This is a genomic window from Bacillus sp. 1A, assembly GCF_052682215.1.
Genome location: NZ_JBQYLZ010000001.1, coordinates 1,851,312 through 1,966,654, shown reverse-complemented (window position 1 = coordinate 1,966,654; position 115,343 = coordinate 1,851,312). Strand labels below are relative to the sequence as shown.

128 protein-coding genes, 1 pseudogene and 2 other annotated features (2 of these 131 cut by a window edge) are annotated in these 115,343 nt (G+C 37.5%); of the genes and pseudogenes, 43 read left to right on the top strand and 86 right to left on the bottom strand.

Going from position 1 to position 115,343, the window contains the following annotated elements; translation table 11 throughout:
• From ACUN0F_RS09915 to ACUN0F_RS09890, 6 genes are all read right to left on the bottom strand, one after another.
• Positions 1–161 carry the start of a DUF6176 family protein gene (locus ACUN0F_RS09915; protein WP_264462114.1) on the bottom strand. It extends 184 nt beyond the left edge of the window, so 161 of the gene's 345 nt are visible here — the first part of the coding sequence; its start codon is at positions 159–161; its stop codon lies beyond the left edge, outside the window.
• 2 nt (positions 162–163) lie between these two features.
• Positions 164–952, bottom strand: a complete 789-nt coding sequence (locus tag ACUN0F_RS09910) for a GNAT family N-acetyltransferase (RefSeq protein ID WP_445539442.1) — start codon at positions 950–952, stop codon at positions 164–166.
• Positions 949–1,281: a cupin domain-containing protein gene (locus tag ACUN0F_RS09905; protein WP_445539441.1), complete on the bottom strand. Its 333-nt coding sequence runs from the start codon at positions 1,279–1,281 to the stop codon at positions 949–951. Before ACUN0F_RS09905 ends, ACUN0F_RS09910 begins: the two co-directional genes overlap by 4 nt.
• A gap of 141 nt (positions 1,282–1,422) precedes the next feature.
• Positions 1,423–1,632: a hypothetical protein gene (locus tag ACUN0F_RS09900; protein WP_445539440.1), complete on the bottom strand. Its 210-nt coding sequence runs from the start codon at positions 1,630–1,632 to the stop codon at positions 1,423–1,425.
• Positions 1,633–1,739: 107 nt separating this feature from the next.
• A complete protein-coding gene (gene ald / locus ACUN0F_RS09895) occupies positions 1,740–2,873 on the bottom strand; it encodes an alanine dehydrogenase (RefSeq protein WP_046956217.1) in 1,134 nt (377 codons plus the stop codon).
• Positions 2,874–3,086: 213 nt separating this feature from the next.
• Complete coding sequence (locus tag ACUN0F_RS09890) at positions 3,087–3,878, bottom strand: SDR family oxidoreductase (protein WP_264462147.1); 792 nt, start codon at positions 3,876–3,878, stop codon at positions 3,087–3,089.
• Positions 3,879–4,025: 147 nt separating this feature from the next.
• On the opposite strand from ACUN0F_RS09890, the gene ACUN0F_RS09885 reads away from it, so the two are divergent.
• Entirely contained in the window at positions 4,026–4,484 is a 459-nt protein-coding gene (locus tag ACUN0F_RS09885; RefSeq protein WP_001066680.1) for a universal stress protein, read from the top strand.
• Positions 4,485–4,526: 42 nt separating this feature from the next.
• Here the strand turns inward: ACUN0F_RS09885 and ACUN0F_RS09880 are convergent, their stop codons facing one another.
• Entirely contained in the window at positions 4,527–5,222 is a 696-nt protein-coding gene (locus ACUN0F_RS09880) for a hypothetical protein (protein ID WP_445539439.1), read from the bottom strand.
• A gap of 94 nt (positions 5,223–5,316) precedes the next feature.
• Here ACUN0F_RS09880 and ACUN0F_RS09875 point away from each other — a divergent pair, with 94 nt between their 5' ends.
• On the top strand, positions 5,317–5,496 hold the full coding sequence (locus ACUN0F_RS09875) for a hypothetical protein (RefSeq protein ID WP_046956214.1): 180 nt from the start codon (positions 5,317–5,319) through the stop codon (positions 5,494–5,496).
• A gap of 72 nt (positions 5,497–5,568) precedes the next feature.
• Here the strand turns inward: ACUN0F_RS09875 and argH are convergent, their stop codons facing one another.
• Both argH and ACUN0F_RS09865 read right to left on the bottom strand, forming a co-directional pair.
• A complete protein-coding gene (gene argH, locus ACUN0F_RS09870; RefSeq protein ID WP_445539438.1) occupies positions 5,569–6,957 on the bottom strand; it encodes an argininosuccinate lyase in 1,389 nt (462 codons plus the stop codon).
• Positions 6,954–8,159, bottom strand: a complete 1,206-nt coding sequence (locus tag ACUN0F_RS09865; RefSeq protein ID WP_445539437.1) for an argininosuccinate synthase — start codon at positions 8,157–8,159, stop codon at positions 6,954–6,956. Before ACUN0F_RS09865 ends, argH begins: the two co-directional genes overlap by 4 nt.
• Positions 8,160–8,325: 166 nt before the next feature.
• Between ACUN0F_RS09865 and ACUN0F_RS09860 the strand changes: the two genes are divergently transcribed.
• Positions 8,326–8,643 carry a hypothetical protein gene (locus tag ACUN0F_RS09860; RefSeq protein ID WP_000417209.1) on the top strand — a complete coding sequence of 106 codons (318 nt, stop codon included), beginning with the start codon at positions 8,326–8,328 and terminating at the stop codon, positions 8,641–8,643.
• Positions 8,644–8,671: 28 nt separating this feature from the next.
• Here ACUN0F_RS09860 and ACUN0F_RS09855 read toward each other — a convergent pair whose 3' ends face one another.
• A complete protein-coding gene (locus ACUN0F_RS09855) occupies positions 8,672–8,866 on the bottom strand; it encodes a hypothetical protein (RefSeq protein ID WP_000910278.1) in 195 nt (64 codons plus the stop codon).
• 855 nt (positions 8,867–9,721) lie between these two features.
• Here ACUN0F_RS09855 and ACUN0F_RS09850 point away from each other — a divergent pair.
• Positions 9,722–10,384 (top strand): YitT family protein, encoded by a 663-nt coding sequence (locus ACUN0F_RS09850; RefSeq protein ID WP_001244523.1) that lies wholly within the window; start codon positions 9,722–9,724, stop codon positions 10,382–10,384.
• Between the two features lie 31 nt (positions 10,385–10,415).
• Here ACUN0F_RS09850 and ACUN0F_RS09845 read toward each other — a convergent pair whose 3' ends face one another.
• Positions 10,416–11,249, bottom strand: coding sequence for an EcsC family protein (locus tag ACUN0F_RS09845; protein WP_001256865.1), 834 nt, complete (start codon positions 11,247–11,249; stop codon positions 10,416–10,418).
• 137 nt (positions 11,250–11,386) lie between these two features.
• Between ACUN0F_RS09845 and ACUN0F_RS09840 the strand changes: the two genes are divergently transcribed.
• Together ACUN0F_RS09840 and ACUN0F_RS09835 are read left to right on the top strand one after the other, a co-directional pair.
• Positions 11,387–12,022 carry a papain-like cysteine peptidase gene (locus ACUN0F_RS09840; RefSeq protein WP_264462121.1) on the top strand — a complete coding sequence of 212 codons (636 nt, stop codon included), beginning with the start codon at positions 11,387–11,389 and terminating at the stop codon, positions 12,020–12,022.
• Between the two features lie 71 nt (positions 12,023–12,093).
• Positions 12,094–12,528 (top strand): NUDIX hydrolase, encoded by a 435-nt coding sequence (locus tag ACUN0F_RS09835; protein ID WP_000283494.1) that lies wholly within the window; start codon positions 12,094–12,096, stop codon positions 12,526–12,528.
• A gap of 28 nt (positions 12,529–12,556) precedes the next feature.
• Here ACUN0F_RS09835 and ackA read toward each other — a convergent pair whose 3' ends face one another.
• From ackA to ACUN0F_RS09810, 5 genes are all read right to left on the bottom strand, one after another.
• Positions 12,557–13,750 carry an acetate kinase gene (gene ackA / locus ACUN0F_RS09830; RefSeq protein WP_000034572.1) on the bottom strand — a complete coding sequence of 398 codons (1,194 nt, stop codon included), beginning with the start codon at positions 13,748–13,750 and terminating at the stop codon, positions 12,557–12,559.
• 299 nt (positions 13,751–14,049) lie between these two features.
• Positions 14,050–15,036 carry a class I SAM-dependent methyltransferase gene (locus tag ACUN0F_RS09825; RefSeq protein ID WP_445539436.1) on the bottom strand — a complete coding sequence of 329 codons (987 nt, stop codon included), beginning with the start codon at positions 15,034–15,036 and terminating at the stop codon, positions 14,050–14,052.
• 199 nt (positions 15,037–15,235) lie between these two features.
• Positions 15,236–15,736, bottom strand: a complete 501-nt coding sequence (tpx, locus tag ACUN0F_RS09820; RefSeq protein ID WP_000024522.1) for a thiol peroxidase — start codon at positions 15,734–15,736, stop codon at positions 15,236–15,238.
• Positions 15,737–15,870: 134 nt separating this feature from the next.
• Complete coding sequence (ytfJ, locus tag ACUN0F_RS09815) at positions 15,871–16,266, bottom strand: GerW family sporulation protein (protein ID WP_000350005.1); 396 nt, start codon at positions 16,264–16,266, stop codon at positions 15,871–15,873.
• A 12-nt stretch (positions 16,267–16,278) separates the two neighbouring features.
• Positions 16,279–16,917 carry a DUF2953 domain-containing protein gene (locus ACUN0F_RS09810; RefSeq protein WP_060486562.1) on the bottom strand — a complete coding sequence of 213 codons (639 nt, stop codon included), beginning with the start codon at positions 16,915–16,917 and terminating at the stop codon, positions 16,279–16,281.
• 204 nt (positions 16,918–17,121) lie between these two features.
• On the opposite strand from ACUN0F_RS09810, the gene ACUN0F_RS09805 reads away from it, so the two are divergent.
• Positions 17,122–17,925 (top strand): NAD kinase, encoded by an 804-nt coding sequence (locus tag ACUN0F_RS09805; RefSeq protein ID WP_000785181.1) that lies wholly within the window; start codon positions 17,122–17,124, stop codon positions 17,923–17,925.
• Positions 17,926–18,198: 273 nt separating this feature from the next.
• Here ACUN0F_RS09805 and ACUN0F_RS09800 read toward each other — a convergent pair whose 3' ends face one another.
• The 8 genes from ACUN0F_RS09800 to ACUN0F_RS09765 form a co-directional block, all read right to left on the bottom strand.
• Positions 18,199–19,767, bottom strand: a complete 1,569-nt coding sequence (locus tag ACUN0F_RS09800; RefSeq protein ID WP_264462123.1) for an amidohydrolase — start codon at positions 19,765–19,767, stop codon at positions 18,199–18,201.
• Between the two features lie 88 nt (positions 19,768–19,855).
• Positions 19,856–20,287 (bottom strand): VOC family protein, encoded by a 432-nt coding sequence (locus tag ACUN0F_RS09795; protein ID WP_046956207.1) that lies wholly within the window; start codon positions 20,285–20,287, stop codon positions 19,856–19,858.
• Positions 20,288–20,389: 102 nt separating this feature from the next.
• Entirely contained in the window at positions 20,390–21,976 is a 1,587-nt protein-coding gene (gene mbcS, locus ACUN0F_RS09790; protein ID WP_137051920.1) for an acyl-CoA synthetase MbcS, read from the bottom strand.
• Positions 21,977–22,152: 176 nt separating this feature from the next.
• The gene (locus ACUN0F_RS09785) at positions 22,153–22,350 is read right to left on the bottom strand and encodes an alpha/beta-type small acid-soluble spore protein (RefSeq protein ID WP_000124489.1); all 198 of its coding nucleotides are present in this window, start codon (positions 22,348–22,350) and stop codon (positions 22,153–22,155) included.
• An 80-nt stretch (positions 22,351–22,430) separates the two neighbouring features.
• A complete protein-coding gene (gene thiI / locus ACUN0F_RS09780; protein ID WP_264462125.1) occupies positions 22,431–23,645 on the bottom strand; it encodes a tRNA uracil 4-sulfurtransferase ThiI in 1,215 nt (404 codons plus the stop codon).
• 6 nt (positions 23,646–23,651) lie between these two features.
• The gene (locus tag ACUN0F_RS09775) at positions 23,652–24,794 is read right to left on the bottom strand and encodes a cysteine desulfurase family protein (RefSeq protein ID WP_000638957.1); all 1,143 of its coding nucleotides are present in this window, start codon (positions 24,792–24,794) and stop codon (positions 23,652–23,654) included.
• Between the two features lie 380 nt (positions 24,795–25,174).
• Complete coding sequence (ezrA, locus tag ACUN0F_RS09770) at positions 25,175–26,887, bottom strand: septation ring formation regulator EzrA (RefSeq protein ID WP_075313138.1); 1,713 nt, start codon at positions 26,885–26,887, stop codon at positions 25,175–25,177.
• 207 nt (positions 26,888–27,094) lie between these two features.
• Positions 27,095–27,937, bottom strand: coding sequence for a LysR family transcriptional regulator (locus ACUN0F_RS09765; RefSeq protein WP_046956203.1), 843 nt, complete (start codon positions 27,935–27,937; stop codon positions 27,095–27,097).
• A gap of 124 nt (positions 27,938–28,061) precedes the next feature.
• Here ACUN0F_RS09765 and ACUN0F_RS09760 point away from each other — a divergent pair, with 124 nt between their 5' ends.
• Entirely contained in the window at positions 28,062–29,006 is a 945-nt protein-coding gene (locus tag ACUN0F_RS09760) for a DMT family transporter (protein ID WP_264462126.1), read from the top strand.
• 11 nt (positions 29,007–29,017) lie between these two features.
• On the opposite strand, the gene refZ is transcribed toward ACUN0F_RS09760, so the two are convergent.
• A complete protein-coding gene (refZ, locus tag ACUN0F_RS09755) occupies positions 29,018–29,656 on the bottom strand; it encodes a forespore capture DNA-binding protein RefZ (RefSeq protein WP_264462127.1) in 639 nt (212 codons plus the stop codon).
• A gap of 147 nt (positions 29,657–29,803) precedes the next feature.
• On the opposite strand from refZ, the gene ACUN0F_RS09750 reads away from it, so the two are divergent.
• A complete protein-coding gene (locus ACUN0F_RS09750) occupies positions 29,804–30,283 on the top strand; it encodes a GAF domain-containing protein (protein WP_000494321.1) in 480 nt (159 codons plus the stop codon).
• 63 nt (positions 30,284–30,346) lie between these two features.
• Here ACUN0F_RS09750 and megL read toward each other — a convergent pair whose 3' ends face one another.
• Positions 30,347–31,522, bottom strand: coding sequence for a methionine gamma-lyase (gene megL, locus ACUN0F_RS09745; protein ID WP_264462128.1), 1,176 nt, complete (start codon positions 31,520–31,522; stop codon positions 30,347–30,349).
• 400 nt (positions 31,523–31,922) lie between these two features.
• On the opposite strand from megL, the gene rpsD reads away from it, so the two are divergent.
• From rpsD to ACUN0F_RS09715, 6 genes are all read left to right on the top strand, one after another.
• Positions 31,923–32,525 carry a 30S ribosomal protein S4 gene (gene rpsD / locus ACUN0F_RS09740; RefSeq protein WP_000135322.1) on the top strand — a complete coding sequence of 201 codons (603 nt, stop codon included), beginning with the start codon at positions 31,923–31,925 and terminating at the stop codon, positions 32,523–32,525.
• Between the two features lie 499 nt (positions 32,526–33,024).
• Complete coding sequence (locus tag ACUN0F_RS09735) at positions 33,025–34,641, top strand: T7SS effector LXG polymorphic toxin (protein ID WP_445539435.1); 1,617 nt, start codon at positions 33,025–33,027, stop codon at positions 34,639–34,641.
• A 3-nt stretch (positions 34,642–34,644) separates the two neighbouring features.
• Complete coding sequence (locus ACUN0F_RS09730; RefSeq protein WP_000312819.1) at positions 34,645–35,109, top strand: hypothetical protein; 465 nt, start codon at positions 34,645–34,647, stop codon at positions 35,107–35,109.
• Between the two features lie 71 nt (positions 35,110–35,180).
• Entirely contained in the window at positions 35,181–35,654 is a 474-nt protein-coding gene (locus ACUN0F_RS09725) for a hypothetical protein (RefSeq protein ID WP_264462130.1), read from the top strand.
• Positions 35,655–35,791: 137 nt separating this feature from the next.
• On the top strand, positions 35,792–36,256 hold the full coding sequence (locus tag ACUN0F_RS09720) for a hypothetical protein (RefSeq protein WP_445539434.1): 465 nt from the start codon (positions 35,792–35,794) through the stop codon (positions 36,254–36,256).
• Positions 36,257–36,328: 72 nt separating this feature from the next.
• On the top strand, positions 36,329–36,793 hold the full coding sequence (locus ACUN0F_RS09715) for a hypothetical protein (protein WP_445539433.1): 465 nt from the start codon (positions 36,329–36,331) through the stop codon (positions 36,791–36,793).
• Between the two features lie 65 nt (positions 36,794–36,858).
• Here the strand turns inward: ACUN0F_RS09715 and ACUN0F_RS09710 are convergent, their stop codons facing one another.
• Positions 36,859–36,987 (bottom strand): hypothetical protein, encoded by a 129-nt coding sequence (locus ACUN0F_RS09710; protein ID WP_000050944.1) that lies wholly within the window; start codon positions 36,985–36,987, stop codon positions 36,859–36,861.
• A gap of 150 nt (positions 36,988–37,137) precedes the next feature.
• On the opposite strand from ACUN0F_RS09710, the gene ACUN0F_RS09705 reads away from it, so the two are divergent.
• A complete protein-coding gene (locus tag ACUN0F_RS09705) occupies positions 37,138–37,440 on the top strand; it encodes a YjdJ family protein (protein ID WP_445539432.1) in 303 nt (100 codons plus the stop codon).
• A gap of 77 nt (positions 37,441–37,517) precedes the next feature.
• Here ACUN0F_RS09705 and tyrS read toward each other — a convergent pair whose 3' ends face one another.
• The 6 genes from tyrS to acsA all read right to left on the bottom strand — a co-directional run bounded on the left by tyrS (position 37,518) and on the right by acsA (position 42,779).
• Positions 37,518–38,774, bottom strand: a complete 1,257-nt coding sequence (tyrS, locus tag ACUN0F_RS09700) for a tyrosine--tRNA ligase (RefSeq protein WP_445539431.1) — start codon at positions 38,772–38,774, stop codon at positions 37,518–37,520.
• A gap of 70 nt (positions 38,775–38,844) precedes the next feature.
• Positions 38,845–39,075: a binding site (T-box leader), on the bottom strand.
• A gap of 67 nt (positions 39,076–39,142) precedes the next feature.
• Positions 39,143–39,388, bottom strand: coding sequence for a hypothetical protein (locus tag ACUN0F_RS09695; RefSeq protein ID WP_001293784.1), 246 nt, complete (start codon positions 39,386–39,388; stop codon positions 39,143–39,145).
• Positions 39,369–39,914 carry an RNA polymerase sigma factor gene (locus ACUN0F_RS09690; RefSeq protein ID WP_098101986.1) on the bottom strand — a complete coding sequence of 182 codons (546 nt, stop codon included), beginning with the start codon at positions 39,912–39,914 and terminating at the stop codon, positions 39,369–39,371. Before ACUN0F_RS09690 ends, ACUN0F_RS09695 begins: the two co-directional genes overlap by 20 nt.
• A complete protein-coding gene (locus ACUN0F_RS09685; protein ID WP_264462134.1) occupies positions 39,895–40,350 on the bottom strand; it encodes a hypothetical protein in 456 nt (151 codons plus the stop codon). The genes ACUN0F_RS09690 and ACUN0F_RS09685 overlap by 20 nt, the downstream gene beginning before the upstream one ends.
• A 66-nt stretch (positions 40,351–40,416) precedes the next feature.
• Entirely contained in the window at positions 40,417–40,974 is a 558-nt protein-coding gene (locus ACUN0F_RS09680) for a maltose acetyltransferase domain-containing protein (protein WP_445539430.1), read from the bottom strand.
• A gap of 86 nt (positions 40,975–41,060) precedes the next feature.
• Positions 41,061–42,779 carry an acetate--CoA ligase gene (gene acsA / locus ACUN0F_RS09675; RefSeq protein WP_046956190.1) on the bottom strand — a complete coding sequence of 573 codons (1,719 nt, stop codon included), beginning with the start codon at positions 42,777–42,779 and terminating at the stop codon, positions 41,061–41,063.
• A gap of 176 nt (positions 42,780–42,955) precedes the next feature.
• On the opposite strand from acsA, the gene acuA reads away from it, so the two are divergent.
• The 4 genes from acuA (at position 42,956) to ACUN0F_RS09655 (ending at position 46,488) form a co-directional block, all read left to right on the top strand.
• Entirely contained in the window at positions 42,956–43,588 is a 633-nt protein-coding gene (acuA, locus tag ACUN0F_RS09670) for an acetoin utilization protein acetyltransferase AcuA (protein WP_445539429.1), read from the top strand.
• A gap of 17 nt (positions 43,589–43,605) precedes the next feature.
• Entirely contained in the window at positions 43,606–44,250 is a 645-nt protein-coding gene (locus tag ACUN0F_RS09665) for an acetoin utilization AcuB family protein (protein ID WP_000634566.1), read from the top strand.
• Positions 44,247–45,413 (top strand): acetoin utilization protein AcuC, encoded by a 1,167-nt coding sequence (gene acuC, locus ACUN0F_RS09660; RefSeq protein ID WP_445539428.1) that lies wholly within the window; start codon positions 44,247–44,249, stop codon positions 45,411–45,413. Before ACUN0F_RS09665 ends, acuC begins: the two co-directional genes overlap by 4 nt.
• Before the next feature lie 214 nt (positions 45,414–45,627).
• Positions 45,628–46,488: an alpha/beta fold hydrolase gene (locus ACUN0F_RS09655; protein ID WP_445539427.1), complete on the top strand. Its 861-nt coding sequence runs from the start codon at positions 45,628–45,630 to the stop codon at positions 46,486–46,488.
• A 217-nt stretch (positions 46,489–46,705) separates the two neighbouring features.
• Here ACUN0F_RS09655 and ACUN0F_RS09650 read toward each other — a convergent pair whose 3' ends face one another.
• Positions 46,706–46,975, bottom strand: coding sequence for a hypothetical protein (locus ACUN0F_RS09650; protein ID WP_264462136.1), 270 nt, complete (start codon positions 46,973–46,975; stop codon positions 46,706–46,708).
• A 280-nt stretch (positions 46,976–47,255) separates the two neighbouring features.
• On the opposite strand from ACUN0F_RS09650, the gene ACUN0F_RS09645 reads away from it, so the two are divergent.
• Positions 47,256–48,182: a Gfo/Idh/MocA family protein gene (locus ACUN0F_RS09645; RefSeq protein WP_264462137.1), complete on the top strand. Its 927-nt coding sequence runs from the start codon at positions 47,256–47,258 to the stop codon at positions 48,180–48,182.
• 128 nt (positions 48,183–48,310) lie between these two features.
• Positions 48,311–48,709, top strand: a complete 399-nt coding sequence (mscL, locus tag ACUN0F_RS09640; protein ID WP_000267021.1) for a large conductance mechanosensitive channel protein MscL — start codon at positions 48,311–48,313, stop codon at positions 48,707–48,709.
• A 48-nt stretch (positions 48,710–48,757) separates the two neighbouring features.
• Here the strand turns inward: mscL and ACUN0F_RS09635 are convergent, their stop codons facing one another.
• The gene (locus ACUN0F_RS09635) at positions 48,758–49,030 is read right to left on the bottom strand and encodes a DUF3917 domain-containing protein (protein ID WP_000636592.1); all 273 of its coding nucleotides are present in this window, start codon (positions 49,028–49,030) and stop codon (positions 48,758–48,760) included.
• A 148-nt stretch (positions 49,031–49,178) separates the two neighbouring features.
• Between ACUN0F_RS09635 and dhp61 the strand changes: the two genes are divergently transcribed.
• The 3 genes from dhp61 (at position 49,179) to ACUN0F_RS09620 (ending at position 50,155) form a co-directional block, all read left to right on the top strand.
• Positions 49,179–49,475 (top strand): protein Dhp61, encoded by a 297-nt coding sequence (gene dhp61 / locus ACUN0F_RS09630; protein WP_445539426.1) that lies wholly within the window; start codon positions 49,179–49,181, stop codon positions 49,473–49,475.
• A gap of 79 nt (positions 49,476–49,554) precedes the next feature.
• A complete protein-coding gene (locus ACUN0F_RS09625; protein WP_264462139.1) occupies positions 49,555–49,791 on the top strand; it encodes a DUF3949 domain-containing protein in 237 nt (78 codons plus the stop codon).
• A gap of 1 nt (position 49,792) precedes the next feature.
• Complete coding sequence (locus tag ACUN0F_RS09620; protein WP_264462148.1) at positions 49,793–50,155, top strand: DUF4288 domain-containing protein; 363 nt, start codon at positions 49,793–49,795, stop codon at positions 50,153–50,155.
• A gap of 34 nt (positions 50,156–50,189) precedes the next feature.
• Here ACUN0F_RS09620 and ccpA read toward each other — a convergent pair whose 3' ends face one another.
• The 6 genes and pseudogenes from ccpA to ACUN0F_RS09590 all read right to left on the bottom strand — a co-directional run bounded on the left by ccpA (position 50,190) and on the right by ACUN0F_RS09590 (position 55,472).
• Entirely contained in the window at positions 50,190–51,188 is a 999-nt protein-coding gene (gene ccpA, locus ACUN0F_RS09615; RefSeq protein WP_264462140.1) for a catabolite control protein A, read from the bottom strand.
• Between the two features lie 459 nt (positions 51,189–51,647).
• Positions 51,648–51,755: pseudogene (locus ACUN0F_RS09610) on the bottom strand (bifunctional 3-deoxy-7-phosphoheptulonate synthase/chorismate mutase); the annotation flags it as partial.
• Positions 51,756–51,905: 150 nt separating this feature from the next.
• Complete coding sequence (locus tag ACUN0F_RS09605; protein ID WP_445539017.1) at positions 51,906–53,366, bottom strand: IS1182-like element ISBcy1 family transposase; 1,461 nt, start codon at positions 53,364–53,366, stop codon at positions 51,906–51,908.
• A gap of 133 nt (positions 53,367–53,499) precedes the next feature.
• Positions 53,500–54,516, bottom strand: a complete 1,017-nt coding sequence (locus ACUN0F_RS09600; RefSeq protein WP_264462141.1) for a CamS family sex pheromone protein — start codon at positions 54,514–54,516, stop codon at positions 53,500–53,502.
• A gap of 117 nt (positions 54,517–54,633) precedes the next feature.
• Positions 54,634–54,960: a bacillithiol system redox-active protein YtxJ gene (gene ytxJ, locus ACUN0F_RS09595; RefSeq protein ID WP_046956174.1), complete on the bottom strand. Its 327-nt coding sequence runs from the start codon at positions 54,958–54,960 to the stop codon at positions 54,634–54,636.
• Complete coding sequence (locus ACUN0F_RS09590; protein WP_001197726.1) at positions 54,960–55,472, bottom strand: DUF948 domain-containing protein; 513 nt, start codon at positions 55,470–55,472, stop codon at positions 54,960–54,962. The genes ytxJ and ACUN0F_RS09590 overlap by 1 nt, the downstream gene beginning before the upstream one ends.
• A 187-nt stretch (positions 55,473–55,659) precedes the next feature.
• Between ACUN0F_RS09590 and ACUN0F_RS09585 the strand changes: the two genes are divergently transcribed.
• Positions 55,660–56,775, top strand: a complete 1,116-nt coding sequence (locus tag ACUN0F_RS09585; RefSeq protein WP_000654740.1) for an aminopeptidase — start codon at positions 55,660–55,662, stop codon at positions 56,773–56,775.
• Between the two features lie 35 nt (positions 56,776–56,810).
• Here the strand turns inward: ACUN0F_RS09585 and ACUN0F_RS09580 are convergent, their stop codons facing one another.
• From ACUN0F_RS09580 to ACUN0F_RS09560, 5 genes are all read right to left on the bottom strand, one after another.
• Positions 56,811–57,245, bottom strand: coding sequence for a hypothetical protein (locus tag ACUN0F_RS09580; protein ID WP_264462142.1), 435 nt, complete (start codon positions 57,243–57,245; stop codon positions 56,811–56,813).
• A 15-nt stretch (positions 57,246–57,260) separates the two neighbouring features.
• A complete protein-coding gene (locus ACUN0F_RS09575) occupies positions 57,261–57,443 on the bottom strand; it encodes a hypothetical protein (RefSeq protein WP_042875795.1) in 183 nt (60 codons plus the stop codon).
• Positions 57,440–57,844 carry a PH domain-containing protein gene (locus ACUN0F_RS09570; RefSeq protein ID WP_264462143.1) on the bottom strand — a complete coding sequence of 135 codons (405 nt, stop codon included), beginning with the start codon at positions 57,842–57,844 and terminating at the stop codon, positions 57,440–57,442. Before ACUN0F_RS09570 ends, ACUN0F_RS09575 begins: the two co-directional genes overlap by 4 nt.
• Positions 57,845–57,922: 78 nt before the next feature.
• Positions 57,923–58,414 carry a GNAT family N-acetyltransferase gene (locus ACUN0F_RS09565; RefSeq protein WP_445539425.1) on the bottom strand — a complete coding sequence of 164 codons (492 nt, stop codon included), beginning with the start codon at positions 58,412–58,414 and terminating at the stop codon, positions 57,923–57,925.
• Positions 58,411–58,959, bottom strand: coding sequence for a GNAT family N-acetyltransferase (locus ACUN0F_RS09560; protein ID WP_097908480.1), 549 nt, complete (start codon positions 58,957–58,959; stop codon positions 58,411–58,413). The genes ACUN0F_RS09565 and ACUN0F_RS09560 overlap by 4 nt, the downstream gene beginning before the upstream one ends.
• 145 nt (positions 58,960–59,104) lie before the next feature.
• Between ACUN0F_RS09560 and ACUN0F_RS09555 the strand changes: the two genes are divergently transcribed.
• Together ACUN0F_RS09555 and ACUN0F_RS09550 are read left to right on the top strand one after the other, a co-directional pair.
• Positions 59,105–59,449: a PadR family transcriptional regulator gene (locus ACUN0F_RS09555; RefSeq protein WP_048544504.1), complete on the top strand. Its 345-nt coding sequence runs from the start codon at positions 59,105–59,107 to the stop codon at positions 59,447–59,449.
• A complete protein-coding gene (locus ACUN0F_RS09550; RefSeq protein WP_445540864.1) occupies positions 59,446–59,580 on the top strand; it encodes a hypothetical protein in 135 nt (44 codons plus the stop codon). The genes ACUN0F_RS09555 and ACUN0F_RS09550 overlap by 4 nt, the downstream gene beginning before the upstream one ends.
• A 54-nt stretch (positions 59,581–59,634) precedes the next feature.
• On the opposite strand, the gene murC is transcribed toward ACUN0F_RS09550, so the two are convergent.
• From murC to ACUN0F_RS09500, 10 genes are all read right to left on the bottom strand, one after another.
• Positions 59,635–60,945 (bottom strand): UDP-N-acetylmuramate--L-alanine ligase, encoded by a 1,311-nt coding sequence (gene murC, locus ACUN0F_RS09545; RefSeq protein WP_000219461.1) that lies wholly within the window; start codon positions 60,943–60,945, stop codon positions 59,635–59,637.
• 253 nt (positions 60,946–61,198) lie between these two features.
• Positions 61,199–62,317 (bottom strand): nicotinate phosphoribosyltransferase, encoded by a 1,119-nt coding sequence (locus tag ACUN0F_RS09540; protein WP_000658380.1) that lies wholly within the window; start codon positions 62,315–62,317, stop codon positions 61,199–61,201.
• Positions 62,318–62,378: 61 nt separating this feature from the next.
• On the bottom strand, positions 62,379–66,617 hold the full coding sequence (locus tag ACUN0F_RS09535; RefSeq protein ID WP_445539424.1) for a DNA translocase FtsK: 4,239 nt from the start codon (positions 66,615–66,617) through the stop codon (positions 62,379–62,381).
• Between the two features lie 155 nt (positions 66,618–66,772).
• Positions 66,773–67,729 carry an N-acetylmuramoyl-L-alanine amidase gene (locus ACUN0F_RS09530; protein ID WP_264463233.1) on the bottom strand — a complete coding sequence of 319 codons (957 nt, stop codon included), beginning with the start codon at positions 67,727–67,729 and terminating at the stop codon, positions 66,773–66,775.
• A 40-nt stretch (positions 67,730–67,769) separates the two neighbouring features.
• Complete coding sequence (locus tag ACUN0F_RS09525) at positions 67,770–68,114, bottom strand: hypothetical protein (RefSeq protein ID WP_000813282.1); 345 nt, start codon at positions 68,112–68,114, stop codon at positions 67,770–67,772.
• A gap of 351 nt (positions 68,115–68,465) precedes the next feature.
• On the bottom strand, positions 68,466–69,080 hold the full coding sequence (gene ytpR / locus ACUN0F_RS09520) for a YtpR family tRNA-binding protein (RefSeq protein WP_001006767.1): 615 nt from the start codon (positions 69,078–69,080) through the stop codon (positions 68,466–68,468).
• A complete protein-coding gene (locus ACUN0F_RS09515) occupies positions 69,077–69,889 on the bottom strand; it encodes a DUF1444 domain-containing protein (RefSeq protein WP_000784602.1) in 813 nt (270 codons plus the stop codon). The genes ytpR and ACUN0F_RS09515 overlap by 4 nt, the downstream gene beginning before the upstream one ends.
• A gap of 78 nt (positions 69,890–69,967) precedes the next feature.
• Entirely contained in the window at positions 69,968–70,282 is a 315-nt protein-coding gene (locus tag ACUN0F_RS09510) for a thioredoxin family protein (RefSeq protein ID WP_000838193.1), read from the bottom strand.
• Positions 70,283–70,365: 83 nt separating this feature from the next.
• Positions 70,366–70,875, bottom strand: a complete 510-nt coding sequence (locus tag ACUN0F_RS09505) for a DUF84 family protein (RefSeq protein WP_000869958.1) — start codon at positions 70,873–70,875, stop codon at positions 70,366–70,368.
• Between the two features lie 287 nt (positions 70,876–71,162).
• Positions 71,163–72,236 (bottom strand): M42 family metallopeptidase, encoded by a 1,074-nt coding sequence (locus ACUN0F_RS09500; RefSeq protein ID WP_445539423.1) that lies wholly within the window; start codon positions 72,234–72,236, stop codon positions 71,163–71,165.
• Positions 72,237–72,384: 148 nt separating this feature from the next.
• Here ACUN0F_RS09500 and ACUN0F_RS09495 point away from each other — a divergent pair, with 148 nt between their 5' ends.
• Positions 72,385–72,696 (top strand): PepSY domain-containing protein, encoded by a 312-nt coding sequence (locus ACUN0F_RS09495; protein WP_000118541.1) that lies wholly within the window; start codon positions 72,385–72,387, stop codon positions 72,694–72,696.
• 129 nt (positions 72,697–72,825) lie between these two features.
• Here the strand turns inward: ACUN0F_RS09495 and ACUN0F_RS09490 are convergent, their stop codons facing one another.
• On the bottom strand, positions 72,826–73,680 hold the full coding sequence (locus ACUN0F_RS09490) for a YtnP family quorum-quenching lactonase (protein WP_445539422.1): 855 nt from the start codon (positions 73,678–73,680) through the stop codon (positions 72,826–72,828).
• A gap of 69 nt (positions 73,681–73,749) precedes the next feature.
• Positions 73,750–74,403: a tRNA (guanosine(46)-N7)-methyltransferase TrmB gene (gene trmB / locus ACUN0F_RS09485; protein WP_001239384.1), complete on the bottom strand. Its 654-nt coding sequence runs from the start codon at positions 74,401–74,403 to the stop codon at positions 73,750–73,752.
• A gap of 228 nt (positions 74,404–74,631) precedes the next feature.
• On the opposite strand from trmB, the gene ACUN0F_RS09480 reads away from it, so the two are divergent.
• Positions 74,632–74,910: a YtzH-like family protein gene (locus ACUN0F_RS09480; protein WP_001122236.1), complete on the top strand. Its 279-nt coding sequence runs from the start codon at positions 74,632–74,634 to the stop codon at positions 74,908–74,910.
• Positions 74,911–74,913: 3 nt separating this feature from the next.
• Here ACUN0F_RS09480 and ACUN0F_RS09475 read toward each other — a convergent pair whose 3' ends face one another.
• From ACUN0F_RS09475 to pepV, 4 genes are all read right to left on the bottom strand, one after another.
• Positions 74,914–75,711: a phosphotransferase gene (locus ACUN0F_RS09475; RefSeq protein ID WP_445539421.1), complete on the bottom strand. Its 798-nt coding sequence runs from the start codon at positions 75,709–75,711 to the stop codon at positions 74,914–74,916.
• A 227-nt stretch (positions 75,712–75,938) separates the two neighbouring features.
• Positions 75,939–78,080, bottom strand: coding sequence for a type I pullulanase (pulA, locus tag ACUN0F_RS09470; RefSeq protein WP_445539420.1), 2,142 nt, complete (start codon positions 78,078–78,080; stop codon positions 75,939–75,941).
• 137 nt (positions 78,081–78,217) lie between these two features.
• The gene (thpR, locus tag ACUN0F_RS09465; RefSeq protein ID WP_445539419.1) at positions 78,218–78,763 is read right to left on the bottom strand and encodes an RNA 2',3'-cyclic phosphodiesterase; all 546 of its coding nucleotides are present in this window, start codon (positions 78,761–78,763) and stop codon (positions 78,218–78,220) included.
• Positions 78,764–79,133: 370 nt separating this feature from the next.
• The gene (gene pepV, locus ACUN0F_RS09460; RefSeq protein ID WP_097856809.1) at positions 79,134–80,540 is read right to left on the bottom strand and encodes a dipeptidase PepV; all 1,407 of its coding nucleotides are present in this window, start codon (positions 80,538–80,540) and stop codon (positions 79,134–79,136) included.
• A 357-nt stretch (positions 80,541–80,897) separates the two neighbouring features.
• Here pepV and ACUN0F_RS09455 point away from each other — a divergent pair, with 357 nt between their 5' ends.
• The gene (locus ACUN0F_RS09455) at positions 80,898–81,119 is read left to right on the top strand and encodes a DeoR family transcriptional regulator (RefSeq protein WP_000805512.1); all 222 of its coding nucleotides are present in this window, start codon (positions 80,898–80,900) and stop codon (positions 81,117–81,119) included.
• A gap of 81 nt (positions 81,120–81,200) precedes the next feature.
• On the opposite strand, the gene ACUN0F_RS09450 is transcribed toward ACUN0F_RS09455, so the two are convergent.
• Entirely contained in the window at positions 81,201–81,929 is a 729-nt protein-coding gene (locus ACUN0F_RS09450; protein WP_001234944.1) for a pseudouridine synthase, read from the bottom strand.
• Between the two features lie 41 nt (positions 81,930–81,970).
• A complete protein-coding gene (locus tag ACUN0F_RS09445; protein WP_264463115.1) occupies positions 81,971–83,623 on the bottom strand; it encodes a putative polysaccharide biosynthesis protein in 1,653 nt (550 codons plus the stop codon).
• A 293-nt stretch (positions 83,624–83,916) separates the two neighbouring features.
• On the opposite strand from ACUN0F_RS09445, the gene ACUN0F_RS09440 reads away from it, so the two are divergent.
• Positions 83,917–85,188, top strand: a complete 1,272-nt coding sequence (locus tag ACUN0F_RS09440; protein ID WP_000558876.1) for a BaiN/RdsA family NAD(P)/FAD-dependent oxidoreductase — start codon at positions 83,917–83,919, stop codon at positions 85,186–85,188.
• 259 nt (positions 85,189–85,447) lie between these two features.
• Positions 85,448–86,887 carry an MDR family MFS transporter gene (locus ACUN0F_RS09435; protein ID WP_075311134.1) on the top strand — a complete coding sequence of 480 codons (1,440 nt, stop codon included), beginning with the start codon at positions 85,448–85,450 and terminating at the stop codon, positions 86,885–86,887.
• Positions 86,888–86,919: 32 nt separating this feature from the next.
• Here the strand turns inward: ACUN0F_RS09435 and ACUN0F_RS09430 are convergent, their stop codons facing one another.
• Both ACUN0F_RS09430 and ACUN0F_RS09425 read right to left on the bottom strand, forming a co-directional pair.
• Entirely contained in the window at positions 86,920–87,243 is a 324-nt protein-coding gene (locus ACUN0F_RS09430) for an ArsR/SmtB family transcription factor (RefSeq protein WP_000098837.1), read from the bottom strand.
• The gene (locus ACUN0F_RS09425) at positions 87,244–87,675 is read right to left on the bottom strand and encodes an SRPBCC family protein (protein WP_000437758.1); all 432 of its coding nucleotides are present in this window, start codon (positions 87,673–87,675) and stop codon (positions 87,244–87,246) included.
• Positions 87,676–88,099: 424 nt separating this feature from the next.
• Between ACUN0F_RS09425 and ACUN0F_RS09420 the strand changes: the two genes are divergently transcribed.
• Positions 88,100–88,327: a DUF3973 domain-containing protein gene (locus ACUN0F_RS09420; RefSeq protein WP_000498995.1), complete on the top strand. Its 228-nt coding sequence runs from the start codon at positions 88,100–88,102 to the stop codon at positions 88,325–88,327.
• Between the two features lie 34 nt (positions 88,328–88,361).
• Here the strand turns inward: ACUN0F_RS09420 and ACUN0F_RS09415 are convergent, their stop codons facing one another.
• The gene (locus ACUN0F_RS09415) at positions 88,362–88,544 is read right to left on the bottom strand and encodes a sporulation protein Cse60 (RefSeq protein WP_000621751.1); all 183 of its coding nucleotides are present in this window, start codon (positions 88,542–88,544) and stop codon (positions 88,362–88,364) included.
• A 1-nt stretch (position 88,545) separates the two neighbouring features.
• On the bottom strand, positions 88,546–88,782 hold the full coding sequence (locus ACUN0F_RS09410; RefSeq protein WP_000533808.1) for a DUF2553 family protein: 237 nt from the start codon (positions 88,780–88,782) through the stop codon (positions 88,546–88,548).
• 254 nt (positions 88,783–89,036) lie between these two features.
• Here ACUN0F_RS09410 and ACUN0F_RS09405 point away from each other — a divergent pair, with 254 nt between their 5' ends.
• Positions 89,037–89,531, top strand: coding sequence for a CarD family transcriptional regulator (locus ACUN0F_RS09405; protein WP_000451450.1), 495 nt, complete (start codon positions 89,037–89,039; stop codon positions 89,529–89,531).
• 73 nt (positions 89,532–89,604) lie between these two features.
• Here the strand turns inward: ACUN0F_RS09405 and ACUN0F_RS09400 are convergent, their stop codons facing one another.
• The 7 genes from ACUN0F_RS09400 to moeA all read right to left on the bottom strand — a co-directional run bounded on the left by ACUN0F_RS09400 (position 89,605) and on the right by moeA (position 94,282).
• Complete coding sequence (locus ACUN0F_RS09400) at positions 89,605–90,390, bottom strand: glucose 1-dehydrogenase (RefSeq protein ID WP_000286670.1); 786 nt, start codon at positions 90,388–90,390, stop codon at positions 89,605–89,607.
• Between the two features lie 13 nt (positions 90,391–90,403).
• A complete protein-coding gene (glcU, locus tag ACUN0F_RS09395; RefSeq protein WP_000353528.1) occupies positions 90,404–91,261 on the bottom strand; it encodes a glucose uptake protein GlcU in 858 nt (285 codons plus the stop codon).
• Between the two features lie 33 nt (positions 91,262–91,294).
• Positions 91,295–91,717: a DUF3888 domain-containing protein gene (locus ACUN0F_RS09390; RefSeq protein WP_000732103.1), complete on the bottom strand. Its 423-nt coding sequence runs from the start codon at positions 91,715–91,717 to the stop codon at positions 91,295–91,297.
• Between the two features lie 93 nt (positions 91,718–91,810).
• Entirely contained in the window at positions 91,811–92,044 is a 234-nt protein-coding gene (gene moaD, locus ACUN0F_RS09385; RefSeq protein ID WP_445539418.1) for a molybdopterin converting factor subunit 1, read from the bottom strand.
• Positions 92,045–92,046: 2 nt separating this feature from the next.
• Positions 92,047–92,511: a molybdopterin synthase catalytic subunit MoaE gene (gene moaE, locus ACUN0F_RS09380; RefSeq protein WP_264463118.1), complete on the bottom strand. Its 465-nt coding sequence runs from the start codon at positions 92,509–92,511 to the stop codon at positions 92,047–92,049.
• On the bottom strand, positions 92,508–93,023 hold the full coding sequence (mobB, locus tag ACUN0F_RS09375; protein WP_264463119.1) for a molybdopterin-guanine dinucleotide biosynthesis protein B: 516 nt from the start codon (positions 93,021–93,023) through the stop codon (positions 92,508–92,510). The genes moaE and mobB overlap by 4 nt, the downstream gene beginning before the upstream one ends.
• The gene (gene moeA / locus ACUN0F_RS09370) at positions 92,993–94,282 is read right to left on the bottom strand and encodes a molybdopterin molybdotransferase MoeA (RefSeq protein WP_445539417.1); all 1,290 of its coding nucleotides are present in this window, start codon (positions 94,280–94,282) and stop codon (positions 92,993–92,995) included. The genes mobB and moeA overlap by 31 nt, the downstream gene beginning before the upstream one ends.
• Positions 94,283–94,365: 83 nt before the next feature.
• On the opposite strand from moeA, the gene moaC reads away from it, so the two are divergent.
• Positions 94,366–94,851, top strand: a complete 486-nt coding sequence (gene moaC / locus ACUN0F_RS09365; RefSeq protein ID WP_000094144.1) for a cyclic pyranopterin monophosphate synthase MoaC — start codon at positions 94,366–94,368, stop codon at positions 94,849–94,851.
• Between the two features lie 37 nt (positions 94,852–94,888).
• Here moaC and ACUN0F_RS09360 read toward each other — a convergent pair whose 3' ends face one another.
• The 6 genes from ACUN0F_RS09360 to ACUN0F_RS09335 form a co-directional block, all read right to left on the bottom strand.
• A complete protein-coding gene (locus ACUN0F_RS09360; protein ID WP_137051235.1) occupies positions 94,889–95,902 on the bottom strand; it encodes a molybdopterin-synthase adenylyltransferase MoeB in 1,014 nt (337 codons plus the stop codon).
• Positions 95,903–95,918: 16 nt separating this feature from the next.
• A complete protein-coding gene (gene moaA, locus ACUN0F_RS09355; RefSeq protein ID WP_001157140.1) occupies positions 95,919–96,932 on the bottom strand; it encodes a GTP 3',8-cyclase MoaA in 1,014 nt (337 codons plus the stop codon).
• Positions 96,933–97,105: 173 nt separating this feature from the next.
• Positions 97,106–100,909 (bottom strand): BclA-related collagen-like exosporium protein, encoded by a 3,804-nt coding sequence (locus tag ACUN0F_RS09350; RefSeq protein ID WP_445539416.1) that lies wholly within the window; start codon positions 100,907–100,909, stop codon positions 97,106–97,108.
• Positions 100,910–101,025: 116 nt separating this feature from the next.
• The gene (locus tag ACUN0F_RS09345) at positions 101,026–101,349 is read right to left on the bottom strand and encodes a hypothetical protein (RefSeq protein ID WP_098086063.1); all 324 of its coding nucleotides are present in this window, start codon (positions 101,347–101,349) and stop codon (positions 101,026–101,028) included.
• Positions 101,350–101,369: 20 nt separating this feature from the next.
• Positions 101,370–101,594 (bottom strand): spore germination protein, encoded by a 225-nt coding sequence (locus ACUN0F_RS09340; protein WP_000512464.1) that lies wholly within the window; start codon positions 101,592–101,594, stop codon positions 101,370–101,372.
• A gap of 77 nt (positions 101,595–101,671) precedes the next feature.
• Positions 101,672–101,977: a rhodanese-like domain-containing protein gene (locus tag ACUN0F_RS09335; protein ID WP_000141212.1), complete on the bottom strand. Its 306-nt coding sequence runs from the start codon at positions 101,975–101,977 to the stop codon at positions 101,672–101,674.
• 199 nt (positions 101,978–102,176) lie between these two features.
• Here ACUN0F_RS09335 and ACUN0F_RS09330 point away from each other — a divergent pair, with 199 nt between their 5' ends.
• A complete protein-coding gene (locus ACUN0F_RS09330; RefSeq protein ID WP_000171896.1) occupies positions 102,177–102,359 on the top strand; it encodes a hypothetical protein in 183 nt (60 codons plus the stop codon).
• Between the two features lie 49 nt (positions 102,360–102,408).
• Here ACUN0F_RS09330 and ACUN0F_RS09325 read toward each other — a convergent pair whose 3' ends face one another.
• Positions 102,409–103,533: a homoserine O-succinyltransferase gene (locus tag ACUN0F_RS09325; protein ID WP_445539415.1), complete on the bottom strand. Its 1,125-nt coding sequence runs from the start codon at positions 103,531–103,533 to the stop codon at positions 102,409–102,411.
• Positions 103,534–103,685: 152 nt separating this feature from the next.
• On the opposite strand from ACUN0F_RS09325, the gene ACUN0F_RS09320 reads away from it, so the two are divergent.
• The 5 genes from ACUN0F_RS09320 to ACUN0F_RS09300 all read left to right on the top strand — a co-directional run bounded on the left by ACUN0F_RS09320 (position 103,686) and on the right by ACUN0F_RS09300 (position 108,921).
• Positions 103,686–105,866 carry a spore germination protein gene (locus ACUN0F_RS09320; RefSeq protein ID WP_445539414.1) on the top strand — a complete coding sequence of 727 codons (2,181 nt, stop codon included), beginning with the start codon at positions 103,686–103,688 and terminating at the stop codon, positions 105,864–105,866.
• 16 nt (positions 105,867–105,882) lie between these two features.
• Positions 105,883–106,977: a spore germination protein gene (locus tag ACUN0F_RS09315; RefSeq protein WP_445539413.1), complete on the top strand. Its 1,095-nt coding sequence runs from the start codon at positions 105,883–105,885 to the stop codon at positions 106,975–106,977.
• Positions 106,953–108,032: a spore germination protein GerHC gene (gene gerHC, locus ACUN0F_RS09310; RefSeq protein ID WP_445539412.1), complete on the top strand. Its 1,080-nt coding sequence runs from the start codon at positions 106,953–106,955 to the stop codon at positions 108,030–108,032. Before ACUN0F_RS09315 ends, gerHC begins: the two co-directional genes overlap by 25 nt.
• A 90-nt stretch (positions 108,033–108,122) precedes the next feature.
• Positions 108,123–108,308, top strand: a complete 186-nt coding sequence (locus tag ACUN0F_RS09305) for a hypothetical protein (protein ID WP_000038782.1) — start codon at positions 108,123–108,125, stop codon at positions 108,306–108,308.
• Positions 108,309–108,498: 190 nt separating this feature from the next.
• Positions 108,499–108,921 carry an HAD family hydrolase gene (locus ACUN0F_RS09300; protein ID WP_048565795.1) on the top strand — a complete coding sequence of 141 codons (423 nt, stop codon included), beginning with the start codon at positions 108,499–108,501 and terminating at the stop codon, positions 108,919–108,921.
• A gap of 44 nt (positions 108,922–108,965) precedes the next feature.
• On the opposite strand, the gene ACUN0F_RS09295 is transcribed toward ACUN0F_RS09300, so the two are convergent.
• Positions 108,966–110,036 (bottom strand): hypothetical protein, encoded by a 1,071-nt coding sequence (locus ACUN0F_RS09295; RefSeq protein WP_445539411.1) that lies wholly within the window; start codon positions 110,034–110,036, stop codon positions 108,966–108,968.
• Between the two features lie 150 nt (positions 110,037–110,186).
• Between ACUN0F_RS09295 and ACUN0F_RS09290 the strand changes: the two genes are divergently transcribed.
• Entirely contained in the window at positions 110,187–110,615 is a 429-nt protein-coding gene (locus tag ACUN0F_RS09290; RefSeq protein ID WP_215562255.1) for a GNAT family N-acetyltransferase, read from the top strand.
• Between the two features lie 27 nt (positions 110,616–110,642).
• On the opposite strand, the gene leuS is transcribed toward ACUN0F_RS09290, so the two are convergent.
• The 3 genes from leuS to ACUN0F_RS09275 all read right to left on the bottom strand — a co-directional run.
• Positions 110,643–113,051: a leucine--tRNA ligase gene (gene leuS / locus ACUN0F_RS09285; protein ID WP_445539410.1), complete on the bottom strand. Its 2,409-nt coding sequence runs from the start codon at positions 113,049–113,051 to the stop codon at positions 110,643–110,645.
• Between the two features lie 65 nt (positions 113,052–113,116).
• Positions 113,117–113,336, bottom strand: a binding site (T-box leader).
• Between the two features lie 188 nt (positions 113,337–113,524).
• On the bottom strand, positions 113,525–114,718 hold the full coding sequence (locus ACUN0F_RS09280) for an MDR family MFS transporter (protein ID WP_001137570.1): 1,194 nt from the start codon (positions 114,716–114,718) through the stop codon (positions 113,525–113,527).
• Positions 114,719–114,954: 236 nt separating this feature from the next.
• Positions 114,955–115,343 carry the 3' end of a cation:proton antiporter gene (locus ACUN0F_RS09275; protein ID WP_046956143.1) on the bottom strand. It continues 835 nt past the right edge of the window, so the window shows 389 of its 1,224 coding nt (coding positions 836–1,224); the start codon falls outside the window, past its right edge; the stop codon is at positions 114,955–114,957.

The window sequence follows — 115,343 nt, the reverse complement described above, 5'->3', positions numbered from 1 at the left end:
TCTCCATCTCTTATTTCCCGGAAAATTGTCTCAACGTACATCTTCTCGTCGTTTAGTGTCAAAAGCACTTCTTTCATATTGTCATTAAGAAGCTGCATCCATTCATCTACACGATGACTTTTACCTTGTTTCACTTTAAATCTTGTTAACTCCACATTCATTTTTATTCCCCCGTTTTCTTACGTACAAACAATCTATATTCTATTGGATTATAAAAACTTAATTTACTAGCTAATTTTCGCGAAGGAATATTGTCTACATAACAATCCCAGCACGGTGTAATATCATTTTGCATGCAATGTTCAATGAACCGTGTTGCAACAGCTTGGGCTAATCCTTTCCCTTGATATGCTTTATGCGTCGCAATATCAATTTCAGCAAATCCACTCCCGTTAAATATCGAAACACATTCAGCTACAATTATCCCATCTTGTTCTATACAAAATCCGAAACCACCGTTCAAAAATAGCTCTTTTGATCCCCAATATTCTTTATAATACTCCTCTGTAAATTCATTGCTTCGTTCTATATCACTTTTATTAATACGCTTCACTTCATATGTATTTTTGTTTGAATCTCGTTTTCTCTCTTCAAAAATTTCTCGTTGAAATTTCATTCGCGGGATGTTCCGAAGTGCATTACTAAAACGCTCTTCAATCATCATTTCCCACGCTTCACTCGAAGTGAACAATGTAAATCTCTTCTCTGTTTTTTCAATAGCCGTTTTTAAATACGCAAATAAATATTCGTTATAATTTTGATCATCAGTATGACCAAATAAATAATAGATACCGTTAGCTGTACGAATTAGTCCTGCTGTTAACTTCTCGTTTGTAAAAACTTCACCATCTATCATTTGATCACATACCGCATGAGCAAAGGTTGTTGTCCTTGTATGACCTTCTAAAATCGGAAGGATTTTTCTATACTCGGCTACAGATAATTTTTTCATAATTGCTCCACTTTAATCGTATCAGCCTCTATATTTTCAAAACAAAGATTTACCGTTCTCTTGAATGCTCTCATTCTATGAATCGTGCATGCTGGAATTAAAATAGAATCATTCGGCTTTAAAACCGCCGTTTCTCCATCTTCAAAATCGATCAGTAGTTCTCCCTCTAGCACAATAAATAATTCATCCGAATTAGAATGATAGTGCCAATCATATTCACCAGTAAATACAGCGATTCGTAAGCAATGATTATTTACATTTGAAACGACGAAGTTTTTATGTTGATTTTGAATGTCTTTTGTTAGCTCTATTAAATTTATCTTTTCCATAGAATCTCTCCCCTTTATACACTTATCTTAAAATTAGCATAAGAGACTTTTTACTAACAAGAAAAAAACATCCCATATTTAAAAATCAAAAAAAGATCTCTAATCTTTCTTAACTATAAGAAAAACTAAAGACCTTCTTTTTTATTCTATCGGAAATGTACTATGTCCAGCAGAAAGCACACCATCCATATAACCTTTTGCAAAACCAGGTAATCCAATAATAAGTACTGCAGTTACAATCCCAATACCAATTCCTCTTAATTTCGGATCATTCTTCTTTTTACCTAAAATCATTGTAATAATTCCTGCTATAAGCAAAACCAATGACAAAATATCATAAATATACCCCATGTTGCCCCTCCTATTTCCATTCATTTTTCTTTTTATTCATATTATACGATGTTTACATTTCAAATAAAAGCCCTCCTAACAAAAGGAAGGCTCTACATATATTTCAATTATGATAAAGCAGGAGCTTTTTCAAGAAGCTCTTTCGCATCAGCATATTGTAAACCGTGTGCTTCTGCAACTGCTTCGAATGTTACATATCCGTCTAATGTGTTAATACCTTTTAATAATGCAGTGTTGCCTAAGCAAGCATCTTTGTAGCCTTTGTTCGCAATTTGTACTGCATATGGTACCGTTACGTTTGTTAATGCAAGAGTTGATGTACGTGGAACTGCTCCTGGCATATTAGCAACTGCATAATGAACAACGCCATGTTTTTCGTAAGTTGGGTTGTCGTGAGTTGTAATACGGTCAGTTGTTTCGAAAATACCACCTTGGTCAATCGCGATATCTACAACGACAGAACCTGGTTCCATTGATTGAATCATTTCTTCTGTTACAAGTTTTGGCGCTTTCGCACCTGGAATTAATACCGCTCCAATAACAAGGTCAGATTCTTTTACAGCTTCTGCAATGTTGTATGGATTAGACATTAACGTTTTTACTTGGTTACCGAAAATGTCATCTAGTTGACGAAGACGCTCTGCACTTAAGTCAATGATTGTTACATCTGCACCTAAACCTACTGCAATCTTCGCTGCGTTTGTACCAGCTTGACCACCGCCGATAATTGTTACTTTGCCGCGTTTTACCCCTGGAACGCCTGCAAGTAAAATACCTTTACCGCCTTTGTTTTTCTCAAGGAATTGTGCACCGATTTGTGCAGACATACGACCAGCTACTTCACTCATAGGTGCAAGTAATGGTAAAGAGCGATTGTCTAATTGCACTGTTTCGTATGCAATTGATACAACTTTGTTATCAATTAATGCTTTCGTTAATTCTGGTTCTGGAGCTAAGTGTAAGTATGTGAATAAAATTAACCCTTCGCGGAAATAGCCGTATTCACTTGCAACTGGCTCTTTTACCTTCATAACCATATCTTGATTCCATGCTTCTTCAGCAGTTTCAACAAGTTTCGCACCAGCTTGTACGTATTCTTCATCTGTAAAGCCTGATCCTATACCTGATCCTTTTTGAACAAAAACTTCATGACCATTTTGTACTAAATGTACCGCTCCCGCTGGCGTCATTGCCACACGGTTTTCATTGTTTTTAATTTCTGTTGGAATACCGATACGCATTATTAGTTCCCCCTTGAGTTATGAAATGACCCCTGAATCATTTTTTAAAGCGCTTTCTACGCTCTTATATTTTAACATAACATCTCAATATTTGACAAAAAATAATACAAGTTTTCCGATAGATTTAATCTTACATTAAAGGACAGTATTATCCGCACCTCTCAGCGTAAAGGATAAACTGTCCAATTATTCAAAACTTCACCTTATTTCGCTCTATCGATGTCTATGAATAACATCTACTGCACCAGTTACTTCAATAATTGTACCGGTAATCATATCGGAATCGTCTTCACATAAAAACGAAATCGTTCTTGCGATATCTTCACCTGTTCCAGATCTACCAATTGGTGTTTTATATTCTTTCAACTGACGTGCTTCTTGAATTGTCGCTTCTTTCATTTCACCAATAATATCACCAGGACATACCATATTTGCAGTAATACCATATTCTGCTTCTTCGTAAGCAATTGTTTTCGTTAATGAAACAAGTCCTACTTTCGCTGCTGCAAAAGCTGAACGATAAATCCATCCTGGTGCGCTATCTGCCCCTTGGAATCCGTAATTAATAATACGGCCAAAGTTCTGTTTTCTCATAACCGGAACGACAAGTTTCAACAAATGAAACACCGCTGTTAAATTACCCTGAATCATTTCATTCCATTCGTCTTCTTCATAATCGACTAACTTTTTTCGTTCAAATACATATGGACCAGCATTATTAATTAAAAAGTCAATTTTACCAAAACGGCTTATCGCTTCTTCTACTATTTTATGTAAATCTTCCTTTTTCGTGACATCCGCTTGCACGAATTGTAGACGCTCTTCCATATTTTTATATGTTTCTTTCATCGTTTCCATAGCAGTTATATCGCTATGATATGTTACTGTTACTGAATATCCTTTAGCCAATAACTTTTCTGTTACTTGCTTTCCTAAACCTTTCGTACCGGCTGTAATGAGCGCATGTCTCACAAAACTGCCTCCTTTTAAATTGCTATACTTCATATGTAACAAGTTCTCGCCCCAATTACAACTAAAATGAATTAAAGCAAAGTTTTCAAAATTCTGTAACGTTTCTGGCAAGCACAGTACCAAAGTTTGTTTTATAATAAAGTTGTAAACGGTAATAAAAATGATTGGGAGGAATTTACTATGAATAATACATATACAAATATTTTAATCGCGGTGGATGGTTCTAAAGAAGCAGAAAGAGCTTTTAAAAAAGCAATTCAAGTCGCAAAACGCAACAATGCAACATTAACAATTGCTCATATCGTTGATGTAAAAGCATACTCAGCAGTAGAAGCTTATAGCCGCGCAATTGCTGAACGTGCAAATCTATTTGCAGAAGACTTATTAGAAGACTACAAAAAAACTGCGCTTGAAGCTGGCCTTGAAAAAATTGAAACTGTATTAGAATTTGGTAATCCTAAATCTAAAATTTCAAAAGAAATCGCTCCAAATCATAAAGTAGATTTAATTATGTGTGGTGCAACTGGTTTAAATGCTGTTGAGCGTTTCCTAATTGGTAGCGTCTCTGAACATATTATTCGCTATGCGAAATGCGATGTCCTTGTTGTTCGTGGTGATGAGGAGCAAGGTGATCTTTAATTCATAAATAAAACATCAAGTCCACATGGGCTTGGTGTTTTTTCATTTCACATACTTCACTATAAACACAAAACAAACCACTACAACAATGACGATCGCCAACACATATGGCGGTAAGAACTTCAAAGACCATAGTGCCATCATTATCGTCGCAACCGTTAAGTACGTTTGCTTTGCATCTTCTGTCATTTTTTTACGAAGGCAGAATACATACAAATAACCGATTGGCGGCGTGATAAAGCAAAGAACATATATAATATTAGATTTCAAATACCATTTTTGTTCTCCGAGCTTCTGTATATCTTCTTCTATTCTCTTATGCTCTCGTTCTCTCGCTTCTTCTACAAGCGGATCTTCCTCTTCCCCTCGCTTTTCTTTCATATAAGGAAGAAAGTGCATGAAAAAATAGTATGCAAATACGAATGCTCCAAATCCAATATTTAATCTATCTAACGGAACATTCTCACTTAAAAAGGCAGCGGCGATTACTAAAGAAAAACAATACGTCGTCATCCAAAATGAACGTTTTCTCTTTTTCCGTTCCATTTCTTTTTTATCTTGTACATGTTTTCTTTTCGAAAGCCATATCGATATACAGCAATCTACTACAAATAGAATAAAGATAAATATCCCAACGTGTACTGTTTCTACATCCTCAAATGAAAAGATATTTGGGAATGCAACAAGTAATACAATTAGCGTGTACAAAATTATCCCTATAAAATAAATACGTCTCATTTTCCATTCCTTTCTTATTTCCTAACTTTAGGTTAACATACATTTTTTAGAAATAGACGGACAAAATATATATGTTAAAAAAGGAGGATGCTATATGAATGATTCTGAACGTATTATTTTAGATGTGAACGGGAAAGAGCTCGAAATGTTAGATACAATCCGTACACATTTTAAAGAAAAACATGGTGTGGAACTAAGTAATGGTGCATTACTTAGAGATTTGATGGATATTGAGTATATTCGAATTACGGAAGATCGACATAAGTATGATTAACTTTAAGTTATAAAAATCACAAAAAAGGTACGCTTCTCTCTACTAAGATTCGCGTACCTTCTGCCCTATAAATCAACTTCCAACAAACTCTCCAACTAATCCTTTCGCCTTCTCCAAAGCTTTTTCAATTTGCTCAAACCCTGTCCCGCCAGCACTGTTACGACGCTTTACAGCTGCATATGGTGAAAGAACTTCATACAAATCTTCTTCAAATAATGAGCTCATTTCTTTATACGTTACAAGTGGTACATCTACTAAATAGATTCCTTTTTGTGTGCAGTGTAGCACTAGCTTCCCAACAATTTCATGAGCTTGACGGAATGGGAGTCCTTTACTTGCTAAATAGTCGGCAATTTCTGTTGCGTTTGAGAAATCTTGCGTTACAGCTTGCCCCATCTTTTCTTTGTTGACAGTCATCGTTTCTAGCATGCCTGCCATAATATGAAGGCATCCTTCTACTGTTTTTACTGTATCAAACATTCCTTCTTTATCTTCTTGTAAGTCTTTATTGTAAGCGAGCGGTAATCCTTTCATTACTGTAAGTAAACTAAATAAATTACCGTACACTCTGCCTGTTTTACCACGAATTAATTCCGCCATATCCGGATTTTTCTTTTGTGGCATAATGCTGCTTCCCGTTGCGTATTGATCGCTCATTTCAATAAATTGAAACTCTTGGCTACTCCATAAAATAAGTTCTTCGCAAAAGCGTGATAAGTGCATCATGAGCATAGATGAGTTACTTAGGAACTCCAGTATGAAATCACGATCGCTTACTGCATCTAAACTATTTTCATAGATTCCATTAAATCCAAGAAGCTCCGCACTATATTCTCGGTCAATCGGGAATGTTGTCCCAGCTAATGCTCCTGCTCCTAATGGTGAAATGTTAATGCGCTTTAATGAATCTTCATAACGATTCACATCACGCTCTAACATCCAAAAGTAAGCGAGAATATGATGAGCAAATGAAATTGGCTGCGCACGCTGCAAATGCGTATAACCAGGCATAATGGTTTCAATATTATTTTCTGCTTGATGAACAAGAACAGTTTGCAATTGTTTTGTAGCTTTTATAATATGTTCTACTTTTTCTTTCAAATATAAATGCATATCAGTCGCTACTTGATCATTACGGCTTCGTCCTGTATGAAGTTTCCCTCCTACTTCACCAATTTGTTCAATTAACATTTTTTCAATGTTTAAATGAATATCTTCCGCTTCGACCGAAAAATGCAATTTATTTTGCTTCGCTTCTTCTAATAAATATTGAAGACCTACCTCGATTTTCTCGGCTTCTTCTTTCGTAACGATGCCTTGCTTTGCTAGCATCGTTACGTGTGCAATACTTCCCTTTATATCTTGATTTACTAATTGTTGATCGAAGGAGATGGATGCTCCAAACTCTTCAACCCACGCTTCCGCTTCTTCTGTAAAACGTCCGCCCCAAAGTTTGCTCACGCTTCCACCTTCTTTTGATTCACTTGGCTGTATACTTTCGTCGGTAAACCGAATAATGAAATGAATCCAACTGCTGCATCATGATTAAATTCGTCCTGAGCAGTATATGTTGCTAATTTTTCGTCATATAAAGAGTACTCAGATTTACGTCCTTCTACAATCGCATGGCCTTTAAATAATTTCACACGAACTGTACCTGTTACATTCTTTTGCGTTTCTTGTAAGAAAGCATGAAGCGCTTGTTTTAAAGGAGAGAACCATAAACCGTTATAAATAAGTTCTGTTATTTTCTGCTCAATCACCGGTTTAAAATGTGCTACTTCTTTTACGTGCGTTAAATCTTCCAGCTCTTTATGTGCTGTGATTAACGTCATTGCCGCTGGACATTCGTATACTTCACGCGATTTAATACCAACAAGACGATTTTCTACGTGATCGATACGTCCAACGCCATGTTTTCCAGCAAGCGCATTTAACGTTTTAATTAATTCTGAAAGTGAATATGCAGTGCCATTTAAAGTAGTCGGTACGCCTGCTTCAAAGCCGATTTCTACAAACTCTGGTTTACTCGGTGTATCTTCTAATGCCAATGTCATCTCATATGCATCTTCTGGCGGCGCTGCCCATGGATCTTCTAAAATTCCACATTCGTTGCTGCGTCCCCATAAATTTTGATCGATTGAAAATGGGCTATCTAAATTAATAGGAATTGGAACATCGTTTTCTTTTGCATATGCAATTTCTTCTTCACGTGACCATTTCCATTCACGTACAGGCGCAATCACTTCTAAGTAAGGATTTAACGCTTGAATAGAAATTTCAAAACGAACTTGATCATTCCCTTTCCCTGTACATCCGTGTGCAACTGCAGTCGCCCCTTCTTGTTCTGCAATTTCTACTAATTTCTTAGCGATAAGTGGACGAGATAATGCAGAAACGAGAGGGTATTTCCCTTCGTATAACGTGTGTGCTTGCATAGCCATCAATGCATATTCATTTGCAAATTCCTCTTGAACATCAATCATATATGATTTAATTGCACCTACTGAAAGTGCCTTTTCTTTTACGAATGCTAAGTCTTTACCTTCCCCTAAGTCTAAACAAAGCGCGATAATATCATAATTTTTCTCTTGTAACCATTTAATTGCAACGGAAGTATCAAGACCTCCAGAATATGCTAATACCACTTTTTTCTTCTCCATTTTGCATCCCCCTAAAGAATAAATATTCATTTTCTTTTATAATAATACACACTTTAACACCTTTCACAAAATGTATCAAGAGTCATTTTCAAATTTTTTCAAACAATTTCGTCGAGCTTCTTTCTGTTTTCATGTACAATATAAGCAGGAAAACGGGGGTGAACCTATGGAAAAGTATTTCTTATACGACGATCATCTAGGAATTGAAATTCCGTATTTACAAGAAGATTGGGAAAATATCCCCGAAAAAATACAGCATGCTATTTTATTAAAATGGGAACAAGTTCGCGGAAAGATTCCTGATCGTATAAAAGAACTCGAGCACTCTATTAATGCAAAACAGCATCATTTAAATAACGAAGAAAACTTCGAAATTTCTTGCAAACTTAATTCAGAAATTGCCGATCTCGCTTCCATCATTAATGACCTTTGGCTTTGGTATCGACTCACTCAAAATGTATCTGAGGGGAAAGCACACCAATGAAAAAAGCATGCCCCTCAATTACTTTGGGTCATGCTTTTTTGTCGTAACACGATTTACAATATATTTCTTGTGCTGTTTTCGCCAAACACACATCAAACGGACCAACTAATATACTTCTTTCTTTCGGCAACTTTACAAACGCAACTAGCTCTTCTTCATATTGAATCTTTTTCTGACATGAAACACATATTAATTCTTTTCTTTTGAACATGTCTTTTAGCATATCTTCACTCTCCCTCTCATCTATCTATATTAATATACTCTCATAATAGTTAAGACTTGTAAAAAAATGACACATTCCAAAGTGAACGATTCATATACTATGTACAAAAGGAGGTCTAAAATTTATGCGCGCTTTCGTTATTATTGCTTTAACTTTTTTAAGTGTGATTAGCTGGGATGCGTTTTTTAAAGATAAAGGTGACCAGAAAGATACAACTGAATAAACACCATCTCTTTCTTACTTATTGGACAAACCGTTAAAAACTGTCCAATTCTGCAAAATAACTTAGGCTTTTCTACAAAAATATTTAAACATAACAATTTTTGTAGATTCCCTCCGTTTATTGTCGGTTTCCATCCGCATACATTTTTTGAAAGTATGATATAATAATATAAATCTTGAAGGAAGGGATTTTGATATCATGATCGCTCGAAGGAGCATGTGGCATCGTATTGACGAATCATACACGTAGCGTATTTTTCAGCTTAGATACTTTAGTCTAGCGAAAAAAATACGAGAGTGGGGAAATTATGATTGCCCGAAGGATAATTTGGCAAAAAAAAGACTCTTCTTACACGTAGCGTTTTGTTTAGGACTTAATTGTTACTAGCTAAACAAAACAAAGAAGAGCAGGATTGCTAAATGAAGAATCCTACTCCACGTTTTGTTTAGTCGTTTTAAGACTTAAACTAAAACGAAGGTAGGGAGAATTGATGGACGAGAGGATTATTCGTTATTTCTTCAGCGACATATAGCGTAGTTAGTTTTTTTCGTAAACTAACTGAAGCTACATGTGAGCTCGTAGTTAGTTTACAACACAAAAAGGACTACTAACTACGGAAAGAAGGAATAACGATGAGGAACATCCAAAGTCGACAAATTATTAAAGAAGTTTTTATGGTTTTAATCGGTTCATTTATTTTAGCAGCAGCGCTATATCACATTCACTTCCAAAACCACTTAACAGAAGGTGGCTTTGTAGGTATTGCACTATTCATCCAAAATTTTTATGATATTTCACCATCTATTTCAACTGTAATTATGGATATCCCAATTATTTTACTGTGTGCTTCATTTTTAGGTAGAAAAATGGTTGGTTATTCATTCCTAGGTTCGATTTCATTCGGAGTATTTTATTCTCTTATGGAAAATTATTCTCCATTTACGGTAGATTTATCAAATAATTTATTTGTAGCTGCAATAGTTGGCGGTGCGTTAGCTGGTATTGGACTCGGTTTTATATTGCGATTTGGCGGTGCAACCGGTGGAGACGATATTTTAACAATTGTATTAAGTAAACGAACTCGCTTTACAATTGGGCAAATTTTCTTCGTCTTTGACGCGATTGTTCTTGCGCTTTCATTATATTATTTAAATTGGACAGAAATTGCTTTCACTATTCTTTCGATTGCCGTACAGGCAAAAACATTGGATTTAATTTATTATCCAAAAGCAGAAAAAACAGCAGAAAAGCAACCAGTATCTGTTCCAATGCCAAAAAAACATGCAACAAATTAAAAAAGCGAAAGGCTTCGGCCTCTCGCTTTTTTTATGCTCTCTTTTCTTTTTCAACTATGTGGCGCACTTGATAAAATCTATTTGCAAATTCAGTAACGTTTCTTGTTAAACGATAGTTCACTGTAGACCCGATTGCCATTCCAATTACCGGAATACCTTGGAATAATTTACGACGAAGAGCATAAATCGAAAATGTTTTCAAAATTTGTTTTAACACAACTTCAGTAGAAGCTGGTTGTAACACCGCTTCGTCTCCTTCGTAGAAGAACGAATCTTCTTGCTCTAGCTCTTGCAATAAATTGTACCATGCGTATTGCTGAAGTCTTCCTGGTAGTAATGACGCATGAAATACCTTTAATGCAAGCATCATTTCATAAGGCTTGTTCACATCATGCCCAAATGATGTTGCAATAAGTTGGACAGCTTTCACATTTAACGCAATCATAACCGGAAAATCAGCCGTTAATAATAATAAACCTCCGGCACCCGTTGCTCCGCCTTGTACGAATGAATATAGACGATGACGTGCTGTTTGCTGCTCTGCTATGTATGTTAACTGATCAATAGATAATGCTTTCAAATCTTCTAGTTGCTCAATCGATTCATCAAACAATCTCGACGTTCCTAAAATACGATTACGCGCATCTAGCTGTGATTGTGAACTTTGAATCAATGCATGCAAATGAAAGAGCCATCCATCTGCTTTCGTAAAGAAATCTTTTCGTTTTTTCTCAGGCAATTTCGCAATTGTCGTATGTACCCATTTATCAAAGATTTTTTGAAAATCGGTCGCTTCTTGCTCCACTAATTGCGATTCCCATTCTTTTATATTGTCTAAAATGGCTTGTTCTCGCTTCGATCGCATCGTAACAACCACCTCGTTCGATTTTTTTCTATTGTAACATATTTCTGCTTCTTCTTTGCAAATATGCTTGTCTATCTTCATTCACATACCATTTTTTTATGGCATAAAATATTAACAAAAAGGATGAGATGAACCACATGAATCTATCCAATATAAAAAAAGAATATAATGCCGTATTCAGCTTAGGACAAAACTGTTGGCCTGCTTGGGCCTTATATCAATTCGGATTATCACCATTTTTTGGCGTTATTGATTTTATGCTAAGCCCTTCATTAGGAAACGTGAACTTATTATTACAAAATCGATTTGACCGTTTTTTACATTTCGAAAACTTATCCTTTATCTCATTTTGGGATGATGATGCGAAATTAAGACTAAGGGACAACCTATATGAAATCGACTCCTGTCACGACTTTAAAACAGATGTAAACACACCAACTTCTTGGCCTTCTTATTCAGAAATCAAGCTAAATTATGAGCATCGAATTACTCGTTTTCTAACTACAATTGAAATGGAAAAATCCATATTGTTTATTCGAACTGGAGGAACATACGAAGAAGCACGATCTCTGGAACAAATTTTATCTCAAATAGTTAAACATAAATTCTCTGTCCTATTACTACTTCCTGCAGATGTACCAACTGTTGCCCAAGAAGATTGGGGATTACAAAATATTTGCGTTATAAAATGCCCTATTATGGATGTATACCAGTACAATGAAGCATTTTGGCATGACTTATTTGATGGGATTACGATTAGACCGCAGGCTTAAATACACGATACTTTTTATTACACACTGCCTTATAATCATCCTTATACAAAAGAAATAAGGAGTGATTATATATGTATCCACGTGCAAAGGCTTTTGGTCTTGCTACACATCAAGGTCGCCTTCTCGTACAAGAATATCATACAGGCGATGAAACGTATTACCGACCTCTTGGCGGCTCAATTGAACTTGGTGAAAAATCAGCACATACCGTTATTCGTGAATTTAAAGAAGAGCTTCATACAGAAGTGGAAATCACCAATTATTTAGGCTGCTTAGAAAACATCTTTCAGCTAGATGAGGGAATTGGTCATGAAATCATTCAGCTATATTCTTTACGCTTATTAGACACATCACTATATGAAATGGAAAAAATGAATATACAAGATGAGCAAACAGTATCGTATGCGAAATGGATTCCCGTTACAGTATTCATTCAGAAGAAGAAAGTACTATATCCAGATGGAATTTTAAATTATATACAAAAGAAAAAAGACGAAATCCTATAGGATCTCGTCTTTCTTTTCATATAGTATATTAACCAATATCTCCAAGACGTAGTACGTCACGAGCGATCATAACTTCTTCGTCAGTTGGAATTACGATAATTTTTACTGGAGAGTGTGGGAAGCTGATGAATGCTTCTTCACCAAATACGTTATTACGTTTTACGTCAAAGTATACGCCCATGTACTCAAGGCCTTCTAATACGCGCTCACGAATAATTGCACTGTTTTCACCTACACCAGCTGTGAAGATGATTGCGTCTACACCTTTCATACGAGCAGTGTAAGAACCGATGTATTTGTGGATACGGCTTACGAATACATCAAGTGCTACTTTCGCACGGTGGTCGCCTTCTTCTTCTTTCGCAATGATGTCACGTAGGTCACTAGAGTAACCAGTAAGACCTAACATACCACTCTTCTTGTTTAATACGTTAACTACTTCTTCTACTGTTTGGCCTGTTTTTTCCATGATGTATGGAATTAACGCAGGGTCAAGGTTACCAGAACGTGTACCCATTGTTACACCAGCAAGTGGAGTGAAGCCCATAGAAGTATCGATAGATTTACCGCCTTCTACTGCTGCGATACTTGCACCGTTACCTAAGTGACAAGAAAGTAAGCTTAAGCTTTCAAGTGGACGACCTAATAATTCAGCCGCACGCTCAGTTACGTATTTATGAGAAGTTCCGTGGAAACCGTATTTACGGATACCGAATTTTTCATAGTACTCATATGGTAGGCTGTATAAGAATGCAGATTCCGGCATTGTTTGGTGGAATGCTGTATCGAATACTGCTACTGCTGGTACGTTTGGTAATACTTCTTGGAATGCTTTAATACCAACAAGGTTTGCTGGGTTATGAAGTGGTGCTAAATCGCTTAACTCTTCGATATCAGCTAATACTTCATCAGTAATTAAAACAGAGTCAGCAAATTTTTCGCCGCCGTGAACAACACGGTGACCGATACCGCCAATCTCATCTAGAGACTTAACGATTCCGTTTTCAGTTAATTTTTTTAGAAGCATATTTACTGCTACTGCATGATCTGGAATATTTGTAATTTCTTTTTGTTTTTCGCCATCTACAGTAATAGTGAAGATACTATCTTCTAAACCGATACGTTCCACTAAACCTTTTGTTAATACTGTTTCACTTGGCATTTCAAATAATTGGAATTTTAAGGAAGAGCTTCCTGCGTTAATCGCGATGATTTTTGACATCTAGTCTTTCGCCCCTTTTTCTCTTGGTAGTTGTGTGGATATGTCCACAAACCGCTCGATTTTATCTGATCAAATTCACTAAATATGAAAACGTTTCATCATTAGTGAATTTTATACTCACGATTTTAATTTAAACATCGTCCGACATATATTTCAAGTGAAAAAATTGTAACACCAAGAAAAAATATATATTACAGATTTCAAAAAAATTCAGTTTAATCTAGTATATATTTAAAAATATGACATATCATATAAAACTGTACTACATGAATTACTAACCCTGTTACATATACCTTGCCTTATTTATGGGTTGCAAACCAAGTATTTAATTGATCCATAATGTTTTCCATCGCCTTCATGTTGGAGAATTTAGGTAACTCCACTAATAACGCCTGTTTTGGCATTGTTACACTAGGACCTTTCTTTTGGAGAACAAATATACTTTTTGCATTTTTCTCGTTTTTAAACATGGAAACAGGTAGCTGTAATAGCCCTTGAATAAAACATGTTTCTTTAATAAATGCATGTAATTTTGGTGCTTGATCACTTTCAAAAATGAAGTTTGGTACTAGGAAGAATAAGTACCCGCCTTCTTTCGTATGTTTCACACTTTGTTCAATAAATAGGTGATGGGCATACGACATTCCTTCATCTGCTTTTAGCTTATATTCACTTGCACCGATTTCATTTGGATAGTAACCAATCGGTAAGTCTGAAACGACTGCATCAACCGGATCGATATAAAGTGGCGCTAGTCCATCTTGATGGAAGAATTCGATTGCATGCTTTTGTAAATTTGCATTTACTAAAGCAAGTTTAATTAGCACTTCATCCACTTCTACACCAAATCCACTCATTGCTAGTCCTTCTTTGGCGCTATTAAATACTGTAGTCATTAAGTTACCTGTTCCAATTGCAGGATCTAAAACAGTAATTTCGTTTTGCCCTTGCATAAATTTATGGAATAAGTAGCTCATGAACATTCCAACTGCATCAGGCGTCATTTCGTGATTCGCTTGTACGCCTTCTTTCATTCCTTTTAAAATGGCTAACTGAAATGCTTTACGAATTTCTTCACCTTTATATGTTTCTTCATTAAACGTACTATATTCACGAATCAGCCTTTCAATTGCTGATTCGGATAATTCCTCTTGTAAAATTGCTCCTTCAAACAAGTTATCACCTGTTTCTACAAGCGCCTCTAAATATGTTACATCTAATTCTTTACGTAAAACTACCGCAGAAGAATCAAAAATAGAAAATAATGTTTCTACTGTCTGACTCACGTACATTCCTCCTTCTCTCTTTTACACATAACTTATATCATACCACAAAGTGTTTTTTTCCAAAAAGAAAAAGCGACCTCCTGCAAAGAGCTCCCCTTTAAGTTATATATGATATAACGTTTTTTCTCATATATTGGTACCATTACGCAGCAATACATGAGAAAAAACGACCTCTTTATAAGAGGTCATTTCTTTCACATTATTTTGCCGCTTTAGCTGCTTCTAATGCTGCTTCATAGTTTGGATGGCTTGTACCTTCGCTTACGTATTCTGCGTAAACTACTTTGTCGTTGCTATCTACTACGAATACTGCACGAGCAAGTAAACGAAGCTCTTTCATTACTAAGCCGTAAGCTTCACCGAATGAAAGGTCACGGTGGTCAGAAAGTGTTACAACATTTTCTAAACCGTTTGCTGCACACCAGCGTTTTTGAGCGAATGGTAAGTCAGCGCTAATTGTTAATACTTTCGCGTTTTCAATACCTGCTGCATCTTGGTTAAAACGACGTGTTTGTGCATCACACACACCTGTATCGATTGAAGGTACAACACTAATTAATTTTACTTCGCCTTTGTATGTTTCTAAACTTACTGGAGATAAGTCATTTGCTAATACTTGGAATTTTGGCGCTTGATCGCCAACTTTAACTTCTGTTCCAACTAAAGTCATTGGGTTACCTTTAAAAGTTACGTTTGCCACTTGAAAATCCTCCCTTATTTAAACAAAATATGTACAATGTAAATGATAGTTTGTCCCTATCGATAATGCAAATAAAATCGCTTTATTTACAAAAAAATTAAAGAAGCTAATCCATTGATTAGCTTCTTTACTCATTAAATTTGAAATTCAGGATCGTCTTCTTTTCGTTTATCCATCATTTCCTTCACTTTATCAACAGCTTGTGGTGCTAATTCAATTATTTTATCGATGACGTGTGTTTGCTTATCTAAATGCAACACTTTTACACCTTCTCCATTTATTACAAGAAAAGCAACAGGATTAATAGAAACTCCTCCACCACTTCCCCCGCCAAATGGATGACGGCCTGAATGTTCTACTTTACCAAATTCACTTCCGCCAGCAGCGAATCCGAAACTAACTTTTGAAACGGTAAGAATTACACTTCCATCTGCCGCTTTAATTGGGTCACCAACAATTGTATTTACATCAGTCATTTGTTTTAAATGCTGCATTGCGGTTGTCATTAAACCTTGAATTGGATGGTCCACTTTATATCCCCCCTATGCTTGAACTGATTTTTCATTCGTACCAGATCTTTGTCTTCTCATAAACGTGAGTAATTTTATACCCGTTTTTATAGCACGAAATATACGAAAAGATGCTGTTAACTCACATCTTGATGCAAATCCTTTCCCTTGAAAAACAGGGGTGATTTCAAATTCTGGTACGTCGACAATATGCATATATTGTCCCACAACTCCAGCAGCCATTCCTTTTGTCCCCCATGCATATCCAGTGACAATTCCAGTACTAGCTGCGTCGCCTGCTCCAATTTGCGTATGCCATTTCCAACCATTGATTTTCACTCGTTTGAGAAAATCTTTAACGATAGTATGAACTTCTTGAAGCTTTTTTATCAGTTCACCAATGCTATCAAGTTGTGCCATAATTTTATTGTCTAGTCCGCCGTCCTCTTCAGCTTTTTCAATTTTTTGTCCTGTTTTCTTCTGCTGTTTTTCAATTCTTTCCAATACATCAAACGTATATCGAATCATCCATATTTTCACTTGAAACAAACATTGCTTTTCCATTTCTGAATATAAAAATGTCACTTTAAGCTTTATTTTCGACAATAGTATAAGCAAAATAACAAGGAGAAGAATTATTATTCCAATTACAAGCCACTTCATACGTATCATCCTTTCACTCCGTACCCATTATCGACAAGTTTATTCATCGTTAAACAGCGTTTCGTAAGATTGAAAATAAAAATTTTTCTAAAAATAAAAAGGTATTTTGACATTTTATATCGAAATATATTATTTGAACATATCTTCAAAAATGTATTTGGGTGATATGTAGCACAAAGAACAGAAAATTTAACTGCAGTGGAGGGATACATAATGGCAGATCGTCGCAATTTATTTTTCTTTTATGGTGATGACAAAGCAACGCTCGTTGAAAAAATGAAACCAATCTATCGTATTTTAGAAGAGAATGGATTTACCATATTAGATCATCCAAAAAATGCAAACGCTATCGTCAGTGTTGGAGATGATGCAACTTTCTTACAAGCCGTTCGTAAAACTGGTTTTAGAGAAGATTGCTTATACGCGGGGATTTCTACGAAAGATGAGATTTCTTTCTACTGCGATTTCCATATTGATCACGTTGATACAGCCCTTCAAGAAATTACAAAAAATGAAATTGAAGTGCGTAAATATCCAACAATTCAGGTAGATGTAGATCACAGTACATCTTTCTATTGTTTAAATGAGTTCTCATTACGTTCTAGTATCATTAAAACATTCGTTGTAGATGTTCACGTTGATGATCTATATTTCGAAACATTTAGAGGGGACGGTTTAGTTGTTTCTACCCCAACAGGAAGTACAGCTTACAATAAATCATTACATGGCGCGGTTGTTGACCCACTTATTCCGTGCTTCCAAGTAAGCGAACTAGCATCATTAAATAACAACACATACCGTACGCTCGGTTCACCATTCATTTTAAATCACGAACGTACATTAACTTTAAAACTAAAACCAGACGGTAACGATTATCCTGTTATCGGTCTGGATAATGAAGCGCTTAGCATTAAGCAAGTAGAAAAAGCTGTTGTACGCTTAAGCGATAAACAAATTAAAACAGTTAAATTGAAAAACAATTCCTTCTGGGAAAAAGTGCAGAGAACGTTTTTATAGTAATCAAATAACCCTCGAATTATGGGATTTCCATAATTCGAGGGTTATTTATTTATCACATGCAACTTAACGCTGTTTCACAAAATATTTTGGAACAGGACAACAGTATATGAAATTATATCAACGATTTTTCAAATATATCTATCGTAACTCAAAATATATCAACGATTTTTCGAATATATCAATTTACCGACAAAAATTAACAATATCATCAACCTATCTAAAAAGAGGAAGCAACACCAAAATGTATTTTCAGGCCGTTTCCTCAAACTTTTAGACATCTTTTCTATAAACAATCTCCCCATCAATTACAGTCATTTCTGCTTGTAATTCTTTTATTTCTTGTGCTTCTATTTCAAAAATATTGCGGGCTAATATCGTAAAGTCCGCTTCATATCCTTTTGTAATTTGTCCTCTCTTCGCTTCTTTTCCAATTGCATAGGCACTTCCTGTCGTAAATAAAGAGACAGCCTCATATACCGTTAATCTTTCCTCTGGCATATAGCATAAACCGTCAATAAAACTTCTGCGTGTAACAGCGCTATATATGCCTAAAAATGGATTCACTTGTTCAATTGGTGCGTCAGACCCACCGTTACAGTGTAATCCCGCTTCCAGTAACGTCTTCCAAGCATATGCATATCGAAGACGATGCTCGCCTAGTTTTTCAATGACTGATGGGAAGTCCGATGACACAAAGACGGGCTGAATATCGATAATAGCCGGCAAGTGTTGCATTCTCTCAATCAACTCTTCACGAGCTAACTGACAATGAATAATACGATCGCGAAAACCTTCTGCTGGTGGATATAATTCAAGTGCATCAATGACATATTCAAGCGATAAATCACCGATTGTATGAATCGCAACTGGCATATGGAAATCACGTGCTTTTTTCACTAACTCCGCAAGCTCTTCACGTGAGAAGATTGCAACTCCATTTGTTTCCTGCACATCTTCATACGGTTCACTTAATAAAGCTGTTCTTCCGCCAAAAGAGCCATCAGAAAAAATTTTCATCGCTCCAAATTCAATATAATGCTCATTTTCATATTCTTTTCGTTCATGTGCTACTTCATGGTGAACGAGCAAATGTGCTTTAAATGGCATTTCTTTTATAACATGAGAAAACGCATTATGCGTTTTTCTAAAACCACCGTAATAATTTAAATCTTCCGTATGCCCACCGACGAGTCCGTATTGCCAGCAATCTTTAATCGCTGTTTGCAGAGCTCTTTGTAAGTAGGCTTCATCAATTTCAGGCTGAACATGTTTTATTAGTTCTTGTCCTTGTTCATATAAAAGCCCTGTTACATTATTCAATGCGTCCCGGCCAATTTTCCCGCCTTTCGGGTCTTGCGTCATTTCTGTTATGTTCGCTTCTTGCAATATGTATGAGTTCACCCATGTAACGTGGCGACAAACCCGCTTTAATAAAATTGGATGTTCTGTAGAAATTTCATCTAAATCACGTACGTGAACTTGTTTTGTATCTGTAAAGTTATTTTCATTCCAGCCTTCTCCAATAATCCAAGAGCCCTTTGGAGCTTCTTCCACTCGCTCCCGCACGAGAGTCAGCACTTCGCTATAAGATGTACAGTTTGATAAATCTAAACGGAGTAATCTCTCTCCATGACCAATAAGATGCATATGACTATCAACGAGACCTGGAATCATCGTTTTCCCTTTTAAGTCGCACAACTTCACGTCTGAATATTTGCTTTCTAGTTCTTCCTTACTCCCGGCATCAACGATTATGCCCTTTTCAACATAAATAGCTTCTACTTTTTCATTCTCTTCTCGCATCGTGTAAATGGTGCCGCCATACCAAATTTCTCCCATATGCTCATCCCCCTTTTCCCTTTAGTCTACGAAATTAGAGCGTATAAAAAAAGCACCATTTCGATTAAAAATGGTGCTTTTCCAAAAATTAATTTTGTTCAGTAGTAGACGTTGTAATTTGCCATTCAATGCTAAATTTATCTTTTAGTTGTCCGTATGCTGGGCTCCAGAACGTTTCTTGAAGTGGCATAATAACTTCTCCACCTTCTTGTAACTTTTCGAATACTTCTTTCGCTTTTTCTGCATTACTAATTTGAATTGCAATTGTTACTTGAGATCCGATTGCATGCCCTTGACCTGGGAATGTATCAGAAATCATAAGGTCCGTATTACCAACTTTTAAAGTAGCATGTAAAACGCGCTCTTTTGCTTCAGCTGGAATCGGGTATTCTGGATTTTCAGGCATGTCACCAAAAGTTTGCATGACTTCTACTTTTGCGTCTAACGCCTCTTTATAAAACTGTACAGCCTCTTGCCCACTACCATCTAAAACTAAGTACGGATTAATACCTAAAATCATACGGACACCTCTTTTTTAAGTTTATAAAATCGAACTTGTGTTCGTTTTTATTTTATCATTGTTTGACATTTCATTCAACTATTTCCTTCACTGTTTTCAAAATTATTTTGACGGAATCTCCATCTCTTGTTTTCTAAGTTCAATACGGCGAATTTTTCCGGAAATCGTTTTTGGTAGTTCATCTACAAATTCAATTTTGCGAGGGTATTTATATGGTGCAGTGAGTTCTTTGACGTGTTGTTGGAGTACTGGAATTAATGTTTCTTCGTTCTTGTCTATATTCTCTCTTAATACGATAAATGCCTTCACGACACTTCCGCGAATTTCATCAGGGCTTGCGACAACCGCACACTCTCTTACATAAGGATGTTTTACGAGCGCATCTTCTACTTCAAACGGCCCAATTGTATAACCAGAGCTAATAATAATATCATCACCGCGCCCTTCAAACCAGAAATAGCCTTCTTCATCTTTCTTCGCTTTATCACCGGTAATATAATAATCACCGCGGAATTGCATCGCTGTGCGCTCACCGTCTTTATAATATTGTTTAAAGAGGGCTGGTGTTTCAATGTGAACTGCAATATCACCAACTTCTCCTACCTTTACCGGAATACCTTCCTCATCTACAATATCAACGTGGTTGCCTGGCGTTGGTTTTCCCATTGATCCTGGTCTAATATCCATTCCTTTCATTACACCAACAAGTAATGTGTTTTCCGTTTGCCCATAGCCGTCTCTTACTGTAATATTAAAGTGCTTTTGGAACGTTTCAATGACTTCTCTATTTAACGGCTCACCTGCGGATACAGCGCTATGTAACGCTTCTAAATTGTACTCACTTAAGTCTTCTACTTTTGCCATTAATCTATACTCAGTCGGCGTACAACAAAGCACATTCACCTTATTATCACCTAATAAGTTTAAATACGTTTTCGGTTCAAACTTACCGTGGTATACAAATCCTGTTGCACCTGAACCGAGAGTTGCTACAAACGGGCTCCAAATCCACTTTTGCCAACCTGGACTAGCTGTCGCCCACACAACATCATTCTCTTCAATTCCGAGCCAGTTTGGAGCGCTCGTACGTAAATGAGCATATGCCCATGCATGCGTATGAACAACACCTTTTGGATTTCCTGTCGTCCCTGACGTGTAAGATAAAAAGACCATATCTTCTTTATCTGTCTTCGCCATTTCTAACAGGTCACTTTCTGTTTCTAACGCTGTTTTTAAATTAATCCATCCATCTACTGACTGCTCGCTCAGAACGAATTTTTGAAGAGATTCCATCGCTTCTATATCATCAAACTGCCCAATGTACGGCTCATAACTTACGATTGCTTTTACTTCCCCGTGCCCAATACGATATTCTATATCCTTTTTGCGCAACATTTCCGAACTCGGAATTACGACAAATCCTGCTTTAATCGCAGCGATATACGTCATGTACGCTTCAATTAAACGTGGCATCATAATGAGGAGCTTGTCCCCTTTTTGCAGACCACTCTTTATAAAAGCGTTTCCAATTTTATTCGCACCTTTCATTAACTCAGCGTATGTAACTTCTCGTCTATTTCCTTTATCATCTTGCCAAATTAAAGCAAGCTTCTCTTTATCACTTGTATATTTCTCTATTTCAGAAACTAAATTATAAGACGGCGGCGCCAACAATTCTTCTCTCTTCATACAATATCCTCCTCCATTTCTATGCCTCCCTTATATAATAAAGAATTTTCAGTTAATTTTGAACCCTCTTCTTTTGACAAATTTTTTATATCTATGTCGAAATGAATGTATAACGGTGCAAACAACAAAAAGAAAGAGCGGGAAAACCCGCTCTTTCTAAGCCATCTTATATGGGATTATTTTTGGTAACCGCCTAATTGTTGCTCAGCTAGTGAAACTAGACGTTTAGTAATTTCGCCACCAACAGAACCGTTAGCGCGAGCTGTTGCATCTGCTCCAAGTTGAACACCAAACTCTTGAGCGATTTCGTATTTCATTTGGTCTAATGCTGATTCAGCACCAGGAACCGCTAATTTATTTGTGCTACGTGCCATGTTATATCACCTCCTTGTGAGTATAGAGTGTGATAAATAACATGACTTCATACACGTTTTAGATATGGTAATTTATGGTTTTAGAAAAGTTCTTCGAATTTTTCTTCTTCCGCCACTACTTCTACCGTTTGTAATACCATTGTTTCTTTGTTCGCTACAGCTTCATCGATTAATGGTGTGAAATCGTATTTCGCTTCAAAACGATTCGCTTTTTCACGCTTCGGCTTCGTCGCTGGGCTTGCTGGTGTGAATACTGTACAGCAATCTTCGTACGGACGAATTGAAATATCATATGTGCCAATTTCTCCAGCGATTTTAATAATTTCTAATTTATCCATCGTAATAAGTGGACGAATAACCGGATAGTTTGTTACTTCGTTAATTGTATGCATACTGTCTAATGTTTGGCTTGCTACTTGTCCAAGACTTTCACCAGTCGTGATTGCAAGTGCATTACGCTCCTCTGCGATACGCTCTGTAATACGCATCATCATACGGCGCATAACTGTCATTGAATAGCTAGATGGAATTTCTTTATTAATCGTTTTTTGCACTTCTGTAAATGGAACAAGGTGAAGCGTTACACGTTTACAGTACTTCGTTAACTCTTGTGCTAAATCGATTACTTTTTGTTTTGCACGCTCGCTTGTGAAAGGTGGGCTATGGAAATGAACTGCTTCCACAGACACGCCGCGTTTCATCGTTAAGTACGTTGCTACTGGGCTATCGATACCACCAGAAAGAAGTACCATTACTTTTCCGCCAACGCCAACTGGTAAACCACCAGCTCCCATATGCTCACCACACATAATATAGCTGTAACCACTGCGAATTTCTATACGTACATTCACATCTGGATTATGAACATCTACTGTGATATCCTCTGTATTTTCTAAAATGTGTCCACCGATTTCTGGAAGTAACTCCATCGTCTTCATTGGGAAGCGCTTATCAGAACGGTGCACTGTAATTTTAAATGTTTTCACATCATCTTTTACTTGTAAGAAAGCTGCTAATGCACCCTTTTTAATATCTTCTAATTCTGATGGTACTTTCATCGCTAAGTTAAACTTATGAATACCGAATACATCTTTCAATCTTTCAGAAATTGCTTCATGGTCTTCCCCATTTAATTGAATGTACATACGGTCATGCGTTGCATCGATTTTAATATTTGGGAACTTTTTCAGTTTGAACTTTACGTTATCTTTCAATGTGCTTACAAATTTAGAGCGGTTTTTACCTTTAGTCGTCATCTCTCCATAACGAACTAAAATATATTCATATGTCATCATATTCCTTTACCTCATCACTTCATATAATTTTGGCATCGTCTCTTTCACAATACCTTCAAATTGTTTTACTTCTTCCATCGTGTTTTCTGGTGCCAAACTAATGCGAATAGCACTTGCAGCAGCGGCATGGGGTACTCCCATTGCCACTAACACTCTGCTCACTTCATTTGCTTTTGAAGAACAAGCAGACTTCGTCGATACATATACACCGTGCTCTTCTAAAGCATGAACGACCACTTCCGGTTTTAAACCAACAAATGACACATTTAAAATGTGCGGTGCTGCATATGCAAGCGACGTATTAATCGTTACATCTTCCATCTCTTTCAAGAAACGGACAAGCTCTGTTTGTAAATTGTGCAAATGAGCTATCTTTTCTTTCACTTGTTCCATTGTCATGCGAAGTGCTTTCACCATCGCTACAATGCCAGGTAAGTTTTCTGTACCAGAGCGATACTTAAGCTCTTGTTGACCACCTGATAAAATTGGATCTAACCTTACGCCATCACGCACATAAAGTAGACCCGTTCCTTTTACACTGTGGAATTTATGTCCAGATATTGAGCAAAGATCAATATGAGAAGCATATAAATCAAGCGGTACTTTTCCTATCCCTTGCACATGGTCCACATGGAATCTTATTTTCGGATAGTTCGATAATAACGTTCCAATTTCAGCAACAGGCTGAATTGCTCCAGTCTCGTTGTTCACGTGAATAATTGACACAAGAATCGTATCTTCACGAAGTGCTCGTTTTACATCCTCTACCGATACGACACCATGCTCATTAACCGGTAAATATGTTACATCAAAACCGAGATCTTCTAATTGTTTATATGCTTCAAACACAGACGCGTGTTCAATATTTGTTGTAATGATATGTTTACCGCGCGAACGATTCCTCATCGCTATTCCTTTAATCGCAAGGTTATTCCCTTCCGTTCCACCTGATGTGAAAATAATCTCAGAAGGTTTAACGTGAAGAAGCTGCGCTGCAATCGTTCTTGATTGTGTTAATAGACGCTCTGCCTCTCCCCCAAGCGAATGAATAGAAGAAGGGTTTCCAAAATATTTTCCAGCAACCGTTACGTACGATTGAAGGGCTTCTGGATATGGCTTCGTCGTCGCACTATTATCAAAATAGATCATCGTTCTTCCCCTTTCAGCGCTATCACATCATATAATCATATCACAAATACGTGTAATTACGCTAAGACTACTCAAAGGTTCCATTTTATCCCGCTTTAACGGGCAGTAAGACCCCCACCTCAAAATTTAGCGAAAGCAAAGAATCTAGGTGGGGGATCAACTGCCCATAAAAGTCCGATTGGTTCAACTAATAATCAGTGGGGGATGAAGAAAACCCCCACTGATTAAAGTTTCACTTTATCCCGATTGTGAAGGCCGATAATTAGCGAGGATGACCCTACTGACTACAGTTTCACTATATTTTAAAACGAATAACCTTACTGTATTCCGCTATTCATTATAGCAACATCGTCCCCAAAATTACACAAAAAAACAAACCCTTATGAAAGGGTTTGTTCATTGTCTACATATTCAGCTATTTTTTGAACAACGCCAGGTTCAAGTTGCTCTAGTACAGAAGCCGCTTGTTCTAAAGCTGCATCGTATTGATATTCACGGAATAATTTCTCCGCATAATTTAAGCTCTCTGCAAGGTTCTCATCATGACTGCGGTAACGATTACCGTATTGAATTAATTTTTCAACTAAATACGCTTGTCCAATTAACTCTTCTGTCATTTCAGCTACACCATTAACAGTTGTGTACGCTTCTTCTAAACTGCTATTTACAGCGTTCATATTTAACGGTTTCACTTCTAACTGTTCATATACAGCTTGCATTGCCATTTGTCCTCTTTGTAAATCTTCCATAATGCTTTCTGGAAGACCTGGCAAATTCGACTTTTGCATAAAACGTTTCGTTTCAAAAATGATATTTCGCATTTCTTGTAACTTCTCACGCGCTTCAAATTCTTCTTTACGCATCGTTTGCAGCATTTCTTTATATTCTGCATGAAGTACTTTTAACGTTTCACATTGCTCATAAACCTCTTCTAGTTCCTCACGAATAATAGAAAAGGCAATATCTTGTTCCGCAACGCGTAATTGCAGCATTTCAAAACGTTTCGTTAAAATGTGCATTTGCTTTTCAATGACTTTTTGAGACTCAATGTCCTTATCTTGTAACTGATAACTTTGTTTCACAAGTTGTGTTTCTGCTTTTGTTTCGATCGTTTCAGTGCGGATTTCTTCTAAGTCTTCATAAACAGAAAGTGTTTTTTGCTCCACATAATGTCTCGCATGTACTTCTTGTTCCAGTTGATCATAGAAGCCATCTAAACGTGTTTTTAAGTTTTCTACTTTTTCAGCTGCTTCCGTTATATGAAGCTCTTGTATATCCATTAAACATGTTTGTAGTTGTGTCGTCATATCACGAACTTCTTTAGGGACTTCCAAATACTCTAATACATAACCTTGTCTTACCATATCATTATGTCCGTGTAATAAATCTTCCAGCTGAACTGGTAACGTCGCTTGACACTCTACCAATAAATCTGGAATTTGGTGAATAATGATTTCTAAGTTTGCCAAACCTTCTTCCAAACTAATAACAATTTCTCTCGCTTTTAAATAGTCGCCGTTATCTGTTGCCTCTTCAAAGCTTTTAAACTTATTAGATTCAGCGTCTAGCATTTCTTCGATTTTCTGTTCTGCTGCTCCATACATATGTCTATGAGCAAGAACACTCTTCTTCATACTACGATATGTATCACGTAATCCTTCAATTTCCGAGCTATTTTTTTCATGGCTTTCTAACAATTGCTGTAATTCATTTAAAATGTCTGTAATACGATTATCAGCGTCATCTAAACCACTTATGGATTCATTCATCGCATGCTTTGCTTTTCGGAAGGAGAATTGCGAGGCGAATTTTCGCGCTTGCGCTAAATCTTTGTCTGCTTTCGGAAGGGTTGTTGATACAATCTCATCCCATTCTTCACGCCATTTACCAAACAGTTCTTCTGTTTGACCTGTCATATTTAAGTCTTTCACCCGTTTTAGTTCATCTGCCACAGGCTTATCTTTTATCTCTTGTTTCCACTGCTCCAGTGCTTCAATATCTTTATATGAACGATTTCTTATCACAAGCTCTATCATGAGCAGCACTAGAATAGAGCTTACTACAATGATAACGATCGTCAGGATAGAATCCATGCAAAAAAGCCTCCTAGTTATATCTCTTTTTTAGTCCGTTCCGTTTATGAAATGGAAGGCATTATGTATAAAAAGGGAATTCCCCTATATTTAACAACTAACAATGTACTAATCATACCATGTAATGGCGTGTTTTTGACCTAGTTTTTTTTAAAATTTCATGTTTCTTTCAATGCAATTGTAATCTTTCTCAATATTCCGTTTGGATTACCTCTCATCGTCAAATGATTGTAATAATAGGTACTCTTCCATATGAGATGCGAAATAAATTTTGCGCACAAGTGGTGGCTCAATAGAAATCGCATGCACATTTCCTTGCTTTACCGCTTGCTCTACTAACATTTCTGGAAGTAACGTAATACCAAGTCCGGCACCGACCATCGCAAGCATCGGTTCTGCATAAGAAGTTTCAAATGCAATGATTGGTTTTGCACCTATCCCATGAAACATATTCGTAATCATTTTTCTTACATCACAAATTTCTGGATATACGATTAACTTTTCATTTTGCAAATCTTCCATTCGAATTACTGTTTTCTCTTTATAAAGATGATCATTTGAAACGACACAAACAACTTTTTCTTCTCGCACTTCTTTTACACACGTAACGTCTTCTACTACTGAATCGACGAACATCGCTTCAATCTTCCGCTCTTTAAAGAGTCCCATTAGTACTTTCGTATGCTCAATTTTCCATTCTACTTCGAATCCGTCACCTAATACATCCTTACATTTTGATATATAATGCGCTGCTAAACTTGGCAATATGCCTATAGAAATTTTCTGCTTCTCTTGAAAATTCTTCATTTCGGCTTTCACTTCATATATGTGTTCCAAAATCGGTAACATTCTTGTTATAAATAACTCTCCAGCCTCTGTTAACTCCACCCCTTGCGCGGAACGCTTCAGTAAAGTAACCTCTAAATCCGCTTCTAACCTTTGAATTTGTTTACTAAGCGCCGGTTGAGAAATATGTAAAAGCTTACTCGCCTTTGATAAACTTCGCGTATTCTTTACTTCAATAAACGATCGTACTGCTTCTAAATCCATCGTACACACCTCTAACAAAAAGTTATAACTGTCATAAAAAATCGATATTTCCTTCTATAAAAAATTACTCTTTATACTTATTTCATCAACTTACTATAACGAAATGTAAAGGGGAAAGATACTCTTGGACAAAAAACAAATGCTACTCGGATCCCTCCTATGCTTACTTGCCGTAACTGCTTGGGGATTTATGTTTCCTGTCATGGCAAATGCCCTGCAGTTTATCGATCCATTCTTCTTCACAACAATCCGGTACGGATCAGCAGCTATTATTTTTCTTATTTTGCTATTCATTACTGAAGGAAAAGCTTCACTCCGCTTAGAAAAAAGAACACTTTCTTTATTCTTTTACGGAACTGTCGGCTTCGCTGGATATGGTTTTCTCATTTTTTACGGCCAACAACTTGCCGGGCCTTCTGGGGCCATTCATGCTGCGATGATTCAGTCTCTTATGCCGCTCATCGCTTTATTATTGCAGTGGATAACAAAAAATAAACGCCCACAAAACTACACATTCCTTTGTATGTTCGTTGCCTTGCTCGGTGTGATACTTGTCATTTCAAAAGGAAATATTCACTTATTATTTGGAGCTGCCAGTCATCTCTCAACAAATATACTTATGCTATGCGGCGTTACTTGCTGGGTCATTTATACGAACGGCGGTGCTCGTTTTCAATCTTGGTCACCACTCAGGTATACGACATTAACTTGTTTATTCGGCTCAATTTCACTCATCGTTATTGTCACTTTTTTCACTTACACAAACATCGTTACTGTACCGTCACTACGTACCATTATGAGCGTTCGTTTTGAACTCCTTTATATGTCAATTATTGCAGGTGTTATCGCTGTATTTTGCTGGAACACGGGAAATCGCTATATTTCATCTATTAACGGCATATTATTTATGAATTTAGTTCCTGTACTTGCACTTATCGGTTCCATCTTTCGAGGTTATACAGTCGACAAAATTGAAATTGCCGGAGCCTCATTAACAATTATCGCGCTATTATGCAACAATGTATGGCAAAGGAAAGAAAGCACAAAAATCCCCACCTCAGTTCGTTAGGTGGGGATTTTTCACATATGAACAGCTCTTGGCAATTCATAGTACATATTCGTTATACATAATGCTTGCTCCATCCATTGTTCAATTTCTTTCGTGTACATTTCTATGAAAAATGTCTCAGACGGAAAAGAATGCAGCACTTCTGATATATATTGTGGATATAAAAACGGCATATTCATCATGCCTTTTAATTGCGTCATAAACATTGTAAAAGATACCTTTTTAAACTCTTGCTTCATTTGTCCCTGTCTAATCATTTGCTCTATATAATATCTTTCTTTAGAAAAGTAAATGGTCATCACTTCGCGAATTAATGTCGTATCAAGTGAAAGCTCTCGATAGAAGAAACGTGTCAGTTCCCTATTTTCAAATTGATATCGTAAAATCCCGCGCACCATTTGCACCATCACATCTTTAGCCGACAAATATTCTCTCTGTTCGAACGACATTTCAATCACATGAATATATCCTTCTAAAAAGTCAGTAATAAGCTGTTCTAATAAACCTTGCTTTCCAGCAAAATAATATGAAATATTCGCTACATTCACATCCGCTCGCTTTGCAATTTCTCGCACCGACGTTCCATCATAACCTTTCGTGTTAAACAACGATATTGCCGCATCAATTACTTTTTGTTTCGTCTGTTTCATGCGCTCACTTCCTCTCACTGAACAGCTATAGTTTAAATTTCTTGACTTTTAAGACAAATTCCTTTAATTTTCTATCGACAAAGTCATGTGAAATACATCGTATTTTGCTAATATTTTACACATCTCGATAAAAAGGGAGTTGTTTCCATGTTTACTAAAGAAAGTTATGCAGGTTCTCGTGAAGAGCAATACGAGACAGTAATTAAACAACTGGATGCATTATTAACTGGCGAATCAAACGTAGTCGCAAACTTATCAAATGCGTCCGCATTATTAAATCAATTTTTAGATCGTGTGAATTGGGTTGGCTTTTATGTAACAGAAGGAAATCAGCTTGTTCTTGGACCTTTCCAAGGAATGCCTGCTTGCGTGCGCATTCCATTTGGACGAGGCGTTTGCGGCGTTGCAGCTGAAACGAAAACAACGCAGCTTGTAGCAGACGTTCACCAATTCCCAGGACATATCGCTTGCGATAGTGCTTCGAATTCAGAAATCGTCGTACCAATCGTGAAAGAAGAAACTGTCATCGGTGTACTTGATATCGATAGCCCTGAAAAAAATCGTTTTGACGAAATAGATCAGCGCTATTTAGAAAAGTTTGTGGAAACACTCCTAAAACATATGTAACAAGAAAAAGAGCGAGTTATCGATTTAGTACATCCCGTACAAAACCGATAGCTCACTCTTTTTTTATTGATTAACAGTGGATATTTTCTTTAATGCCTGCTCTAAATCAGAAACGATATCCTTCCATGATTCTAAACCGACAGATAAACGTATTAAATTATCGTAAATACCCATTTCTTGTCTTAGCTCAGCTGGAATCGCAGCGTGCGTCATCGTTGCCGGATGCTGAATTAACGTTTCTGTATCTCCTAAACTTACCGCAATTGTAATAAAGTGAAGGTCATTGATAAACGCTTGCGTCTCTTCTTTTCCGCCTTTAATTGAAAAAGAAATCACACCACCGCCCCGTTTCATTTGGCGAGATGCTAACTCTCCTTCTGGATACCAAACACCTTCTACCGCATCATGATTTTTCAGGAACGATACAATTTTTTCTGCATTATCACAATGACGGTCCATCCTTACCGCTAACGTCTTTAATCCACGTAACAATAACCACGCATCAAACGGCGCCATAATACCGCCGATATCTTTTCGCATCGGGCGAATTTTTTCAGCTAATGCTTTCGTTTTACAAATCGTTACACCCGCCACAACATCGCCATGACCACCAATATATTTTGTCGCACTATGAACAACCACATCACACCCAAGCTCAAGCGGTCTTTGTAAATACGGTGAACAGAATGTATTATCAACAACGACAAGTAAGCCATTTCGCTTCGCAACCCGAATAACTTGTTTTAAATCGATTAATTTCATCGTTGGATTAATCGGTGTTTCAACGAAAATAACCTTTGTATTTGGACGGATTTTATTTTCGACATCATCCTCTGTCTCCATATCACAAAACGAATGCGTAATCATAAATTTCTCTTCTAACACTTTTAAAAAACCGTACGTGCACCCGTATAATCCATTTGAACAAATAATATGATCTCCAGCTTTTAGAAAGCCAATTAACGTTGCTGAAATAGCTGCCATTCCTGATCCGAAAGCAAGTGCTTCTTCTCCTCCTTCTAACACCGCCATACGTTCTTCAAATAATTTTACAGTTGGATTTCCAAGTCTTGAGTAAATATAAGATGGATCCACTCCCGCAAAACTCGCCTCTCCTTGCTGCGCAGTCTCAAATGTAAATGTAGACGTTTGAAATAACGGTGGTGTTAAACTTCCTTTATGTTCCTCAGATGTATACCCGTGATGAATTAACGCTGTCTCCATATGCTTCTTTTTCATAAAAACATCCCCTTTTATGTTTTTATTGCCGCATATTCACCAGTAAAAACTGATGAACGTTTTTACTACATTTTATGTAAGCGTTTTATTTGTGTTTCTATCTCTTCTTTTATATTGTTTTAAATTCCTTCTTATATTAATTTCCAAAATTTATATGCATAAAACAAAAAGGGAGTCGCTTGACGAAACTCTGGGTAAAAGATATAATAGCGTTTGTGTAAAATAAAAAGGCAGCCTTGTAATGTGAGTTTATCGTTTGTATTTTGTTCCTCTACGGAGGTGTATCTCGTAACTCCCTGCTGCTGGAGCGAAGGTACATGAAAACAAAATGCCCGTAAATATCGATTACGTCTGTTTTTATTTTACGTAAATAAAAACATTTTTAAAGGAGGAGTCAACTATGGCTCGTTATACAGGTCCAGCTTGGAAACTGTCTCGTCGTCTTGGAATCTCTCTAAGCGGCACAGGAAAAGAATTAGAAAAACGCCCTTACGCACCAGGTCCTCACGGTCCTAACCAACGTAAGAAACTTTCAGAATACGGTTTACAATTACAAGAGAAACAAAAACTTCGTCACATGTACGGCATGACTGAGCGTCAATTCCGTCGCACATTTGACCAAGCAGGTAAAATGCCTGGTAAGCACGGCGAAAACTTCATGATCCTTCTTGAAGCTCGTCTTGACAACTTAGTTTACCGTATGGGCTTAGCTCGCACTCGTCGTGCAGCTCGCCAATTAGTAAACCACGGTCACATCACGGTTGATGGATCTCGCGTAGATATCCCATCTTACCGCGTTAAACCTGGTCAAACTATCAGCGTTCGCGAAAAATCTAACAGCCTTGTTGTTGTTAAAGAAGCGATCGAAGTTAACAACTTCGTACCAGAATACTTAACTTTCGATGCTGATAAATTAGAAGCTACTTACACTCGTCACGCTGAGCGTTCTGAGTTAGCAGCTGAAATCAACGAAGCATTAATCGTAGAGTTCTACTCTCGTTAATCTCGGTACTCTGCAAAGAGTCGTATTAAAAGCCTTAGAAACCTTGTTTATCAAGGGGCCTGGGCTTTTTTTATTGAATATAGCCGATTATATGTATAGAAACAGACCAATTTAACAAAATAAAAAAGAACTGCAAGTCTATAGTTAATAAAGCTTAACCCTCTCCCTAGAATTTCATCCATTTTTTATCCACATTAATAAAAACCTCCCCCTTCTTCTAACACTTAAAAATACTATATTCTCCCCCATAACTCATTTTTCTTTGCTATACTCTCCTTTCGTTAACATGATTTTTACAACGTATTTATTTGTATATAATCTATACCTTCCCTTTTTCTATTTACATTCAACCTTAAAAACCTCCTCATAACCAGAAGCAACTGAATAAGTAAAAAACTTAATAAACAAGTACCTCTTTGGTCATGGAATTATTAGAATTTTCCATTTACATACACTTCCTTAAATTGGTATTATTTTCTTGTAAGGGGAGGGAAAGTTCATGTCTTTAAATATGTATCTCGGTGAAGTACAAGCTCAAACAGAAAGTATGAACGCTTTCTGTAACGCTACTATTCAAGGAATGGAACAAATCATTCATTCGATTGACGCTTTTGCATTGGATACTGTTCTACAAGGACAAACATATAGCAGTGCAAAAGCATATTTCTTACAAACCTTTCGTCCGCTAGCACAAGGAATTATTTACTTATGCGAAGAATTAATCCGTCAAAATGATGCTTTTCCAAGAGACTTTCAATCACAGGTAGCTTCTACAGATGTTATCGAACAAGAAATAAGGGAACAAATCCAAGAAATCAATCAAACCATTGCAAGTATAGAAGCAATAGAGGCACTTACACCAATGCCTGGCGTAGACTCAATTGTGGCTGTTTTAATTGCGATGAGAAAAAAGCTTGATGAAAAACTAGAGCGTCTACATGAATTCGATTATACATCCAGTAATAACTACAGCACGGCCCTTCAACTAGCAGCTAGTATTGCGATAGGTTTAGCCGAAGTACAAAGCGGAAAAGGTTTTAGTCCGGTAAGTGGTACATTTAGTACACAAAGGTTGAATATGGAATGGATAGCCTCTATTCAAAAAATTGCAGAGGAAAGAGTTCAAGAAGCCGAAATAAAAAAAGAAATTGAAGAAAAAATGGCTTTGCAGGAACAAGAAGCTAATAGACCGTGGTACCAAAAAACAGCTATTGGCGCTTGGGAATTCTTCCAAGGAATTTGTAATTCAGCTGCTGAAAACTTTACAGGCGTAGAATTACCAATGGGCAATGAATTAGAAAACAAAACAACCTTTCAAGCCGGAAATCTTGTGGGGAATTTTGTATCAGGGGTAGGATCTATTTTTGAAATTTTGGGCGGCATAGCTATTGTAACAGGATCAAATGTTGGAACCGTATTGTTAGAAGGAGTAACTTTCGGGGCAGCATCACCAATTGTTATCCCAGCTGATTTAGCTCTTACAACCGCTGGAGCAGGTGTTGCTACACATGGTACATTTGTCTGGTATAATACCGTTCAAAATAGTATTGATACTTTGCAAAAGTTCCAGTCTTCTTCTGGAGGTTCCTCTAAAAATCTTTTAAAAGATGGTAAGTTTGTCGAATCTGATTTAGAATTAAAATATGCGGAATATTGCGTTAGAAAAGCAAAAGACGGTAAAGTACCTAAAGATAGATTGAACTGGAAAGAAGCAAGTGATTATTGGACAAAAGATTCACCTATGGCAAGAGGAAATAAGTTTAATAAAACTGCTCAAAAAAACGAATGGTATCCACATGATGAGATTCATTTAAGTAATGGTAAAAGATTAGATTCATATGATCCACGTAAAGGAGAAATCGTTTCTAGAAAAGCAACAGATTTCGAAGATATTGATATTAAAACTTTTGAAAAATATTTGAAAGAAATGAAAGATAAATATGCTGTTGGAACTAAAATTCGTTCAAATAAATATGAGAGAATAGATGGAAAGTTACTAGAAGGAAGACATATTTTAGAGATTCCAACATCTAATAAAAAATTCAAAAAAATAGATGAATATATCAAGCTAGCAAAAGAAAAATATGATATTGATATTAGATTTAGGGAGGAATAATTGATGGCGTATGATTTAGAACCCGAAATTAAAGAGGTACTTGAGAAAATTGATTTTATTCAGAGATATAAAGCATTATCAAAACAATTTCCAGATAGAGAAAACACATTTGAAAACTATGAAAACGAAAAAGTAATTGCAGTATTTGAGTCTCTTGGCTATAAAGCTCGTTTTATGAAAAAAGAAAACTTTTTTATTGTTGGAGAGGTCAAGAATAAAAACATCTATACTTTTAGATTTAATATTAGTTTAAAACATGGCCTTGTTGAGTTTATTTGGTCTGCACGACATAATGGTGCAATAAGAGCTGGAGATCCATGGGCTATGTTTGTAGCAATATTATCAAATGATACAGAAAAAATACTTCGTCCATGCTTCCACAGTTACGATGAACTCAAAGAAATCATGAAAATTGCCTTTGAAATGTACGAAGATTTTAAGCGAGAATTAATTCCTATTTATTCATGATTTCACCTTAAAGATATATGAAGTAATGACTAAAAAACAAGGACAGACTTAAGGTTTTAGGAGAATTAATTATGAACTTAACATTAAAACCTGAAATAGAAACAGCGCTAAAAAAAATTGACTTTGTTAATAGATATACAGAACTTTCTTCTTTTTCAAGAGAAAATTATGATGCCGAAGAAATCATTCCTAATCCCAATATTGAAGAAATTCAACAAATACTTGAAAAGCTAGGTTATAAATCAATTTATGATAAAAAAGAACAGTTTTTAAAAGTTGGAGAACTAGGTGATAAAAAAGAAATTTTATTTTATTTTAATATTGGTATTAAAGTAAACGTTCTGGATTTTACTTGGGTAGTGTATCATAATAATGAACTACGATTAGGTAGTCCATTGAGTCTATATGCAAGACTTTTAATTTCTCCAGATACTAGAATTAAGCCCGTACTATTTAGCGGTTATAACAGCTTAGAAAAAATTTTTAAAATTGCTTTAGGTATGTATGAAGATTTTAAACAAGAATTAATTCCTATCTATTCATAATTTTATATTTAAGAAAGGCAATCTTATCTTAAATATAAAAAAAGAAAATCCGACTCACAAGAGCCGGATTTCTTCATGTATCTAAAATGTATACTGTTTTATTTGATCTAATATTAAAAATTAGGGAGGAGTAATTATTGGCGTATTCATTACAACCTGAAATACAAGCCAGTCTTACAAAAATTGATTTTATTCAGAAATATAAAGCATTATCAGAAAAATTTTCCGATAGAACAAATACATTTGAAAACTATGAAAATGAAAAAGCTATTGAAGTATTCAAGTCTCTTGGCTATAAAGCTCGTTACAATAAAAAAGAAGACTTTTTTATTGTAGGAGAAGTAAAAAACAAAGATGTCTACACCTTTAGATTCAACATCAGCTTAAAATATGGTGTTGCTGAATTGATTTGGGAAGCATGGCATAATGGTGAAGTTAGAGCTGGAGACCCTTGGGACATATTTATAAGATTGTTATCAAATGACACGGAAAAAGTACCCGTGCTATATTTCCACAGTTACGATGAACTCAAAGAAATCATGAAAATCGCCTTTGAAATGTACGAAGATTTTAAACAAGAATTAATTCCTATTTATTCATGATTTCACCTTAAAGATATATGAAGTAATGACCCAAAAACAAGGATAGACTTAATATTTTAGGGGGAATAACTTTTGCCTTATTCATTACAACCTGAAATACAATCCAGTCTTGCAAAAATTGATTTTATTCAGAGATATAAAGCCCTATCAGAAAAGTTTTCTCATAGGGAAAATACACTTGAAAACTATGAAAACGAAAAAGTAATTGCAGTATTTGAGTCTCTTGGTTATAAAGCTCGTTTTATGAAAAAAGAAAACTTTTTTATTGTGGGTGAAGTAAAGAACAAGGATTTCTATACTTTCAGATTCAATATCAGCTTAAAATATGGGCTTGTTGAGTTCATTTGGTCTGCAAGGTATAATGGTGAAGTAAGGGTTGGGAATTCATGGGATATGTTTGTAAAAGTATTATCCAATGGTTCTGAAAGATTGCCGGCAGTATGCTTCCACAGTTACGATGAACTCAAAGAAATCATGAAAATTGCCTTTGAAATGTATGAAGATTTTAAACAAGAATTAATTCCTATTTATTCATAATTTAAAAAGCTACCGAAGACAACTAAACAGTTACTTCGAGTAGCTTTTATTTATATATATTAAAATTATTTATTTTCCTCTTTTTGAACATATACATAAGCATCTTTCTGCTCTTTATGTACATCCACCTTCGAATTCTCTGCAAGCTGACCCGCATTTAGCAAAGAAAAAATAATGAGCGCTTCTAGTGACATTTGGTTTTACCACTCCTTTCTAGTTGTTATACATTTATCATAACGCTTACATGTGATTTCCGTATGAACTCGAAAAGGAGATTACAACAAAAAGGTTACAGGAATATGAATGCACGCTATAATAACCATTAAATAGGAGGTTGTTTCATTTTGACAATAAATCAAATGGTTCAATTGGGTAGTGCATGTATGTTGTTTATTACTTCTGCACTTATTAGTTGGTATCAGGGAAGTAATTTGATAGATTATCCTGATGAATGGAAATATAGTGCTAAGTTTACGAATTACTTTAAAGGCACCGTTTCAAATTACCAAGATATTTATCAAATCGATTTCTTTATATACGCAGCAAAATTTTATCCAACAGCATTTATTGTTATGCTCATTAGCTTACTTTATATGATTGTATTAATTCTTCATATTCTATTTACAAGGACTCGTGAGGTAATCTAAATTCACACATAAAAACCCCGAATCATAGACTTTCAGCCTACAATTCGGGGTACTATTTGTTTTATATTCGTTTCTGATTAGTAACGAATTAAGAAATATTTCTTTTTACCGCGGCGAATGATTGTGAATTTACCTTCGATGCGGTCGTTTTCTGTTACAACGTAGTCTAATGCTTGTGTACGCTCACCGTTTACGTAGATTGCGCCGTTCGTTACATCTTCACGTGCTTGACGTTTTGATGGAGAGATTTTACTTTCTACAAGTAAGTCGATTAATACTGTATCTTCTGCAGTACGTTCTACAGATGGTACGTCTTTGAATCCTTGCTCGATTTCGCTTGCAGTCAGTTCTGCTACAGAACCGCTGAATAATGCAGCTGAAATTTTAATCGCTTGTTCTAATGCTTCTTCGCCGTGAACAAGTTTTGTCATTTCAGAACCTAATGCTTTTTGTGCTGCACGTTTTTCTGGTGCTTCAACTACTTGCTTCTCAAGCTCAAGAATTTCTTCATGAGATAAGAATGTGAAGTATTTTAAGTATTTAACAACATCACGGTCATCTGTGTTAATCCAGAATTGGTAGAACTCGTAAGGAGTTGTTTTCTCTGGGTCTAACCAAATTGCGCCGCCTTCTGTTTTACCAAACTTCGTGCCGTCAGATTTTGTAACTAGTGGAATTGTTAAACCGAACGCTTTCGCATCTTCTTCTGATTTACGGATTAATTCAAGACCAGCTGTAATGTTACCCCATTGGTCACTACCACCGATTTGCAAGCGGCAATTATGGTTTTGGTATAAGTTTAAGAAGTCGTATGATTGTAAAATCATGTAACTAAACTCAGTGAATGAAATACCAGTATCTAAACGAGATGCTACTGTATCTTTTGCTAACATATAGTTTAAACCGAAGTTTTTACCGATATCGCGTAAGAATGAAATTACATCTAAGTTACCAAGCCAATCATAGTTATTAGCCATTGTTGCTGGGTTGTCCACGTTTTCGAACTCTAAGAAGTTTGAAAGTTGGTTTTTAATGCTTTCCGTATAGTAAGCAACTGTATCTTTCGTATTTAATGTACGCTCTGCTTTTTTACCACTTGGGTCACCGATCATACCAGTACCACCGCCAACAAGTGCGATTGGTTGGTGACCAGCTAATTGGAAACGACGTAACATTAATACTGGTAACATATGACCGATGTGTAAGCTATCCGCTGTCGGATCGAAACCACAGTATAATTTAACGCTTTCTTTTTCTAATAATTGCTCAAGTCCCTCAGCGTCTGTTTGCTGATTAATTAGACCGCGAAATTCAAGATCTTGTAAAATACCCATATCCTACATACTCTCCTTTAAGTTCATTACTGGCGTGAAGGTTGAAAACATAAAAAAATCGCCCCTTCAAATAAGGGACGATTTTGATTATCGCGTTACCACCCTAGTTGCAGACCAAAAAAAAGCCTACCACCTTATTTACATAACGGCTTAGCACCGTCTTTTCCCTTTTGAATACAATTCAATCGAAAAAAGATGCTCTAGGGGCGTAATTCGCGATCATCTATGTGCTGATTTTCACCGGCCATCAGCTCTCTAAAACAGGGAAATGATCACTACTTCTCCCTTTCCACGCTCAATTATTCATATACTTTTCTTTATACCATCATTTATATAGACGTGTCAAATAGAGGTCGAATTTCTATCCTTTACAATGTCACAAAGAGTATCGTAATAAGAGAAAGAATTGGAACCCCAACTAATAACGATACATGAAACACAACCGATAAATCATTTCCAATCGTCGCCTCCACAGGATCTTTCGCTGGAGAACCAAGAAATCCGATTAATCGATCGAAGCGACTTACCGTTTTTGGAAAATCTGGTATTTCTACATGGTCACTATCTAAATGCTGCTTTAATTTATACTCACTCTTAAAGGGATTTTCGCTCAATTTCATCCACCTCCAGCAATTGTTTCAATTTCTTTATCCCGTTATGAAGTCTCGACTTCACTGTTCCGATTGGAATGTTTAATATCTCTGCAATTTCTTTTTGCTGCATATCATGATAATAAGAAAGAATAAGGACAGCTCGCTGCTCTTCCGGAACTTTCAAAATTGCTTCTCTTACTGTGAGCCGATCTTCGTGAGAAAATTCTTTTTCCTGAATCGGCACTAAAAACGGCAAAAGCGTACGCCACTTTTTTCTTCTATTTAATTTATTAATCATAAGACGATAACCAATTTGAAATAAATATGTTTTTATTTTGCCTTTTTCAAGTTCATACATATGTTTCTTTCGTTCTAACATCAAAAACGTATCTTGCACAAGGTCGATGCTTAATTGTTCATCTCGGTTAAATCGATACAAAAATGTGTATAGCGCTGGTTTGATCAAAACATATAGTTTTTCCCCAGCCTGCTTATCTCCACTTTGATACGCAAGCATGAGCTCTTCCTCAATCCCAATCTGCGCCATGATTTTTGATCTCCTTTATTCCTTTTAACGTTAATGAAATACGGGAAATTAAATATGCAATTGCAATAAAAACCCACAACTGCGATTGATTTGTAAAAAATTGAACATATGGATTTTGAATTGTAAATCCCATTGGAACTAAAAAAATTAAAACCTGCACACATATGCATGCATACAATGCCAGACAAACAGAAATCGTATCAAATACATTCCAGCGAAAATAAACTTTTGTTTTTGTAAAATCGATTTTATTCCCTTTTTTTCGTACTATATGTTTTCTATCAAACGGAATAATAATTGAAAACACAACACTCATTATAACTCCAGCTGTAAGCATTGATACTCTATATCCAATTGGTATCGGTAAGAAAAGACCACAAGAAAATACGACTATAATTCCAATTACAGCAAAAGCAAGAAGTAATTTATTAGACATAAAAAAGCCTCCCTCATCTATTCCTTCATAAATGTATACAGACGAGGAAGGCACTTCGTTCAAATATTATTTTATTTTTTTAATAATCTTCGCAGGATTTCCGCCAACTACTACATTATCCGGCACATCTTTCGTTACAACGGCGCCAGATGCGATCACCGCATTATCTCCAATTGTTACACCAGGATTAATAATCGCTCTTCCGCCAATCCATACGTTATCACCAATTGTAACTGGTTTTCCGTATTCTGATCCGCTTATGCGCTCTACTGGATCAAGCGGGTGTGTTGCTGTATAAATGTGAACTCCTGGAGCTAACATACAGTTCACTCCGATTGTCACCAGGCATACGTCTAAAATGGTACAGTCAAAGTTCGCGTAAAAATTTTCGCCAACGTGAATGTTATAGCCGTAATCACATCTAAAAGAAGATTCAAGATGAATGTTATCTCCAGTCGTTCCAAATAATTCTTTTACGATTTCGCTACGTTCTTTTAATTGTACTTCTGGCGTTTCATTTAATTTTCTCGTTAATATACGAGCTTGCTCCCTCTCTTGAACTAAAACTGGATCAGCTGGTATGTACATTTCTCCTAGTATCATCTTTTCTTTTTCTGTTTTCATTTCATTATCCCCCTTAACTTATATATATAAGTTATATAATAACATAAAAAAAGGCCTGAACGTTGTTTCGTTCAGACCTTCCTCTCTTAATCTTCCATCGTTGATAAGTCACCTGTTGGTAAGTTTAATTCCCACGCTTTTAATACGCGGCGCATAATTTTACCACTTCTCGTTTTCGGTAATTTATCTCTAAATTCAATTTGTCTTGGCGCTGCATGAGCTGCTAGGCCTTTCTTTACAAATTGACGAATCTCTTCTTTTAATTCATCAGATGGTTCGTATCCTGCTCGAAGCGCGATAAATGCTTTAATGATTTCTCCACGCACTGGATCAGGAATACCAATTACACCAGCCTCTGCAACAGCAGCATGCTCGATTAATTTGCTTTCTACTTCAAACGGACCAACTCGCTCACCTGACGTCATAATTACATCATCAATACGCCCTTGGAACCAGAAGTATCCATCTTCATCCATATAAGCAGAGTCACCTGATACGTACCAATCTCCCGGCATAAAGTAAGATTCATACTTTTGCTGGTTATTCCAGATTCCACGCATCATAGCTGGCCAACCTTTACCAATTGCTAAGTTACCCATTGTGTATGGAGGAACTTCATTTCCTTCATTATCAACAATCGCTGCTTTCACACCTGGAATTGGTTTACCCATTGAACCTGGACGGATTTCCATACAAGGGTAGTTACAAATAACTTGTCCACCTGTTTCTGTCATCCACCACGTATCATGAATACGAAGTCCAAATGCGTTCATACCCCAGCGAATTACTTCTGGATTTAACGGTTCACCAACGCTTAATACGTGACGAACTTGTGATAAATCATATTTTTTAATTGCGTCTTGTCCAGCTCCCATTAACATACGGAATGCTGTTGGTGCACTATACCAAACTGTTACACCGTAATCTTGCAGTGCTTCATACCACGCTTCTGGGCTAAAGCGTCCACCTAAAATAACATTGGATGCTCCAACTAACCACGGTGCGAAAATACCGTAAGCCGTTCCAGTTACCCAGCCTGGATCAGCTGTACACCAATATACATCATCTTCTTTTAGATCTAATACCCATTTCGCCGTTTGATAGTGCTGAACCATTGCGTTCTGCGCATGAAGAACACCTTTTGGTTTACCAGTAGAACCAGATGTGTAATGTAGAATCAAACCGTCTTCACGGCCTAACCATTCGATATGTAATTCTTTTGAAGCTTGTTCAAATAAAGGATTGAACGCTACCGTTTTACCGCCTTCTTCTACATTATCTCCAACAAGGAAGACTGTTTTTAAAGCAGGTAAATCATTTAATGGTACGCGCTCTAACAATTCAGGAGTTGTAATTAACACCTTCGCTTCACTATCTTCTAAACGATCGCGAACTGCGCCTTCCATAAATGCTTCAAATAGTGGACCAACGATTGCTCCTAATTTCACTGCACCAAGAAGGGCAAAATATAATTCTGGAGAACGCGGCATAAAAATAAAAACGCGATCGCCTTTTTCTACATCGCCATAATTTTTCAGGACGTTTCCTGCTTTATTAGAAAAATCCTTCATTTCCTTAAATGTATATTTCTCTTTTCGCGATCCATCTTGATAATAAAGGGCTACTTTATTTTTACGATCGGATTTCGCATGCTTATCAATTGCCTCATACGCCATATTTACTCGGCCTGTTTCATTCCAAGTAAAGTTTTTATTAACCTCTTCCCAGTTAAAATTCGCGTATGCCTCATCATAATTCGGCAAATTATTTTCTCCTTTAATGACAGGAAGCGTTTCTACTTTCATACTTTACATCCCCCTCCTATGTATTCTATTATCTATTATAATGATATTATTTAAAATTTTCAGTATATTTGTTGATTTTTAGACAAATTTTTAATGACAAATTTCGATTCACATCGCATATATTATAAAGTACGATATGAATAGATTCACAAACCCTCAAGGTGGTGAGTAATACATTGATTCATAAAAAAATATATAATGCTAGAAACTTAAAAACAGCGAAAGGCACTTTAATTATTGAAGGTCCTGTCTCTACACATAACTTAGAAATATATGAATTTCATCCCGATTTAGTTGCGTTTCGTCCTGCCGAGCAGCAATATAAAGCAATTGTCGAAATTTCTAAATTACAAGAAGCTCGTCTCATTATTGCAAGACATGACCAAACGATTGTTGGATATGTTACATACTTATATCCTGATCCGCTCGAACGATGGTCAGAAGGAAAGATTGAAAACTTAATTGAACTCGGGGCAATTGAAGTTGTCCCCGCCTTCCGCGGTTGCGCTGTCGGAAAGAACTTATTAGAAGTTTCAATGATGGACGATCATATGGAAGATTACATTATATTGACGACTGAATATTATTGGCACTGGGATTTAAAACAAACAGGCTTAAATGTTTGGGAGTACCGAAAAGTAATGGAAAAGATGATGAATGCTGGTGGCTTACAATGGATGGCTACAGATGATCCTGAAATTTGTTCACATCCCGCTAACTGTTTAATGGTCCGCATCGGTAAACGTGTTGATACGGATTCTATTCAAGCATTTGATCGTCTACGTTTTCACAATCGTTTTATGTATTAATAAAGGGGGCAACTGGAATGATTGTAGAAGAAATTATGAATCAAGATGTAGTGACACTACATCCAAACGATACAATCGAAACAGCAATCCGAACGATACGCACGAAAGGCATTCGGCACATTCCAATTGTCGATCAAAATAATCATGTCGTAGGCATTATTTCTGATCGGGATGTAAGAGATGCAAGTCCGTCTATTTTAGATGAACAAGTTTCACTCGATATGCTGAAGCAACCACTTGAACTTATTATGAAACATCCTGTTATGACTTGCCATCCTCTCGATTTCGTTGAAGAAATTGCTACTTTATTTTTTGAAAATAAAATTGGCTGTCTCCCTGTTACAAAAGCTGGCAAGCTAGTTGGAATCATTTCTGAATCTACTGTACTGCACACGTTAGTGAAATTAACAGGAGCACATCAACCGAGTTCACAAATTGAAATTCAAGTAAAAAACGAACCTGGTATTCTTGGAAAAGTCGTTGCTATTTTTAGTGATTTGCAAATAAATATCGTGAGCGTTCTCGTCTACCCAGCAAAAGATGAGAATGATAAAGTACTCGTTTTCCGCATTCAAACGATGAATCCGCTAAAAGTGATTGATGCACTTGAAGCAGAAGGCTACCGCGTATTATGGCCGAACATCATGGGGATGCAAGCATGAGTAGCGCGTTTATTTATTCGGATGACTTTCGGGGCTATTCGTTTAGCCCTGATCATCCTTTTAACCAACTGCGCGTCACACTTACGTATGATTTATTACAAAAGGGCGGTTTTATCTCTCCCTCCCAAATCATCTCACCACGGATGGCTACAGATGAAGAGATCGCCTACGTTCATACAGAGGAGTACATAAATGCGGTAAAACGTGCTGGAGAAGGTAAGTTAGAAAAATCAATTGCGATGACATATGGACTCGGAACAGAAGATACACCGATGTTTCCAAATATGCACGAAGCAAGCGCATTACTCGTTGGCGGTACGTTAACTGCTGTCGATGCTGTTCTTTCCGGGAAAGTAAAACATGCACTTAATTTAGGCGGTGGCTTACATCATGGCTTCCGCGGCAAGGCATCTGGCTTTTGTATTTATAACGATAGTTCCATCGCAATGAAATATATACAGAAAAAATACGGTTTACGTGTTTTATATATTGATACAGATGCTCATCACGGTGATGGTGTACAATGGTCTTTTTACGACGATCCTAACGTATGCACCATTTCACTACATGAAACTGGGCGTTATTTATTCCCTGGAACTGGCGCTGTAAATGAGCGCGGACAAGGTAATGGCTATAGTTATTCTTTTAACGTTCCACTCGATGCCTTTACAGAAGACGAATCGTTTTTAAATTCATATCGCACTGTCGTAAAAGAAGTTGCCGCATACTTTAAACCGGATATTATTTTAACGCAAAACGGCACTGACGCACATTATTACGACCCACTTACACACCTTTGCGCAACGATGAATATTTACCGTGAAATACCGAAGCTCGCTCGCGAAATCGCTAATGAATATTGCGAAGGTCGCTGGATCGCTGTCGGCGGCGGTGGCTATGACCATTGGCGCGTCGTCCCAAGAGCTTGGGCACTCATTTGGCTCGAAATGAACAACATCCAAAACATCTCAGGTTATCTCCCTCCAGAATGGATTGACGCTTGGAAAGGACAAGCTGAAACAGAACTTCCCCTCACATGGGAAGATCCAGACAACATGTATAAACCGATCCCCCGTAAACCAGAAATTGAAGAAAAGAATGCATTAACTGTAACGAAATCTCTTGAAATTATTCGGAATAATATGACAAAATCTTTATACTAAACGAAAAGGAGGCTCGTTTTTGAATGGCCTCCTTTTATTTATAGCTTGCTATTATTGTCGGTTTCTGGCGGTAAGTCGATATATTTTGATAATCGCTGATATATTTCAAGAATCGCCGATATATCTTGAGATTCGCTAATATATTTTAATAACCGCCGATATATTTCGAAAATCGCTGATATATTTTATTTCATAATTAAGTGGTCCAACTTTTATGAGAAAAGGTAGTGATATTATGTGGACACAACAAATAATCAACACGAAACGTGGCACATTTGAAATCTTTACAAAAGGAAATGGCGAACCGCTTTGCATTACACATCACTATTCACAATTTAATGAAACTGGTGATTACTTTGCAGATGTTTTCACTTCTACGCATCGTGTATTCCTCATTAATTTACGAAACGCTGGTAACTCAGCAAAAGCCAATTCAGAAAAAGAATTAAGTATGATTGAAACCGTTCACGACTTAGAAGCAATACGAGAAGCTTTCCAACTCCCAACATGGCATTTCGCTGGCCACTCAACAGGCGGTATGCTTGGACTTTTATATGCAATTACATATCCAAATTCCTTACAATCATTAGTCGTGGCCGGAGCTGCAGCAAGTAATTATATCGAAACACCATTTTGCATTTATCACCCGACACATCCACAGTTTCATTATATGCAAAAGCTCATCGAAAACTTAAAAACCCCTCACCTTACAAATGCAGAAAGAAAAGAACTATCTACTAAGAGAACAAAATTATCATTGTATAAACCAGAAAACTACAACTCTTATTTTAGTAAACCAATCCAAAAAACAATGTCCGCTAGCCGGATGAATGCTTTCGCCAATGAATATCCTTCATTTGATTTAAGAGAGCATTTACCTTCCATCCAAACAAAGACACTTATTATATGCGGAAGACATGATGTACAGTGCCCAATTCAGTATTCTATTGAGATGCATGATGGCATACGTAATTCTATCTTTGTGATATTTGAGGAGAGTAACCATTATCCTTTTTTAGAAGAATCTGCTCAGTTTACTTCTACTACTCAAATATTTTATAAAGTGAAACTTTAATCAGTGGGGGTTTTGTTCATCCCCCACTGATTATTAGTTGAACCAATCGGGCTTTTACGGGCAGTTGATCCCCACCTTACTTCTTTGCTTCCGCTGAATTTTGAGGTGGGGGGTCTTACTGCCCGTTAAATGCGGGATAAATCGTTACACTAGTACCGCTATTATTAAGGAAAGCTCACAGTCTCTATAAGACTATGAGCTTTTCAAAAGAAATATTTCACACTAGAAATAACAAGAAGAACAAAAAAATCATTAAACCTACATCAAGTAATACTGCCTTTTTATCTCCTTCTTTTAAACTTATCATAAAACTAGAAATTATTTTAATTCCAAAAAAGACCATCATAAATAGCCCACCGAAATGATCATTCGTAGAATCTTCATCATAAAACATTTGTATTGCACCGATAATTAATAAGATAAGTATGATATTGGTTCCAATCTTTAAAGCCTTGTTTAATTTATTATCTTTTAATGTATCTCTCAAAATGTAGCACGCCCTCTCAAACTATCGTGCGTGTTGGCACAGATCTTTTATTCCCTTTTAAATTTTAACATGAATTACCTTATATATCCTTTTCCTTACAGTCATAAGCATTCCGACAATAATTATACTCCCTTCATTACAACATGCTCGCGCTCATAACTTTGAAGAGATAGAGAAGATTTTGTTAGAAGGACGTAAGTAAAAAACTAATTTTTGCCTCCCTCTCCCATCCTATGCTACATTTAAGCCGTTACATCAATATTAATAGGGGGGAATAAACATGAATAAACCTAAAATTGGGATGATTGGACTTGGAAGTATTGCGCAAAAGGCCTATCTTCCAACACTTACAAAAGAAACAGATTGGAATTTTGTAGGAGCGTTTACACCTAACGCAGAGAAAAGGAAACAAATTTGCCAACAATACCGCATTCAAGACTTTCATTCTATTGAAACGTTAGCTTCAGAATGTGATGCAATCTTCGTCCATAGTTCAACTGCTACACATTATGAAATCGTTTCTGAACTTCTGAAAAAAGGAATTGACGTTTATGTTGATAAGCCGCTAGCAGCTACAGTGGAACAAGCTGAGCAACTAGTCGAGTTGAGCGAAAAGCATAACCGAAAGTTAATGGTCGGATTTAATCGCCGATTCGTTCCTATGTATGTTGCTGCAAAAGAGCAAGCTCATAATATTTCATGGGTTCGAATTGAAAAACACCGCACAAATAAAGTGGGGCCATATACGTACGACTTCACTATGTTAGATGATTACTTACATATTGTAGATACTGCTCGCTGGTTAGCTAATGATGACCTTAGCGTCGTTCATAATATGATGCAAATAAATGAAAAGAATGAACTTCTTTACGGACATCACACATATACAACGCCAAGTGGACTGTTACTTTCTACCGCAATGCATCGCCACGCCGGTACAAATTTAGAACAAATTGAACTTGTAACGACAGGTAAAATCATTCGCGTAAAAAATATGAACACATTTGAAGTTGAGCAGGAAAATGCAGTTTCTCAAATTGGTTCACCATCATGGGATACGACGTTAAAACAACGTGGTTTTGAAAATGCTGTTCATCATTTTATTGAATGTGTACAAGGAGATACAAAGCCTGTTGTAGATGGATTAGAAGGATTAAAAACGCAGCAACTGCTGCAATCTCTACTGGAGAATGTAAACAAAAATTAAAACGGATACATTTTTCAGAATTTACTTTCATTCCCATTTCCCCTTTATTTCTCTCACAAATTTCTATAGAATATGTTGATAGGAATTATAAATTTCATATTGAATCGTGGAAAGGATGGGATTAACACATGTGGAACGAGTTTAAAAAGTTCGCTTTAAAGGGAAACGTAATTGATCTAGCTGTCGGGGTTGTAATCGGTGCTGCATTCGGTAAAATCGTTAGTTCTTTAGTAAAAGATATCATTACACCATTAATTGGTTTATTAATGGGAGGAATTAACTTCACAGGATTAAAATTTACAGTCGGCGAGGCCTCTGTTAAATACGGTAACTTTATCCAAACAATTTTCGACTTCCTAATCGTTGCATTTGCAATCTTCATTTTCGTTAAAGTCTTTAACAAAATGACTTTAAAAAGAGAAGCTGAAAAGACAGAAGAAATTCCAGAACCAACAAAAGAAGAAGTTCTTCTTAGCGAAATTCGCGACTTATTAAAACAACAAAATTCTTCTAAAGATAGAGCATAATTGAACGGATAAAAAGGCATGCCCCTCGGGACATGCCTTTTCTATATGCTATAACGTTTCCGAATTCATATGAATAAATAAAATAATACCTGCAACCATAAGTACCATAATACTACCTGCAAATAGTGTAATACCCATGAACATTAAACTTGTGCTCATGTCCACTGATACACTTTCAATAAAAATAGAAATTACATACGTGATAAGGGCAATTCCTGCAAGAATACTTCCTGGAACAAATCGCTTTAAGCCATTTTGTTTTAACGTCATATATGCAAAAATAGCAGTCATACAAAGCGTAATTATCCAAAGAACGATCATCTCTTCTCCCCCCTCACAAGCCTTTTCTTTCTATTATACATGACATTGACCTATAATAGTTAAATTTGCACTTATGTGACATATAACAAGGAATAATACCATTTTGTAGCGAAGTCACCAATAGGCCATATATCCAGGAGGATTTCAATTGGAAGATGATATTGTAGGATACTTTAAACAAGTAGAGCGATTCGATTATATTACAATCGACTTAGACAAAAATTTTTTTTATGTCGAAGTTGTACAATTAGAAACAAATATAACTTTGCTAAAATTATCACTTAACTTAGATAAAGATGAAACTATTATTGCTGGCAATGTAAAACAATATGATCCTTCTCGGTTAGAACAGTTAATACAAAGTTTTAAGCGCACTGCACAAACATGCCTGGAACATAATTTACGAAGTCCTGAAGATCTTTTTGCATTTTGGAAAGAAAATTGACCACCAGAAAAATGGATATTTTTCATATAAATTGATATAATTAACATATATAAATATTCTTTACAAGGGAGTGTTCATAATGGTTTGGATTTCACTAATCGTATTATCCTATTTCATCATTCTCGTCCCAATACAGTATAACTATATTAAGATATTAAAGAAAAAACAGAAAAAAATGAACGTGTCACAAAACGAACTATATGACAACATGTCTTATGAAGAATCCCAAATACACTATCATTATCAAAGCAACGTATTTACAATACCTGCTTCGCTTGTCGCAAGTATTATTTATAAGGTGAAACATGCAGCATAATATGTACGCTGTAAAATTATTGTTTGAATCTGTTCATTCTGGTGAGCCTGACCCTACTAAAGTGGATGAGCATTATGAAGAGAATCACGATACACTTTTTGAAGAAAGTATTATTCTTGTTAAAGCAAACAGTTTAGAAGAAGCTCATAAACTAGGTGAAAAAATCGCTATGCAATCCGAAGATACGTACAATAATATGTACGACGAGCAAGTAACGTCGACGTTTCAAAAAGTGTTACATGTGTTTGAATTAGACGATACACCATTTGAAACGGGAAAAGAATTGTACGCAAGATTTTTACACGTTAAGAAAACTGAAAAGGTAAATACCGTAGTAAAAACATACTATCCTGAATACGAATAAAAGCTCACAGCAATTGCTGTGAGCTTTTTTATACTTACTTCGTTGAATCTCTAAATTGGATACGGTGAGGTAAGATAACAGTGTGATCTTCCACTTTTTCTTTGTTCATATACTTTGTTAATAGACGCATTGCTACTGCACCGATATCATACATTGGTTGTACAACTGTTGAAAGTTGTGGACGAACCATTAATGCAAGGCGTGTATTATCGAAACCAAGTACTTCTACATCAGTTGGTACGTTTAATCCAGCGTCTTGTGCTGCATGGATTACACCTAGTGCCATTTCGTCAGAAGATACGAAGATTGCTGTTGGCTTTTCCTCACTGCTCCAAAGCTTTTCGAATGCTTCGATACCTGAATCATATGTGTAATCTCCATCAATTATAAGATTTTCATCATATGAAATACCTGCTTCTTCTAAAGCTTTTTTATAACCTTGTAACTTCTTCGCGCTTCCCGCTTTATTAATGAAAGGACCAGAGACGAAACCGATACGCGTATGTCCTTTCTCAATAAAGTGCTTCATTGCGTCGTAAGCTGCTTGCGTGTAATCAATATTTACTGATGGCGTTTCATTTTGCTCATCAAATGACGCTGCTAATACGATTGGTACTGGAGACTTTTTGAATTCTTCAATATGAATGTCTGTAATATCTTCACCCATGAAAACAATTCCGTCCACTTGTTTTCCAAGCATCGTATTTAATAAATGGAACTCTTTCTCTTTGTTTTGGTCAGAGTTACTTAAAATGATGTTATATTTGTACATTGTTGCGATATCTTCAATTCCACGAGCAAGTTCTGCATAAAACGTATTTGAGATATCAGGAATAATAACACCTACTGTAGTTGTCTTCTTACTTGCTAGTCCACGTGCTACCGCATTTGGGCGGTACCCTAAACGATCAATTGCTTCTAATACTTTCTTTCTTGTTGTAGGCTTTACATTTGGATTACCGTTCACTACACGAGATACGGTAGCCATTGAAACGTTTGCTTCACGCGCTACATCATAAATTGTTACGTTCATCTCATCGCACACTCCTTCTATTTTTGTTATCTATTTTTATGTATCGGTTACTTGAATGAAAAAAAGACATCAACTCTATTTGCAGATGCCACCAATCGTCCCGAGTTCTTCCTTTTACTAATGATACGATAAAAACGCAGGCTCATACAATATTTTCCCGCAAAAGTTTCGAAAAAATTCGCTTCTTTTCTCGTATTTTCGTATTTTTTATGAAAAAAAGGGCATTTTTTGTAAAAAAATAGATATTTCATAAGTAAAGACCCTATTTTAAGCAGTACGATAGTAAATGAAATTTATATCGGCGATTTTTCGAATATATCGATCACAACTCGAAATATATGAGCGATTTTCCAAATATATCGACCACAACTCCAATTATATCGGCGATTTTTTAAATATATCGACTTACCGACAGAAAACGACAATGGTAGTCATTTGATGCGCTGGATTTGGAGGTGTGCGGCGCCCTGTAGAATGCGTTACATCGGCAACGACAGGTAAATGTGTTTCTTTCTTTAAAATCGGCGCAGCGGATATAGGAAGCGTATTACGCAGCGCTCCTTCCCATCGTACCTTTTCACTTACAATAAAAAAAGACAGTGTAAACAGAGGGCACTGAAAAACTTACGTTTTTCGGTTTATAAACCGGATGCAAAACAAGAAAGGCGACTTTTCATTCAATTTTGAATGAAAAGTCGCCTTTCCCTTTATTCTTTTTTACTTTGTTTCTTTTATCAAGGTTAGGATTCGTTTTAAATTGACAGCGAATATAGCCATTGCACCTTGCATTTGCATACCAATCAGACCCGAGGAAGATGCCACATCATACCCGTGTCTATGCTTAAGTTCACTATTTTTCGCTTCAATTTTATAACGTTCTTTCCCCTTTTCTTTAAAATATGCACTTTCTTGAAATGCTTGTTGTTCCTTATGTTCAGTAGATTTAATTGTCACAGAATATGTTTTACTTTTAGCGCCTTCTTTGTAACACCCACTTTTGAATGGACATACTTTGCATTTTTCAATATCAAAATAGTAGGTATGACTTTGACTATTGTTTGTTCCCTTTTTACCCGTACGTGCTCTACGAACGGCCATATGTCCAGCTTTACAGACATACATACCCGCATCTTTATTAAACTCAAATTCATCTTCTTTTTTACGTGGCCCTTGTGTCACAATAGGGTTTAATTTCGATACTAATTGTAATTGATTTTGGTTGGCATATTGAATATTATTTTTCTCAGAATAAGCAGTATCTCCAATAACTGTATCAATTTCCATCCCTGTTTCACGACTTTTTTCAATCAATGTTTGAAGGTATTTTCCATCGCTTTTTTCACCCGTTGTAATCACCGCAGCTGTAATGATGCGTTCTTCATTCATCGCAATATGTGTTTTATAACCAAAGAAAGAAGAATCCGCTGTTTTATGTCCAATTCGCGCATCAGGATCTTGCGAAAATTGGAGGTGTTCTTGGTGATCTTCTACGATTTCTTTTAAATAATTCAGTTTCTCTTTCACATTTGGATATTCACGAATGATTTCCTCTTTTTCTACTGTTTCAATTACTTTTTGACAATATTCAAGTTCGTCACTTAAGTCATCTGTCATTGTTTTTGGTGGGAACTTTCCCTTCATTCCTTCGTCAACTTGATAAACAGCTTTGCGGAGTAATTTGGATTTCTCCATTACAAATTCTTTCGGCGATTTTTGATTGAAGCGTGCTTTTGTATGTGTGGCATCAACAATAATAGATTTATTTTTAATCAAGTTTTTTTCGAGTGCAATTTCCACTGTTTTTTGAATGAGCATGTCAAGTAACCCTACATCTGTCAGACGAAGCTTGCGGAACTTCGTTAATGAACTAGGGTCAATGACCATATCTTCTGGTGCCATATCTAAGAAATATTTAAAGGACATATCGTATTTTGAGCGTTCCACAACATCTACATCTGATAAATCAAAAATAGATTTTAGTAATAAATATTTAAACATACGAACAGGCGGCACTGCATTGCGACCGTTATCGAGACAATATTTATCTTGTAGTTCTTCTAAAACAAAAGAAAAGTCTACCAGTTCATTAAATTGACGAAGCATATTATCCTTTGGTACAACGATATCGTAAATCGCCATAAATGGACTGAGGTTAAGAGATTGTTGATTAGAAATCATCCGAGACACCACCTAGAATTAGTATAATTATTATACATGAAAAAAGCGAAAGCTTCCTCGATTTCATCGAGGAAGCTTTCGCTTTTTAAACTATAAGGACTTTTTCAGTGCCCTCTGTAAACACTGTCTTTTTTTATAAGAAGGAAACAAACGGTTTTTCGCTATTTTTCTCTTTTATAATAATTGCCTCGATTTTACTCTCGGACTTTATCTGCAATTGTACTTTCGCATCTTTAGGTAATTTGTCTAACATACTTTGAGCAGCCATTTGGGTAAGTGCCATTAATTCTGTTTTACCATTATATTTAATAACGATATTCATATTTAATGTATCCATCTGGTTTTTCTTATAAGAAACTTTAGCATTGACTGGGATAAAATCTGCCGGAGAAAAATCTTTCATTGCCTTAGCAAATTCAGTTATTTGTGTATTATCTTCTCCATGTGCTTGTTTAAATTCATCAGAAGGGTATGAAAACGCTTGTTCATCAATCGTACTCCAATTTCCAAGGTTCGTATCATTCTTTTGAACAGTAGCACTAGCAATATACGTACCATTTTTTAATGAACTTGTACTTTCTTGCTTAAAGATAGCAAACGTAATTGGAGACTTATTATACTTGTCATTTTTATTAATCGCTTCAATAAGTTGCTTGGCAATTTCAGTACCCTTAGACATAGCTTCTTCATTCGATACACTTGAAGACATAGCTAAACCGATCATAACACCAGATAAACTTAGTTCGTTTGAATTCTGTTTCCCGAAATAGTCTTGTTCTATAATATTTGTCAAAATTGGCGCTTCTACTTTTGCGACTAGTTCATCAACTAACTTCTCTGGGATATATTGACTTAATTGCAGTACATGACTTTCTGTATCAAATTGCTCTTTTGCAATATTCATTAAACCATTTTCATACTCTGCTAAATCTAATTTAGAATTTGTTTTTATATTAGCTGTATTTATAACCTTTTGTTCTTTTAAAGGAATTACAGTTCTATAATAATCTTTCGAAACAGCAGTTCTCGGAATCATGCTTTTTTCTTTCGTATCCTTCTGTATAACTTCATCCTTCTTACTAATCGTATTATTACTACAAGCTCCCAGTAATAAACTTACGACCGCGAAGGATAATGCCATTTTCTTCATTACTTAAAACCTACTTTCAACAATCTAGTTATTTAATTTGAACTATTAACAGTGTACCATTAAATATATTTCAACAAAAACAAAAAAAAGAAGCAAGCACCTTTAGCTTGCTTCTTTTTACTTAATATTCTCTTCTAAAGCGTCTTTTTTAATGTTCCAATGAGACGTATTCCATACTACCATCCCATCTTTTATGTATAACACTTGCGGAGATTCATGTTTAATGCTGTACTGTTCTGCAACACGATTCGAAACATCTCTCGCATCTTGTACGTATAAGTAATACGCTGGTACTGCTCTTTCTTCACTACAATACGCTTGAAATTCTGTATATGCACCATGACTGATCGGGCATGTCGTACTATGTTTAAAAAGAACGTAAGGCTCGTTTTTTTCTACTAATACTTCAAGCTCTTCAATTGCTTCAATTTTTGTCATATTCATCACGATTCACCTCTCATGCGAAGTCTAGAGCGCTTCTCTTTCTTTTCAGCTTTTTTCTCAAGTCTTTCTAATTTACGCTCTTCTTTTTCAACCTTTTTCTCTTGTCTTGTCGCACGATAATGATTGTATACTTCAATTGCCGCACTACTCCACTGTACAACTTGTGCTACTTTATCTGCATTATTTTCAATTTCGTCCGTAACAGACTCTGATACATTACGAAGTTTCGTATTTAAAGAATGGATTGTCGTTCCAATTCCATCTACACCCGATACTACTTTATTTAATGATTGTGACTTCTGTTGAATGTCATCAGCTAACGCATTTGTTTTATGTAATAATTGCTCCGTCTCTACGCTAATCCCTTGCATTTGTTTTTCTAAACCTTCTAACGTGCTTGCAACGTTTTCTAACGTCTTCTGAACCGATAACAACGTTCTGCATACATATACTACTAATACAGCGAAAGCAACCGCGATAATAGCCGCACTTACATATAAAAGAACTTGCATTTCATCACTTCCTTTATCTTTTTCATACTTTCCCCTATTATACAATCATTTTCCGTTTCGTTCTAATCCCTATCTTTTCATTAGAATTTTCATACTTATTCGTTAACTTTAACATAAATGATTCAACAAATTCCACTAAGTAGGTTACAATAGGAGAGGATACATAATTAGTAGGGAGGCTTTACATATGAAAGATCCACGCATTGAAAAGTTAGCATACAATTTAATTAACTACTCTATCCGCTTACAAAAAGGCGAAAAAGTATTAATTGAAAACTTTGGCTTACAAAAAGAACTTGTAACTGCACTTGTAAAAGAAGCATATGCAGCTGGTGGTTTCCCATTCGTTTCTTTAAAAGATCATCAAGTAGATCGCTCTTTATTAATGGGTGCTACTGAAGAACATTTTGAACAAATCGCTGCGTATGAAGCAAGCGTAATGAAAGATATGGACGCTTATATCGGTCTTCGCTCTGGCGATAACATTAACGAACAAGCTGACGTGCCAAGTGAAAGAATGCAAATTCACGGTCAAACAGTTGGTAAGAAAGTTCATAGAGACATCCGCGTTCCGAAAACGCGCTGGGTTGTTCTTCGCTACCCAAATGCTTCTATGGCGCAGCTTGCTAAAATGAGCACAGAAGCTTTCGAAGACTTCTACTTCGAAGTTTGTAACTTAGACTACGGTAAAATGGATAAGGCGATGGATAGCCTTGTTACATTAATGAATAAAACAGATAAAGTTCGCCTAACTGGCCCTGGAACTGACTTAACATTCTCTATTAAAGACATTCCAGCTATTAAATGTTCAGGTCATTTAAACATTCCAGACGGTGAAGTATACTCTGCACCAGTTCGCGATTCTGTTAACGGTACAGTTTCTTACAACACACCATCTCCTTACAACGGTTATACATTTGAAAATGTACAACTTAAATTTGAGAACGGTCAAATCGTTGAAGCAACTGCAAACGATACAGAGCGCATTAACAAAATCTTCGATACAGACGAAGGCGCACGCTACGTTGGTGAGTTCGCAATCGGCGTAAACCCATACATCTTACATCCAATGGGAGATATCCTATTCGATGAAAAAATCGATGGTAGCTTCCACTTCACTCCTGGACAAGCTTACGACGATGCATGGAACGGCAACAACTCGAACATTCACTGGGATTTAGTATGCATCCAGCGCCCTGAATACGGCGGCGGCGAAATTTACTTCGACGACGTACTAATCCGTAAAGACGGACGCTTCGTTGTATCTGAACTAGAAGCTTTAAACCCAGAGAACTTAAAATAATAATAAAAACGCTCGGGATTTTTCCGAGCGTTTTTTTAATACTTTAATAAGTCTTTCGCCACATCTTCTGGCACTTTAAAACTCATCTTCTTATTTTTCATTTCAACTTCAACATAAGGGACATCTTTATATACTATCATCGTACTTATTTCATGTAATTCCTTTTTATCTTTACTCGACTCCGATAATTTTGTTGTATCCTCTTGGTACATTTTAAATGTTTTCCCTTGCGGAGTATCTAAAGGAGCCGACTGCATTTCCCACTTATCCATTTTCATGACTTCAAACAGCTTTTCAATTTCATTCTTATCCGTAATTACTTTTTTCTCACTTGAATCAGTAAGTGATTCAATTTCAACTTTTTGTGCCTTTTCTAAGTTCAGATCCGTCTTTTCCTTCTTCGTACTACATCCTAGTAAAAGAACGGATGCGGTTAGCATAAGTACAAATAACATAAAGACTTTTTTCATTTCTAATCCTCCTAACTACATAGAGCTACTTTTCTCGCTTTTTGTTTGCTGGAAGTGAAAATAATACAAAAGCGCCACTGCAATAGTACCTATTAATATTGGCACATATAATGGCAAATCCCATTTCATATATACTCTAGTGCAACCAACAAGCACAAATAATATTTCTAAACAAAACAAAGGTTTTACATATTTCATTTCTTACCTACCATTTCTATTTTCACATTTGGATTCTCTTTCTCGATAAGCGCCAAGAATTCATTCATATGTTGCGGCATCGCAACCATATGTACTTTGTATGCGTTCGTCGTAATTTCAAGATACTTTCCAACTTGACGAACAACTCTAATATCTTTTAATACAACATCATCATTTAAAATGCCGTACTTCAATACACCATTTTCTACTTTATGCTTTTTAATAAATACTTCCCAAACGAGTGGCACATTTACAAGGAAGCATAAACCCATTCCAATTAACGCTGACATCCACTGCTCTTTATTTGCGAAAAGCATGACAAGTGGATATACAAACATAAAAGCTAACGTGAGACAAACGAAAATTACTACCGACTTACTTCTTTGAATCGGAATGTTCATACACGCACCCCCTAACCTAAATTATACCACTTTTTCCATTTTAGTTCATAAAAAAGGCCATTTCTACATGACCTTCTTTTAAACAATATATCTATAGAATTTCTTATCTACCTGTAACACTGGAAAGTTTTTCGGCAGCTCGTCTATACTCACACTTTGAAAACCATTCTTTTCATAAAAGCGATGCGCTGCTAAAAATTTCAGTGTCGTTCCTAAGTAAATATCTTTCAGCTTTTTATTCTCAGCCCACGAAATTGCTGTTTGGAGCAACTTATGTGATGCGCCCCATTCTTTTCCGCGAAATTCTTTTTTTACGAACATTTTTCTTAGCGCTACTTGCTGATTCTCAATATATAATAAAGCTACTGTTCCAACTACTTTATCATCATAAGTTGCTACCCAAAAGTTTCCATCATTCCTTTGATAAAATGTTTCTATTTCAAGCAGGTCTGGCTGCTCTTCTTTCGTAATGGGGACATTGTACTCTTTTTGCTGAATATGCACGATAAGATCTACTACTTCATCTTGAAACGTACTTTCATACGGAATAATACGTATCTTCTCGTTCATCGAATCTCCTTCCACTCTGAAGCTAGTAAACTATATACAGCGATATCGTGAAAATGATCATATAGCCATTCATCATCTCTTAAAATACCATCTAACTTAAAACCTAAACGCTCTGGAATAGCGCGGCTTTTCACATTTTCAACACCGCATCTAATTTCCACTTTATTTAATTTTAAATTCTCAAATGCATAGTGAAGTACAGCCTTCACGCTACGCGTCATAATACCTTTCCCGCCAGCATCTTCTGCCAGGTAATATCCGAGACTGGCCGCTTTCTTCCCCCAACTTACCGGATGAATGCCTACCATCCCAACGAGCTTTCCTTTATAACGTATGCCACTTTCAAAACCGTCTCCCTCTGCAAACTTCTTTAACCACATCGGACAAATCTCATCATACGCACCAGCTGATTTCATCCCATCTACCCAAGGAAGCCATCTTCGTAAATGATTACGGTTTTGGTCTATTAATTGATATAGTTCCTCTTTATGATGCTTCTCTAATAACTGTAATTCGATTTCGTCGTCTACTCGGAGTGTGAACATTTTTTTTCGTCCCCCTTTTTATTTTTCTTATTATTCTAACATTTCCAGGTATAAAATGTTAAATATTCACACTTTTTTCGGTTTTATATAAGAATAACAACTATATATGATTGATATCTAGATATGAATCATATATAGTTAAAGTATGGAAAAAAATGATAATTTTATAATTCAATTACGTAAAGGTGTTTTTGATCTCGCTATTTTGTCTTTAATAAGTAAACAACCTATGTACGGATACGAAATTACAAGTGCATTACAAGATATCCCTGTGTTTCATATCCCGAACGGTTCGATTTACCCTATATTAAATCGAATCACGAAAAACAATTGGGCTATTTCCTATTGGGAAGAGTCCGGTGATGGTCCAAAAAGAAAATACTATCGCATTACAGATGAAGGGAGAGAAATTTTACATAGTCGCTTACATGATTATGATGCAGTGTATCATGCTCTAATGTTACTAGCTAAAGGAGAGGATAAAAAATGAACAAGGAACAATTCGATATGTTTTCATTCTATTATTTAATTGGATATGTACTTTTTAGTTTACTGTATATCGTTTTCTTAAAACAAAATTACAAAAAGAACAATACACACCAACATATCAACGCTTTTTAACATATATCAAACACAATAAAAAAAGACGCATAGCCAAGCTATGCGTCTTTTCTATTACTTCTCTGCAACTTGAACTTCTTTTACGTAAGCTGCTTCGAATTTTTGGATGTCTCCTGCGCCCATGAAAATTAGAACGCCGTTTTTATGTTTCTTTAATACATCCGTTGTTGTATCTGTAATTAGTTCTGCACCGTCAATACGCTTTTGCAGATCTTCAATTGTTAATTCACCTTTGTTTTCGCGTGCTGATCCGAAAATATCACATAAGTATACTTGGTCAGCTTTGCTTAGACTTTCAGCGAACTCATCTAAGAATTTTTCTGTACGTGAGAATGTATGTGGCTGGAATACAGCGACAACTTCACGCTCTGGATGTTTTTGACGAGCTGCTTCAATCGTTGCATTAATTTCTGTCGGATGGTGTGCGTAGTCATCGATAATAACTTGTTCTCCCATTGGCTTTTCATTAAAGCGACGTTTTACGCCTTCAAAAGTTGTTAGCTGATGCTTAACTGCTTCTACATCAACGTTTTCATAATGGCAAAGCGCGATTACTGCTAATGCATTTAATACGCTGTGGTTACCGTATCCTGTAATTTTGAACGTGTCATAGTACGTATTACGAACGAATACATCGAAAATAGTACCATCTGTTCTCTTTTGAATGTTACGTGCTTGGAAGTCATTATCTTCTCCAAATCCATAGAAAATAACAGGTACTTTCGCTTGAATTTTTTGAAGTTCTTCATCATCTCCACATGCAATAATACCTTTTTTCACTTGCAATGCCATCTCTTGGAATGCATTGAATACATCATTGATATCTGAGAAATAATCTGGATGATCAAAATCAATATTTGTCATAATCGCATAGTCTGGATTGTAAGACAAGAAATGACGACGATACTCACAAGCTTCAAATACAAAATACTTACTATTTTCTACCCCATGCCCTGTTCCATCTCCAATAAGGTAAGATGTAGGGTGTGCACCTTGCATTACATGGGCTAACAAACCAGTTGTTGATGTTTTTCCATGTGCACCAGTTACAGCAACACTTGTGTATTGGTTCATAAGGTCACCTAAGAAGTGATGGTAACGATGTACTGGGATGTTTAATTCTTTTGCTGCTACGATTTCTTCATGCGTATCAGGAAATGCATTTCCTGCAATAATCACTTGTCCTTCTTTTACATTATTTTTATCAAAAGGAAGGATCGAGATATTACGCTTTTCCAACGCTGTTTGTGTAAAGAAACGCTTTTCATAATCAGACCCTTGAACAGTATGCTTCATGTCATGAAGAATTTGAGCTAATGAACTCATTCCTGTTCCTTTAATTCCTACAAAATGGTAAACTGTCATCTTAAAGAACCTCCAACATTTCGAACTAATACAACGGCCTATCTATAAGACAGTATATGAATCTTTTCTTATTTTGGTAATCATCATACATTTTTGATGTAGTGAAGTTATTCTTTCCCTTCACTTATCAGGATAAACTCGTACGTACTTCTTTTTTATGTCCATAACAAATCCATTATAGCAAAAAAGAAGCCGCTATACTATGATAACAGAAAAACTGATAGGGTCAATCACCTATCAGTTTTTCTCTCTTTTACATATCTTCTCTTTTTTCTAATTGAACACGCTCTAGACGTGGGTTTGGACGATATTTACGACCAGCTTTCGCTTCTGGTTTTCCATTTAATTCTACGTTATCACCAGTAAAGCCAATATTCATTTTTAATAAGCTACTTCCTACTCCGTATATATCAACAGGTACGTTTTGAGCTTCAAATTCACGAATACGCTTCTCATCAAATCCACCAGTTACAACGATGTCTACATGCTGGAATCCTTCTTCATCAAGTGCTTTACGAAGTGCGAATACAAGCGACGGGTTTACACCACGTGGATCGAATGTTCCAAGTACTTCTGGGTGGCGAATGAAGTATTGATCAATCATCGTGCGCGATGTATCTACACGTACACCTTTTAATGTTGATCCAAATTCACGCGCTACGCGAAGTGCATCTGTAATGACATCATTGTTGTAATCAATTAATACAACTAATTCATCTTCTGGGAATTTCTTATGATATGCTTTTGCCGCTTCCACAACATCACCATTAAACATTTGAATTAATGCGTGAGGCATTGTCCCCATACCACTTCTGCCCCACCATTCATTCATCGCATGCGTCGCTTGTGCGCTCATACCTCCGATGTATGCTGCATAACCGTCACCAGCTTGTTGCGTATAATGATCATCACGATCTCCCATGAAAATAACTGGTTTTTCTTTATCTACGCTACGCGCAGCTTGGACAACGTTATATACGTTTGTCGCAACTGATGTACGACGGGCTAAAATCCCATCAATGACACCTTCTAAAAATCCGAAATTTTCATAAGGACCATGAATTGTTAACACTGTTTCAAACGGACTAATATTATCGCCATCTTTTAAAGAGTTAATCTCAAGTTCCTCAGGATTTTTGGCGAATGTTTGTAGCAACGCAATCACTTCATCTGTTCCGCAAAGAACTGCATTTTCCTTTTGGAAAAATTGCATCGTCACAACACTTTTCGGGCGAAATTCTTCAATGATTTCTCTAGTCTTTAAAAAGTAAACGGCAGAGAACCAACCTTCTCCAACACGTTCGTCAAATTTAAATGTTCTATTTGTTAGTCTATTTATTTCACCTTTTAATTTTAATTCAATTTCTTTCATGTCGCTTTACTCCCTACTTTACTATCCAACATTTTCTATTAGTATACAGCAAAACCGTTTACTATACATTTGTTTCCTGCATAGCAGCGAATTCATCCTCAGAAATAAGGACATCTCTCGGTTTCGTTCCTCTTCCTCCAGAAATAATCCCTTGCGATTCCATCTCTTCAATGAGACGTGCCGCGCGATTGTAACCGATGCGGAATTTTCGCTGTACAGAAGATGTGGACGCTCCCCCTTGTTCTACAACAAATTGACATGCATCAAAGAACAATTCGTCTTCCGACTCAGCTTGTTCTGTTTTCGCTAATAAATCCTCTTGCTTAAATAAGTAATTCGGCTTCATTTGCTTTCTCACATGATCAACTGTTTTCTCAATCTCATCATCCGATACATATACACCTTGTACACGAACTGGTTTAGACGTACCGTTTCCTAAAAATAGCATATCACCACGGCCAAGTAATTTCTCCGCGCCCCCAATATCAATAATCGTACGCGAATCAACTTGAGATGATACAGTAAACGCAATACGCGTTGGAATGTTTGACTTAATTAAACCTGTAATAACATCTACAGACGGACGCTGCGTTGCTACTAATAAATGAATACCACAAGCACGTGCTTTTTGCGCAATACGACAAATCGCTTCCTCAACATCACCAGGTGCTACCATCATTAAATCGGCTAACTCGTCAATGACAATAACGATATAAGGTAATGTCTCTCCTGGAATTTCTCGCCCACTTACAATCGTATTATAACGAGTTAAATCACGAGCACCAGCGTGCGCAAACAATTCATAACGACGCTCCATTTCTTCAACCGCCCACTTTAATGCAGCTGTCGCTGCTTTTACATCCGTAATAACAGGTGCTACAAGATGTGGAACAGAATTGTATGGTGCAAGCTCAACCATCTTCGGATCGATTAACATTAACTTCACTTCATGCGGTTTCGCTTTATATAAAATGCTCGTTAAAATTGCGTTAATGCACACACTTTTACCAGAACCCGTTGCACCCGCAATAAGTCCATGTGGCATTTTTCGAATATCCGTTACAATTGGATCGCCTGAAATATCAAGTCCTAGCGCAACTGTAAGCGGTGATTCGCTCTTTGTAAACACAGGACTTCTTAAAATTTCACGAAGAAATACTGGCTTACTTTCTTTATTTGGAACTTCGATTCCAATCGCACTCTTCCCTGGAATCGGTGCTTCAATACGAATATCTTTCGCTGCTAAACTCAGTTTAATATCATCACTTAAGTTTGTAATTTTATTTACTTTCACACCTGGGTCTGGCTGTACTTCAAAACGAGTTACCGCTGGACCTTGTGATACGTTAATAACATGTGCACCAACGTGGAAATTATTAAATGTTGTATCTAATAATTCTTTCTGTTCATCCAACCATTCCGTATTATCTAACGCTGCCTGCTGCGGAATTGACAACAATGTTAATGGCGGAATTGCATATGTCGGTGGTGTTTGCAATACATTTCGCATATCGTTCTCTCTTTGATTTACAACATATGCTTTCTCTTGTACTTCCGTACTTGAAGTTGGCTTTTGTACTTGCTCTGCCACTACTTGCTGCATTGGTTTCTCTTCCACTCGTGATTCTACCACTACTTGCTGCATTGGTTTCTCTTCCACTTGTGGTTCTACTACCACTTGCTGCATTGGTTTCTCTTCCACTTGTGGTTCTACTACCACTTGCTGCATTGGTTTCTCTTCCACTTGTGGTTCTACTACCACTTGTTGCATTGGCTTTTCTTCCACTTGTGGTTCTACTACCACTTGTTGCATTGGTTTCTCTTCCACTTGTGGCACTGGTGTTTCTTCTACTTGTTGGACAGGCTTATTCTCTACTCGTTCACTCATAGAAGGTTGCATTGCATTTACTCTAGCCGCATGTCTTTCCATTAATCGCGTTCTGTCTTGTTTCAACATAACAACATTAAATGGGACATGGCGCTTTTTCTGACGTTTTGGTTCTTCTTTTTGTACAATTGGTTGCTCTTCTGAGACCGGTGTTTCCTCTACAACTTGTCGCTCTTCCGCAATCCGTGCTTCTTCTACAACTTGTTGTCCTTCTGCAATCGGTGCTTCTTCTGCAACTGGCGGCTCTTCCGCAATCGGTGCTTCTTCTGCAATCCGTGCTTCTTCTACAATCAGTGCTTCTTCTACAACTGGCTGCTCTTCCGCAATCGGTGCTTCTTCTGCAATCAGTGCTTCTTCTACAATCAGTGCTTCTTCTACAACTTGTTGTTCTTCTGCAATTAAAACATCCGCAAAGCTTTGAACATCTTTCTTCGCTTGTTCTTCAGCCTCTGCAACATGTATGAATTCATTCGTTTGTTCAATTGCTTCATTTAAAACCATTTCTTGCTGTGTTTCCTCAAGTGCTACAGGTTCTGCTTCTTCTGACTCTTCTGCTTCCGCAATTACTTCCACTTCTTCTGATTCTTCTGTTTCTGCAATTACTTCTACTTCTTCTGATTCTTCTGCTTCTACAATTACTTCTACTTCTTCTGATTCTTCTGTTTCTGCAATTACTTCTACTTCTTCTGGTGCTTCTGTTTCTGCAATTACTTCCACTTCTTCTGACTCTTCTGTTTCTGCAATTACTTCCGCTTCTTCTGGTGCTTCTGTTTCCGTAATTACTTCTACTTCTTCTGACTCTTCTGTTTCCGCAATTACTTCCACTTCTTCTGACTCTTCTGTTTCCGCAATTACTTCCACTTTTTCTAGCTCTTCTGTTTCTGCAATTACTTCCACTTCTTCTGACTCTTCTGTTTCCGCAATTACTTCCACTTCTTCTGACTCTTCTGTTTCCGCAATTACTTCCACTTTTTCTAGCTCTTCTGTTTCTGCAATTACTTCCACTTCTTCTAGCTCTTCTGTTTCTGCAATTACTTCCACTTCTTCTAGCTCTTCTGTTTCTGCAATTACTTCCACTTCTTCTAGCTCTTCCGCTTCTGCAATTACTTCCACTTCTTCTGGCTCTTCTGTTTCTGCAATTACTTCCACTTCTTCTGACTCTTCTGTTTCTGCAATTACTTCCGCTTCTTCTGGTGCTTCTGTTTCCGTAATTACTTCTACTTCTTCTGACTCTTCTGTTTCCGCAATTACTTCCACTTCTTCTGGTGCTTCCGCTTCTGCAATTACTTCCGCTTCTTCTGGTGCTTCTGTTTCCGTAATTACTTCCACTTCTTCTGGTGCTTCCGCTTCTGCAATTGCTTCCACTTCTTCTTGTATTTCCACGACGATTGTTTCTTCAAGTTTTTCTTCTGCTTTGACAATCACTGATTCTTCTGGAGCTTGCTTTTCTACTTCAATAGTAGGTTGTTCTATTTCTGTATTGCGTTTAGTTTCTTCTGATAATATTGTATCCTCGTGCTCTACTTTAGAATCTACTAATTCTGTTTGTAGAATGTTTTTGGCCACTACATCACTTTCTTGCTTAACATCTTCCATACGCTCAGCAATTGTTTGATGAGGTACTTCACCCGCTGGAACTGCCTGCTGTGCACTAATTTCTTGAACCACTTCTTTTTCTACTATAGGCTCTTGGCTTTCAATTTCATAACCGTTTTTCTCTAGCCATTGATCGACAACTGACTTTTCTTCCTTTTTACTTTGTTGATCTCGCTGATCAACGCCTTCATGACTGGAAGAATTCGTTGCTTGTCCTTCTGAGAAATCAGATAATGTATATCCTTTTTTCTCTAACCATGCATCAACGACTGATTTGCCCTCTACAGATATTTCAAGATCTTCTCTTTCCTTTTCTTCCTCCTGCTTTTCTACCTTTTTCTCTACAGAAGGACGATTATATCCGTAAATTGGCGAGATCATTTCTGTTGGACGAAATGGTCTACGGTTACTTTCTTGCGAAGGTGCAGATGCTTTCTTTACGACAAGCTCTCTCTCCGGTTCATATTGTACTTCCGGCTCTTCATATGTAGAAACTACCTGTTCCACATACTGTCGTCTACTTCTTTCCACTTTGACCCCTCTTTGAGTAGGCTGATTTTCATATGTTACAACTTGAACAGGTTGTTCTTCAAAATGCCCTGTTGCTATAACATCCTCTTCATCGAACCCATTATCCGGTACTAATGGAAAACGGCATTTACCTGCATTCCGACTTGCCATTTGTGCTTCTCTTGCTTCAGTGTAGTGGTTTACACGAGGGATCTTCGGCTGACTTTCGATTTGCTTTGGTACTTCTTTATTTATCGCTGTTTGTTCTTCCTCTTTGTTAAACAGCTTTTTCATCCAATCTAACATGCTTACCACTCTTTCTACTAAATAGTAACATCCTTTATTGTATCAGCATTCGGCAAAAAGTGCAGGTAAAATTAAGCATGTCATATTTATCCATAACATTCTAATTTACGAGTGTTTTCATATGGAAAAACGCAGCCTTCCATGTAAGACTGCGTTTAAGCTTTACTCTTCCGATACTCATCTACACTATCCGTTACACTTTGCAATAAAGAATTTACATACTGTGGGTCAGATAATTTTTTATCTTCTTCAGGATTTGACATAAACCCAAGTTCTAATAGTACACCAGGTACTTTGGCCCAATTAAATCCAGAAAGATCATCCCTGAATTTAATTCCATTTACTTTCACTTGCTGATTCTCTCTCATTTTATTTACAATCGTTTGAGAGATTTGAAGACTTTCAGCATAAATCTCTTTCGTGTACGGACTTCCTTCTGCCGGCGTTAATACAGCAAATCCACTTTGATTCTGATTTTCAGAACCATCTGCATGAAGACGTAAAAATAAATTCGCCTTATGATCATTCGCAAATGTCGCGCGTTCTTTATTACTTATATCCACATCTTGTGACGTTCTCGTCATTAATACTTGTATTCCCTTTGCTTCTAACTTTTCTTTTAATACGGAAGCCATTTCTAATACAAGAACAGCCTCTCTTTTTTTCGTCACAACACCAGTTGTACCATCTGTCACTTTATATTTTTGCGTCGTTGCTCCTGGCCCGATCGGCTCCAAATTTAAATTTGCTTTTTGTTGATGCCCCGGATCAATAACAACAAGAAACTTTCCTTGTTGTTCATTACTCTCTACTTTTTGTTCATTATTTTGCAGCGGTTGCTCAGCTGGCTGCACTGGCGTAGCTTCCTCTTTCTTCTCCTCGGCCGGCACTTCCTCCTGCTTATGCTCCACTTGCTCATTCGTTTGAACTGCTTGCAGTTCTTCTTTCTTTTCTTGTTCTTTCTGCTGCTTTTCTACCGGTGCGTCTTCCTTGTTATCTTTGTTTGTTTCCTGCATAGAAGATGTTACTTCTTTTTTCGGCTCTTCTTGCGAACAACCTCCCATATATATTCCAATGAATGCAATCATGCTCATTATTTTTATATACTTCATGTGTTTCTCCCATCACTTTGCACCGGTCTCAAAGTTTTTCTTATAATTGTTTTATAATCTCATCCATATTTCCAATATGAACGGGTTGCCACGTTTCTGTACCACGCTCTGCGGTATAGACTAGATAAGCATCATCAACTACATTTACGAAAACAGGATCCCCCATATCTGTTTCATATCCGATAACAATCCATTCTTCTTTCCATTTTCCATGTTCTTCACTTATTAATGAATTTTTATGTTTATCATATCGATAACCGATTTGTCCTTTTTCTAATTCATTTTCACTAAACAAATATATTTCATAGGAACCTAACTCGATATCTTGTTGTTTTGAAGTTTCAATTCGTTTCAGAAGTTCTGCGATTTTTAGTTGTTGTTTCATACGTCTATCCCCTTCTTTTTTCTAAATTTTAACTAGATTGTTTATAAAATACAATATAGTTTTTGAGAAAAAAGGTGATATCCTTATAATATGAACGATTTTTTGAATATATCTGTCACAACTCGCAATATATCAACGATTTTTCAAATATATCTATCACAACTTGCAATATATCAACGATTTTTTGAATATATCTATCACAACTTGCAATATATCAACGATTTTTTGAATATATCTGTCACAACTCGCAATATATCAACGATTTGACACATAATATCGACTTACCGACAAAAAATGATAAAACAAAAAGAGAGGTTATCCAAAAGGACAACCTCTCTTTTCTTACATCAATTAAAATTTGAACTCTTGTCCAACTTCAAAGCTATCTTCTAATACAAGAATACCTTTTTCTTGTGGAGCATCTGGAAGCTCTAATTCACGTGCTGAACAAATCATTCCAGAAGAAGGAACACCGCGAAGTTCAGCTGGTTTAATTAACATACCGCTTGGCATTACAGCGCCGATTTTTGCAACGACAACTTTTTGTCCTGCATCAACGTTCGGTGCGCCACATACGATTTGTAATGTTTCTGTACCGATTTCTACTTTACAAATGTTTAACTTATCAGCATTTGGATGCTTCTCTTTTTCAGCTACATAGCCTACAACAAATTTTGGAGAAAGATCTGCTTCTACTGTTTCTTCAAAGCCGTTCTTCGCTAAAATTCCGTTGATTTTTTCTACAAATTCTTTCGTTAATGTTAAGTTACCTGTTTCTTTTACTTCTAAGTAAGAAGACGCATTAAAGATGTTGAACCCTGCTGTTACATTGCTTTCACGATCGTATACGCGTGCAACATCTCCTTTGCGATCAAAAGTACGGTTCTCTAAAGTAATATCTTGTAAGGCAACAATTAGAGTGTCACCAATTCCTTCAAGGTTGTAAAAAACGTTCACTTCGTTCATCCTTTCTCTTTTCCATCTGTCTTCTTCCGATTTTTCGCTAAAATAAAGATTGGCTCGAAGTCTCCATCTTCATATACGAATGAAAGTGATGTAATCGGAACATGCCCTTCGGCAAAAAATTTCATTGTCATTTGTGCAATAATATCATAACCGATTTCGTTGACGATATCAGCAATAATTAATACATCTTGGTGAGGAACAGCAACAACCATGTCACCAGAAATCTTTTCACGCATCGATTGTAGTAACGATTCGTTTAAAATACGCGTCGCATCATACCCATCATTTGTGTTTAAAAAGTAGAATGTATTCCCTGCTACTGTTTCTTGTTTAAATTCATAACCTAATGAGCGAGCGTTGAATAATGCCATTTCACGCACTTGTTGCTCTGTAAGTTCTAATTTTTGTAATAGACGCTCATCAATGAGTCGATACGTTTTATTCGAATCTAACGCGTAGTAAATACGTGTTTCCGCCGTATGATCCGTCATAATAAACGGATTTCCTTCTTCTGCTTGTTTCGGGAAAGAAGTAGAGCGAATAACAGGTAAAATTTTCGCTGCGCTATTTTCTTCTTTATGCATCGCAATTAACGCTTCTTGTACGTAATAAGCAACCTCTTCAATTGCTTTTTCTTTGTTCACTTCCCATTTTGCCACAACTCCTGGAAGCGATACGTTAATACCTTTTTTCGAGTCTTTTTGTTCTATACGTAGAACTTCTTTCTCGCTATCATACTGAAAGTCCCATTCTGGGCGAGATAATTTCTTCATTAACTCGTCTTTCATCTTTTTACTTGTCATCTTCATCTCTTGTTCCTCCCTTCCAAAAAAATAACCTCCCCCGCGAAGGTAGAGGTTGTTTTACAATTCAATTGGCAAATTGCCTTATTTTAAACCTTCAATGAACTCTTCGATTTGTTCTTGTGTTTTACGATCTTTGTTTACATAGCGACCTGTTTCTTCACCCTTATTGTACGCTACAAAGCTCGGAATGCCAAATACGTCTAATTTTACGCATAGATCAATAAATTCATCACGATCTACATAGTAAAATGAGAAATCACTATATTTCTCTTCTACTTCTGGCATAAACGGGTCTACAAAACGGCAGTCTGGGCACCATTCTGCTGAGAACATAAAGACTACATTCTCTTCATTTTTCAATTGTTGGAATTGCTCCATGCTTTCTAATGATTTCATCTATATTTCCTCCTCTAACGAGTGCTTTTTTTCATGTTATAATCTTTCTTTTATACTACCATACATCGCGCATGGTGCAAGGTTTATGCTTGCTTTTCGTCATACTTATATTGCCCAACAAGTAACTTAACAACGTGTACAAATAATTCCGTGCGGTCGACATAATCATCTGTAAAAATACCGATAGCACCTTCGTGACTACGAATATCTTTTCTCTGTACAAACTCTTCCATCACTTCACTTAACTCTTTGCCATCTTCAAGAGGTGCTAAAAAATCATCTGGTAACTTAATACGTGCACCGCCTGCAACGAATGTTTTACCGGTACTTGTTGCTAGCGCGCCCCAGTTACACATAAATAAACCGTGCTCCGTTTTCATTACGCCACCTTCTAATCCAATACCAATTTGAGCTTCTCCTTCTTGTAGCGCTCGCTTCGCTCTATTAACCGCTCCTTGCATCGTCTCTTCATCTGTAAACGGCTGGTTTGCTACCCCTGAAGGAACAGAAAGAGATGTAATTGTAACATCTTTCCAAACCTTCTCCACAGCACCAACTTTCGTTTTATTCTTCGATCCAACTACTACTTTCATTTCGTTCACCTCTATAAAAATTTATCATTTTGTTCCATCCAATATCCGCTTCGGCACAAATTAAGTACCAACCACTATCACACACCACAGTGGAATCCCTTCTACCTATAAAAGAAGATGGCTTTCCACAATATTATTGGTCCTAAACAAAAAAAACAGGCTTCTTCTTTCTTCCTACCCGCGGTCTTAATACACCATTCGAGCACCTATTAAGCACTAACCGCCACCACACACCGCTGGTTCATCTATTCAACCTAAAAAAAGAAGGGTTTTTCGCCCTTCTTCTCCTACGCATTATTCTTAATTGTCTCTAACGTCGTTTTATCCGTTGCTCTTACAAGCTTCGTAATGAGTTCTTTTGCTGCCGCATAATCATCAACATGTAAAATAGAAGCATGTGTATGAATGTAACGTGCGCAAACACCAATTACTGCTGATGGGATACCTGAGTTACTTGTATGTACACGGCCCGCATCTGTACCACCTTGTGAAATAAAGTATTGGTACGGAATGTTGTGTGTTTCTGCTGTATCTAAAATGAATTCGCGCATTCCTCTATGTGTTACCATCGTACGATCGTAAATACGAAGAAGGGCACCTTTTCCTAATTGACCGAACTGCGTTTTATCACCAGATGCATCGTTTGCTGGACTTGCATCAAGCGCATAGAAAATGTCTGGTTGAATCATATTTGCAGCAGTTTGTGCACCGCGAAGACCAACTTCTTCTTGTACAGTCGCACCAGAGTATAATGTGTTTGGTAATGTTTCGTCTTTTAATTCTTTTAATAATTCGATTGCAAGGCCACATCCGTAACGGTTGTCCCAAGCTTTCGCCATAATTTTCTTTTCATTTGCCATCCGAGTAAACGGACAGATTGGCACGATTTGTTGTCCTGGTTTTACACCAATCTCAATCGCATCTTCGTAACTATCTGCACCTATATCAATTAACATATTTTTTATATCCATCGGTTTTGCACGTTGCGCGTCACTTAATAAATGAGGAGGAATAGAACCAACAACCCCAATAACAGGACCATTCTTCGTCATAACTTGTACACGTTGCGCTAATAACACTTGACTCCACCAGCCGCCTAACGTTTGAAAACGAAGCATCCCGTTTTTCGTAATTTGCGTAACCATGAAACCTACTTCATCCATATGACCTGCTACAAGAACACGTGGGCCAGTTTCGTCCCCTTTTTTCAGACCAAATACGCTACCTAAACCGTCTTGCACAATTTCATCCGCATATTTGCTTAATTCTTGCTTCATAAAACGGCGTACATCATGTTCGAAACCTGATGCACCTTGTAATTCTGTTAACGTACGAAATAATTGTAATGTCTCTTTATTCACGAAGTCCCCTTCTTTCAAACCTTAGTAGAATACCTCTTTTATTGTAACGAAATTTTCGAAATGTTTCTAGTTTCTTCTTTTTTAGCTTTATTTGCTTTATAATTATTATTGGTACACTATTTTTATTTTATAGAATTGAGGTGAATATATGAGCTGGAAAGGTTTAGTAGCAGGTCTTGGCGTTGGGTTCGCAGCTGGTTATCTTGTTGCAAACAAAGTACAAGAACAATCCCATATTTCTTCAGAAAAAGCATTGAAAATGGTGAAACAAGCATTAAGTCATAAAGGTGAAATTACTGGCTCTTGGGTACATATGGTTCCAGAGACATTTGAAAAATATGATGTCGCATACGAAGTTTATCGTGGCGGTCTTACAACGATGTTAGATGATATACAAGAACGATTTGAATTTTTAGTTGATGCTAAAACAGGTACTGTTTTAGAGGTTATAGCAGCATAAAAAGGAGGGTTCCCATTAGGTGAACCTCTTATTTTTTAATTGTGGATAGTAATTGAAATTATATCGACTTACCGACAAAAAACGAAAAGGAGACTGCTCCAACAGACTGCTGGAACAACCTCCCCTTTTTTATGCTTCTACACTCGTTTTCCGCTCTATTTTTTCTACAATATGCCCTTCCTCATTCCATTTTACTGCACGGTAATATGCATCATGATAAAAAGTAAACCATGCTCCTTTTTCAGCGCCGTACTCCATCCACTTTTGCTTATTTTCAATTGATGTCATTGGATAATCATCGTATGCCATTACCCATAGTACATTTTGATGTGCGTGCGTCGGCAATAGGTCTGCTAAATGAAGCATCGTTTCACCTTTGCTTTCTAAAGCAATAACTGCATGTCCATCACTATGACCACCTGTATGCGCCATTTTTATTTCATCCGTAATTTCTATTTCTTGCTGGAATGTAACAACTTGATCTACAATCGGCTCCCAATTTTCCTTCCAATATGTATTGCGTGACCTGATATTTGGGTTCCTCATTTCATTCCATTCCGTTTCGCTTACGTAAACTTTCGCATTCGGAAACGATGGTACAAGGTGATCACCTTCCCATTTCGTTAAACCAGATGCATGATCAAAATGCAGGTGTGTCATTAAGACGTACTGAATATCTTCAGGTTTTAAATCTAATTTTTCTAATGATTTATAAACCGATGACTCTTCTGTTACACCTTGATTTCGCTTCATCTTCTCATTCAATTTACCGTTTCCTATTCCGGAATCAATGAGCATATTACCGTCTTTCGTTTGCAAAAGTAACGGATCTGTTCGTAAATAAATATGATTTGTATCATTATGTTTATATTTACGTGACCAAAGCATTTTCGGTACAACACCAAACATTGCTCCTCCATCTAAATGTGTGTTCCCGCCTTTTAGCCACGTCACTTTTATATCTCCAATTTGTAACTGTTCCATTTTTCATCCCCCTTTCTTTTTAATATTAACATAAAATTCCGATTATTTTAGTTACAAAAAACCTATGCATTACTGCATAGGCTCTGTGCGATATTTTGCTTCAACTCGGTAAATACGATGACCTTTACTTGAGAATTTCTCTTCGTATTCTGTCATAATGTTTCCTTCATAATCACTATTATGAAGATCTAGGCTCAGGTAAGTTAATAACATACCATACTCAGCCATACTCATTAGAGAGTATTCAAATAAACCTTGGTTATCTGTTTTGAAATGAATTTCTCCGCCTTCTACTAACACTTCTTCATAATTGCGTAAAAATGTTTTATACGTTAAACGACGCTTCGTATGACGATTCTTCGGCCATGGATCTGAGAAGTTTAAATAAACGCGGTCAATCTCACCTTTTGCAAAGAAAACTGTTAAATCTTCAGCATCTTTATTAATTAACTTTAAGTTCGGTACTTCTTCTTCAATTAATTTATCAAGTGCATCTACAACAACACTTGTGAATTTTTCAATTCCAATATAATTAATATGTGGATTTGCTTTTGCCATATCATACATAAAGCGGCCACGACCTGTACCTACTTCAATATGAATTGGTTGTTCATTTCCAAATACTTCTTTCCAGTTACCAGCGCGCTCCTCTGGGTTTCCGATTACGATATGTGAATACTCATTAATTCGATCCATTGCATATGGTTTATGTCTTAAACGCATAGATGTCTCCCTCTCTTTACATAGCTATTTTAAAGGAATAATTCCTTCTCTCTGTTTTAATCAATCTCCCAAACAAAAAACCAAGTACGTACGAGCACTCGGTCCGTTTCTTTCAAGTATAAGATGTACCATTTTGATAAAAACTACATACAGCATTAAACATTCCATGACGAAACAGCTTTTTCTCGTACATTTGAAGAGAAAAACAATCGAAAGGATGATCCGTTCATGCCAATTAATCAACAACATCAATTAGAAGTGCTGAAAGATATTTTAGTCAATCACCAAAGTGATTGTTGCGGGACAGTTTCTGAATGCGAGCAATTAGAGCGTCTCATTCAATCGTTACTCGCAAACGATAGTATAAGTAGTGACGCTAAAGCAATGCTAAACGATGTATATTCTTATAGTCAATCGGGTAAATCTTCCTCTAATTTGGACAACCACATTTCCAATAATCAAGAACAACTTACTCAGTGGATTGCTGGAATGGACAATTTTTCTTAAGTATTACTCTGAAGCAAGTAGTTGCTGTAAATATTGATGCCAATATTCAGCTTCTGCTTGCTGTTTTTTTGTTGTGTGCCATTGCATAGACAAAATCGTTTGTGCTATTACATACCATCTCATACGCCTAAGCAGCGATTCATCCATTTCAATATCATAATATTCGAGCCACTCGCTCCATTCGTGGCGCGGAATGTACCAATATAATAACATACCAAGGTCTAGAGCTGGGTCAGCAATTACAGCTCCATCCCAATCAATTAAAAACAACTCATTTTCATCCGACAATATCCAGTTGTTATGGTTCACATCACAATGGCATACAACGAATTCATTGTGTTCAATATCTTTTAATGAATCCATTAAATATTGAAGGCCTTGCTGAATTGTTTCATCATCCCTTATATCTCCTCTTAAAACAAGTTGCAGTTGTTGTAATAACTCTTGTGCGTGAAGCGGCTGCTTCCCAAGTCTTTGAATCATCTGTACAAGCGCTTTAGAGGAGTGTATTTTCTTCAAAAGTTTCGCAACACGTTCTAGTTTCATATCCTCTGGCTCTAGCTTCTGTCCCGGAAGCCATTTTTGAGCAGAAATTACATCACCGTTCGTTACCCTTCTTGTCCAAAGTAATTTTGGAACAATTCCTTCTGCTGACAATACCGCTAAAAAGGGCGATGTATTCCGCTTTAAAAATAACTTCTGTTGTCCGTTTTGCGCAATATACGCATCGCCCGTTACTCCACCAGCCGGTACAAGACTCCACTCTTTTCCTAATAATTGTTCCAACCATTCCATATTCATTACCCGTTAACAAATCCTTATCTTTTATAGTTATGAAAAGAAAAACCGCAACATTTCTACACATGTTGTGGATTCATATATTTTACTGTAAATGAAAAGAAAACTTGGCATAAGCCAAAAACTCTCTATTTTATTTTACAAAACCAGTCATAGAATGACAACTTATCAAAATCGTCACCTTTGTCAATTCTACATTTATTACATTCTCATCGTCAAGTAGCGATTTGTCACATTATCGTCAATATATACGTGCTAATTGGAGCCAGCTGAAGTTCCTTTCCTCTAAATGAAGAAATTGGCTCTATTTTCGCTTGCTTTTCGTTTACTAACACATGCCACGTTTCTTCTTTCGGAAGTTGCACCGTTTTAGCTTCTAAACCGCTATTAAATAAAACTATAATCTCTTTCCACGGTCCAAACGATTCTGCATGCCCTAAGTGATATGCAAGTACTTCTGGAGAGGTTTGCAAAAAAGTCATGTGCTTTTTTATAAGGTCTGCGTTTTGTAATCGGAATGCTCCGTGCTCTTTACGAATCGCAATTAAACCTTTTATATAGTTAACGGTCTCTATCTCGTTCTCTTTTTGATCCCAATCTAATTGATTAATTTCATCATTTGCATTATAACTATTTTCATTTCCTTGCTTCGTACGATAAAACTCTTGCCCAGCATGTAAGAAAGGAATACCTTGCGAAAGAATCACCATTGCGCTCGCTAGAAGGTGACGTTTTTTCAAAATCTCTTCTGGCTCTTCATTACTCCGCATTAGTTTATCCCACATCGTCATATTGTCATGACATTCTACATAGTTAATGCTTTGCACAGGCTCTAGAAACAGACCTGTTTCTTTCATACTCAAAAGACTTCCCGATGCTATATATTGCAAATGATTACAGTCTACATGCCCACCAAATGCAAAACCACGTTTATTTATATGAAAGGTACTCCCTTTTATCCCATCACGAAATTGATCATTAAATTGCGCAATATGCGGCATTTTCTTTGCATTATTTAACGTTGCTTTTTCCTCTAGAGGAAGTGGTGTTTGTAGCTCCCACCCTTCTCCTAATAACAATGCATCTCGCTTTATGTTTCGCACTTCTTTTTCTATTATATTCATTGTATCGACATCTAAAATTCCCATTAAGTCGAATCGGAATCCATCAACATTGTATTCAGTAAGCCAATATAAAATAGACTCTACAATGAATTTCCTCATCATTTTCCGTTCAGATGCTATATCATTTCCGACTCCCGTCCCATTAGAAGGCATACCATCTTCACCATGACGAAAATAATATCCTGGGACAAGCTTTTCAAATGATGATAGCTCTCTTTCATACACATGATTGTATACAACATCTATAATCACCCTAATGCCGTGCTCATGAAATGTTTCAATTAGTTGCTTACACTCTACTATCCTGTTATACGGGTCAGAAGGGTTTGTAGCATAAAATCCCGTAGGCGCATTGTAATATAATGGATTGTAACCCCAATTATATGCAGAAGAAGGATTCACCTCATCTACACCACCGAAACAATATAAAGGCAATAATTCAACATGTGTAACACCCAAATCTTTTATATGAGACAAGCCTGTTAACGTTCCATTTCGCCCTGTTGTCCCTTCTTCCATTAGCCCTTTATATGTTCCTTTTTTACTCACTCCACTGCCCTTATGAATAGTGGCATCACGAATATGCAGTTCATACAGTATGGCATCTGTCATTGCGTGTAATGGTGGTAATTGCTCTCGTCTTGTTACATTTGTCTTTTCCAAATCGATAACAACGCCGTACGTCCCATTTACAGTCACTGACTTTGCGTAAGGATCCACAGCTTCATTCCATATTAAATTAATACAAACAAGAAATGTATACTTTGCTCTGGCTAAATCGCCTTGTAATGTATGAGTCCAAACCCCATTTTCTCCTCTATGCATTTCATGATCGGTATATTCTTTATCACTTTTATAAATCCTTACTTTCGCAAGCCTCGCAGTTGGAGCCCATACTTTAAATGTCGTTGCTTCTTTTTGATACACGGCTCCTAAATCTGTACCTTCGTAGTAATACTTTTCATCGAAAATCGCTGTTCTTATGACAGCACCTATTTGTAAATCTGTTTCTTCATTCCGTTCATCTCGTACTGTATAATACTTCCCCACATCTAGCGGCTCTTCTATAAAGCACTCATACTTCGTTGCATCCGGAAGCGCAATTGTATGAGAAATCGGTAAATCTTTCACGTTACTTCCTTCTTGCAAACGAAATGTCCGGCTTGTTCCATACGCGTGTGGGAGCAAAATTGTAATTTTATTCATTTCATCTAAATAGGCATCAAATGGACGTTTTACTTTCAACATAAAAAAATCACCATCATTCTTAAAATTAAATGAAACGAGCTGCAAATGATAAGGCTTTTCTTATCAGCAAGGCTCTATACAGTAACACATTATTCTCTATAGTATATTCACCTGTATAAAAAACGTTTTCATACATTCTATTTTTGTAATTTTATTTCAGCAATCGCTTTATACTTCGGTGTCTCCTTCACATGAGATTCGTATAAAGTAATCGTATCCGCTTGAAATGATATTTCAGGCACTTCCTTTATATGTTCTAAATCAAACTTCTCTTCTCCTACCCATTTACGAGCAACAGTAATATGCGGATGATACGGGCGCGCTTCTAAAGAAAATCCATTCCCTTCACAAATAGCGTGCACTTGCTTTTGTAATTGAAACAAATCGTAATTCTCACTTACCTTCGCCCAAAAAATACGCGGTCTATCTTCCATACCGAACGTTGAAAACCCTTGTAATGTGAACGATAGTACTTTCGTTTCTGTAAGGGTTTGTAATCCATTCTTTATTCCTTCTAATTGTTCCTCTGTCGCACTCCCTAAAAATGAAAGGGTAATATGATAGTCTTCTTTATGTACCCACGAGCGAAATGGTAATTCCTCTTTCATTTCCTCTTTATAGTTAGACAGCACTTCTTTTATATGATTTGGTAACGTAATCGCGACAAAATAATGCGGCTCCATGTACATCTTCTCCTTCTTTCTATTGTTGCTTTTCTTTCTTATCTCATTCAATTAAATAGAATCAAACTTCCCTACAAGTCTAACCAAGTTAAGGTCGCGTTAATAAAATGAAACTTTAATCAGTGGGGTTTTGTCCATCCCCTACTGATTATCAGCCCTCACCAATCGGGCTTTTACGGGCAGTTGATCCCCACCTAACTTCTTCGCTTTCGCTAAATTTTAAGGTGGGGGGCTTACTGCCCGTTAATGCGGGATAAATGAAATTATATCGAAATCTCGACAAGGGATATCGACTTAACAACAAACGCTACGTAACAGAAAACCGTCCCAAAATATGTATTGGGACGGCCTCTTCTTATTTATATATCCATTACTTCGCTAATTCATGAATTGCTTGCGCGTAAATTGCTGTCGCTTTTAATAAGTCTTCAATTTCAATGTACTCGTCTTTTTGATGCGCAAGCTCTTCTTTTCCAGGGAACAACGGACCAAACGCAACGCCAGCTTTCAATGAACGAGCGTAAGTACCGCCGCCAATTGCTAATAGCTCTGCTTTTTCACCTGTTTGTTCTTCATATACGCGTTGCAACGTACGAATTAACACATGATCTTTATCAACGTGATGCGGGCGAGAGTTCGAATAGTCTGCTACCGCAAATCCATGAGTACCAACATACCCTTTTAACTTCGTGATCATTTCTTCAAAGTTAGTCGTAACTGGATAACGTACATTTAATCCTAAATTGCCACCATTCTCTTTCGTATAAGAAAGGCGACCAACATTCACAGTTAATGGTCCGCTAATATCGTCTTTATAAGAAATACCAGCTTTCTCTCCTAAAATATCTCCTGTAAATGTTTCTGTTACAAACGATGCAAACGAAGCCCCTTTTCCATCAAGAGCAACTGTAGTTAAGAAGTTTGCTAGTAATAAACCTGCATTCTCGCCCTTCTCCGGAGTAGATCCGTGAGCTGAAATCCCTTTAATTTGCAACGTCACCGTATTACCTTCTACAATTGCTTCACCTATTTTTTTAGCAGTTTGTAAATACTCTTCATATGCTACTGTAAGTGCATTTACATCTTCTCCTGTAATAATCGCTTCTGCAAAATCAGGAACCATATTTAAACGGCGACCTGATTCAAATGAAACAAGTTCATATGTACCTTTCTTCTCTTCACTACCACTTTGCACAACTTGTATATCAGAAATTCCTTTTTCTGCATTAATAATTGGAAAATCTGCGTCTGGCGCAAAACCGATTGTTGGCATTTCTTCGTTTTTAAAGTAGTGATCTACACATTTCCAATTGCTTTCCTCATCTGTTCCTAAAATCATACGAACGCGCTTTGAAAGAGGTAAACCTAATTCTTTTACAATTTTCATCGCATAATAAGCTGCCATCGTTGGGCCTTTATCGTCAATTGCACCGCGTGCAAAAATCTTTCCGTCGCGAATATCTGCGCTATATGCGGGAGTCGTCCAGCCATCTCCTTCTGGTACAACATCAACGTGACAAAGAATACCTACTAACTCTTCTCCTTGTCCCATTTCAAGATGACCTGCATACCCTTCTAAATTTTTAGAAGCAAAACCTTCAGTTTCTCCTTTATGTAACATGAAAGATAAAGCTTTTTCTACACCTTCACCGAATGGTGCGCCCTCTTTCGCTGATTCTTCTTCCCATACACTTTTAATTTGTAAAAATTGTTGTGTATCACGAATTAAATCATCTTTTCGTTTTGCAACTTCTTCTGTCCAATTAATCGCTGACATCACGCATCCATCCTTCACTATATTGTTTCTTTCATCATAACAAACCGAAATCTCTTATGCCATATACGAAACTCAAATGCCTAACAATTGTAATATTTCAGATATTTCCCATTAGTTTTTCTTTTATTTTTCTAAAAAAATTTGCAGGAATTTGGCGTTTTACGTAGAATTTTATGTGTTAGTTGACTGACCATATATAAAATGTCAACTACCAATATTTTTCTATATGAATATTTGTTAAACTTTTGTAAAATTTAAGTAGATTAAAGCATGAATTTTATCATGTAGAGTACAATGGTAGTAACGACCTTCTTTCCTGAATGGGGTCAAAAAAACTAGTAGAGGAGTGGTTTTCTCTTGAAACCTACAACTACTCGTATGCTAACACGCATTAAATCAATTTATATGTACATCAATGAAAACGGAACGGTAACGACGAAAGACCTTGTAGATGAGTTCGGGATCACACCACGAACGATACAACGTGATCTAAATGTGTTGCAGTTTAATGAACTCGTGTATAGCCCTTGCCGCGGTAAGTGGACAACAACAGGAAAGAAAGTGAGAATGACCTCATAATGAAAAAATAATTGTATGTAAATAAATACATACCCCTTTCTAACTCATTAGAAAGGGGTCTTTTCTGCGCCAAAAACAGCACTATTTCTCAGTATCTACTTGATATGTTTTTAACATTTCTACTTCTTCATCTGATAGCTCTCGGTATTGTCCAAGTTCTAGCTCTTCATCTAATACTAATGGTCCCATCTCTGTTCTCTTTAGGTAGACTACTTTTTTCCCTACCGCTTCAAACATACGCTTCACTTGATGGAACTTTCCTTCTGTAATCACAAGCTCGATTTCAGAAATCTCATCGCTTTTTAATATTGTAAGTGCACCTGGCTTTGTTTCATAGCCATCATCTAAAATGACACCTTTAGCAAACTCTTTTACATCCTCTTCTGTTACTACTCCTGCAACGTGTGCATAATATTTTTTCGGCACATGCTTTTTCGGAGATAACAATTGATGTGATAACTTCCCGTCATTTGTTATCAATAAGAACCCTTCCGTATCAATATCAAGTCGTCCAACTGGGAACGGATCAAAGATTGCGTCTTCTAACTCTAATAAATCTATTACCGTTTCATGATTATCATCTTCTGTCGCTGAAATAACGCCTTGTGGTTTATGCAACATTAAATAAACAAACTCTTTATATTCCACAACTTCTCCGTGAATCATAACTTCTTGCTCTTCTACATTTACATGAACCTTCGCATCTTTCACTGGCGTTCCATCAATTTTTACAACGCCGTCTTTCAATAATTTCTTTACTTCTTTTCTACTTCCATATCCCATATTTGCTAATAATTTATCTAATCTCACGTTTTTCACCTTCTTTATTTATCATAGAAAAGGGGACGTAATTACGCCCCTTTTGATTTCAACTTTATTTTGAATCTATTGCCAAGTTTACGTTGGACTTTCTCTAACGCTTCTCCGCCAAATACTCGTTCAAGTACTCCTGTGCGAATTGCTAACAATCCGTACACAAGACCACCGATACCTGCACAAACCACAACTGTAATAAGAGCACCCATTCGGCCATCAGGCGAGATCATGAAGGACAGAGTCCATTGTGATAACTTTACAGCAATGACCATTACAAGTGTTAATACTGCAATTTGGAAAGTTCTCTTATATACAACACCAAATGAATAGTGTACATGTTTTTTGATTTGTCGATTCGTATACCATACAGAAGCTAAGAATCCGACTGCTGTTGCTAAAATCGCTCCAACTGTACCGAAATAACGAATAAAGATTACGTTACATACGAATTTCAAAATAACACCCATAATAAGCGCGACAATCGCATGTTTTTGTTGATTGATTCCTTGCAGAATTGCTGCTGTTACTGTAAATAAAGCGAATAACAACGCAACCGGTGCATACCACATTAATACTTGTCCACCTAGTGGATCTGAGTCATAGAACGCAGTATAAATTGGATATGCAAGTGTTGAAATACCGACAACTGCTGGCAATGTTAAGAACATATTTGCCTGGAATGTTTGTGTAATTTGTAACTTTAAATAACGGTATTGTTTTTCAGTAAATGATTTTGTAATCGCTGGTACGAGCGTTAAACTAAACGCTGTTGCAAGCGATACAGGAATCATAATTAATTTATGCGTCCACATTGTGAAAATACCGAGAGCTCGCTCTGCAATATCCCCTTGACCAATCGCTTGCATAATTGAGTTAAATGTCAATGTATCAATTTGTTGATATAAAGGAATTGTTAACCCAATTACAACGTAAGGAATCGCATATGCAAATAATTCTTTAAATAATTGAACCGTACTCACTGTCGATTCTGGTACAGTTTGTTCAATTAAATATTGATCCAAATGTTTTTTACGTTTTAACCAGTACCAAATGAGTACACCGAGCGCTCCAACTGCTGAAACGAACGCAGCAAATGTCGCTACCCCAACTGCTGTTGCAACTGTACCGCCAAGTACTTTAATAACGATAAAACTACCCGCTAATAAAAAGACGATACGAATAATTTGTTCAATAATTTGCGAAACAGTAGTCGGTCCCATCGATTGGTGACCTTGGAAATAACCACGAATTAAACTCGCTGCTGGTACAACAATAAGTGCAAAACTTACAAGACGAATAATCGTCGTAACTTCTTCTACATTACTGTGTATACTTTGTTTACCAAGCATTGCTTCTGCAAACAGTGGCGCTGTCATGTATAGAACTAGGAACGAAAGAACTCCTGTTACTATCATCATAACCATTCCCGAACGGAACATTCTCCGGCTCGTTTTATAATCGCCAAGCGCATTATATTTGGAAACAAATTTTGAAACAGCAAGCGGCACCCCTGCCGTTGCAATACTTAAAAAGATCGTATATGGAATGTATCCATATGTATAGAGCGTTCCGCCTTCTGTACCTACTAATGCATGAAACGGAAAGACGTAAATCATGCCTAAGAACTTTACTAAAAATGTCCCTAACGTAACAATAAGCGTTCCGCGCAGAAATTTCGAATCGGACATACAAAAATCCTCCTACATCTACATAAAGTGAAACTTTAATCAGTGTGGGTGTTCTTCCCTACTGATTATTAGTTGAACTATTCGAGCATTTATGGGCTACCAAATTCCCTTTTTATTTCTCTTACATCTTAAGTTTTTGTCTTATTGCCCACAAATAGCAGGATAGTGCTGAACTCTAACTTTTGTATTGTACCACAATTCTCTCCTTAAGCAGTACTTCACTCTATTTTTCTTTTAAGGGAAAACATGCTATTCTTTTAGGCAGGAAATGTAGAAAATGAGGTCGATATATTATGCATTATGATGTTATTGTCATCGGCGGCGGGCCTTCTGGGCTAATGGCTGCAATCGGTGCTGCAGAAGAAGGCGCAAGTGTCTTACTTCTTGATAAAGGAAATAAACTAGGGCGTAAACTTGCGATTTCTGGTGGTGGCCGTTGTAACGTAACGAACCGTCTACCACTTGATGAGATCGTTAAACATATACCAGGAAACGGTCGCTTCTTATACAGCGCTTTTTCTATTTTCAATAATGAAGATATTATTACATTCTTCGAAAAGCTTGGCGTGCAACTAAAAGAAGAAGATCATGGTCGCATGTTCCCTGTATCAAATAAAGCACAATCAGTAGTAGACGCACTTTTAACACGATTAAAAGACTTAGGTGTAAAAATCCGTACAAATACACCTGTTGAAACGATTGAATATGAGAACGGTCAAACGAAAGCTGTAGTACTGCAAACTGGCGAAGTGTTAGAAACGAATCACGTCGTTATCGCTGTTGGTGGAAAATCTGTTCCTCAAACTGGTTCTACTGGAGACGGATATGCTTGGGCTGAAAAGGCTGGACATACTATTACAGAATTATTCCCAACAGAAGTACCAATCCTTTCAAACGAACCATTTATTCGTGATCGCTCCTTACAAGGTCTTGCTTTACGCGATGTAAACTTAAGCGTATTAAACCCGAAAGGAAAAGCTATCATTTCTCACAAAATGGACATGCTCTTCACTCATTTCGGCCTATCTGGTCCTGCCGCTCTTCGTTGTAGCCAATTCGTCGTGAAAGCACTGAAAAAGTTTAAAACGAATACGATTCAAATGAGTATCGATGCATTGCCAGAAGAAAATAGTGAACAACTATTCCAGCGCATGCTGAAACAAATGAAAGAAGATCCGAAAAAAGGAATTAAAAATGTATTAAAAGGTTATGTTCCTGAACGTTACTTCCTATTCTTATTAGAAAAAAATGAAATTGATGGCAGCGAACAAGCTGGACAAGTTTCTCACGAGAAGATTCGTGCACTTGTGAAAGACTTTAAAGAGTTTACTGTGAATGTAAATGGTACGCAATCAATTGAAAAAGCATTCGTTACTGGTGGCGGCGTATCCGTTAAAGAAATTAACCCGAAAGAAATGTCTTCTAAATTCACGAACGGCGTATATTTCTGCGGAGAAGTTCTTGATATTCACGGTTATACTGGCGGCTATAATATTACATCTGCTCTCGTTACTGGTAGAATTGCCGGAACAACAGCTGGAGAAAACGCGAAAATGCAATATTAAAAAGAAACAGGGCTTCCTGTTTCTTTTTTTAGGTATATGAAATTATATCAGCGATTCTACAATTGTATCGGCGATTCCTCGAATATATCAGCGTTTCTACAACATATATCGGCGTTTTCTTAAATATATCGACTTACCGACAAGGAACGACAAATATACGCTCCTCCTGACTTCCCATTGCTTTTTTGTTGCTTTATATACCTTAGTACCTTTATATTTTATATTGTTGAATATTTAAAAAAGGGTAAGGGGAAAAAATATGAGAAAAAAAGTCATGATGTCTTTAATGCTAATGACGTTTCTTTCTGCGGTAGAAGGAACGATTGTTAGTACAGCGATCCCTCGTATAACGAGTGATTTGTCAGGCGTCGAACTTGTTAGTTGGGTATATGCAATTTATATGCTTGCAACAGCTGTTTCGACTCCAATATACGGAAAGTTGGCTGATTTATTCGGCCGTAAAAAAGTTTTACTCATCGGAGCTACAATCTTCTTAATCGGTTCTGCGCTTTGCGGAGTCGTTACATCAATGGAACAATTAATCTTCTTCCGTGCTCTTCAAGGTATAGGTGCTGGTGCTGTTATGCCGATCACAATGACGATTATTGGAGACTTATATAGCGAAGCGAGAGACCGCGCGAAAGCACAAGGTTGGATGAGTGCCGTTTGGGGTGTATCGGGTGTTATCGGACCGTTAGTCGGTGGATTTTTAGTTGATTCTCTATCTTGGCGTTATATTTTCTTCTTAAACGTCCCATTTGGAATTATCGCTTGCTTAATGATCGCCATTTACTACAAAGAATCTATTAAGCCCGCTAAACACCATATCGACTATCTTGGTGCAACAGTCTTCTCATTAAGTACGATCGCTCTACTATATGCATTATTAACAGGTAGCAGTAAGCAAAACTGGGGCGACATAACAATTATCGGCCTATTAATCTTCGCCGTCGTTTCATTCATTATTTTCTTATTCATCGAGAAAAAATCTCCGGAACCATTAATTCCGCTAGCACTTTTCTCTAACCGTACATTATCTACAATAAACATATTAACGCTCATTGCTGGCGCAATGATCATTAGTATTACAATGTACCTTCCAATTTGGAGCCAAGGTGTATTAGGAAAAAATGCGACAGAAGCTGGACTTATTTTAATGCCAATCCCTGTTATGTGGACATTTGGCGCTATTTTCTCTGGTAACTTAGTAGGCAAATTAAAAACGAAACAAATCATTTTACTTGGAGCTAGCATTTTATCAGTCGCTACGTTCTTATTATTTACATTATCAACAAATTCACCATCGTTCCTTATTTATGTAGCAGTCGGATTATTCGGATTAGGAATGGGGCTTGTGACACCGATTTACATGGTAACAATTCAAGCAGCCGTACCAGCTCATACACGCGGAACAGCCGTTGGTTTAAACACATTTATTAATACATTTAGCCAAACGTTAGGTGCTGCAATCTTTGGCACAATCTTTAATACGATGATTCATGCACGCGGTATTCAAAACCTTGATCTTGTATCTGGTGGCGGACACGGAGGAACTACAGCAAACGTAGTAACCGAATCGCAATCCGCATTAGCATCAAGTGTACACGTCATTTATATGAGTACTTTCGTATTAGCAGTATTTACACTAATTATCGCTTGGATTTTATTGAAACCAGCTACTCAAACAAGTGAGCAATAATAAAGAGGATGACCATCTCGGTCATCCTCTTTTTATTCTTCATTCTCCACAATATGTTTCAGCATAGATAATTTATTATCCCAAAAACGTTCATAATATGAGAGCCACTGTTGTAATTCCTCTAATGGTTCTGGATGCAAACGATATATCTTCTCTCTTCCGCTTTTTCTTCCGCTTACTAAATTCGCTTCCGAAAGAATATGAAGGTGCTTTACAACCGCAGTACGACTCATCGGAAAATGATCCGTTATTTTGGAAATCGGTAACTCTTTATCACTTAATAACCGTATTACTTCTCGGCGGGTTGGATCAGCAATTGCTTGAAATACATCATATTTCGCTGCTGATGAAGACACTTAGCCTTCAACAACCTTTTTCAGTTTTTCATTTACAATCGCTACCCAGCCGCCACTCATTCTATCGCGAATAATAGAGCTCTTCGCATTCGCTTTCGGAAGAATTTCATCAGGATGTTTCCAGCCGCCGTGAATTAACGTAAATTCTGTTTTATTATCTCCTAGGTCTTTCAGATTAAATGAAACGACCCAGCCATCTGTATCCCATGAGAAAGATAGATGGTTTGGTTCATCAATTTCTAACACTTTACATGGGGATGGGCCAAATGGTGATTGCACATGAAATTCATGTCCTACCTCTAATGCAAAATCATTCGGCATAAACCATGACGCAATCCCTTCTGCAGTTGATACTACATTCCATACTTTTTGAATAGACGCGTTAAAAACGATCGTTTGTTTAATATCATTTAATGTATTTTGTTGTTCCATTTTCATTCTCCTTTATTCGGTAATTAAATATAACACCTTTTGGTTACACTTCGATAATATAACACCTTTTAGTTTCATGTCAACGCTAATTCTTTTTTACTGTTGAGAAATTCTCAACATTTTTTCAACAGGACAAACACCCTCTGAGCATTTCCTCATAATATACTCACAAAGGCAACAAAAAATAAAAACTTCTCTCAATATGAAACTCCATCATTCATCTTGAAAGAAGCGCCTTACGTATATCTTGCGTATTTCGTCTCTCCTCCTTCCCTCGGGGACACTACGCGAGATATGAAAAATCAGAAGGAATATGCCCACCATTTGAGTAGGTAGTTATTTCTCTTCTCCTCAACATTTCCTTAGGAGCGAAATGACTACCGACTCACTTTTTTCAAACAAAAATAAAAAGGGGATGACAACTATGTTCTATTGCATTAACTGCTCTGATATTCATCATGAAAAACATCCGAATGATAAAGTATTCAAAAACGGTTTTTATATTGATCCATTTTTAGGTGATCGTTATCACCTTGGTATGTGTACAGATGCCCAAAACCATGAAACAGGGGAGCCTCTTTTAGCGAAAAAGAAATTAGGCACAACTCAATCTATTATGAACGTATTACCGACACATGTTGTCCCAACATAAAACATAAAAAAGAGCTGGCTCACCCAGCTCTTTTTTATGCTTTATAAACGATCATTGCTGAAAAACAATAAATTTGGTTCTCATCATCGTTAATGGAAACACCAACTTGGTACTTAATATCTACAAAGTTACTATCATCAATCTTTTTCAAAAAAACATTTACAGCGTCTTCTAAGTCTTTTTCGTGACTTTCATCAAACACTTTCACACGAATCATGTTAACACCATCCTAGATCGCAGCCCTCCGCCGCTTGATTATTGCCACGGTGCGTATCTATGATGCGATAAAATTTTCCGTCTTCATATATATATCCGTCTTCTAACACATATTGTTTACCTTCAGTATAGACATAAAACTTACCTATCATAAATTTACTCGTATATAATTCCAAATAATCCGGTCTAAATTTAGCTACAACTTTATTTGTAATATCAATTCTTATTGTGCGCCCCACCTTCTCTCCCTCCCTTGCAAAGAACGGATTTAGGTATATTGTATTAACGATTTTACATTTTATGCTTAAAAATAAGTGGATATGCCTTCTTTCTTCGTCTGTACTATTTTTCAAAAAAATCATCAATAAATAAGAGCAAAAAAATATATAAAAAAAAGAGCTTTTACTTATTGACTATAATATCAACATTATGGTATTATATAAAATTTGACATTTTCACTCACTTGTGCTATCATTAAAAGTGGTTACCACATATGGAGGTGGATGATTTGTTTCAAATTGGCGATAAAATCGTTTATCCAATGAACGGCGCAGGAGTCATCGAAGCCATTGAAGAGAAAGAAATATTAGGAACAACACGTCAATATTGTGTGATACGTATCATTAGTAAAGACATGCAAATAATGCTTCCTATGGATCAATTACAAAAATCAGGTATTCGTTATATCGTAGATAAAGGTACATTAGATGTTATACTTCTTGAATTTCAAAACGGGGAATCAGACACATCACTTTCCTGGAAACAGAGATATACAATGAATATGGAAAAAATGAAAAACGGCAATCTGCAAGATAGTGCAGAAGTCGTTCGCGATTTACTTCGCCGTAATAAAGAGAGAGCATTAAATGCGAGCGAAAAACAAATGCTAGATAATGCACGCAAAATGATGATTAGCGAAGTTGCTCTCGTGCAAAATGTTTCTGAACATCAAGCAACAGAATTTCTTCAAGATACAATTAATCATTAAATTTAAAATAGCCGACCGCTATTTTTTTTTGCAGAAAAAAGGACAAAGAGATAAACCTCTTCGTCCTTTTATATTACCCACGCCCTGCTTGAAACGACGGGTATAAAGTCATTCCACCATCTGCAAATAACGTAATTCCAGTTACATAACTCGCTTCTGAGGAAGCAAGCCAAGTTGCGACTGCTGCAATTTCTTCTGGTTTTCCAATGTAGCCCATCGGTATCATACTTTCTACGTCAGCACGCTTTTTAGGGTCAGCAAACTTTTCGGCATTAATTGGTGTATTTATTGCACCTGGCCCAATATTATTTACTCGAATACCTTTCGGTGCATATTCTAACGCTAACGTTTCTGTCATCAGTTTAATGCCGCCCTTACTCGCCGCATAGTGCACAAATAGTGGCCATGGAATTTTCTCGTGAACACTCGACATATTAATGACAGATCCTTTAATATCGTGTTCCACAAAATATTTAATCGCTTCACGACTTCCTAAAAAAGCGCCTGTTAAATTTGTATTAATTACTCTATTCCAATCTTCAAGCGGCATTTCATGCGACGGTACCGCGTTTTCTATCCCTGCATTATTAATCATAACGTCGAGCGTACCAAACTCTTTTACAGCAGATTGAATGAGATTCGCAACATCCGATTCACTCGTGACATCACCTTTTACAGCAATCGCTTCTCCCCCTACTTGTTTAATTTCTTCTAATACATCATGCGCTTCTGACTCTCGTGAACGATAGTTAATTACTACTTTTGCTTTTTCCTTAGCAAACCTTACTCCCATCGCTCTTCCAAGACCAGTTGCTGACCCTGTAATAACGACAACCTTCCCTGCTAAATCACTATACATTCCAATACCTCCTTTAACTTTTTGCAATACCTAACATAATTCCAGCTGCAATAATAAAAACGATACCAACAACAATCCCCGTTAATTGGCGTTTCGTTTTTCTTTCACCTAATATAAGAATCCCGCCAAGCGTTGAAATAATAATTCCCATTTGTGATAGAGAAAAACTTGTTGCCACTCCAACACGCGGCTGCGAAATGAATAAAAACATATTTCCAGCTGCCCAAATTAATCCTGGAATAATATTTCGTATTGCATATTTATTAAATGGATGATGTTTAAAAGTAAGTAAAATTCCCCCTAACACCATACCGACTGCTTGTGGCAATAAGGCTGACCAACCATCTACGTGAAATAGTCTAATCACTACTACATAAACTAAATAACCGACGGTTGAAATCAATAAAATGATAATGCCCTTTTTAAAATTCCCCGATTGCTCTGCACTCTTTTCTTCTTCACTTTGAAGCGATGTTAAAATAACACCGATAATAATACAAACGAGAGCCAAAACACCAAGGACAACTGATATTGTCGTGGACCACTCATGAAATACGATAACTCCAAATAAAGTCGTCGCAACTAATTGAAGTCCTGTTGAAATGGGCATCGTCCTCGAAACGCCCATTAAATCAATACTTTTCAATTGATTCGCCTGACCAAGTGCCCAAAATAAACCTGACACAATTCCAACTCCAATAACAGTAGGAGTTAATACTGGCTTCATAAAAATATAAACAACAATCGAGAAAATAAGTGCGCCAAGCGTTGTACCGAGTGTTTGACTATATGGTCCACCGCCAAGTTTTACGTTAAATAGCACAATACTTCCCCAAAATATAGCTGGTAAAATCGCTAAAAGTATATCCATCGCTCATTACCTTTCTTTACGAAATGTCATCAGTTACCGTTCTACACCATTAGAATGTGATTTCATTTTTTCCTTCGCCCGTGCACAAACCTTTTCTGCGATCACACTAGACACATTTTTTTGTCGCTCAACTTTCTTTATCTTTATGTGATCTAAATTGTCTTCCAAAGTAAGTGTAACTTTATCATTGGGCGGGTTATGTGCACCTTGAAATGTGAGAAATTGTAGCGTCACTTCAAATCTAGGAACGAACTCATCTTTCTTACCAAGACGCTTTATATTTATAACGGAATCACATTCATATTGATCTTCTGTCGCTTGCCTTATAACAGAGTAATATCGATTTAATAGCGCACTTTCTAAAAGTTGTTCATTCGATTCTTTTGCCAAAGAATAACTTGGCAAAAAGGAAGAGATAGAACATATTATTGTTAGCATTACACATAGTTTTTTCATAACGCCCTCCTTGTTCTATACGTTAGTGTTCTCAAAACCGCAATAAAAAAACGACTTTCCCTATGTAGGAAAGTCGTTTTAATGAATCCAATATTAACCACCACTCACTGGTGGGATTAGTGCAACAACATCACCATCTCGGATCGTATCATCTTCATTTGCATATTCTTCATTAATCGCAACCATAATTGGTGCCAATACTGGCACATTATATTCAGTTGCAACAATATCTTTTAACTCTGCAACCGTAATATTTTCTTTCTCTATTTGTAATTCACTTCTTCCTGCTTCTTCTTGCAAGTTCGCAAATAACAATACTCGAATCATACTTATAGCTCCTTCCCAGGCTCTCCCGCCGGATATGGCGTTTTTTCTAATTGATCGCCAATCCAAGAGTCTCCATCTTCCCAAAACTCCTTTTTCCAAATCGGAACAATTTGTTTTATGCGTTCCATAATATATTCATTTGCTTCATAAGCCGCTTTACGATGCGGTGTTGAAACAGCCACAACAACCGCGATATCAGAAATTTGCAATGTACCGATGCGATGTGTAATCGCAACGTATGTACCTGGCCATTTTTCTTTCACTTCCGAACCAATTTTCTCTAACATCTTTTCTGCCATCGTTTTATAAGCGGCATATTCTAAGTATAATGTACGACGCCCTTTCGTAAACTCTCTAACCGTTCCAATAAACGTTGTAACAGCACCGCATTCGCGGCGAATAACCTTCTTCGCTACCTCTTCAATCGAGATTTCTGTATCAATTACTTCATAATACGTATTTGTCATTTCGTACTCCTTACCGTTTGTAAAAACCAGTCTATATAGAAATCTTCTTCTGTTATATGAAATACTTTATATTCTTCTCGTAAGTTTGCCGAAGCATCATGCCACGTAATAACCGCTACTATATTTTCTACTTTATGTAAAAGTTCAACGTCTTCCGCAGAACGAAGTAACACTACTTTCGGATAGCTCTCTTTTTTATAGCCCTCTATTAAAATTGTATCCACTTCAAAAAACTCATATAAGCGAATAATTTCTTGCAAGGACCATTCCTCTCTTAATGACGACAGTGAAAGTAATCCAGCGCCTTCTACACTACTGACAACAGCACCAGCCTTTCGGTGCCTTTCACTATCTTTTTGCGCTACTTCTGGAAAACCTCCGTGCCCGTGATGCTTAATTGTAGCAACTTTCATGTTTCGTTCAGCTAATGCATACACAATTTTCTCAACAAGCGTTGTTTTTCCGCTATTTTGATACCCTACTATTTGTAAGATTGAAGGGGCTTTGCCCATGGCCACTCACATCCCTCGGCGTGTTCTAACAACAATACAGATACTTTCATCCCTGCTTCAAATCCTCTCGTTCCTCCAGGCAACACAATAAAAGCATTCGCATCGGCAAGTGAAGAGACCGCACTCGATTTATCTAAACCGACCGGCATCGCTTGTAATGCTCCGTCCACGATTGTCACCTTTGCTCTTACAAAGCGAGTAAACGGATTTGGCTTTGGAAAATCTTTTTGCAAAATAGCATCTGCTCTATATACGTGAGGTTCTTTCGCGTACAAATATGTTTTTATAACCGGATGCACAAATAGCTCAAAGCCTACGTAGCAAGCTGACGGATTTCCTGATAAACCGAAAAGTAACTTTCCATCAACTTCAGCTACTGTCGTTACACTTCCTGGTCTCATCGCTATTTTATTAAAGAGTACATTCGCCTGTAATCTTTCATAAATAGCTGGCAAGTAGTCATAATCTCCTACCGACACACCGCCTGTCGTAATTAAAATATCAACCTCATCCATCGCCGATTGAACAGCTGCAAAACATGCATCTAACTCGTCGGCAAGTTGGCCATAATAACGAACTTTCCCTCCGGCTTTCATAATTTGAGCTGCAATCATATACGAGTTACTATTTCTAATTTTCCCTGGCTGTAACGACTCATGTACTTCTAACAATTCACTTCCTGTCGTCACAATACCAACAACAGGCTGTTTTACAACTTTCACAGTACTATATCCAAACGTCGCTAATAAGGCGGCAACACCTGGATTGATTGCAAAGCCTTTCTTAACGAGAACTTGATTTTGTTTTATATCTTCCCCTTTAAATGACACATTGTCACCACTATTAAAAGGACGCTTTACCTTCATATATGTTTTTCCGTTCTTCTCAAACCCCTCCGTCAGCTCTAGCATTACGACTGCATTACAATCCTCTGGAATAGCTGCTCCCGTCATAATACGAACCGCTTTAAAAGGCCCTACCTCATCTAAAAAAACAAATCCCGCCCCGATTTCTCCTATTACTTCAAACTCAATCGCATTCTCTTGATTTGCTTCTTTCGTATCTTCTGCTCGAATCGCGAAACCATCGTAAGGAGAACGATCAAAATGAGGAACGTCATGATCAGAGACAACATCCTCGCCAAGAATTCTCCCGTAACTTTCCGTAATAGAAACCTCTTCTACTTCACCATTTTTCGCATATTCCATTACTCTCTCTACTGCCTCAGCAACTTGAATTGGAATTCGTTTTTCTATCATCGTTTCTCACCTCATATTTGCAATTTTTTTTATCTCGATTAAACTTTATATATTAAATAGAAATTACTTCAAGGAGGAATTCCATGTCTTCATTCACACACTTTAATGACCAAGGACGCGCGAAAATGGTTGATATAAGTGACAAAAAAGCAACCGTTCGAACAGCAATTGCGTGCTCTAGCATTGTCGTTACAAAAGAAATTTACGATAAAATCTCTCACAATGAAATTGGGAAAGGTGACGTATTAGCAGTTGCACAAATCGCAGGTATTATGGCTGCGAAACGCACTTCTGATATTATCCCAATGTGCCATCCTTTATTATTAAAAGGTGTTGACGTTTCTTTCGATTGGAAACAATCCGAAGAACAATATCGATTACTTATTGAAGTAAAAGTTAAAACAGAAGGTAGCACCGGTGTTGAAATGGAAGCTTTAACAGCTGCTTCCGCTACAGCTCTTACTGTGTACGATATGTGCAAAGCTGTTGATAAAGGTATGATTATTGGCGAAACTTACTTATTTGAAAAAACAGGTGGAAAAAGTGGAGATTATACGAGAAAGTCTTAATCTTCTCTCCGTTGAACCTAAAGGGCTCCCTTTAGGTTCAACCTATATATCTTGCATATAAGCGTTTTGCTATATTTATATCATTCGTCCCATGAATAAACGCCCTGCCATCTGTAAATAAAACAAAACGAAATTCCTCCACCGGAAATGATAATAAATACGGAGTAGCTTTTACATCCACACTTCTTTGTAAGCGCTTTTTAATTTCTTCTAAATTAAATTCATTCCGCACACCTGGACGGATTTGTACTGTATTTCGGCCACATAACACTTCTGTTTTCGTTTGTGCTTCAAATGTTAAACTCGGATATGTACGTAATCTTCCGCAAGATAAACATGTGTCTTTTTTCTGCCTATTCACTTTAAATGCCATCTGTTGATTATTCCAAAGATCAAACGATAACATCGTTTCGCGAAGTGCCCCATAGTCTTCTACTAATATTTTCAGCGCTTCCGTTATTTGATGCGCAACTACTAATTGCACGGCTGGCTGTATAATACCCGCCGTATCACATGTTGCCCCGCTCGCTGGATGTTCCATTAAACAGCGGAAACACGGTGTTTTTCCTGGTAAAATTGTATACGTTACTCCGTAGCTTCCGACACAACCACCATATATCCACGGAATATTATACTTTTGTGAAATATCATTAATAAGAAGACGTGTTTCAAAATTATCTGTCGCATCTAATATTAAATCTACATCATTCACTAACGCTTCCATTTCTTGCACTGTTACATCAGTCACAACCGGATTTATTTCCACCTCAGAATTAATCGCTTGTAAATGCTCTGCTGCTGCTACCGCCTTTGGTTTATATTGCTTTGCATCTTCTTCTGTATATAATTGTTGTCTTTGTAAATTACTCCATTCTACATAATCACGATCCGCAATTGTTATTTTGCCAACACCTGCTCTAACAATTGCTTCTGCATTCGCTGCCCCGAGAGCACCAGCGCCGATAATAAGCACATGCTTCTCTCTAATTTTTCTCTGTCCTTCTTCTCCAACACCAGAAAATAATATTTGTCTTGAATATCGCTCCTGCATACGATAGCCCCCTTTCTTATCCTCCTATATAAGACATTTCAATTTTCGGACGATTCTTTGCACTTTCTTCTGTCCGTTCATCCGAATACCTGTCTTTTCTATTCATCCATACATTTTGTATAACGCTTACTAACTCATCATCTGAAAGATTTCCTCTAAGAAGTTCCCTTACATCCAATCCTTCTGTCGCAAATAAGCAAGTATAAAACTTTCCATCTGCCGAAATTCTTGCTCTCGTACAAGAGGAACAAAATGACTCTGAAACAGAAGTAATAAAACCGACTTCGACATTTGTCCCAACGTAACGATATCGTTTCGCAACTTCACCGAAATAATGCGCTTCAGCTGGCTCAAGTGGATACACACTATGAATCATTTCAATTAATTCTTGCTTTGTAACGACTTGGTCAAAGTTCCATCCATTTGTACTACCAACATCCATAAACTCAATAAACCTAAGTGTGATTCCTTGCTCTTTAAAATAAGCAGCCATCGGAAGTACTTGATGGTCATTCATCCCTTTTTTCACAACCATATTTACCTTTACATCAAGCCCGGCCTCTTTTGCAGCCATAATTCCCTTTATAACAGGTTTCGTATTGATATTCCGGCCATTTATGTCCTTAAATACATCGTCATCTATTGCATCCAAACTAACATTTACTCTATGTAATCCAGCTTCTTTTAATGCTTTTGCTTGTTTCGTTAAATGAATTGCATTTGTCGTTAACCCTATATCTACTAACCCTTCAATTTTCACGAGACGTGCAATAAGTTTTGTTAAATCTTTACGCAGCAGTGGCTCACCACCAGTAAGCCTAATTTTTCGTACACCGATGCTAACAAATAGTTTTGCCAAACGTTCAATTTCATCAAACGTCAGTAAAAACTCATCTTTCAAAAAAGCATAATCTGGCCCAAAAACTTCCGCTGGCATACAATATGTACATCTAAAATTGCAACGATCAATGACAGATATGCGCAAATCTTGAAGTGGGCGTCCAAAAAAATCTGTAACCATCTCCTGCATCGCCACCCTCCCTTTCTGTCAAATTTCTCTCTTTTCATTCTATTATAATATATTTTCGAACTGCGATGTTTTTGCTCAAGTGAATAAAGTGAAACTTTCCTAACCAATTAGACTACCTACTTATAACGGGATAAAAAACCTTGAAGCATAAAAGCCCCAAGGTTTTCTCCCTATTAACTTAACCTAATAATAGTTAGCGTAGCTCCTGGCGTTGTCGTAGATAATGTAGCTATTGCAACTAATCCAAATAACTGCAGACTAACAGCAGCTCCAGCAGGCAAATTAGCAATGATTGTCGCATTAAATGAGCCTGTAGCTATTGCTGGTGAATTTATTGTTCCTGCAAGCGGACTGCCATTTACAGTTATACGAGAACTTACAAGTAAAGAGGCTGTTAAATTTATTGTATAAGCTATATAGTAATTCCCCGCATTCGCAACTGTAAATACAGTATTTCCTCCGCTAACAGTAATTCCTGGACCAATATTTTGATTGTTCGGTAATGGCACATTCGTACCACCTAATAAAACGGAAATAGCGGTTCCTGATGTATTATTCGCAAATGCATACGTTGCAGTTGTACTAACTCCAGTCGCCCCGGTCGCTCCAGTGGCTCCAGCTCCGGTTGGACCTGTATCTCCAGTTGGACCTTGTGAACCGGTTGCTCCTGTAGCCCCCGTTGAACCTTGGATTCCTTGCGGGCCTTGAATTCCTTGGGGACCTGTCGCTCCGGTTGCTCCTGTTGCTCCCGTTGAACCTTGAATTCCTTGCGGGCCTTGAATTCCTTGGGGGCCTTGAATTCCTTGGGGACCTGTCGCTCCGGTTGCTCCTGTAGCCCCCGTTGGACCTTGAATTCCTTGCGGGCCTTGAATTCCTTGGGGGCCTTGTGGTCCGGTCGGACCTATGTCACCTTGCGGACCTTGGATTCCTTGTGGGCCTTGTGCTCCTGTTGCCCCCGTCGCTCCTTGGATTCCTTGCGGACCTTGTGGACCTTGAATTCCTTGTGGGCCGGTTGGACCTATGTCGCCTTGTGGGCCTTGAATTCCTTGTGGACCTTGTGCTCCTGTTGCCCCCGTTACTCCTTGGATTCCTTGCGGACCTTGAATACCCTGTGGACCGGTTGGACCTATCTCTCCTTGAACACCTTGGATTCCTTGCGGACCCTGTAAACCCGTCACTCCGGTTGCTCCCGTTTCTCCTGTCGCTCCTGTCACTCCAGTTGAGCCTGTCGCCCCGGTATCTCCTGTTACTCCTGTCGCACCTGTTGCTCCTGTCGGGCCAGGTGGTCCACCTGATGGACCTGTCACTCCTGCCGGACCTGATGGCCCCGTTGGGCCGGTCGGTCCTGCTGGTCCTCCTGACGGGCCTGTCACCCCTGTTGGACCGGTTACTCCTGTTGGACCGGTCGATCCTTCTCCCGTCGCTCCGGTTGCTCCCGTATCTCCTGTTGCCCCCGTCGGACCTTGGATTCCTTGAATTCCTTGTAGACCTTGCACTCCTTGTGCGCCCGTCGCCCCTTGAATTCCTTGTACGCCTTGCACTCCTTGGGGCCCCACCGGACCGGTTGGACCAATCGATCCTTGTACTCCTTGCACTCCTTGGGGCCCCTCTGGACCTGTTGCTCCTATTTCCCCTTGTATCCCTTGAATTCCAGTTGCTCCTTGTGCTCCAGTTGCTCCCGTTATCCCTTGCACACCTTGTATTCCCTGAATTCCTTGTGGACCTTGTGGGCCTGTTGCTCCTACCGGTCCTTGAATGCCTTGTATCCCTTGAGGACCCTCTGGACCCGTTGCTCCAACTGGCCCTTGAACACCTTGTATTCCTTGCGGACCCTGAAGTCCCTCTGGGCCTTCTGGACCGGTTGGACCTATCTCTCCTTGTATCCCTTGGATTCCAGTTGGACCTTGTGGCCCAGTCGGACCTATGTCACCTTGCTGACCTTGGATTCCCTGTGGGCCTTGTGCTCCTGTTCCCCCTGTCGCTCCTTGGATTCCTTGAGAACCTTGTGGGCCTTGAATTCCTTGTGGGCCGGTTGGACCTATGTCGCCTTGTGGGCCTTGAATCCCTTGCGGACCTTGATCTCCTGTTGCCCCCGTTACTCCTTGAATTCCTTGCGGACCTTGAACACCTTGGGGACCCGTCGGACCTATCTCTCCTTGCACTCCTTGGATTCCTTGCGGACCTTGTAAACCCGTCAATCCGGTTGCTCCCGTTTCTCCTGTCGCTCCTGTCACTCCAGTTGAGCCTGTCGCCCCAGTATCTCCAGTTACTCCTGTCGAACCAGTTGCTCCTGTCGGGCCAGGTGGTCCACCCGATGGACCAGTCACTCCCGCCGGACCTGATGGCCCCGTTGGGCCGGTCGGTCCTGCTGGTCCTCCAGATGGGCCTGTTACCCCTGTCGGACCAGTTACTCCTGTTGGGCCTGTAGTGCCTTCCCCTGTCGCCCCAGTTGCTCCCGTATCTCCTGTTGCACCCGTCGGACCTTGAATTCCTTGTATTCCTTGAGCACCTTGCACTCCTTGTGCACCTGTTGGGCCTTGAATCCCTTGTATTCCTTGCACTCCTTGTGCGCCCATTGGACCTGTTGGACCAATCCCCCCTTGAGCACCTTGCACTCCTTGGGGCCCCTCTGGACCCGTTGCTCCTATTTCCCCTTGTATACCTTGAATTCCAGTTGCTCCTTGTACTCCTGTTGCTCCCGTTATCCCTTGCACACCTTGAATTCCCTGAATTCCTTGGGGACCTTGTGAGCCTGTTGCTCCTACCGGTCCTTGAATGCCTTGTATCCCCTGTGGCCCCTCTGGACCCGTCGCTCCAACTGGCCCTGGCACACCTTGTATTCCTTGCGGGCCCTGAAGTCCCTCTGGGCCTTCTGGACCTGTTGGTCCTATCTCACCCATCGGACCTTGTATCCCTTGAACTCCCTGTAGACCTGTTGCTCCTGATGGCCCTGGTACTCCTTGTATACCTTGTGGACCTTGATCTCCTGTGGCCCCTGTTTCCCCTTGAGGCCCTATAGCCCCCTGTATACCTTGCGGACCTTGATCTCCTGTTGCTCCCGTTATCCCTTGAATACCTTGAACTCCTTGAATTCCTTGTTCACCAGTTATTCCTGTCGGACCAGGAATACCTTGAATTCCTTGCGGACCTTCTGGACCTGTTGGCCCAATTGGCCCTTGAATACCTTGTATTCCTTGCAAGCCCTGTGCTCCCGTGCTTCCAGTCGGACCTGTACTTCCCGTTGCTCCTGTTACCCCTGTACTTCCCGTTGCTCCAGTCGCACCTGTACTTCCACTCGGTCCGCCACCCGGACCTGTCGCACCAGTTGGCCCTGTCGGACCAGGAGGTCCTCCAGATGGTCCAGTTATTCCAGTTGGACCTGTTATTCCAGTCGGGCCTGTTATTCCCTGACCAGTCGCTCCGGTTGCTCCTGTATTTCCACTCGGTCCTTGTGGGCCTTGTATCCCTTGTGCTCCTTGTATTCCTTGTGGACCGGTTGCTCCTGGTACTCCTTGCACTCCTTGAATTCCTTGAGATCCCTCAGGTCCCGTCGCTCCAATTGGCCCCTGTAATCCCTGTATTCCTTGTATACCTTGTGCCCCAGTCGCTCCCGTTGGACCAATCGGACCTTGTAACCCTTGCACCCCTTGAGGTCCTGTCGCTCCAGTTTCTCCTTGTGGTCCTCTCAATCCTTGTGGCCCCTGCTGTCCTTCTGGTCCAGTTGCACCTATTGGCCCAACTGATCCTTGTATCCCTTGCACACCTTGAGGTCCTGTCGGGCCCATCTCCCCCATCGGACCTTGTAATCCTCTTGGTCCTTGAGGTCCTGTTGGGCCTTGTGGACCTGTTGGACCAGTGATCCCTATACCTGTAAATCCAGTTGGAACAGGGGGGAAAGTAGGCCCAATAAGTTCGGGTGGAATTCTAAAATTAGAGCTTAACGAATTTTGCTTCCGATTATTATCACGATTCTTCACACTTTCACCACCTACAAACCGTCTTTTTCATAATAAATAAGCCTCTTCTTAATCTATTTACAAAAATAATTTCCAAGACTATTTTTATTTTAAATAATAAAAACTCCCTTAATTTCTTAAGGGAGTCCAGCAACTGAATCCATATTATCTGTATTAGGGACAGCTTGTGCTATACCCGATGCATTTACACTTTGCCCCATATTTGTTCCTGTTACAGTACCAGCAGGAGTACCTCTCGTATACGTTGTTGTGACAGAATCTCCTGACTGTAAACAAAGCTTCGTCTCCGTCCCTATTACTGTAACAACATCAATCCAAGTACACCCCATCGAACCACTATACGATTTCGAAGCAGTAAATGAAGTATCACTCAAATTATCACCAGTAAATATATTCCCAGTGTTATTCACAATAACAAATTCTTTTATATGAGCAGGCATAATTACACTCTACCTTTCCTCTATGAACCTAATGTACGTGTACTCGTTGCTAATGGCGGAAGAAACACTGATGTTCTAATCACCGCTTCTGACTGTCTTTTCCCATTTAAAAAAATAGCCGCACTCGATCCTCCAGCACCCGCATATACTTTTGCTACAGCTAAAGGTGAGATATCATAACAGTCACCAACATTAACAGCCCCTGTATTATTTATAATTTTTACTTTCCGCAAGTTAATCCCCATTTACCTATCCCCCTTTTGTACACTGTATGCAAAAGAAAAAAACTTGAAACAGACTCGTTTCAAGTTTTTTTAGCTACTTATTTCGTTTCACCTTCATATTGAAGCATGCCGCCAACCATGTTCACTGTTTTAAAGCCTTGCTCATTTAAATAATGACATACATTTTCACTGCGCATTCCCGAACGACAAATAAAGATATATTCATTCTCTTTATCAAAGAAATCTACTTTATTTGGGATATCGCCCATTTTAATATGTACAGCTTCTGGAATTTTTCCTGCCGCTACTTCTTCATCTTCCCTTACGTCTACTAAAAATAACGTTTCTCCATTTTCTAAACGCTCTTGCACTTCTTCTGTAGTAATTGTTTTAACTTCTGTCATATGTCGTTCCTCCTTATATACAATAAAACCTTTAGTCTCTTCCTTAAACAAGCATATCTAGTCAATTTTAGCATGCGAAAGAAAGAACGCAAAGAATGGAAATTTTATTTCTCAATTTTCCCGCAAAACTTATTCTTTACAAACATAACTCGTGCATTGTATCCTCAATATACTTGTTTTATGAAAGGAGCCAATGAAAATGACACTTTTTCTTTTCATTACGGGCATCATTTTCTTAATCGCCGCAATTATTGCACTTAGTATGAAGAATAATAAAAAGATAAAATCACCACAAGAAATGTCATTCTTATTTCTATTGCTTAGTATCGCATTCTTCGGTATAGCAATTGCCACATATATTTTCCGTCTACAAATCATGTAAAAAAAGGTGCCTACTACATACATCGCACCTTTTTCACACCGTTTATTTTCTACACCAAACTAGATACTTTCCGATTTAAAAATTCATAAACTTTCTTTTCAAATAAATGAATATCAAATGCTCCTGCCATATGCCCATTTATACTTTCTATCTCATACACTTCCGCATACTTCCCTTGTTTTTGCAAAATGTCTACCATTTTATAATTATAACGTGACGGCTGAAGCAAATCTTGTTTACACGGAATCATAAGTACATTTGCTTCTATGTTAGAAAGCGCCTCTTCTAAAGACGAAAATCCATGCGCAATATCATGTAATAAAACTGCTTTCGCAGTGTACATCCACGAATTTGCATCTACTAACCCTATACTTCTATATGTCACTTTATTTATTTCTTTCTCAAATGATGTTAATATCGAAAGCTTTTCATAAGGTTCTACTTTTATACTATTACGAGGGAATGTTGTTTCATAAAAATGCTCATCAAATGCGTTCATAAACATCATTCTATTTGCTAAATGAAGTCCCTTCATTGGCTGCTCTTCTCCATATTTTCCGCCCTTCCAACTTGGATCCAGTTGAATAGCCTCAATTGCATTTTGTGCTACATTTACCGACGTAATAATTGGATTTTGCGGGTTCGTAATAACACCAATCATCCGCTCTACCATATGAGGATAATGAACAGCCCATTGCTGCGCAATCATCCCGCCAGCTGACGGTCCCATTACAGCATGTAGCCTTGCGATTCCCATATCTTTTATTAACTCATATTGCATACGAGCTACATGAAGAAATGTAAAAACTGGAAAATCCATCGCATATTCATCTCCAGTTTTCGGATCAATCGATTTCGGTCCCGTTGTAAACACATAAGGGTTCTTCACCTGCACATTACAAAGATTATCAGTGCATATAACAAAGTATTTATTTGTATCAATTGCTTTTCCCGGTCCAATTAAACCATCCCACCAACCAGACTCCTCATCATGTGCTGTATATTTTCCTGCCGCGTGACTCGTTGCGCTAAAATAATGGCATACCAAAATCGCATTTGACCTTTCTCTATTTAAAGTACCATACGTCTCATACCCCATTTGAACAGGAATTCCCCTACCATTTTCAAACGTAAACTCTCTTAAAACAAACTTTTCCTTTTTTACAAATTGCACAGACTCGCCCTCTTCTCGTCATAGTATGTACTGCTTACTAAAGGATTTTTTCTATGCAAACCAATCTCCTCCTTCTTTTCATAAATAAATGAATAATATACAAAATTAGCCACAAAATAGCACTATATTACAAAATCAAAGAGGGCATACATATGATTTGGAATTGGCTACGTAAGAAAAAAAAATCAAATACAAAAGAGAAAAACGAAACAGGTAACTCGGAGCACCCCCCTAACAATCAAGAGGATGATAGCAAACAACAGACTAGAAGTATGAAACATAATAAAGATAGCAATAGCGAGCAAAAAAAAGAGGAACACAAAGAGCCTTCTCAGGATCAGCAGCAACAAAATTCTAAACAAAACGACTCAGATCAGAATCAACAACAACATTCTAAACAAGACAACTCGGATCAGAATCAACAACAACATTCTAAACAAGATGACTCATCCCAGAATCAGCAACAACATTCTAAACAAGATGACTCATCCCAGAATCAGCAACAAAACTCTAAACAAAATGACTCGGATCAGGATCAACAACAACATTCTAAACAAGACAACTCGAATCAGAATCAACAACAACATTCTAAACAAGATAACTCATCCCAGAATCAGCAACAAAACTCTAAACAAAATGACTCGGATCAGGATCAACAACAACAACAACAACAACAACATCCTAAACAAGACAACTCGGATCAGAATCAACAACGAAATTCTAAACAAAACGACTCGAATCAGAATCAACAACAAAACTCTAAACAAGACAACTCGAATCATAACCAACAACAAAACTCTAAACAAGATAACTCGAATCAGGAGAAACAGCAACGCTCTGGAAATAATAGTATTTATGATTTTACAAAACCAGAAAAAGACCGTATTCATTCTCTACAAGATTTAATAGAGAAGCTCAAAAAGTCTAGTGATTTTGTTAATTACCATACATCTGACAATGAAACGATGCCTTATTGGATTTCTTACTATCGACCTTCGCTTGATGGAGAGAAATTACAGAAATATTTAATGCCTATTCTGTTAGAACGACCTTGTACTTCATTAGAAGAGCTAAAAGAACATATTCCGATGAGTGGTATTACAATTACGAACGACTTACAAAAAATTGAGGACATGGTTTTAAAGGGGCATGCGATTATTCAATTGAATCAGCAAGATCAAAAGTGTATGCTTGCAAACATTGCAATTGATACGTATCGGGCACCAAGCCCTCCATTAAATGAATCAACAGTTATCGGTCCACAAGAAGGCTTTGTAGAAGCTATTGATACGAATATTAATTTAGTACGAAAACGCCTTCCTGTTTTAGATTTACAAACAAAAGAAATGATTGTCGGCGAGTTTTCCAAAACAAAAGTTGTCATGATGTATTTAGACAACCTCGCTGAAAAAGAAAATGTAGATTTTCTCGAGGAGTCATTACGTGCTCTTGAATATGATCAAATTAATGATAGTGCTTATATACAAGAACTAATGGGTGAAAAGTCGATTTTCCCTCTCTATATCAATACAGAACGTACTGATAGAGTTACAAAAGCACTCATTGATGGGAAAATTGCTATTTTTGTGGATGGTTCTCCAAGTGTTCTACTTACGCCAGTATCCTATTTCGATTTTTTCATTTCACCAGAAGACTATAACGTTTCTTGGCTATACGCTACATTTTCACGCATTTTACGCCTTATCGCTGTTCTATTTTCAATCTGTGCTACACCACTATATGTTGCAGTTTTAAATTATCATTATGAACTTATTCCAAGTGATTTACTTGAAACCTTGATTTTATCAAGGGCACAAGTACCGTTCCCACCTTTAATTGAAGCACTATTTTTAGAACTTGCAATCGACTTATTAAGAGAAGCTGGCGCGAGATTACCGATGAAAGTTGGTCAAACACTCGGAATTGTAGGCGGTATCGTAATCGGGCAAGCATCTGTACAAGCTGGTTTAACGAGTAACATTTTATTAATTATCGTTGCCTTATCAGCACTTGCTTCCTTTATTACACCTATTTATAAAATGGGTAATGCAGTTCGATTACTACGCTTTCCATTTCTTATGTTTGCAGAAATAGGCGGATTGTTCGGGATTTCTCTTGGATTTATCTTCTTATTTACTCATCTATTCAGGCTTACTTCTTTACGCAAGCCGTACGCTTTGTTTTATCCGACAAGGCAACAATCAGTTAAAGATTCTTGGATCCGTTTTCCATTAACAATGATTGATACAAGAGATGTGCAAGCAAGACCACAACATGTAAAAAAATCAGCAAAAGGAATTTCAACAAAACATAGATCAGACTTTGATGATTAAGGAATGAGGTGCATCGATGAGTAAAGTTCAAGAAAAATATCAAATATCTCCTGTCTTTGTCTTCTTCTTAATTCACGGTGCACAGTTCGGTGCTGGCGTTCTCGGCTTCGCTCGAATTATTGCAAAAGCTGCTGGATACGACGGCTGGATGGGGGTTCTAATTACAGGACTCTGTATCCACCTCCTTATATGGATGATGTATTTTTTATTAAAAGAAACAAACGGAAATTTAATTGATTTACAACGACAAACGTTTGGAAAGTGGATAGGGAATGTCTTTAATATCATCTTTGCAGCCTATTTTTTAATCGTCAGTATTTCGGTTATTCGAACGTATGTTGAAATTATTCAAGTATGGATGTTCCCAACTGCTTCCACGTGGATGTTAACACTCTTTTTGTGCTTAGTTAGCTATTACATTATCTCTTCTGGATTTCGTGTAATTACCGGTATTTGTGTCATCTCTGTTGGTGGTACATTAGGATATTTATTTCTAAGCTTATTCGTTTTGAAATATTCACATTGGGATAATTTACTACCTATATTCACACATTCTTTTTCAGACATTTTAAAATCCGCTCAACTGTCAATCTACAGTATGACCGGTTTTGAGATTTACCTCATGGTGTATCCATTTGTGAAAAAGCCTATGCAATCTCATAAATACGCTCAGCTTGGAGCACTATTCTCGAATCTTCTATATTTATTTAGTACCCTTTTAGCCTTTGCGTTTTTCAGTGAGAAACAATTATTAAAAACAATATGGTCCCAACTTTCTATGACCCAAGTCATTCAATTACCATTCATAGAAAGGCTAGAATATATTGCGATTTCAGCTTATATGCTCGTTATTATTACAAGCTTCATCCTCCCTTTATGGGCGGCAATGAGAGCAACTCACGAAATATTCCGTGTAAAACAAAGAGGGATTTTAATTGCTTTTATCCTTATCACCCTTGTTGTTTCACAACTTTTAACAAATAGACATGATATTAATAACTTTATTAGTAATGCATCAAAAGTTAGTTTTTGGCTCATTTATGTATACATCCCAATCCTATTTATCATTGTGTGGGTGAAAAGAAAATGGAAAAGATCAAAAGCAAATTAATACTTATTTTTTGTATAACACTCTTCAGTCTAACTGGATGTTTACAAAAAAATATTATCGATGATGTACAGCTTATTCAAGGAACGGTTTTTGATGTAGGAAAGAATAATAAAGTAAAAGTGACATTCGTTTGTCCCATTCAGAAAAAAGGAAATAAAGTTCAAGTTTTTGAAGGAACTGCAAATGCGGTAAAACAAGTAAAAGCAGACACTTCTTTAGAGTCTTCTCAACCATTTGCTAGCGGACAAATGCGTGTCGCTCTATATACGATAAGACTTGCCAAAAAAGGAATGTCTACTTCATTCGATACATTACTTCGAGATGTGAATATAGGGAACGCTTTATATGTTGGTTTATTAGAGGGGAATGGTACTGAACTTTTAAAAGGCAAATATACAACCTCATACAACGTTGCAATTTATATAAAAAAGTTGCTAGAACATAATATGGAGACCGGTCCTTTACCAACCGATAATCTGCATGTAGGAGCATTCCGTTATTATCAAGAAGGGCAAGACTACTACATTCCAATTTTAAAGAAACATGGTGATAAAATAAAAATCACCGGAATTGGTCTTTTTAAAAAGGACAAATACATCGGTAAAATTGCGGAAAAAGATATGTTCATATTTAAAGGACTATTAGAGAAACATAAATTAGATTCACATGAATTTAAAACAGATTCTGCGTACGTAATGATTAATAATATTCGTTCTGTTCCAACTTACGATATAAAGATAAAAAACGGAAAACCTTCCTTTTTCATTCACGTCCATCTTGATGCACGTATTCAAGAACTATCGAAAGCAATTAACTTAGAAAATAACAAGAACACAAAAAAGATTGAGAAGGCCGTCCAAAAACAATTGGATATACAAGGTAACAAGTTAATTAAGCAATTCAAATCTTTAGGTGTCGATCCTCTCGGGCTAGGAGCTAAATATAAACAACATTATCGCCCATTCAAATTAGAAGAGTGGAGACAAATGTACAAAGATGTTCCAGTTACTATAAAATACACCGTAAATATTACAAATTCTGGTGTAATTGAATGAGAAATGATTGAACTCCTCTCTCCAGCATGATACAACGGAAAGAGGAGTTTTTATTTTAGATAGAGAGAGAAGATATTTATGGGGGAGCTTATGTCTAAAAAATTAGTAAAGCCTATTTTAAATGGTATTTTATTTCTCGGCGTCTTTTTATTTGCTCATACATACTTAAAAAATGTTTCCTTCACACGTTATTTACTTGTCGTTATACCAATGTTGCTCGTTGGTATGTTTGGCATCGATCTTATTTTATCCATTTTAATAAAAGAAGAAAAATAACGAGCAGGGCCGTCCCAAAAATATTCCGGGATGGCTTTCTTTTATTAACAGTTTTTGTCGTTAAGTCGATATAATCTTTCACTATCACTAACTTAACTAAAAGATGAAACTTTTGAACAGCCCCTTTTCATTTCATAATCACCTTATGTTACAATGAGATTCGGCACAAAGCGAGAAAGGATGAAACAACATGACAAACGAAAAAGGTTTAGATAAAGGATACGAACTTGTTGCAAAAATGCATGAAGAGTTCGGACACCCTGTGACAAATACTCCAACGAAATTAACAGAAGAACGTACAAAAATTCGTGCTAGCTTTATGCAAGAAGAGCTAGAAGAATTTTTAGAAGCAACGACTGTTGAAGATCAATATGATGCACTAATTGACCTTATTTACTTTGCATTCGGAACGTTTGCCGAAATGGGCGTACGTCCTGATAAAGGATTCGAAATTGTAAATAACGCAAACATGGCAAAACTATTCCCTGATGGAAAACCTCGATTCCGTGAAGGTGACGGCAAAATTCTAAAACCAGAAGGCTGGCAAGCACCAGAACCACAACTTCGTGCTGAAATCGAACGCCAGCGCAAAGAAGCTGAAAAAAACTGCTAGGATTTCCTAGCAGTTTTTTATTATGTCTTTTTTTCTGCAATTCATTAATGACCCACGTGTCCAGCGTGCCCTGCTGCTCCACTAATGCTAGCCGCTCCTGCTGCTGCCCCTGCTCCTCCTGCCCCAATTCCACCTGTCCAAGGAGAAGATTGTTGCTGTTGATATTGTTGATATTGTTGGTGCTGTTGGTGCTGTTGGTGCTGTTGACCATGTTGGCCTTGGTGACCGTGTTGGCCTTGATGACCGTGTTGACCTTGATGACCGTGTTGGCCTTGGTGACCGTGTTGGCCTTGATGACCTTGATGACCTTGATGACCTTGATGACCTTGATGACCTTGATGACCTTGATGACCTTGATGACCTTGATGACCTTGATGACCTTGATGACCTTGATGACCTTGATGACCTTGATGACCTTGATGACCTTGATGACCTTGATGACCTTGATGACCTTGATGACCTTGATGACCTTGATGACCGTGCTGGCCTTGGTGACCATGATGACTGTGCTGGCCTTGGTGACCTTGATGACCGTGCTGGCCTTGATGCGTTTGATAAAGAACAGCTTGCGGGTGAATATGGTGGTGACCGTAGTGATGTACTTGTTGTTGATGACCGTGTTGACCTTGGTGATGATGGTGTCCATGATGGCCGTGTTGACCTTGATGGTGGTGATGTCCATGATGACCGTGTTGGCCTTGATGGTGGTGATGTCCATGATGACCGTGAACACCTTGCGGATACCCACCTATTCCTCCAGCTACAACACCTACTCCCGGTACCGGAAATCCTGTCTGCACTCCTCCAACGAAAGAAGGAAATGTAGTTGGTATCCCTACTGGAATTCCTGTCTGTACGCCAGCTACTGATGTTGGAAAGCCTCCTGTTACTGTAGGCATTCCAACCCCTGATGTCGAAAATCCTCCCATTAATGTAGGCATTCCAGTTTGCATGCCAGCTACCGATGTTGGAAAACCTCCTGCTGCTCCGCCCATCCAGCTCGGAATTCCGCCATATCCTTGTTGACCTGCCCCTCCCATTAACATCATTTGTTCATAACTATCCGATCCACCTCCGAAAAATCCGTGTGGTGCATTATTGTCCATCCCTTTCATTCCTTTCACCTCTTCTACTCAATTTAGCCTACCTTTTTTATCATATTTCCTATAGAAAAATAGGTGTTTGTCTGTATTGGAATTCCGCTCCTTTTTCTTCATTCATGGTAAAATTAATTAACTGAATATTTTTTCTAGGGGGTATTTCTATTGAAGAACGTAACAAAAGCTTCTATCAATGATTTAGATTCAATCGTACATATAGATATTGATGTAATCGGAAATGATAGCAGACGAAATTATATTAAGCACACTATTGATGAGGAACGATGCGTCATCGTAAAAGAAGATAATTCTATTTCCGGTTTTCTAACATACGATACAAGTTTCTTTGATTGTACTTTCCTCTCATTAATCATTGTTTCGCCAGCAAAAAGAAGACGAGGCTATGCAAGCTCGTTACTCTCATATATGTTAAGTCATTCTCCTACTCAAAAAATATTTTCTTCAACGAACGAATCAAATGAAAGTATGCAAAAAGTTTTTAGTGCGAACGGTTTTATACGTAGTGGCATAATTGAAAATTTAGATGAAGGTGATCCTGAAATTATTTTCTACACAAAAAAGCTCAGAGTATAAATACTCTGAGCTTTTATTTAGAATGAATTAGTTTGCAACAACGTTAACAAGTTTTCCAGGAACAACAATTACTTTACGAACTGTTTTCCCTTCAATTTGGTCTTGAATTGCTTCAAGTGCAAGTTTTTCCATTTCGTCTTTTGATGCATCTTTACTCATTGTTAGTTTTGCGCGAACTTTACCCATAATTTGAACAACGATTTCAACTTCATCTTCTACAAGTTTAGACTCATCAAATGTTGGCCAGCTTGCATATGTGATTGTTTCATTGTAACCAAGCTTGCTCCATAGCTCTTCCCCGATGTGAGGTGCAACTGGTGCAATCATTTTTACGAAACCTTCTACATATTCTTTCGGAAGTGTTTCAGCTTTGTATGCATCGTTGATGAATACCATCATTTGAGAAATCGCTGTGTTGAAGCGAAGCTCTGCATAGTCTTCTGTTACTTTCTTCACTGTTTGGTGGTAAGCTTTTTCAAGCTCTTTATTTGGTGCATCAGTAATTTTCTCACTTAATTCACCATTATCTTGAATGAATAGACGCCATACGCGGTCTAGGAAACGACGAGCTCCGTCAAGACCATTTTCAGACCAAGCGATCGAAGCATCTAATGGTCCCATGAACATTTCGTATAGACGAAGTGTATCTGCACCATGGCTTGCTACGATATCATCAGGGTTTACAACGTTACCTTTTGATTTACTCATTTTCTCGTTGTTTTCACCTAGAATCATACCTTGGTTGAATAATTGTTGGAATGGCTCTTTCGTTGGAACTACACCGATATCGTATAATACTTTGTGCCAGAAACGAGCATATAGTAAATGAAGTACAGCGTGCTCCGCTCCGCCGATATAAATATCAACTGGAAGCCATTGTTTTACTTTTTCAGGATCTACAAGTGCTTCGCTATTGTTTGGATCGATGTAACGTAGGTAATACCAGCAGCTACCAGCCCATTGTGGCATTGTGTTCGTTTCACGACGACCTTTTTTACCAGTTTCAGGATCAACAACGTTTACCCACTCGTCAATGTTAGCAAGTGGTGATTCACCTGTACCTGAAGGACGGATGTTTTCTGTTTTAGGAAGAACTAATGGTAATTCTTCTTCTCTCACAGCTGTCATTGTGCCATCTTCCCAGTGGATTACTGGAATTGGCTCACCCCAGTAACGTTGACGGCTGAATAACCAGTCACGTAGACGGTACGTTACTTTTTGATTTCCTGCGCTCGTTACTTCAAGCCATTCAATCATTTTTACGATTGCTTCTTCTTTATTTAAACCATCAAGGAATGCTGAGTTTACGTGCGCACCATCACCTGTGTATGCTTCTTTCGTAATGTCTCCGCCTTTTACAACTTCCTTCATCGGAAGATTGAACGTTGATGCGAATTCATAGTCACGCTCATCATGAGCGGGAACTGCCATTACAGCACCTGTTCCGTAAGTTGCAAGAACATAGTCAGCAATCCAGATTGGTAATTTCTCACCATTTACTGGGTTAACTGCGTAAGCACCAGTGAATACACCAGTTTTCTCTTTCGCAAGTTCTGTACGCTCTAGGTCACTCTTCATTTTAACAGAGTTAATGTAAGCTTCTACAGCTTCTTTTTGCTCTGCTGTTGTAATGTCAGCAACAAGCGCATGCTCTGGAGCAAGTACACAGTAGCTCGCACCAAATAGTGTATCAGGACGCGTTGTGAAAACTGTGAATTTCTCGTCTGTACCATCGATGTTGAAGTGTACTTCTGCACCTTCAGAACGACCAATCCAGTTACGTTGCATATCTTTTAAGCTTTCTGGCCAATCAAGCTCATCTAGATCTTCTAATAGACGATCTCCGTAAGCTGTAATTTTTAACATCCACTGTCTCATCGGACGACGCTCAACTGGATGTCCACCGCGCTCACTCTTACCGTCAATGATTTCTTCATTTGCAAGTACTGTACCAAGTGCTGGGCACCAGTTTACAGGTACTTCATCAACGTAAGCTAAGCCTTTTTCAAATAGTTTTAGGAAGATCCATTGTGTCCATTTGTAGTAGTTTGGATCTGTTGTATTTACTTCACGATCCCAATCGTAAGAGAAGCCTAATGCTTTAATTTGATTACGGAACGTATTAATATTAAGCTCTGTAAATTCTGCCGGGCTGTTTCCAGTATCAAGTGCATATTGCTCTGCTGGAAGACCGAACGCATCCCATCCCATTGGATGAAGAACGTTATATCCTTGCATACGCTTCATACGAGATAAAATATCTGTCGCTGTATAACCTTCTGGATGTCCTACGTGTAGGCCTGCACCTGATGGATATGGGAACATATCTAGTGCATAAAATTTTGGTTTTTCTGTCTCATCTGGCGTACGGAATGTTTTATTCTCTTCCCAGTACCCTTGCCACTTCTTCTCAATATTTTGATGATTAAAGCTCATGAGATACCCTCCTTGAAATTCTATTTATTTTCACCGCCCAAAATACAAAAAACCTCTCATCCCTAGAAAGGGACGAGAGGTTATAGATTCCCGCGGTACCACCCTAAATTAATGTACAAATATACATTCGCTTAGATCCGTAACGTGGATTAACGGCAATTGCTACTACTAGTTTCACAACTGCAACTCAAAGGCGAGTTCATAACGAAACGTGGATTGACTTGCACCGACCGTCAACTCTCTAAACCAGCTTCTATTACTACTACTCCTTCTCACTGTTATTACAAATATAAGTTAATGTGAACTACCCACCACTTCGTATCTCTAAAGAGCTTACTTGAAGCTAAGGCTTCTCGGTTACTCGTTACTCTTACTAACTAACGAATTCGTCTTAGGACAGCCGAGCTATCTCCCTTGTTCCAAAGGTTGTTTTATTTAAATATATTCTAAAACATGTTACATGTTCCGTCAAACTAAACTGCAATTTTTTCTTCTACTGTTTCTTCTACTTTTACTCGTTTATCATACATGCTCGTTGCAATAATCGCTACTACAAGCATTACCATGATTGCTATAAACAATACTTCTATATTGTATAAATCAACAATTGCCCCGCCAACGACCGGTCCGAACATTTTCCCTACAGTCGCCGCGCTATTTACAACCCCTTGATAAAACCCTAACTTATCTTTTGGCGCAAGTATATTTGCAATGGTCGGAACTGCTGGCCATACGAATAACTCACCAATCGTTAACGTCACCATCGCAACGAGGAACATCGTAAATTGCTGCGCTTGACTTAACACAATAAATGACGCCGCAAAAATGACGATTCCAATCATAATTTGTTGTTTTAAAGAACGCTTCATCCAGCGAATTAACATACTAACAAGTGGCTGCGCACAAACAATCATCGCTCCGTTTATCGTCCATAATAAACTATAATGGCGGAGGCTAATATCTAATTCCCGCATATGAGTCGCAATCGCCCCTTGCCACTGTACATATGTAACCCAGCATAAAGCATATGCTACACATACGATAAGAAGTGCTTTGAATCCAGGTGTAAGTGTCCAGCCTTTTTTCGTTTCGACTTCTTTTTGCACTCCTGGCTCTTTCTTGTCTTCCATACCACGGAATCCAATAAAAGCAATTAAGAAGAAAACAAAGTACAAAACAAAATTGGCTAAGAAAATATAATCAAAACGGTAAGATGCAACTAAACCACCGCACGCTGTTCCGATCGCAATACCAACGTTTTGCCCAACATACATCGCATTAAATGCCCGTCTTCCGCCCTCTGGCCAAACCGTACCGACCATCGCATACATCGATGGGAAGACCATTCCAGAACCAAAGCCGATTAATGCTAGCCACACAACATATAACGGCCAACCGTGGAAGAACACAAGACCTAAAATCGATACGAGTGTAATAACAATCCCTACTAAAGTTGATTTATAACCGCCCCATTTATCAAATAAAACACCGCCGAGCAAGTTTCCGATTACACCAGTAAGCGAGTTGATCATTAATACCATTCCGGCCACAGATAAAGATTTTCCTAGGTGATCATGCAAATAAATTGTATTAAAAGGCCATAAAAAAGAAGCACCCGTGACATTAATAATCATCCCAGCTACTAATAGCCATACTTTCCTTGGCATAGTCTCCCCTCCTATTCTATTTTTTTCGTTCATCTATAACAGTAAAATTGTAGTCGTTTTTAAATAGGAAGGCAACTGATTAATAGTTGATGAAATTCAGATAATGGTTTTTCGGTAAATGAAATTATATGAATTGTCACTTAAAAATATATCGACTTACCGACAAAAACGACATCAACAACAATATATAAAAAAGGGAGACTGCATAAAGTTCATGCAGTCTCCCCTTATTTGTACTATCCAACTTCTTTTTCTCGCTTCGCACGTTCTTTCGCACTCCATTTAAATATTTTATCTAGTAGAGAGTATATTCTCCCAGACTCCTTCGTTAATAACGGTCCTAACGATGCTAATATTAAAACGTACAGTGCAGAGAACGGTTTAATCGTTGCCATTAAACCACCCGCAATGCCGATATTGGCTACAATAATGGAGAACTCTCCGCGTGATACGAGGGTTAAACCGATATTCGTAGAAGCCTTATGCGATAACCCGGCTTTACGTCCCGCCATCATTCCAGCTGTAAAATTACCGATGAGCGTAATGAAAACTGCTCCTAATGCCAACCACACTGCTCCTCCAAGTGAAAACGGATCTATACTTAAACCGAAACTGAAAAAGAATA

Excerpts from the sequence above, each read along its gene's own strand:
- ACUN0F_RS09860 (WP_000417209.1), top strand. The coding sequence starts at position 8,326 with ATGGAAAAGTATTTCTTATACGACGATCATCTAGGAATTGAAATTCCG.
- ACUN0F_RS09880 (WP_445539439.1), bottom strand. The coding sequence starts at position 5,222 with ATGAGACGTATTTATTTTATAGGGATAATTTTGTACACGCTAATTGTA.
- acuC (WP_445539428.1), top strand. The coding sequence starts at position 44,247 with ATGAGTAGCGCGTTTATTTATTCGGATGACTTTCGGGGCTATTCGTTT.
- ACUN0F_RS09665 (WP_000634566.1), top strand. The coding sequence starts at position 43,606 with ATGATTGTAGAAGAAATTATGAATCAAGATGTAGTGACACTACATCCA.
- ACUN0F_RS09795 (WP_046956207.1), bottom strand. The coding sequence starts at position 20,287 with ATGATTTTAGGTATTAATCCGTACTTAGTTTTAGATGGTAGTGGGCAA.
- ACUN0F_RS09735 (WP_445539435.1), top strand. The coding sequence starts at position 33,025 with ATGTCTTTAAATATGTATCTCGGTGAAGTACAAGCTCAAACAGAAAGT.
- ACUN0F_RS09730 (WP_000312819.1), top strand. The coding sequence starts at position 34,645 with ATGGCGTATGATTTAGAACCCGAAATTAAAGAGGTACTTGAGAAAATT.
- ACUN0F_RS09535 (WP_445539424.1), bottom strand. The coding sequence starts at position 66,617 with ATGTTAGATTGGATGAAAAAGCTGTTTAACAAAGAGGAAGAACAAACA.
- ACUN0F_RS09900 (WP_445539440.1), bottom strand. The coding sequence starts at position 1,632 with ATGGGGTATATTTATGATATTTTGTCATTGGTTTTGCTTATAGCAGGA.
- ACUN0F_RS09440 (WP_000558876.1), top strand. The coding sequence starts at position 83,917 with ATGCATTATGATGTTATTGTCATCGGCGGCGGGCCTTCTGGGCTAATG.
- ACUN0F_RS09590 (WP_001197726.1), bottom strand. The coding sequence starts at position 55,472 with ATGCAAGTTCTTTTATATGTAAGTGCGGCTATTATCGCGGTTGCTTTC.
- ACUN0F_RS09550 (WP_445540864.1), top strand. The coding sequence starts at position 59,446 with ATGAACAAGGAACAATTCGATATGTTTTCATTCTATTATTTAATTGGA.
- ald (WP_046956217.1), bottom strand. The coding sequence starts at position 2,873 with ATGCGTATCGGTATTCCAACAGAAATTAAAAACAATGAAAACCGTGTG.
- ACUN0F_RS09635 (WP_000636592.1), bottom strand. The coding sequence starts at position 49,030 with ATGATCGTTCTTTGGATAATTACGCTTTGTATGACTGCTATTTTTGCA.
- ACUN0F_RS09295 (WP_445539411.1), bottom strand. The coding sequence starts at position 110,036 with ATGAAAGGGATGGACAATAATGCACCACACGGATTTTTCGGAGGTGGA.
- ACUN0F_RS09585 (WP_000654740.1), top strand. The coding sequence starts at position 55,660 with ATGAAAGATCCACGCATTGAAAAGTTAGCATACAATTTAATTAACTAC.
- ytxJ (WP_046956174.1), bottom strand. The coding sequence starts at position 54,960 with ATGAATATGACAAAAATTGAAGCAATTGAAGAGCTTGAAGTATTAGTA.
- pulA (WP_445539420.1), bottom strand. The coding sequence starts at position 78,080 with ATGTTGAAAGTAAAACGTCCATTTGATGCCTATTTAGATGAAATGAAT.
- pepV (WP_097856809.1), bottom strand. The coding sequence starts at position 80,540 with ATGTCAGCGATTAATTGGACAGAAGAAGTTGCAAAACGAAAAGATGAT.
- ACUN0F_RS09490 (WP_445539422.1), bottom strand. The coding sequence starts at position 73,680 with ATGGAACAGTTACAAATTGGAGATATAAAAGTGACGTGGCTAAAAGGC.
- ACUN0F_RS09765 (WP_046956203.1), bottom strand. The coding sequence starts at position 27,937 with ATGGATTTAGAAGCAGTACGATCGTTTATTGAAGTAAAGAATACGCGA.
- ACUN0F_RS09300 (WP_048565795.1), top strand. The coding sequence starts at position 108,499 with ATGACAAACGAAAAAGGTTTAGATAAAGGATACGAACTTGTTGCAAAA.
- ACUN0F_RS09445 (WP_264463115.1), bottom strand. The coding sequence starts at position 83,623 with ATGTCCGATTCGAAATTTCTGCGCGGAACGCTTATTGTTACGTTAGGG.
- trmB (WP_001239384.1), bottom strand. The coding sequence starts at position 74,403 with ATGCGTTTAAGACATAAACCATATGCAATGGATCGAATTAATGAGTAT.
- ACUN0F_RS09835 (WP_000283494.1), top strand. The coding sequence starts at position 12,094 with ATGTATCCACGTGCAAAGGCTTTTGGTCTTGCTACACATCAAGGTCGC.
- tyrS (WP_445539431.1), bottom strand. The coding sequence starts at position 38,774 with ATGGGTATTTTACAAGATCTTGAATTTCGCGGTCTAATTAATCAGCAA.
- ACUN0F_RS09855 (WP_000910278.1), bottom strand. The coding sequence starts at position 8,866 with ATGCTAAAAGACATGTTCAAAAGAAAAGAATTAATATGTGTTTCATGT.
- ACUN0F_RS09655 (WP_445539427.1), top strand. The coding sequence starts at position 45,628 with ATGAGAAAAGGTAGTGATATTATGTGGACACAACAAATAATCAACACG.
- ACUN0F_RS09425 (WP_000437758.1), bottom strand. The coding sequence starts at position 87,675 with ATGGAACAACAAAATACATTAAATGATATTAAACAAACGATCGTTTTT.
- ACUN0F_RS09890 (WP_264462147.1), bottom strand. The coding sequence starts at position 3,878 with ATGAAGTATAGCAATTTAAAAGGAGGCAGTTTTGTGAGACATGCGCTC.
- ACUN0F_RS09600 (WP_264462141.1), bottom strand. The coding sequence starts at position 54,516 with ATGAAGAAAATGGCATTATCCTTCGCGGTCGTAAGTTTATTACTGGGA.
- acsA (WP_046956190.1), bottom strand. The coding sequence starts at position 42,779 with ATGAAAGTAGAAACGCTTCCTGTCATTAAAGGAGAAAATAATTTGCCG.
- ACUN0F_RS09840 (WP_264462121.1), top strand. The coding sequence starts at position 11,387 with ATGAATCTATCCAATATAAAAAAAGAATATAATGCCGTATTCAGCTTA.
- thpR (WP_445539419.1), bottom strand. The coding sequence starts at position 78,763 with ATGGAGCCGCATTATTTTGTCGCGATTACGTTACCAAATCATATAAAA.
- ACUN0F_RS09515 (WP_000784602.1), bottom strand. The coding sequence starts at position 69,889 with ATGAAGATGACAAGTAAAAAGATGAAAGACGAGTTAATGAAGAAATTA.
- ACUN0F_RS09335 (WP_000141212.1), bottom strand. The coding sequence starts at position 101,977 with ATGACAGAAGTTAAAACAATTACTACAGAAGAAGTGCAAGAGCGTTTA.
- ACUN0F_RS09875 (WP_046956214.1), top strand. The coding sequence starts at position 5,317 with ATGAATGATTCTGAACGTATTATTTTAGATGTGAACGGGAAAGAGCTC.
- leuS (WP_445539410.1), bottom strand. The coding sequence starts at position 113,051 with ATGAGCTTTAATCATCAAAATATTGAGAAGAAGTGGCAAGGGTACTGG.
- ccpA (WP_264462140.1), bottom strand. The coding sequence starts at position 51,188 with ATGAACGTAACAATTTATGATGTAGCGCGTGAAGCAAACGTTTCAATG.
- rpsD (WP_000135322.1), top strand. The coding sequence starts at position 31,923 with ATGGCTCGTTATACAGGTCCAGCTTGGAAACTGTCTCGTCGTCTTGGA.
- ACUN0F_RS09690 (WP_098101986.1), bottom strand. The coding sequence starts at position 39,914 with ATGGCGCAGATTGGGATTGAGGAAGAGCTCATGCTTGCGTATCAAAGT.
- ACUN0F_RS09390 (WP_000732103.1), bottom strand. The coding sequence starts at position 91,717 with ATGAAAAAACTATGTGTAATGCTAACAATAATATGTTCTATCTCTTCC.
- ACUN0F_RS09565 (WP_445539425.1), bottom strand. The coding sequence starts at position 58,414 with ATGAACGAGAAGATACGTATTATTCCGTATGAAAGTACGTTTCAAGAT.
- ACUN0F_RS09330 (WP_000171896.1), top strand. The coding sequence starts at position 102,177 with ATGACACTTTTTCTTTTCATTACGGGCATCATTTTCTTAATCGCCGCA.
- ACUN0F_RS09320 (WP_445539414.1), top strand. The coding sequence starts at position 103,686 with ATGATTTGGAATTGGCTACGTAAGAAAAAAAAATCAAATACAAAAGAG.
- ACUN0F_RS09620 (WP_264462148.1), top strand. The coding sequence starts at position 49,793 with ATGTACGCTGTAAAATTATTGTTTGAATCTGTTCATTCTGGTGAGCCT.
- ACUN0F_RS09750 (WP_000494321.1), top strand. The coding sequence starts at position 29,804 with ATGTTTACTAAAGAAAGTTATGCAGGTTCTCGTGAAGAGCAATACGAG.
- ACUN0F_RS09605 (WP_445539017.1), bottom strand. The coding sequence starts at position 53,366 with ATGATTTCTAATCAACAATCTCTTAACCTCAGTCCATTTATGGCGATT.
- ACUN0F_RS09505 (WP_000869958.1), bottom strand. The coding sequence starts at position 70,875 with ATGAAAGTAGTAGTTGGATCGAAGAATAAAACGAAAGTTGGTGCTGTG.
- ACUN0F_RS09420 (WP_000498995.1), top strand. The coding sequence starts at position 88,100 with ATGTTCTATTGCATTAACTGCTCTGATATTCATCATGAAAAACATCCG.
- ezrA (WP_075313138.1), bottom strand. The coding sequence starts at position 26,887 with ATGGATTCTATCCTGACGATCGTTATCATTGTAGTAAGCTCTATTCTA.
- ACUN0F_RS09885 (WP_001066680.1), top strand. The coding sequence starts at position 4,026 with ATGAATAATACATATACAAATATTTTAATCGCGGTGGATGGTTCTAAA.
- mobB (WP_264463119.1), bottom strand. The coding sequence starts at position 93,023 with ATGGGCAAAGCCCCTTCAATCTTACAAATAGTAGGGTATCAAAATAGC.
- ytpR (WP_001006767.1), bottom strand. The coding sequence starts at position 69,080 with ATGAACGAAGTGAACGTTTTTTACAACCTTGAAGGAATTGGTGACACT.
- ACUN0F_RS09645 (WP_264462137.1), top strand. The coding sequence starts at position 47,256 with ATGAATAAACCTAAAATTGGGATGATTGGACTTGGAAGTATTGCGCAA.
- ackA (WP_000034572.1), bottom strand. The coding sequence starts at position 13,750 with ATGTCAAAAATCATCGCGATTAACGCAGGAAGCTCTTCCTTAAAATTC.
- ACUN0F_RS09800 (WP_264462123.1), bottom strand. The coding sequence starts at position 19,767 with ATGGGAGAAATTTGGTATGGCGGCACCATTTACACGATGCGAGAAGAG.
- ACUN0F_RS09850 (WP_001244523.1), top strand. The coding sequence starts at position 9,722 with ATGAGGAACATCCAAAGTCGACAAATTATTAAAGAAGTTTTTATGGTT.
- ACUN0F_RS09510 (WP_000838193.1), bottom strand. The coding sequence starts at position 70,282 with ATGAAATCATTAGAAAGCATGGAGCAATTCCAACAATTGAAAAATGAA.
- thiI (WP_264462125.1), bottom strand. The coding sequence starts at position 23,645 with ATGATGACATATGAATATATTTTAGTTCGTTATGGAGAGATGACGACT.
- ACUN0F_RS09810 (WP_060486562.1), bottom strand. The coding sequence starts at position 16,917 with ATGATACGTATGAAGTGGCTTGTAATTGGAATAATAATTCTTCTCCTT.
- ACUN0F_RS09345 (WP_098086063.1), bottom strand. The coding sequence starts at position 101,349 with ATGCCTGCTCATATAAAAGAATTTGTTATTGTGAATAACACTGGGAAT.
- ACUN0F_RS09480 (WP_001122236.1), top strand. The coding sequence starts at position 74,632 with ATGCCAATTAATCAACAACATCAATTAGAAGTGCTGAAAGATATTTTA.
- murC (WP_000219461.1), bottom strand. The coding sequence starts at position 60,945 with ATGACAGTTTACCATTTTGTAGGAATTAAAGGAACAGGAATGAGTTCA.
- ACUN0F_RS09525 (WP_000813282.1), bottom strand. The coding sequence starts at position 68,114 with ATGAAACAACAACTAAAAATCGCAGAACTTCTGAAACGAATTGAAACT.
- ACUN0F_RS09475 (WP_445539421.1), bottom strand. The coding sequence starts at position 75,711 with ATGAATATGGAATGGTTGGAACAATTATTAGGAAAAGAGTGGAGTCTT.
- refZ (WP_264462127.1), bottom strand. The coding sequence starts at position 29,656 with ATGAAACAGACGAAACAAAAAGTAATTGATGCGGCAATATCGTTGTTT.
- ACUN0F_RS09555 (WP_048544504.1), top strand. The coding sequence starts at position 59,105 with ATGGAAAAAAATGATAATTTTATAATTCAATTACGTAAAGGTGTTTTT.
- ACUN0F_RS09685 (WP_264462134.1), bottom strand. The coding sequence starts at position 40,350 with ATGTCTAATAAATTACTTCTTGCTTTTGCTGTAATTGGAATTATAGTC.
- ACUN0F_RS09725 (WP_264462130.1), top strand. The coding sequence starts at position 35,181 with ATGAACTTAACATTAAAACCTGAAATAGAAACAGCGCTAAAAAAAATT.
- gerHC (WP_445539412.1), top strand. The coding sequence starts at position 106,953 with ATGGAAAAGATCAAAAGCAAATTAATACTTATTTTTTGTATAACACTC.
- ACUN0F_RS09540 (WP_000658380.1), bottom strand. The coding sequence starts at position 62,317 with ATGAAAGAAATTGAATTAAAATTAAAAGGTGAAATAAATAGACTAACA.
- moeA (WP_445539417.1), bottom strand. The coding sequence starts at position 94,282 with ATGATAGAAAAACGAATTCCAATTCAAGTTGCTGAGGCAGTAGAGAGA.
- ACUN0F_RS09280 (WP_001137570.1), bottom strand. The coding sequence starts at position 114,718 with ATGCCAAGGAAAGTATGGCTATTAGTAGCTGGGATGATTATTAATGTC.
- ACUN0F_RS09360 (WP_137051235.1), bottom strand. The coding sequence starts at position 95,902 with ATGCAGGAGCGATATTCAAGACAAATATTATTTTCTGGTGTTGGAGAA.
- ACUN0F_RS09775 (WP_000638957.1), bottom strand. The coding sequence starts at position 24,794 with ATGATCTATTTTGATAATAGTGCGACGACGAAGCCATATCCAGAAGCC.
- ACUN0F_RS09865 (WP_445539437.1), bottom strand. The coding sequence starts at position 8,159 with ATGGAGAAGAAAAAAGTGGTATTAGCATATTCTGGAGGTCTTGATACT.
- ACUN0F_RS09710 (WP_000050944.1), bottom strand. The coding sequence starts at position 36,987 with ATGTCACTAGAAGCGCTCATTATTTTTTCTTTGCTAAATGCGGGTCAG.
- glcU (WP_000353528.1), bottom strand. The coding sequence starts at position 91,261 with ATGGATATACTTTTAGCGATTTTACCAGCTATATTTTGGGGAAGTATT.
- ACUN0F_RS09415 (WP_000621751.1), bottom strand. The coding sequence starts at position 88,544 with ATGATTCGTGTGAAAGTGTTTGATGAAAGTCACGAAAAAGACTTAGAA.
- ACUN0F_RS09785 (WP_000124489.1), bottom strand. The coding sequence starts at position 22,350 with ATGGCACGTAGCACAAATAAATTAGCGGTTCCTGGTGCTGAATCAGCA.
- moaE (WP_264463118.1), bottom strand. The coding sequence starts at position 92,511 with ATGACAAATACGTATTATGAAGTAATTGATACAGAAATCTCGATTGAA.
- mscL (WP_000267021.1), top strand. The coding sequence starts at position 48,311 with ATGTGGAACGAGTTTAAAAAGTTCGCTTTAAAGGGAAACGTAATTGAT.
- ACUN0F_RS09435 (WP_075311134.1), top strand. The coding sequence starts at position 85,448 with ATGAGAAAAAAAGTCATGATGTCTTTAATGCTAATGACGTTTCTTTCT.
- ACUN0F_RS09400 (WP_000286670.1), bottom strand. The coding sequence starts at position 90,390 with ATGTATAGTGATTTAGCAGGGAAGGTTGTCGTTATTACAGGGTCAGCA.
- ACUN0F_RS09680 (WP_445539430.1), bottom strand. The coding sequence starts at position 40,974 with ATGAAAACAGAAAAAGAAAAGATGATACTAGGAGAAATGTACATACCA.
- mbcS (WP_137051920.1), bottom strand. The coding sequence starts at position 21,976 with ATGAAGAGAGAAGAATTGTTGGCGCCGCCGTCTTATAATTTAGTTTCT.
- ACUN0F_RS09580 (WP_264462142.1), bottom strand. The coding sequence starts at position 57,245 with ATGAAAAAAGTCTTTATGTTATTTGTACTTATGCTAACCGCATCCGTT.
- moaC (WP_000094144.1), top strand. The coding sequence starts at position 94,366 with ATGTCTTCATTCACACACTTTAATGACCAAGGACGCGCGAAAATGGTT.
- ACUN0F_RS09495 (WP_000118541.1), top strand. The coding sequence starts at position 72,385 with ATGAGCTGGAAAGGTTTAGTAGCAGGTCTTGGCGTTGGGTTCGCAGCT.
- moaD (WP_445539418.1), bottom strand. The coding sequence starts at position 92,044 with ATGATTCGAGTATTGTTATTTGCGAACTTGCAAGAAGAAGCAGGAAGA.
- ACUN0F_RS09905 (WP_445539441.1), bottom strand. The coding sequence starts at position 1,281 with ATGGAAAAGATAAATTTAATAGAGCTAACAAAAGACATTCAAAATCAA.
- ACUN0F_RS09625 (WP_264462139.1), top strand. The coding sequence starts at position 49,555 with ATGGTTTGGATTTCACTAATCGTATTATCCTATTTCATCATTCTCGTC.
- ACUN0F_RS09560 (WP_097908480.1), bottom strand. The coding sequence starts at position 58,959 with ATGTTCACACTCCGAGTAGACGACGAAATCGAATTACAGTTATTAGAG.
- ACUN0F_RS09530 (WP_264463233.1), bottom strand. The coding sequence starts at position 67,729 with ATGAAGTATATAAAAATAATGAGCATGATTGCATTCATTGGAATATAT.
- ACUN0F_RS09845 (WP_001256865.1), bottom strand. The coding sequence starts at position 11,249 with ATGCGATCGAAGCGAGAACAAGCCATTTTAGACAATATAAAAGAATGG.
- ACUN0F_RS09405 (WP_000451450.1), top strand. The coding sequence starts at position 89,037 with ATGGAGGTGGATGATTTGTTTCAAATTGGCGATAAAATCGTTTATCCA.
- ACUN0F_RS09570 (WP_264462143.1), bottom strand. The coding sequence starts at position 57,844 with ATGAACATTCCGATTCAAAGAAGTAAGTCGGTAGTAATTTTCGTTTGT.
- ACUN0F_RS09805 (WP_000785181.1), top strand. The coding sequence starts at position 17,122 with ATGGCAGATCGTCGCAATTTATTTTTCTTTTATGGTGATGACAAAGCA.
- ACUN0F_RS09315 (WP_445539413.1), top strand. The coding sequence starts at position 105,883 with ATGAGTAAAGTTCAAGAAAAATATCAAATATCTCCTGTCTTTGTCTTC.
- moaA (WP_001157140.1), bottom strand. The coding sequence starts at position 96,932 with ATGCAGGAGATGGTTACAGATTTTTTTGGACGCCCACTTCAAGATTTG.
- ACUN0F_RS09340 (WP_000512464.1), bottom strand. The coding sequence starts at position 101,594 with ATGGGGATTAACTTGCGGAAAGTAAAAATTATAAATAATACAGGGGCT.
- megL (WP_264462128.1), bottom strand. The coding sequence starts at position 31,522 with ATGAAAAAGAAGCATATGGAGACAGCGTTAATTCATCACGGGTATACA.
- ACUN0F_RS09575 (WP_042875795.1), bottom strand. The coding sequence starts at position 57,443 with ATGAAATATGTAAAACCTTTGTTTTGTTTAGAAATATTATTTGTGCTT.
- ACUN0F_RS09305 (WP_000038782.1), top strand. The coding sequence starts at position 108,123 with ATGTCTAAAAAATTAGTAAAGCCTATTTTAAATGGTATTTTATTTCTC.
- ACUN0F_RS09910 (WP_445539442.1), bottom strand. The coding sequence starts at position 952 with ATGAAAAAATTATCTGTAGCCGAGTATAGAAAAATCCTTCCGATTTTA.